Origin of the sequence: Corynebacterium sanguinis (assembly GCF_007641235.1) — a bacterium.
Classification (GTDB): domain Bacteria; phylum Actinomycetota; class Actinomycetes; order Mycobacteriales; family Mycobacteriaceae; genus Corynebacterium; species Corynebacterium sanguinis.
In genome coordinates this window covers 1083977-1196569 of record NZ_CP038157.1, presented here as the reverse complement: position 1 = coordinate 1196569, position 112593 = coordinate 1083977, and the positions used below count along the sequence as shown (strand labels likewise).

The window sequence follows — 112593 nt, the reverse complement described above, 5'->3', positions numbered from 1 at the left end:
GACGGGGAGAACTACCTGCGCTTTGAGTCGCGCATCTGGCGCCTCGACGACGACGGCCAGCCGCAGGGCGCCGACCAGCGCGAGGTCGGCTTCTGGCGGATCTCCCTTTCCGACGAGATGGAGGTCACGCTGACCAACTCGCGCGGGCTGGTGGAAATCCTCTACGGCGAGCCGGTTAACGAACGCGCCTGGCAGGTCACCAGCGCGTCGACCATCGTCACGGCCACGGGCCCCGACAAGCACGGCCCCGGCAAGCGCCTCTACGGGCTGATGCCGAACAACAACCTGGGCTGGGTGGACGAGCGCGCCGTCGACGGCAAGATGGTGCCCTACATGTCGGCCGAGCTCACCCGCGTCGCCGGCTAGTCCAGCGCGGCGCGCACGAGAGCGCGGAACTCGCGCTCGCCCTCGGGCGTCGCCGCAAGCGGGCGCCCGTCAAGCTCGGTAACCCGAACTGCTTGGCGCACCGCGCTGACCAGCCACACCGACTCGGCCGCGAAGAGGTCCTCGAGGTACAGGTCCTTCGCCTTGCACCTGTACCCCAACGCGTCGGCGTGCTCGAAGATTGCCCGCTGGGTGGTGCCGGCCACGATGTCGGGCCCCGGGGCCGGGGTGCGCAGCTTTTTGTCCTTGCGCACGACGATCACACTCGACGTGGTCGCCTCGAGCACGCGCCCGTCTGTTGCGTCGACGTAGATCACCTCGTCGGCTCCGCGGGATGCGGCCCAGCGCAGCGCCGCCATCGACGCGGTGTAGTTCAGCGACTTCGCGCCCACCTTCAGCCACGGAGCCTCGTTCTCACCGTGGGCAAGGGTGTAGCCGCGCGGGGAGCTCAGCGCTGTGACCCCGGTTTCGCGCTGCCGGATGATCGACTCGTCGATGGGGCGCACCGTCAGCCAGGCCGTGGGCACACCGGTGCTTTCGCGACCACGCGTCATGGTCCAGACGCACTTCGCCTCGGAGCGCTCACCCTCGCCTTCACCGCGCTCGCGGTAGTAGTCCTCCACCGCCTGGCGCATCGCCCGAATCCAGCGGTCAACGCCCGGGTCAGGCAGGTCGAGCGCCTCGGCCGAGCGGCGGAACCGGCTGACGTGCTTGTCCACGTTCACGGGCTCGCCGCCGCGGATCAGCAGGGTTTCAAAGATCCCGTCGCCGCGGGTCACTCCCGCATCGTCCCAGAACACATGCGCCATGTTCGCGTTTTGCCTGCGGACAGAGCCTCCAAACGGTTCCACGAGGTAGATCACCGGCTGCGGAGGAATATGCGAGGAGGCCATGATGCCCCATTATGCACGTAGGATGGGGCCTGTGGAAACTCCTAGCCAGTACCGTTCAGTCCTCCTTAACTCCCCCGGAGCGGCCGAGCTGCCCGAGGCGGAGACCTCGCTTATCGACGCCCACGGCGTCGCATGGCACTACGGCGACCCCCTCGGGGAGCAACGCGCCCTATCAAGCGGCCCAATCGTGATCGACCGCTCGCATCGCAGGGTCATCGCCGTCAGCGGCCCGGACGCGCCGACCTTCCTCAACAACCTTTTATCGCAGAAGCTTATCGACGCCCCCGAGGGGCTCGCGGCCTCCGCACTCGACCTCGACATCCAGGGCCACATCCTGCACCACGCCGACGTTGCCTACACCGACGGCGTCTACTACCTCGACGTGCCCGCCTACCAGTGTGAGACGCTACACTCCTTTTTGACCAAAATGGTGTTCTGGTCGGACGTTAAAGTTAATGACACCGACCTCGGCGTGATCACCGTGCTGGGTGAGGCGCCCGCCGTGGAGGGGGCAGCCGCCACCAGGACGCGTCCGTGGGGCGAGACGCAGCGCACCGACGTCCTTGTTGAGCGCGGCCGCGTTGGGGAGGTCGTCGATAAGCTGCGTGCTCAAGGGGTGAGGCTGTCAGGCCTAATGGCCTTCAGCGCGCTGCGCGTACGCGCCGGTGAGCCCGAGCTGCGCGCCGACCTGGATGAGAAATCCATCCCGCACGAAGCGCCCTCGCTGATCAACCGCGGCTCCCACATTGGCGCGGTGCACCTGGAGAAGGGCTGCTACCGGGGCCAGGAAACGGTCGCGCGCGTGGAAAACCTCGGCCGCTCACCGCGGCTTTTGGTCATGCTCCACCTCGACGGCTCCGCCCCCGTCGATCCGGTGCCGGGTGCGGAGATCACTCTTGCGGGCCGCCGCGTTGGGCGCCTCGGCACGGTCGTCCACGATGCGGACTACGGGCCCATCGCGCTGGCCTTGGTCAAGCGCTCCGCGCTCAACTCCGGCGACCTGACGATCAGCGGCGAGGTCGAAGTCTCGGCCGCCGTCGACCCTGATTCGCTGCCGCTCGACGAGGGCGAGAAGGCGGGGCGCAAGGCAGTCGAAAGGTTGAGATCCAACCAGTAGCTCCACCTATATCCCCAGGTTAAGGGGCGGTTAAGATTTTTCTTTCGTGACAGGCTATAGTGTCCCACAGGACTATATTGATACGAAAATGAGTGGCCACCCGCGGCAAGCGGGTCGCCCAATGAACCACCTCAAGGGGGTCACGCCATGGGTCGCGGACGCGCCAAAGCAAAGCAGACCAAGGTTGCTCGCCAGCTCAAGTACCAAACGCCTGAGATGGATCTCGATTCGCTGCAGCGCGAACTCGCAGGCCAGTCCCCGGCCCGGAGCTACAGCGATACCGATGACGAGGTGGATGACCGCTTCTCTGACTACCCCGACTGGGACGCAGACGGTCGCCGCTAGCCAGCTCTAATTTGCACGCACCCGCCCCCGGGTTAGAACTTCGGGGCGGGTGCGCTCGCATCTGACTAGAACTGCGGGTGGCTGCCCGACAGGACCGCGCGAGCGGTCTCACCCTCGCCGCTAGCACGCAGCTCGCCAATGACCCAGCTCTCGATGTGGCGAGCCGCGAGGATCGCGAGGGTACGGTCCCGGTCCTCCGGGGCGACGACGGCAACCATGCCCACACCCATGTTGAAGGTCTTCTCCATCTCCTCCTGGGCGACCTCGCCCACGGACTGGATGAAGCGGAAGATCGGCGACGGCGACCACGTGGCGCGGTTCATCTCCGCAACCTTGCCCTCGGGAATGATGCGCTCCACGTTGCCCACCAGCCCACCACCGGTGACGTGGCAGAAGGTCCGCACCGAACACTCCGAAGCCAGGGCCAGGCAGTCCAGTGCGTAGATCTTCGTCGGCTCGAGCATTTCCTCGCCGAGCGTGCGGCCCAGCTCCTCGACGTAACCGTCGAGCGGCAGCCCGGCGCGCTCTAGGAGCACGTGGCGCGCCAGGGAGTAGCCGTTGGAGTGCAGGCCTGACGACGCCATCGCGATCACGACATCACCCTCGTGGACCCGATCGGGGCCCAGCAGCTCGTCGGCCTCGACCACGCCGACGGCGGTGGCGGAGACGTCGTAGTCATCCGGGTTCATCACCCCTGGGTGCTCTGCGGTCTCCCCGCCGAGCAGGGCGCAGCCCGCCTGAACGCAGCCCTCGGCGATACCCGCCACGATCTGGGCCACCTTTTCCGGAACGACCTTGCCAATGGCGATGTAGTCCTGCAGGAACAGCGGCTCGGCGCCACAGACCACGAGGTCGTCGACGCACATTGCGACCAGGTCAATGCCGATCGTGTCGTGCTTATCCATCGCCTGTGCGACGGCGAGCTTGGTACCCACCCCGTCGGAGCCGGCGGCCAGCAGCGGCTCACGGTACTTCCCCAGCGCGAACAGCCCGGCGAAGCCGCCCAGCCCGCCGCGCACCTCGGGGCGCGAGGCCCGCTTTGCTAACGGCGCGAACAGCTCGACCGCCTTGTCACCGGCCTCAATGGATACGCCCGCGGACGCGTACGAGACCGGGCCGGCCTCGGCGTTGTGGTTGGTCGTCATGGCTAGTGTTCACCTTTCTGCATGCGGCGGACGAGCTCGGCGTTGGAGTTGCCCTCCGGCAACCCCAGCGGGTAACTGCCCGTGAAGCAGGCGGTACAGAGATTGTCCGCAGGCTGCCTCGTGGACGCGATCATGTCGTCGGTGGACACAAACGCCAATGAATCTGCCCCGATCATAGTGCGGATCGAATCACGCGCCGCCTCGTCGTCGAACCCGCTGCCGTTATTAGCGATCAGCTCGCCCGGGCTGGCGAAGTCAATGCCATAGAAGCACGGCCACTTCACCGGCGGCGACGCGATGCGCACGTGCACCTCGGCCGCGCCCGCCTCGCGCAGCATCTTAATCAACTTGCGCTGCGTGTTGCCGCGCACAATGGAATCGTCGACCACGATCAGGCGCTTGCCCTCAATAATCTCGCGCACCGGGTTCAGCTTCAAGCGAAGCCCTAGCTGGCGCAGGGTGTCCGAGGGCTGGATGAAGGTACGGCCCACGTAGGCGTTCTTCATCAACCCCTGCTTGAACGGGATACCCGACTCCTCCGCGTAGCCAATTGCCGCGGGCGTGCCCGATTCCGGAACCGGCATCACCAGCTCACCCTCGACCGGGTCGACGTGGGACAAGCGCTTTCCAATCTCGATGCGCGTTGCGTGCACCGAACGAGACGCGATGACGGAGTCCGGGCGCGCCAGGTAGACGTACTCGAAGACGCAGTGCGCCTTCGGCGTCTCGGCGAAGCGCTCGGTGTGCACGCCGGTCTCGTCGATAGTAATCAGCTCGCCGGGTTCGACGTCGCGCACGTACGTTGCGCCGACGATGTCCAGGGCGCACGTCTCGGAGGCAATGACCCAGCCGCGCTCGAGCCGGCCCAGCGACAACGGGCGCACGCCGTGCGGGTCGCGGGCAGCGTAGAGCGTGTGCCCGTCTGTAAACATGAAGCAGAAGGCACCCTCGATGGTGGGTAGGAGGGTGCGGGCGGCGTCGAGAAGCGAGCTGTCGTCGCGGATCGCGTCGGTAAGCAGCGCGGAGACGACCGCGGTGTCCGAGGATGAGCCCTGGCCCTCCACGCCCTGCGGCGGGATCAGCTTGCGTTCAATCGCCCTGGCCTGCAGGTCCTGGTAGTTGGTCAGGTTGCCGTTGTGCGCCAGCGCCACATCCGTGCCGTTCGGCGAGGTCCGAAACATCGGCTGGACGTTTTCCCAGCTATCGCCACCGGTTGTGGAGTAGCGGGTATGGCCGACCGCGACGTCGCCCTGCAGGGCGTCCAAGATGGATTCATCAAACACCTGGGAGACAAGTCCCGTGTCCTTGAACACCACGATCTTCTCGTGGTCGCCCACTGCGATGCCCGCGCCCTCCTGGCCGCGGTGCTGCAGGGCGAAGAGCCCGAAATAGGCGAGTTTGGACACGTCCTCCCCGGGAGCCCACACGCCGAACACACCGCATTCGTCGTGGGGAATGTCCTCGTGAGTTTCCTGAGTACTCAAGGTTTGCACGTGCCCTACCTTAACGGATTACCCCACCTGTAGAGCAATCACGGGAAGCGCGCTCGCGATCTCCCCCGCGCGGGAACCCGAAGCCTCAATTCGGCCATCCGCGAGCGCCTCGGCGAAGGACTCAAGCCCGGTCGCTACCTTCAGCCACGTCTCCGGGTTCATCTCCACCACGTTCGGCGGTGTGCCGCGGGTGTGCCGCGGGCCGGAGACGCACTGCACCGCCACGAACGGCGGGACCCGAAGTTCGACCGCGTGGCCGGGGAGCTCGTCGGCAAGCGTGCGGGCCGTCGTGCGGCAGGCGTCGGCAAGCAGCGGGCGCTTTGGCGTTGCTGTGACCTCGCCGCGCAGCCACTCGGCCACCGCCTCGACCGCCAGCCGCGTGGTGTGGGGATCGCTCTTACGCGCACTCATACGCGACATACTAATGTGTTCAATCATGGAATCCCCCGTTGCTACGACGAAATCCCCCTTTGTCACCCTGCGCTTTATGGCCGCGCCTGACGACGTCATCCTTGCCGGGGCCCAGGGCGTATCCGGCGGGCGAGTCCTCGAATGGATCGACAAGGCCGCCTACGCCTGCGCCGTTCAATGGTCGGGAACCTACTGCGTTACCGCATACGTCGGGCACATCCACTTCACACGCCCCATCCCCTCCGGGCACCTTGTCGAGGTGCGCTCGCGCATCGCCATGACGGGGCGCACCTCCATGCACATTGTCAACGAGGTGCTCTCCGCCGACCCGCGCGAGGGCGTGTTTACCCGCGCCTGCGACTGCCTAGTCATCTTCGTGGCCAAAGACCCGAAGACGAACGAGACCATGCAGGTGCCCACCTTCGTGCCCTCGACGGACGAGGAAGAGCGAGTGCTCGACGCCGCGCTGTCGCGCATCGACCTGCGCAACGCCATCGAAGCGGAGATGAAGGGGCAGACCTACACCAACGATTCCACCGCCCCGCGCCTGATCCACCGGTTCCTGGCCAAGCCGACGGACATCAACTGGGGCGGCAAGGTCCACGGCGGCAGCGCGATGGAATGGATCGACGAGGCGGGCGTGGCCTGCACCATGGAGTGGTCCGGCGAGCGCACTGTTGCCGTGTACGCAGGCGGCATCCGCTTTAAAAAGCCGATCTCCATCGGCGACCTGGTCGAGGTTGACGCGCGTATCACGCGCACCGAGGCCCGCTCGATGAACCTGGTGATCCAGGTGCGCTCGGGCAACCCGCGCGGCGGCCGCGACGCGCTGACCCCCGCGATCCACGCGACGTTTACCTATGTCGGCGTCGACATCGACGGCGAGCCCCTAGCCGCACGCCAGTACACGCCGGTCACCGACGAGGACAAGCGGCTCTGGGAGCACACGAAGAAGCTCAAGGACCTGCGCCAAGAGTATGCCCCGATGCCGCTGGTGCGCCCCTTGGACGCCCAGCAGCGGCTGGACTAGCGGATCTAAACCGGGGCGTTCGGCGCCAGCGCGTGGTCGAACAGCCCCGGCAGGGTTGCACTCCACGCCTCGGCGAGCTGCGCGATCGACACTGTTTCGCCAGCCACGGTGATCTCCCCGGTTTCGTTCGTCGAGCCGAGGACGGCCACCGGAATGCCCGCTTCGGTCGCGCTCTGCACCGCGATGTCGAGGCGGTCGGCCGTCACGGCGACGAGCACACGCGAGGCGGACTCCGAAAACAGCGCGGTAAACGCGTCGTCGTGCACCCCGGTGACGTCCAGCTCCGCGCCCTTGCCGGAGCCGAGCAGCATCTCGAACACCGCCTGCGCCAGGCCACCTTCCGAGAGGTCGTGCGCTGCGGAGATGCCCTCGCTGTCGGCGAAGAACTCGGCGAGGCGCTGCTCATTGGCAAGGTCCACCTGCGGCGGCAGGCCGCTGAGCTTCTGGCCGGAGACCTCTTGCCACACCGATCCGCCGAACTCGTCGTGGGTTGCACCCAACAGAAGCAGCTTGAAGTCGCGCTGCACGGTGCTGTCGGCGGGATCCGGCAGCGCGTGCCCGATGGTCTGCTCGACGTTGTCAATCACGCCGAGGACGCCCACAACGGGCGTCGGCAGAATCGGGGTGTCGCCGGTCTGGTTGTAGAAGGACACGTTTCCGCCGGAGACGGGGATCCCCAGCTCCACGGCGCCGTCGGCTAACCCGTGAACGGCCTCGCGGAACTGCCACATCACGTCCGGATTCTCGGGGGAGCCGAAGTTCAGGCAGTTGGTGATCGCCACGGGGCGCGCCCCGGTGACAGCGACGTTGCGGTAGGCCTCGGCGAGCGCGAGGCGCGCGCCCATGTTCGGGTCGAGGAAGGTGTAGCGGCCCGAGGCGTCCGCAGACACGGCGACGCCGCGGTTGCTCTCCTCGTTGATGCGCAGCACGCCGGAGTTGGCGTACTTCGCCTGCACGGTGTTGCCGCGCACGTAGCGGTCGTACTGCTGGGTGATGAAGTCGCGCGAGCACAGCGCCGGGGAGGCGACGATGCGCAGCCACGCGTCGCCGAGTGCGACGGACTTGTCCACCTCGGCGGGCTGCTGCACGTCGTCCTGCCACGCGGGGCGGGCCCACGGGCGGTCGTAGACGGGGGCCTCGTCCGCGATGGTCGACGGCGGCGCGTCCACCACGACCTCGCCGTTGTGGGACACGACCAGGCGGTCCGCCTCACCGGTGACCTCGCCGATCACCGCGGCGTTGACGTCCCACTTCGCGCAGATTTCCATAAAGCGCTCGACGTTATTGGGCTCGACCACGGCGCACATGCGCTCCTGGGATTCGGAGGCGAGGATCTCCGCGCCGGTCATGTTCTCGGCGCGCAGCGGCACCGCGTCGAGGTCGACACGCATCCCGCCGTCGCCGGAGGCGGCCAACTCGGAGGTGGCGCACGCGAGGCCGGCCCCACCGAGATCCTGGATGCCCACGACCACGCCGGAGTGGTAGAGCTCGAGGCAGCACTCGATGAGCACCTTCTCCGCGAACGGGTCGCCGACCTGCACGGCCGGCAGCTTGCGCTCGGCGCCGTCCTCGAAAGACTCCGACGCGAGCACGGACACGCCGCCGATGCCGTCGAGCCCGGTGCGGGAGCCGAAGAGGATCACCTTGTTGCCGGACCCCGAGGCGAACGCGAGCTTGAGGTCTTCGACCTTGAGCGTGCCCACGCACAGCGCGTTGACCAGCGGGTTAGACGCGTAGGTCTCGTCGAACACCGTTTCGCCACCGATGTTGGGCAACCCCAAGCAGTTGCCGTAGCCGCCGATGCCCGCAATCACACCCGGCAAGACGCGCTTGGTGTCGGCCGCGTCGGCGGGGCCGAAGCGCAGCTGATCCATCACCGCAATCGGGCGCGCGCCCATGGCCATGATGTCGCGGACGATGCCGCCCACGCCCGTGGCCGCACCCTGGTAGGGCTCGATGAAGGAGGGGTGGTTATGCGATTCGACGCGGAAGGTCACCGCGTCACCGCCCCCAATGTCCACCACACCGGCGTTCTCACCGATGCCGGCCAGCAGCTTGGAGCCCATCTCCTCCGTCATGGTCTCACCGAAGTACCGCAGGTGCACCTTGGAGGACTTGTACGAGCAGTGCTCGGACCACATCACGGAGTACACGGTCAGCTCAGCGTCGGTGGGGCGGCGCCCGAGGATCTCGACGATGCGCTGGTACTCGTCGTCTTTTAAGCCCAGTTCGCGGTACGGCTGGGCGTGCTCAGGCGTCGCCTTCGCGTTGTCGACGGTGTCGTTGTGCACGGTCATCCTTAGTTACGCTCCGATCGAAGAGATGGCGGACAGAAACAGGCCGAGGCCGTCGACGGACGGGCCGGTTAGCGTCTCGATGGCGTGCTCCGGGTGCGGCATGAGCCCGACGATGCGCCCGGTTTCGTTGGTCACGCCCGCGATCGAGTTGATCGAGCCGTTGAAGTTGTCGGTGTAGCGGAAGACCACCCGGCCCTCGCCTTCCAAACGCTCGATGGTTTCGGGGTCAGCCTGGAAGCGACCCTCGCCGTGCTTGGCGGGGACGAAGATCTTGGAGCCCGACTCGAAGCCCGAGGTCCAGGCGGTGGTGTTGTTTTCCACCGTCAGGTACGTGTCGATGCAGTGAAACAACAGGTTTTGGTTGCGGGTCAGCGCTCCCGGCAGCAGGCCGGCCTCGGTGAGGATCTGGAAGCCGTTGCAAATCCCGAGAACCGGCATGCCCTTGTTCGCCGCGTCGATAACGGCGCCCATCATCGGCGCCTGCGCGGCAATCGCGCCGGAGCGCAGGTAGTCGCCGTAGGAGAAACCGCCGGGGACGACGACGGCGTCAACGCCAAAAAGGTCGCTGTCGGCGTGCCACAGCTCGACGGGCTTCGCCCCCGCGAGGCGTACGGCGCGCAGCGCGTCGACGTCGTCAAGCGTGCCCGGGAAAGTGATGACCCCGATGGAAGCCGTCATCGAACGACCTCGAAGTCCTCGATGACGGTGTTGGCGAGCAGGGTCTGTGCGACGCGCTCGAGCTCGGCGTCCGAGACGGAATCGTCGACCTCGATCTCAAATCGCTTGCCCTGGCGCACATCGGCGACGCCGCTCACCCCAATCCGGCCGAGCGCGCGCAGGACAGCCTGTCCCTGGGGATCAAGAATCTCTGCTTTCGGCATGACATTTACAACGACACGTGCCATGGGGAGTCCCTCGCTTTAGGTAGGTCATTAGACGCGCTCGAGTATATCGGACGCGCCGACACGCCCGAACTACCCGTTTCCCCGGTATTGAAAGCGGGGCGCGCCGCGAACTGTTACGCCTGGGTAAACGCGGGGAGAATTCTCACTTTTCACCCAGCGAACCCATAAGTACCGGGCTACTTTTACCGAGGAATTGTTATTCGCCTCCCCCGACTCACAAGCCAAGGACAACCGATGTCATTGAATCGCGCTCTGAGCACTGTTATCTCCATCGCCATCGCCGCCGGCACCGTCTCTGTCATCGCCCCGGGCGCGAGTGCCGCGCCCGACGGCTCCGGAATCGTCATTAACGAGGTCTACGGCGGGGGTGGCAACAATGGCTCGGTCTACTCCAACGACTTCGTCGAGCTGTTTAACCCGACGGCCTCGCCTATCGACGTCACGGGCTGGACCATTGAGCAGCGCTCCGCCGCCAACAACGTTGGTCAACGCGCCACGCTTTCCGGCTCCGTCCCTGCCCGCGGCTATCTCCTTGTCCAGGGCGCGAAGGGCAACGCCCAGACCGGTGCCCTGCCAACCCCGGACAACACCTCCGGGATGACCTTCTCCGGCACCGACGCTGTCGCAGCGCTTCTCGACGCCTCCGGGACCACCGTCGACCTCGTGGGCTGGGGCAAAGCCACTGCTTACGAGGGTAGCCCCGCAAAGGCAACCTCGAACGCCACCTCCGTTCAACGCAAGAGCGAGGGCGTGGACACGGACAACAACGCCGCCGACTTTGTCGTGGCCGCTCCGACGCCGAAGAACTCCGCGTCGGCGGGCCCTGTAGATCCGGTTGACCCCGTGGATCCCGTCGACCCGGTTGATCCGGTAGATCCGGTTGACCCCGTCGAGCCCGGCGCGGTGACCCCGATCGCTGACATCCAGGGCACCGGCGACGTCTCCCCGCTCAGCGGGCAGAACGTGGTTACCGAAGGCGTCGTCACGGCGGTGTACAACGAGGGCGGCAAGAACGGCTTCTACCTGCAGACCGCAGCTTCCGGCACCGAGGAGAAGAAGCCGGGCGATGCTTCCGACGGCATCTTCGTCTACATGGGTTCACGCACCGACTACCCCGCGATCGGCGCCTCGGTGCGCGTCGCGGGCGGCGTCAGCGAGTTCTACACCGTGACCCAGATCACTGCATCGGCCATCACCGCGCTGGAGGCGCCGCTGGCCGCTCCGGCCGCGATCGAAATCCCCACCCTGCCGGCCGGCAACGAGGCCCGCGAGCCCTACGAGGGCATGCTCGTGCGCCCAGTGGGCGACTACACCGTGACCAACAACTACTCGCTGAACTCCTTCGGCGAGGTGGGCCTCGCCCCCGGCGCGTCCGCGCACCGCACCCCCACCGACGTGGTGCTGCCCGGAGCGGAGGCCAACGCGCTCCAGGCGAAGCAGGACGCCGAGGTTGTCTACCTTGACGACGGCCGCACGCGCAACTACCTCAACAACGACTCCTCCACCCCGCTGCCCTACCTGGTGACGTCGGACCAGGGGATCAAGTCGCTGCGCGCCGGCGACCAGGTCGATTTCCAGACCGACGTCGTCGTCGATTTCTCGCACAACTTCTGGCGCTTCCAGCCGCTGGAGCCGATCACCGGCAAGAACGCGGCCGACGAGTTGCCGATTGCGTGGCAGGACTCGCGCGCGGCGACCCTTGAGGTTCCGGCTTCCGTGCGCGGTGAGTACTCCATCGCGTCGTTTAACGTGCTCAACTACTTCACCACCCTGGGCGAGGACGTCGCTGGCTGCAGCGCCTACACCGACATCTACGGCAACGGCGTGTCCGCGCGCGATTGCAAGGTGCGCGGCGCGTACTCGCAAGCAGCGTTCGAGGACCAGCAAGCGAAGATCGTCGACGCCATCAACCGCCTGGACGTCAGCGTCCTCGGCCTGGAGGAAATCGAAAACACCTACGCCGTCACCGGCGATGTCGCACGCCGCGATGAGGCTCTGCGCACGCTTGTCGACGCCCTCAACGCCGCCGGCGGCAACTGGGCCTACGCCGAGTCCCCGGCCGAGCTGGGCACCGACGAGGACGTGATCCGCGTGGCGTTCATTTACAACAAGGCCGAGGTGGAGCCGGTTGGCGAATCGCGCATCTTCGACGACCCCGCGTTCACCGGCACCGCGCGCCAGCCTCTGGCCCAGGAGTTCAAGCCGGTTGGCGCGGACGACTCCAAGAGCTTCGTGGCGATTGTCAACCACTTCAAATCCAAGGGGTCCGTCGCGAACGGCGATGCGGACACCGGCGACGGCCAGGGTAACAACGCTCAGGTGCGCGTCGCGCAGTCCACGGCCCTGATCGGGGTGCTCAAGGAACAGGACGACTGGGCCAACAAGCCGACCTTCATCGTGGGCGACCTGAACTCCTACTCCAGGGAGGACGCCGTGCGCTACCTCGAGCAGGAGGGCTTTAGCAACATCGCTTCTCGACGCGAGTTCGATAACGCCTCCTACCAGTTCGCTGGCCAGCTCGGCTCACTCGACCACGTGATGGGCAACGAGGCCGCAATGAAGCTGGTCAAGGACGCGGCGGTGTGGAACATCAACGCCGACGAATCCGTCGCCTTCGAGTACTCCCGCCGCAACTACAACGCGCAGGACTTCTTCGGGGCCGACAATCCCTTCCGCTCCTCCGACCACGACCCGGTCAAGGTCGGGTTCGGCTTCGACGCCTCGGCGCCGACTGACCCGGTCGACCCGGTCGACCCGGTTGAGCCGCCCGTCGCGGCCGGCAGCAGCATCGGCGGCATCTTGGGTGCCCTGCTGGTGGGCACCGGGCTGGTTGCGCTGATCTCGGCGCTGGTAAACATGCTGTTCCCGGACGCGGTGCAGTCCATTCTCTCCCGCTTCGGGCTGTAGGGGCGAGCGGGGCTCGAAAGGGGCCCGCTAGGCCAGGAAGGCGCGGTAGTCGGCAGGCTCCGCGCCTTCTTCGATGGCCGCGGTAGCGGCGTTGAGGAAGTCGCGGCGCACCTTTTTGTTGTCAAGCTCGCGGCCGGAGACAGACAGGCGGATGATGTTGCCCTTCGCCGCGCCACGCTCGGCGGCTCGGATGATGTTGCGTCGCCACCACTTGGCCGCGCCGAAGCCCTCGCCGACGGACAGGTTGCGGCATTGGTAAAACATGCCCGTGTCCGTCTGGTGCAGGCCGCTTGTCGACGCCACCAGCAAGAACCCGAGGTCCGGCAGCACCTCGAGGGTGCCCTCGGACAGCCGCCAGCGCGGGGGCGCGAAAATGTTGAAGGAGAACCCGAGCGATTCCATCTGCCGCGTCGCCCCGGTCAGGCGCAGGCGCGCCTCGTGCGCGCCGAGCGTGGCGAACTCCGCCCGGCGCCCCTGCGCGGGCTGGTCGAAGCCGTTGAGGATCAGTGCCCTGTCCGCCTCGCGCTGCTCGAGCAGCCACTTGCGCGTCTTCTTGTCCTTGGCCAGGTGCCACTTCTTGTCGATGTGCGGCGCGACCAGCAGGGAGACGGGGATCTCGGCGGCGTCGAGGTCGTCGGTGAGGCGAACAACGTCGTCTAGAGTGTCGTCGAAAATCGACGACACGGAGACGAGAACGTGGCCGGGCATAGCCGCAATTATCGCACAGTCGACCCGTTAGCGCGCATCAGCTCCGGACTTGTCCAGCACCCACGCGTACTCGAACGCGGTCTGCTTCCACTGCGCGTAGCGCCCCGAAACCCCACCGTGCCCGGCGGACATTTCCGTCTTGAGCAAGAACTCCCCACCGGTGGCCGTGTCGCGCAGCTTGGCGATCCACTTCGCCGGCTCCACATACAGCACGCGGGTGTCATTAAGGCTGGTCACGGCCAGGATGTCGGGGTAGTCTATCGCCTCGACGTTTTCATACGGCGCGTAGGAGGCGATGTAGTCGTAGGCCCCCGGGTCGTGGTACGGGTCGCCCCACTCCTCCCACTCCGTCACGGTCAGCGGCAGCTCCGGCATGAGGATGGAGGTGAGCGGGTCGACGAACGGCACGATGGCGAGGATGCCCGCGAACTTATCGGGTGCCATGTTCGCCACCGCGCCCATGAGCAGCCCGCCGGCGGAGCCGCCCTCGGCGACGAGCTGCCCGTAGGTGGTCACGCCGCTCTGAACAAGCGCGTCAGCGCAAGCGAGGAAGTCGGTAAACGTGTTGCGCTTGGACATCATTTTACCGTTGTCGTACCACAGCCGGCCCATCTCGCCGCCGCCGCGCACGTGCGCGCACGCCCACACCATCCCGCGATCCAGCAGGCTCAGCCGCGCAACGGAGAACGCCGGGTCGATCGAGTGCTCGTACGAGCCATAGCCGTACAACAGCGTGGGCAGCGGCTTATCGACGCCCACATCAACGCGCCTCACCACCGACACCGGCACCTGCGTGCCGTCCTCGGCCGTCGCCCAGATCCGCTCCGCCACGTACTCGGCGGGGTCGTAACCACCCTCGACTTCTTGCTGCTTGAGCAGGGTGAACTCCCCGTCGGCGACAGTGTAGTCCAGCACCTGCGCGGGCTGGGTGAACGACGTGTAGCTGAGCCGCACGACCGGGGCGTCCCATTCGGGGTTGCCGCCGAGGCTCACGGTATAGAGCTCCTCATTGAACTCGAGCTCGGTGAACTCCCCGATGCCGCCAGCGGTGAGATCGGCCACGGCGAGGCGGCCGATGCCTCCGGCGCGGTAGCTGAGGAAGAGGAAGTCACGGTAGGAGTCGGTGCCCTCGATGCGGCGGGAGTCGTCGTGCGGTGCGACGTCGTCAAGCTCGCTCAGGTCGGCGAGTTGATCGATCGGGCAGGTGCCCACCGCGAAGTTGGGGCCCGTCGCATTGTGGGTGACCACCCACTTCTCCTGGCCGCCGGGCGCGATGAAGTCCACGTCGTACTCCACGCCGTCTTGGCGCGGCCACAGCATGCGGAACTCGCCGGTGGGGTTGTCGAAGTCGAGGACGTGGAACTCGCTGGTGCTCTTCGAGCTCGAGACGATGTAGAGGAAGCGCTCGGCGCGGTCCGCACCGACGCCGACGTTGAAGCGCTCGTCGGGCTCCTCGTAGACCAGCACGTCGGCGGACTCGGGGGTGCCGAGCGTGTGGCGCCACACCTGGTGGGGGCGCCAGGCGTCGTCGACACGCACGTAGAAGATGTGCTCCTCGCCCGCCCACACTGCGCCGTAGAAGATGTCGGTTAGGGTGTCGTCGTAAAGCGAGCCCGTCTCCAAGTCTTTGACGCGCAGCTCGAAGCGCTCGTCGCCCGAGGTGTCAAAGGAGTAGGCCAACAGGCGGCCCGAGGGGGACACGCGGGAGGCACCGAGGGAGAAGAACTCGTGGTCAGCTGCGAGCTCGTTGATGTCGAGCAACACCTGCTCGCCGGGCAGCGGGGAGCCGTCCTCAGGCACGCGAGGCGGCGTCCACGGCTGCTCGCGCTCGGCGGCGACGCGGCAGGAAATGCCGTAGTCCTTGCCCTCGACCGTGCGGCCGTAGTACCACCAGCCGCCCTGGCGCGACGGGACGGACATGTCGGTCTCTTTGACCCTGCCCTTAATCTCGCCGTAAATGGCATCCGTCAGCGGCTGCAGGTGGCCGGTCAGGGACTCGGTGTACGCGTTCTCGGCCTCAAGGTAGCTCAGCGTTTCCGGGCTGGCCTTATCGCGCATCCACTCGTAGTTGTCCACCACATCGCGCCCGTGGAACGAGCGGGTGATCGGGTGTTTTGGGGCGTGCGGGGCTGATTTACTCATACCCGCCTAGTGTAGCGACCGAATTCTTAGGCGTTGGCGCCCGGCCAGTGGCTGAACTTCTCCCCGCTCAGGCGCTCGTAGGCCTCAATGTAGCGGTCGCGGGTCGCCTCAACGACAGAACCCGGCAGCTCGGGCGGCTCCAACCCGCTCGACGGGTCCCAGCCCGACTTCGGCCCGGTGAGCCAGTTGCGCACGTACTGCTTGTCAAAGCTGGGCTGCACGCGGCCCTCCTCGTAGGAGTCCGCGGGCCAGTAGCGCGAGGAGTCGGGGGTGAGCACCTCGTCGGCAAGCACGAGCTCACCCTTGGCGTCGAGGCCGAACTCGAGCTTCGTGTCGGCGAGGATGATGCCGCGGGTCTGCGCGTAGGTGGCGGCGGTGGTGTAGACCGCCAGGGTGGCGTCACGAAGCTTTTCGGCGAGCTCCGCACCCAGCTTGTTGGACACGTACGAAAACGAAACGTTCTCGTCGTGATCGCCCTGCTCCGCCTTCGTCGCGGGGGTAAAGATCGGTTCGGGCAGCTTCGACGCCTCCACCAGGCCCTGCGGCAGCGGTACGGCGCACACTCGCCCCGTAGCGTCGTACTCCTTCTTGCCGGAGCCAGTGAGGTAGCCACGCGCCACGCACTCAAACGGGATCATCTCCAGCTTCCTCACCACGTGCGCCCGGCCTAGGACCTCCTCCGGGATGCGCTCGTCCTCCACCGGGCCAGCCAGGTGGTTGGGCATGCCCAGCTCGCGGCCCAGCAGGTCGAAGAAGAACGTGCTCGTCGCCGTGAGGATTCGGCCCTTGTCCGGAATTTCCGGCTCGAGGGAGTAGTCGAATGCCGAAATGCGGTCGGTGGCCATCATCAGCAAAGTGTCGCTGTCCACCTGGTAAATCTCGCGGACCTTGCCACCAGAAAGGTGAGCGTAATCGGATAACTCAGGGCGCATGGTGTGCAAGTGTAGTCCCGCAGCGCGCGAGGGCGAATCGCGCGAGGGCGCGCAGGTGGGCGCGCGCGGAAAACTGCAGGCGATAGCCTAATCTAGAGGCCATGAAACGACGCACCGCAGCACTCGGCTTAGCGTTAGTGGCCCAGGCGGCAGCGCTGAGCGCCTGCGCCCCAAGCGAGGCGGATAGCAGTGCCGCAGCCGGTCACAGTGCGGAAACGCTCACCGAGCTGCCGGGCATGCCGGACGACTTCACCCCCACCGAGGGCGGCGAAGCGCTTGAATTTGGAGAGACCGCCCACGTTGTCACCACCGGCTTCGACACAGGCCAGCCCGTGTACTTTGACGTCACCGTGGAAAAACCGAAAAAGCTCACGTCCGCCGAAGTTGAGGAGAACATCGGCCAGGACCCCGGCGAGATCGGGTTGCCCGAGCCTGAGGAGGGCGAAGACCCCCCGCAGCCGGAGCGCTACGACAGCTTCACCTGCTTCATCGTCACCTTCACGCCCGTCGCGGTCGGCGAGGGCAACTACTCCGTCTCTCTGCCGTGGTTCAAGATCCTTGACCCGGGCGGGCTCAACGCCAACTTCGTCGAGCGCGGCGACAACGCCTACTGTGGCGTCAACCCTGACGACGAGGTCCCCGCGTTCACGGGGGACATGGAGGAAGGGCGCGAATACAAGCGCGCCATTGTTACGTGGACCGGCGCCACGGACCCCGGGATCGTGGGCACGGCCGTCGAGCTCAACACCGTGCAGAGCCCGAAGAACAGCGCTCAGCCCTGGCAGTCGATTACTTGGAAGTAGCGCCGCGTTCTACAGGATCTCGCCCGGGGTGTAGGAGGCGGCGCTGGGGTGGGCGTCGATAAGCAGCTGAATGCGGGCGAGGACGCCGTCGACCTGGGACTCTGCGGCGCCGATGAAGGCGTGGCGGTCCGCGAGCGCGGCGTCAAGCCCGGCGCGATCGAGCGGGAGGCGCTCGTCACGCGCGAGGCGCTCGATGAGGTTCTGCTCAGCGCCGGTTTCGCGCATGTCCAGCGCCATCGCCACCGCGTGCTCCTTGATCACCTCGTGCGCGGTTTCGCGGCCAACGCCGGCGCGCACCGCCGCCATGAGGATGCGGGTCGTGGCCAGAAACGGCAGGTAGCGGTCCAGTTCGCGGTTGATCATCGCGGGGAACGCCCCGAACTCGTCGAGGACGGTGAGGAAGGTTTCGAGCTGGCCGTCGATGGCAAAGAACGCGTCCGGCAGCGCGACGCGGCGCACGACCGAGCAGAACACGTCGCCCTCGTTCCACTGCTGGCCGGCGAGGTCCGCGACCATGGTGAGGTAGCCGCGCAGTATTACCTGGAAGCCGCCGACGCGCTCGCAGGAGCGCGCGTTCATCTTGTGCGGCATCGCCGAAGAGCCGACCTGGCCCTCCTTGAAGCCCTCGGTGACCGTCTCGTTGCCGGCCATCAGCCTGATCGTCGTGGCCAGGCTCGACGGGCCCGCACCGAGCTGGACCAGCGCGGAGACAACATCGAAGTCAAGCGAGCGGGGGTACACCTGTCCGACGGAGTCGAAAATGCGCTCAAACCCCAGGTGGGAGGCGATTTCGGTCTCCAGTTCGCGGAGCTTGGCTTCGTCGCCGCCCATCAGGTCGAGCATGTCCTGGGCCGTCCCCATCGGGCCCTTGATGCCGCGCAGCGGGTAGCTGGCCAAGACTTGTTCGATGCGCTCGGTGGCGATGAGGATCTCGTCCGCGGCCGAGGCGAAACGCTTGCCCAGGGTGGTCGCCTGCGCCGCGACGTTGTGGGAGCGACCCGCCATGACCAGCGATTTGTACTGCTCAGCGCGGTTGCCGATTGCCTTGAGCAGCGCGACAGCCTTGTTGCGCACGAGCTCGAGCGAGCGGTAGATCTGCAGCTGCTCCACGTTTTCCGTCAGGTCGCGGCTGGTCATCCCCTTGTGGATGTGCTCGTGTCCGGCGAGCTCGTTGAACTCTTCGATCCTGGCCTTCACATCGTGGCGGGTGACCCTTTCGCGCGCGGCGATGCTGTCCAGGTCAACGTCGTCGATGACCCTTTCATAGGCGGAAATTGCCTCGTCCGGGATGTCGACGCCGAGGCCCTGCTGGGCCCTCATCACGGCGATCCAGAGCTGGCGCTCCAGCACGATCTTGTGCTCGGCGCTCCACAGCGACGCCATGTCGGGCGATGCGTAGCGGTTGGACAGGACGTTGGGGTTCATCGGCTTTTCAGACACGGCTTCGATTATTCCACGACGCGTGGTCAAGGACGGCCTGAGCAGGTGTTTCGAATGCGTGTTCCCCCGATTGGGGGTAGGTGTCCGAGGCGTTTTTAGACTAAGGGCAGTTACGAAAGGAGGGGTCATCATGAGAACACTCACATCGCTTGTCGACGCCATCGCCGACGCCATGAACGAGCTCAGCTCGCTTTTCGACGACCCCTCCACGCTCACCTTCGACTCAACCCGCGCCGATATGGAGCGCCTCGAGAAATCATTGAATCAGAAAGGCCTCGTCGACGCTTCATTCGCCTACCTGTGCGAGCGTGACGGGGCTGGGCGCAGCGTGGGGGCGACATACGCCAACGACTACCTTGAAAAGGCCCTCGACCTCTCGCGCGCCGAAGCTTCCCGCAGGCTCCAGCGCGGGCGGGATCTGTTCGCGCCCCCTGCAGATGATGCGGAGTCGGAGCCGGCCTTCGACTTTGGCGCTCCCCCGCGTCGGGGCGAAACCGCCGATCCCGGCAATCAGCAGAAGAAGGCGCGTGATGACGCGCGCGGCATCGGGCCCGACAAGCAGGCAGCCATTGACAACGAACTGCGCGCCCTGTCGAAGGAGGCCTCGAAGGAGCGTCCCTCCATCCTCGCCCAGGCCCTTGCGGAAGCCGCTGGGCGCAGCGTCAGTGACCTCCGCAAGTTCGTGTGCAGGCTCGTGGATCGCGCCAACCTGGCCCACAAACCAGCTGCGGACCCCAACGCGGGCTTTTCCTCGCGCGGCGTCAGGGCATCGCGCAAGAAATCCGACGGGACCTTCGACGTCACAGCGACAATGACGGCCGGCGACTGGGCGCTGCTCAAGGCGCTCCTCGACTCGGACTCGGCCCCGGGGTCCAACATCAGCGCGGACTCCAAGGAGGATTACCGCACACCGACCCAGCGCCGCTTCGACCAGCTCTGGCGAATCCTCACCCAATTCGAGAACGACCGGCAGGTGAAAAACCGCGGCGCGGCCTCCGTCGTGCTCGCCATCACGCTCGACGACCTCGCCGACGCCGACTGGCACACAACGTTTATGACCAACACTGGTGTCGAGGTCGACTGCTTCGACCTAGTGCGTCTCGGCATGGGTGACACGAAGGACTTCATCCTCCACATCGACAGGGTCACCGGGGAGCCCATCGCGTTGGGCTCCACTCGTCTGGCCAGCGTCGAGCAGCGCATCGCGATGCTCGCGATTCAGGGAGTGTGCGCCTGGACCGGCTGCGACGTGCCCATGTCGGAAACCGAGATGCACCACATACTGGCCTACATCCAAGGCGGGAAAACCGATTTGGCAAACTTAACCGGATTATGTCGGCGGCACCACTCGTGGAACAACGACTACCGAGACGGTCGAGGCGGCAAATCCCACGTGGCAAAGTGCTCGGATACAGGACGGATCGCGGTCGTCGCACCCGACGGTACGGTATCCTTCAACGACACCGTTTCGTACCACCAATCGCCAGGTGCGAAACTACGGCAACGGGACCACAAGATTGAATCCCGCCAAGCCCCCGACCCGCCAATGTTCCACCCGCCGCAGCGGCGTAGGCGCACGCCTGCCTAGAAGTAACGCTAGAGGGAGATTGCTCCCTCAATCGCCGCGCGCGCAATGTCCTTTCGGTAGAACGCGCCCTGCAGCTCAACGCCCTCGAGCTGCGCGTACGCCGTCTCGACAGCCCCCGCAAGGGTGCCACCCACGCCCAAAGCGTTGAGAACCCGCCCGCCGTTGGAGACGTACACCCCGTCGCGCGAGGCGGTGCCCGCGTGCAGCACCTTTGTCGGATCATCGAGGTTATCCCCGCTCAGCGCGTCGCCCGCGCGCGGCGACTCGGGGTACCCCTCGGCGGCGAGCACGATCGTCGCAGCGTAACCCTTGGTCCAGCTCAGCGGGCCGAGCTGCGCCAGTGTTCCGGTAGCAACGGCGTTGAGGGCGTCGGCAAGCGGCGTTTCGAGCAGCGCGAGCACGGCCTGCGTTTCCGGGTCACCGAAGCGGGCGTTGAACTCCACCACCGCGGGCCCCTCCGGGCCCCACGCGAGGCCTGCGTAGAGCAAGCCCTGGTAAGGAATGCCGCGCGCCACCATCTCGCGCGCCACCGGCTCAACCACCTCGGCGACGATGCGCGACACCCCATCAGCTGGCAGCCAGGGAAGCGGCGTGTAGGCGCCCATCCCGCCGGTGTTCGGTCCCAAGTCACCGTCGTATGCGCGCTTGTGGTCCTGCGCAGGCAGCAGCGGCACGACCGTCTCCCCGTCGACCAGGCAGAACAGCGACACCTCCGGGCCTTCGAGGAAGGACTCCAAAAGCACAGGGTTGCCGGCCTCGATCACGGCGCGGGCGTGCGCGGCGGCGGCCTCGCGGTCGTCGGTGACCACCACGCCCTTGCCCCCGGCGAGCCCGTCGTCCTTGACCACGTAGTGCGGGCCGTAGCCGTCGAGCGCCGCGTCGATCTCATCGAGGGCGGTAACCTGCGTCGCGGACGCGGTAAACACCCCGGCCGAAGCCATCACGTCTTTCGCGAACGCCTTCGAGCCCTCCAGCTGGGCCGCCGCCTGGGACGGGCCAAACACGTTGAAACCGGCCTCGCGCAGCACGTCGGACACCCCCGCGACGAGCGGGATCTCCGGGCCAATGACCACGAGCTCCGCGTCTACCTCGCGGGCGAGCTGAGTGACGGCTTCCGGCGAGGCCGCGTCGACGGCGTGCACCTGCGCAAGCCGCGCCATCCCGGCGTTGCCCGGCGCGACGAAGAGGTCGTGGCCCTTTAGGCCTTTGAGCAGGGCGTGTTCGCGGCCGCCCGAGCCGATTACGAGGATGCGCATGCACCCCAATCTACAGGTAGCCTTGGGGAGCATGAGCACCGTGTTTACCAAAATCATCAACGGAGACATCCCGGGCCGCTTCGTCTACCGCGACGACACCGTGGCCGCGTTTTTGACCATCGAGCCCATCGCCTACGGGCACACGCTGATCGTGCCGGTGGCCGAGGTAGACAAGTGGACCGACCTCGACCCGGCCACATGGGCGCACATGAATGATCTGGCCCAGAAGATCGGGGGCGCCGTCATCGACGCCTTCGGCTCCTCGCGCGCCGGCTACCTCATCGCTGGTTTCGAGGTGCCCCACGCCCACATCCACGTCTTCCCCGCCGACGACATGAGCGGCTACAGCCTGGCCAACGTCATGCGCGCCGAACAGACGGACCCCGAGAAGATGGACGAGGCCGCCGCCGCGCTGCGCGAGCGCCTCGGCGTGGGTGAGGATGGCCGCGCCTAACTACCAGGCCGGATTGTTCACGTCGACGCGGCATTCACGTCGCTCGCTACAGACTGGAAAGAATACGCTCGTGTGACGCCAGGTCCTCGGTGGTGTGTACGACGGCAGTGGAGTCCGAGACGAGGAACACCATGCCACCGGCGTCCTCGTTGATTGCCTCAAGAGACGAGCTGGCCGGCTGCCCATCAGCCCGGCGGTAGATTCGCCAACCGCCTGTGAGACGGTGAGCACTAAATTCTCCAACCTTGATCATGGGGTTCCCCGGGATATCGTTGTGCCGGGAGTATCGTGCATACAGCCAGTGGGCCCCTGTGGCGCTAAAAGGGCTGTCGAGCAGCTCTGATCGATTGGGTTGACGCTCCACTCAGCATCTTCGTCGGGCCAAAGAAATGTGTGGCTGAAGCCCTGCTGCTGCTCGTTGTACACCAGAATCCAGGTCCGCCACGGGCCTTTCTCGCCGTCCTGGGTGATTTCGCGCCAGGAAGCGTGAGGATCCCGTCGAACTTAAAAATTTGGACGGCTGATTGAGAGTCGTCGAAGCTAGCAACGGTGATAAAGCCCTGCCACGGCCGCTTCTCCTGCAAAACTGGATCCACCAGCAGCGCCTTCTCCACAAAGCGGAGAATCGAAGAGGCATCGCCGAGGTCAAGGTCGTCGGCGGGGTTGTGGTCAGTCATAACATCTTTCCTTTGGAACCCATCAGCAAGTACATCCAGCCTTCGCCCAAACGTAACTACCAAGCCGGATTCTTCACGTCGAGGCCCTCGGCCGCGGCCTGGGCTTCGACGAGTTCCAGAAGGTAGTCCTGCTGCCCGCCGTACACCGCGCCGAAACGCTCGTCGGCAACGTACATGCGCGCGAGAATCAGCTGCCGCGAGGCAGTGACCTCATACCACTCGCTTATCGACGCCCGGTGCCGACGCAGCAACTCGCCCTGGGGCGACGCCCACGGTGGCGTTGGTGGGGGCGTCGAAAAGCGATGCGATCTCGCCCAGCGCCCAAGGTCTGCGTCGGAATAGATGCGGTAGGTGCCGTCGCACGCGGGTTCCCAGTGCCGCAACGCTTTGGGTGTGGCACCGAGCCAGCTGGTTGCTTCGCTGATGGCATGCATGGTGACTGCGGGGGCAGGGTCAAGGGTTTAGACCATCGGCAGCGACAAGGTAAACGTTGAGCCCTCGCCGGGCGCGGTGCGCACCGAGATCGCGCCGCCGTGGGCCTCGATGATCGATTTGGTAATAGCCAGGCCCAGGCCGGACCCGCCGCCGGACGCGCGGTTGCGGGAGGCGTCGGCGCGGTAGAAGCGCTCGAAGATGTGCTCGGCGTCTTCCGGCGACATGCCAACGCCCGTGTCGGCGACGTCAATGAATACCTTGTCCAGGTTCTCGCGCAGCGTGATCGTCACCTCGCTGTCGCTGCCGCCGTGCTTGAAGGCGTTGCTGACCAGGTTGAGCATGACCTGGTGGAGGCGATCCGGGTCGCCTTTGACCATGGGCACGTTCAGCGCTTCGTTGTTGACGTTGAGCACGCGGCCGGGGAAGGCGGCGCGGGCGGTGGAGCGCACTGAGGAGACGACCTCGAACATGTCGACCTCGCGGGCGTCGAGACGCGCGCCCTCGGCGCGGGTTAAGGCAAGCAGGTCCTCGACCAGCAGCTTCATGCGGCCGGACTCCTCGTCGATTTTCGACAGCACCATGTCGGGGTCGTCGACCATGCCGGTGCGGTACAGCTCGGTGTAGCCGCGCACGCTGGTTAGCGGCGTGCGTAGCTCGTGGGAGGCGTCGCCGACGAAGCGGCGCATCTGCTCCTCCTTGGCGCGCGACTCCTCCACGGACTCCTGGAGCTGGCCCACCATGGTGTTGACCGCGTACGACAGTTTGCCCACCTCGGTCTCGCGCGACCAGGCCGGCACGCGCCGTTCCATGTCGCCGTCGGCAATCGCCAGCGCGGTTTGCTCGACCTCGCGCAGCGGGGCGAGGGCGCGGCGGATGAAGAAGTTGCCCGCGAACCCGATGCAGATCACGGTCAAGGTTCCGATTCCTGCAGAGACGATAGCCAAGGAGGCGAGCATGCGGTGCTCGGCCTCGAGCGACTTGGCGACGAATTCAATGGAACCGTCGTCGTTGGCTATCGCCATCGCGCGCCACTCGATATCACCGCCGGATCCCGGCAGGGAGTCAACCGTCTGGGCGTGAAAGCCCTCAAGCTCGCTGAAATCTGGTTGGCTCGCCGCGTACGAACCGTAATAGTAGTAGCCCGGCAGCTGCGGGTAGCGCACGGCCTGGCGGAACTCGCTCGGCGCGCCCATCGACGGCCACGGGGTGGCCTGGCCTACCCACGTGTCCAAGCCTTCGCGCAGCTGATCATCCGCCCGCTGGTAGAGCAGGCCACGCATCAAGGCGTACACCGCGACTGAGCTCAAGGCCATGCCGAGGATGGTGATGAGCAGCACGATCGCCAACAGACGCTTCTGCAGCGGGATTTGGCTGGTCGGCGTCTGCGTGGAGAGGTGGGGGCGGATCATAAACCTACTGGCGCGGGGTGCGCAGCACGTAGCCGACGCCGCGGACGGTGTGGATCAGCGGCACGTCGCCGGTGTCCACCTTGCGGCGCAGGTAGGAGATGTAGGACTCGACGACGTTGCCGTCGCCGCCGAAGTCGTAATGCCACACGTTGTCGAGGATCTTCGCCTTGGACAGCACCACCTCGGCGTTGAGCATGAGGTAGCGCAGCAGGTTGAACTCGGTCGGCGACAAGTCGATGATCTCGCCGCTCTTGGTCACCTCGTGGGTGTCGTCGTTAAGCGTCAGGTCGGCGTAGCGCAGGGTCGAGTCGGAGTCGGCGTCGTCGGTGACGTGCCCGCGGCGCAGGATCACGCGCAGGCGGGTGATGACCTCCTCCAAGCTGAACGGCTTGGTCACGTAGTCGTCGGCGCCGATGGTCAGGCCGTGGATCCGGTCCTCCACCGCGTCTTTTGCGGTGAGGAAGAGCACAGGGCCGTCGAGCCCGTCGGCACGCAGCTTAGACAGCAGCTCGAAGCCGTCCATCCCGGGCATCATCACGTCCAGGATGTAGGCGTCGGGGCGGAACTCGCGGGCGACCTTAAGCGCCTCGGCACCGGAGTTGACGCTTTCGACCTCGAATCCCTGGAAGCGCAGGGAGACGGTGAGTAGTTCGACAATGTTCGGCTCGTCGTCGACGACCAGGACCTTAACGCCCTCGTTCATGTCAGGCATGAGTATTTTCCTCCAACGGTAGTGTCTGAGGACCAGTAAACCCACCTTCCCTGAACGTTTCCTGTACGCCCTCTGAAGGGAGATTCCTTTTTCCCCACCCGTATACTCCGTGCAATGCGTTGGTTGTTGCTCAGCGTCCTCTCCACCGGCCTTCTACTCATCGGGGTAGACAACTCCATCCTCTACACGGCGCTGCCCACCATCAGCGCCGAGCTCGGGGCCGACGAGGCCCAGGGGCTGTGGATCATCAACGCCTACCCGCTCGTGGTGGCGGGGCTGATGCTGGGCACCGGTACCCTCGGCGACAAGGTGGGCCACGCGCGCATGTTCGCCACGGGGCTGGTCATCTTCGGGGTGGCCTCACTTTGCTGCGCCTACGCCCCCACGCCGGAGCTGCTCATCGCCGCGCGCGGCGCGCTCGGCCTCGGCGCGGCCGTGATGATGCCGGCCACGCTCGCGCTGGTGCAGCAAACGTTTACCAACGAGCGCGAGCGCAACACGGCGATCGGCATCTGGGCCTCCGTGGCCACCGTGGGCGCGGCGGCCGGCCCGCTCGTCGGCGGGTTCCTGCTCGAGCACTTCTGGTGGGGCTCCATCTTCCTAGTCAACGTCCCCATCGTCGCGGCCGCCCTGGCGGCGCTTGCTCTCCTGCGCCCCGCGAACCACCCCTACCCCCTGGCGCGTTGGGACGCGGTATCGACGCTGCTGAGCATCCTCACGCTGACCGGGTTCACGCTGGTGATCAAGGGCCACCTGCTCGCAGCGGTGCCGGCGGGGCTCGGGGCGTGGCTGTTTGTGCGTCGACAAGCGAGGCTCGAGCACCCGCTATTGACATTCGACATCTTCCGCAACCGCATCTTCAGCGGCGGCGTCGTCGCAGCGGGCTTCGCGCTGACCGGGCTCGCCGCCGTGGAGCTTTTGACCACCCAACGCTTCCAAATCGTCGCAGGCTACAGCCCGCTCGAGGCGGGCGCGATCATCTCGGCGGTCGTCGTGGCGTCGCTGCCGTCGTCGATTATCGGCGGGATGGTGCTGCACCGCGTCGGGTTCCTGCCGCTGATCAGCGGCGGGCTGTTCGTCGCCGCGCTCGGCACCCTCGTGGCGGCGCTGAGCGTGCACACGCTCGCCGTCTTCCTCACCGCGATGCTGTTCGTCGGCGCGGGCATCGGGGCGGTCGGCGGCGTCGCGTCGACCGCGATCGTCGGCTCAGCGCCGCCGCACCGCGAGGGCATGGCCGCGAGCGTGGAGGAGATCTCGTTCGAGCTCGGCGCGCTCACCGGCGTGGCATTACTGGGCACCCTCATGAGCGCCACTCGCGCGCGTTACGACGCCCCCACCACGCACCCGCTTACCGCCTACGACATGGCGTACTCCACCGTGCTGACGATCGCCGCCGGGATCCTTCTGGCCAGCGCGATCGCGTGCGCCTGGCTGTTTCGCGGCAACCCGAAGAGCCCGGCGCGTTAGCTCATGGAGCTGGAGACGAGACTTGAACTCGCAACCTACGCATTACAAGTGCGTTGCGCTACCGATTGCGCCACTCCAGCAGTGCGGCTGATTCTACACGGCGCCCGGTGGCGGCAAGCCCGCGGGTGCGACATTTTCTACCGCAGGCTACGGTGTCGGATGTGGTAGACGCGTTGAGAAGGCTCCGGGAGAGCCTGGGCAGCAATCGCAGGGGTGTCGCGACGATCGACGACGTGCGCACCTCCCCTCCCCCGTCCGTGCTCGCGCCCGTCGACCTGACGGACCCGGCGCAGGTCGCAGCCGTGATGACCATCGCGGCGCGCATCGGGTCCATCCTGATCGCCAACGGCACGACCAGCTCGGACGCGCGCGCGTCGATCCATACGGTGACCTCGTCGTACGGCCTGCACTACTGCCACATCGACATCACGGTCAACACCATGACCATCCACACCATCATCGGCGTCAACCGCCGCACCCCGGTCAGCGTGTTCCGCGTGGTCAACGACATGTCGGAGAACTACCACAAGCTCCAGGAAGTCGACCGCCTGATCCGCTCGATCCGCTCCGGCGCCACCCCGCCCGAGGTCGCGGAGAAGATCCTCGACGACATCGAACGCCGCCACATCCCCTACCGCAACCTGCGCTTTCTGCTCGGCTGGGCGGTGATGGGCGCCGCCATTGCAACGCTTTTGGGCGGGGACTTCTTTATGGCCGGCCTCGGCGGGCTGACGGCGTTTCTCATCATGGGCATCAACAAGGTGCTCTCGCGCAACGACCTGCCCTACTTCTTCCACTGCGTCCTCGGCGGCACCCTGGCGACGCTGCCGGCCGTTCTGTTCTACAACTTCTCGGCCCAGCTCGGGATCACGATCGTGCCCAGCCAGGTCATCGCCACCGGCATCGTCGTCCTGCTCGCGGGCCTCACGCTCGTGCAATCGCTTCTCGACGGCATCACCGGCGCCCCCGTCACCGCCTCAGCGCGGTTCTTCCAAACGCTTCTGTTCACCGGAGGCATCGTCGCCGGCGTCGCCACGGGAATCTCGCTCGGCGAGATGCTGGGCATCCAACTTCCGCCGCTGGAGACGATGCTGGGCGCGCCCACCTTCAGCTCCGCGCTGGCGCGTGTCCTCGGCGGCACCATTGCCGCCGCAGCGTTCGCGGTGACCTGCTTCGCCGAGAAACCGGCCGTGCTGGTCTCAGCCGCCACCGCGTTCGCCGGCTCAGCCATGTACTACGTCTTTCTCCTCCCACTGGGCACAGGAAGGCTCATGGCCACCGCGGCGTGCGCGATCGTCGTCGGGCTTGCCGGTGGCCTGATCGCCCGCTTTTTCATGATCAACCCGGTGATCACCGCCGTGGCCGGGGTGACGCCCTTCCTCCCCGGTTCCGGGGTGTACCGCGGCATGTACGCGATCATGAACGAGCAGCTTGTTGTCGGCATGACCAACCTGATCGTGGCGGTGGGAACGTGCATGGCGCTGGCCGGCGGCGTCGTCTTCGGCGAGTGGATGGCGCGCCGCATCCGCCGCCCGCGCCTGTTCAACCCCTACAGCGCGTTCAGGCGCGCCGGGCGGCTGACCTTCGAGCAGATCCGCCGCGCGGAGTCCGCGGCCCGGCGCGCGACCCGACCCAAGCGCGGCGGGTCCACGAAGCTCACGCACCCTCCCACGTGACAGCCGCGGTGGCGTAGAATAGTGTTTTTGACGTCGCACCCCGGATGAAGGAGACACCTGCAGTGCCACCCAAGATCACCGATTCTCGCCCCTCCCCCGAAGCCATCCACGCGGTTGAGGAGCAGACGGCGGCGGATGCCCGCCGGATCGTGGCCACCTACGCGGACGACTTCTTCGACGGCGTGACCCTGATGTCCATGCTCGGTGTCGAGCCGCAGGGCTTCGTGTACAAGAAGTACGCCGAGGAGCGCGAAGCCGAGGCCGAGACGGACGAGGCCCCGGCAGCAGCGGCGAAGCAGACCACGAAAAAGGCCGCTAAGAAGACTGCCAAGAAGGCCGCGAAAAAGACCGCGAAGAAAGCCACCAAGAAGGCAACCAAAAAGGCCGCCAAGAAGACAGTGAAGAAGGCCACGAAGAAGGCGACCAAGAAGGCTGCGAAGAAGGCGACGTCCTCCTCCGCCGCCGGCGACGAGGCCTAAGCGCGGGCCATGGCTGGGGACAACAAGTTCGTCGTTGTCGCCAACCGGCTGCCGGTTGACCGCACCGAGTCGGGCTGGCAGGCGTCCCCCGGGGGCCTGGTCGCGGCGCTGGCTCCCGTGTTGCGCGCCCACGCCGGCTGCTGGGTCGGTTGGCCCGGCGAGCCGGACGCGCGCGTGGAGCCGTTCGAGTTCGAGGGCATCTCGCTGCACCCGGTGGCGCTGAGCCGCTGGGATTTCGAGAACTTCTACGAGGGGTTTTCCAACTCCACCCTGTGGCCCCTCTACCACGACCTGATTGTCACCCCGCAGTACGTGGCGCAGTGGTGGGAGGCCTACGAGACGGTAAACGCTACCTTCGCCGCCGCGGTCGCGTCCGTTGCCGCCCACGGTGCGACGGTGTGGGTGCAGGACTACCAGCTCCAGCTCGTGCCGGGCATGCTGAAGCGCTCCCGCCCCGACCTGAAGATCGGGTTTTTCCTGCACATCCCCTTCCCCTCGCCCGACCTGTTCAAGCAGTTGCCGTGGCGCGAGGAGATCACCCGCGGCCTCGAAGGCTGCGACCTGGTGGGGTTCCAGCGCGAGGAGGACGAAGCGAACTTCCGCGCCCTGGTCGGCGACGCCGGGCCGCGCACGGGGACGTTTCCCATCTCGATCGACCCGGCGGCGATTGTGCCCGGCGCGCGGGAGGACGTCGTCACGCTGCGCGAAAAGCTGGGCAACCCGCGCACGCTCATGCTCGGCGTCGACCGCATGGACTACACCAAAGGGATCCTGCAGCGCCTCCTCGCCGTCGAGAAGCTGCTGGAAAAGGGCCTGCTTGACGACGTCGCCGTGGTCCAGCTCGCCACCCCTTCGCGCGAGCGCATCGAGCACTACCGGCAGACGCGCCGCGACGTGGAGGAAGCCGTGGGCAGGATCAACGGCCGTTTCGGCCGGGTCGGGTGGCCCGTGGTCCACTACATCCACCGCCCGGTGCCAAAGAAGGACCTGGGCACCTACTACGCCGCGGCCGACGTCATGCTGGTCACCCCGTTCAAGGACGGGATGAACCTGGTGGCCAAGGAGTACGTCTCCTGCCACCCGCTAGGCGACGGAGCGTTGGTGCTCTCCGAGTTCGCGGGCGCCGCAGTGGAGCTACACCGGGCGTATCTGTGCAACCCCTTCGACCTGGAATCTATCGAGCAGGCGATCCTGTCGGCTCTAGGTGGCGACGCCAACGCGATGCGGGCGATGCACGCGCGCGTGACCGAGCACGACGTCGCGCGGTGGGCGCGAACCTTCCTGGAGGCGCTGTGAGGAAAGCCGCCCTCGCCGCCTTCGCCTCAGCCGCGCTCACCTTGGGCGGCTGCGCCGGCGACGCCGACACCACCGGGCTCAGCGGAGCCACCTGGCAGGTCGTGGCGCTGTACACCGACCCCGGCACCCCGGGCGGGTTGCCCGCCGACGCGGCGGGGAAGGCGTCGCTACGCATCGCGGGCGATTCCATGAACGCGATGACGGGCTGCGCTCCCCTGCGCGCGAAGGTGGAGCAGACGAGCGAGCGGCTCACGCTTGTCGACGTCGAAGTCGCCGACGCCGACGGCTGCATCGGTGGCTCCCGCTACGTGCACGACACGCTGACCTCGCTGTTGACCCCCGGAGCGGCGTTCGACGTGCGCAAACTCAACGACAAGGAGGCAACCCTCACCGTCGTGTCGGATGCGATCGACAGGCCCTCGATCAGGGTGATGGCGCTGTGACGGCCGGCCACCGCGCGCTTGCGGACGAGATTGAGCGCATCGCGCGCGCCGACACGCTGCTGGTGTGCCTCGACTTCGACGGCACGATCTGCGAGCTCGGCCCGGACGCCTACGCGGTGACCCCCAACCCCGAGGCGCTGCGCGCCGCGCGAACGCTGATGGCGCTGCCGGGCACCCAGGTCGCCGTGCTGTCGGGCCGCCACCTCGAGGGGCTGCGCCGCGTCGTTGGGCTGGAGAAACCGGTGGTGCTCGTCGGCTCCCACGGCGCGGAGACGACCGCTGGCGCCCCGCAGCTTGCCCCCGCCGACCGCGCATACCTCGATGACATCGCGCGCCAGCTCGAGGCCATCGCGACCCCGCCGGCCTTCGTGGAGTCCAAGCCCTACCAGCGCGTCATTCACGTCGCCGCGCTCGCTGAGACCGACCCCGAGCTGGCGGAGGATATCCTCGCCCGCACCGGCGCCCTGGCAACACCCGGGCGCCCGGTGCTCAGCGGCCACAACATCGTGGAGTTCTCCGCGATCGAGGTGACCAAAGGGTCGTGGCTGCGCGAGCACAAGAAGGACTTCGCGGCCACCCTCTTCGCCGGCGACGACACCACCGACGAGACGGCGCTGCGCGCCCTCGGCCCCGCCGACCTGGGCATCAAGGTCGGGCCGAAGCCGACGGTGGCCACACACCGGGTCGCGGGCGTGGACGAGATGGCGCAGGTGCTTACGCGTCTCGCCGAGGCGCGGCGACAGTCCGCCCTGTGATAAAGCGCGTCGGCAGGATCTCGCGCGGGGTGGCTGCGGGGCTCGGGGTGGGGGCGTCGATAAGCGAGCGCAGCATCGAACCGGCCGCCTCGCCCTTGGCGACGTTCGGCTGATCGACGGTGGTCAGCCCTAGGTTGAGGGCGGATTCGATGCCATCGAAGCCGGTCACGGACAGCTCGTGGGGGATCCGCGCGCCGCAGTGGTCGAACACACCGAGCGCCATCGAGTCGGTGGTGCACAGCGCGGCGGTGAGGTCGGGGTGGGCGCCGATGAGCTCGGCCGCGCCGTCGGCCGCGCTTAACCGGTCGTTGAAGTGGCGGGCGACGATCGGCACGTCGGTGATCCCGGCGGCGTCGAACACGTCGAGCGCGCCGGACACGCGGGCGCGCTGCACGTGGAGGTCGGCCTGGGCAAGCTCCTCGCGGCGCACGTGCCCGTTGCGAGGTGTGCTGAACAGGCGCTTGGCCAGGATCCCGATGCGGGTGTGGCCGGCGGCGACAAGCGCCTGCGCTGCCGGGGTGATCGCGGCGGCGTCATCGATGCCGACGTACGCCACGCCCTCGTCCGCGGGCTGGTCGCACACCACCACGGGCAGGCCGCGCTCGCGCGCAGCCGCGAGGTGCGGGTCGCCGGCGGGCACCGAGTAGACCACGAAGCCGTCGACAATCGCGCTCGTGATCGGGGCGGGGTTGTTCTCACCGGGCCCGGCGGGAATCAGGGTGAGCGAGAAATCGGTCTGGCGGGCCAGCCCGGCGAGGAAATCGACGCTGGCTCGGTCCTCGAAGGCGTAGTGCAGGTGCTCGGTGAGCACGACGCCTACCGCACCGGCCCGGCGGGTGCGCAGCGAGCGGGCGGTTGGGTTCGGGCCCGCGTAGCCCCGCTTCGCTGCGGCGGCGAGGATGCGCGAGCGCAGCTCGTCGGAAAGCTGATCCGGGCGGTTGTAGGCGTTGGACACCGTGGTGCGCGACACCCCCACCTCGGCGGCGATGGACGCCAGAGTGCTGTTTTTGGCGGGGCGGGACCGAGGTGACATGGCTGCTATTGTAGGCACGCCGCGGGCCAGCAACGCTCTTACCTGCACGGAATTGAAATCGCTTTTCATTAGTGCTTGAATAGTTGACATGATCGGTACCAAGTCCCTGCGCGCTGGCGCAGCCGTTTTCGCAACGTCCCTCTTCCTCGCGTCCTGCTCCACCGGCGGGACCGACACCACCACCACCGCAGCCTCGGGCACTCCGGCCGAGGCCGCGGCAGACACCGTTGTCGCCACGACAAACGTCTGGGCGGATGTCGCCGGCTCCGTGCTCGGCGAGGCCGTGCCCGCGGTGATCTCCAACCCTGCCACCGACCCGCATGACTTCGAGCCTGCCGCCGCCGACCTGGCCAAGGTCACCCAGGCGAAGGTCCTCGTTGCCAACGGCGGCACCTACGACAACGCGATCTACACCGCCGCCGACCCCGCCAACGTGATCAGCGCCCTGCCGCTGTCAAGCGAGGAGCACGACCACGAGCACGAGGGCCACGACCACGAGCACGAGCACGAGGGTGAGCACGCGGGCCACGACCACGCCCACGACGAAAACGAGCACATCTGGTACGACACCACGGTCGTGCGCGAAGTCGCTGACAAGCTGGCAAAGGCCGCGGAAGACAACGGCGTGCAGGCGGATACCGCGGAGCTGAACAAGCGCCTCGATGACGTCGACGCCAAGCTTGATGCGCTGCCCGTCGCGCGCATCGCGCAGACCCACCCGATTGCGGATTCGATCGTGGAGAACTCCGCGCTCGAGGACGTCACCCCCGAGGACTACCGCCAGGCCACGCTCAACCACACCGAGCCGTCGAGCGCGGCCGTCGCCGCCCTGATTACGCAGCTTGAGAACGGCGAGGTGGATCTGCTTATCAATAACCCGCAAACCCCGTCGGCGCTGACCGACCGCATCCTCGCCGCCGCCGAGCAGAACGACGTCCCCGTGATCGACATCGCGGAGACCCCGCAGGGCGGCGTCGACTTCTTCGACTACCTCGACGAGATCGCGAACACGCTGACCGATAAGCTCGCGAATTCTTAAGTAACATTTCCGAAGTGATTGCGCGTCTAACCGGACTTTCCGCCGAGCCGCTCTGGTCAGGGATCGATTTAGAGATCAACCAGGGCGAGTTCATCGCGGTGCTCGGCCCCAACGGCTCGGGCAAGTCGACCCTGCTCAACACCATGCTCGGCATCCGCCGCCCAACAAGCGGCAGCGTCGAGCTGCCCGAGCGCGTCGGTTTCATCCCGCAGCAGCGGATGTTCCCGCCGCACATGCCGGTCCGGGCGCGTGACGTCGTCTCGCTGACGCTGCGCCACGGGGTGGTAAGTAAGCGCTCCGCGAGCCGAGCCCAGGTCGACGCCGCGCTCGCGAACGTCGGCGCGTCCCACCTGGCCAACGCCCGCGTGGGCATCCTCTCCGGCGGCCAGCAGCAGCTGGTGCGCCAGGCCCAGGCGTTTGCGAACAACCCCGAGCTCGTGCTTGCCGACGAGCCCCTGCTCTCGCTCGACGCCTCCCGCCAACGCGAAACCGTGCGTCGGCTAGCGGCGGCCCCCGCGGCGATCGTGATGGTGACCCACTCGATCGACCCGGTGCTCGAGGTGGTTGACAAGGTGCTCTACCTCGGCCCCAACGGCCACGTCGTTGGCCCAGCGCGCGAGGTGCTGCGCACCGACGTGCTCAGCGAGCTCTACGGCACGCGTGTCGACGTCGTCTCCGTGCGCGGGAAGACGGTGATCGTCTAATGCGGCAGTTCTTCGAAGAGACGGCGCACCTGCTGTCTTTTGATTTCGTCATCGCCTCACTGATTGCGTGCGCGCTTTTGGGATTCCTCTCCGGCGTGCTCGCGCCGTTGGTGGTGATCCGCCAAATGGCGTTCGCAGTCCACGCCACCTCCGAGCTGGCTCTGATGGGAGCGGCAATCGCACTAGTCGCCAGCGTGAACTTGTCGCTCGGCGCGGTGGCGGGATCGGTCACGGCTGCGATCGCGTTTGTCATGCTGGGCCTTCGCGGCGGCAACGATTCCGCAGTGGGCGCGGTGATGAGCTTCGGCATGGGCGTTTCCGTCCTGTGCATCTACCTCTACCCTGGCAACTCCACGGTGGCGCTCGGCCTGCTCACCGGCCAGGTCGCCGGGGTGAGCAACATGAACCTGGTCGTGCTCGCCGTCTCAACGCTGATCATCCTGGTCGCGATCGCCGTGCTGTGGCGCCCGCTCATGTTCGCCTCGGTGGACCCGGCGATGGCCGCGGCGACGGGCGTGCGAGTGCGCTTCTTCGCCGTCGCGTTCGGCGTGCTGCTCGGCATCGCCTCCGCCCAGGCGGTCCAGGTCGTCGGAGCGCTGCTGGTGATGTCGCTTCTGATTACCCCGGGCGCGTCCGCGGTGGCGATCACGGACAACCCGGTCGCCGCGATCGTCTGGTCGGTGGTCTTCGCCCAGGCAGCGGCCGTCGGCGGCCTGATCTTCTCCCTGGCACCCGGCATCCCGATCAGCGTGACCGTGGCGTTTATCTCCTTCGGCATCTACATCCTGTGCCGCCTGGTGGAGCGCGTCCGCGTCTCGCGGCTGCAGAAGATGGACGCTTAAAGACCCATGGCAGTTTCGCGCCGCACGCTGGAGCACCAGGGCCGCCAGCGCCGCTACACAGAAGTCACCGGCGACAACCCCGCGCCCAAGACCGAGACGCTCGTGCTGTTTCTGCACGGCTCGCTGCAGTCGGGAAGCGTGGCGCGCAACTTCACGGCGCACACCTTCGACGCCCTCGCCACGGACTCGACCACGGTGCTCTACCCCAACGGGGTGGGGCGCCACTTCAACGACCTGCGGCGCGGTTTTAGCGAATCGGCGCGCACGCTCGGCGTCGACGACGTCGGTTTCCTTCTCCAACTCATCGCCGCCTACGACCCGGCGCGCGTGATTGGCTGCGGCTTCTCCAACGGCGGCCAGATGCTTTTGCGCATGCTGTGCGAGGCCCCGTCTACGCTCGCGGGCGTGGCGCTGTTCGGTTCCGCCGCGCCCACCGACGACAACATGATCTGCTCCACCGAGCGCTGGGTCCCCACCCCGATTCTGAGCGTCCAGGGCACCGCGGACCCGATCGTCCCCTACGACGGCGGGCTGGCGGGCATCTCCGAGTTCAACCGCGGGAAAGCACGTTCGGCGCTCGACTCCGCTCGCTTTTTCGCCCGGCTTAACCACGCGGGCGAGCACTCGACGACCCGGCCCGTCGAGGGGGTGCGCGTCGATAGATTCACAGGCGCAGCACCGGTCGAGCTGTGGTCGATTGAGGGCATGGGCCACCTCGTGCCCGCCCCGAAGCGCCTCGACCCCCGCCTCGGCCCCGGCACCGACCATGTCGTCGGCGCGGAGCTGGTCAGAGGGTTCTTCGCGCTCTAGTTCGCCGCGGCGCGGCGCTGGCGGGCGAACTCGCTGAGCACAACGCCCGCGGCAACGGAGGCGTTGAGCGACTCCACCCAACCCTCGGTGGGGATGGACATGAGCACGTCGCAGTTCTCGCGCACCAGGCGCGAGATGCCCTTGCCCTCGGAGCCGACGACGATGACCACCGGGTCCGTGCCGCCGTCGAAGGTGTCGAGCGTATGATCGCCGCCCGCGTCAAGCCCAACGACCATGTAGCCGTTGTCCTTGAACTCCTTGATCGTGCGGGTGATGTTGACGGCCTTCGCCACTGGCAACCGCGCCGCCGTACCGGCCGAGGTGCGCCACGCCACGCCCGTGACCTGCGCGGAACGACGCTCGGGGATGACCACGCCGTGGCCGCCGAAGGCCGCGGTGGAGCGAATCACCGCGCCGAGGTTGCGCGGGTCGGTGATGTTGTCGAGAACGACGAACATCCCGGTTTGCCCGCGGTCCTTCACGCCGGCCATCAGGTCGAACACATCGGCGTACTTGTAGGGCTGGATCTTTAACCCGATGCCCTGGTGCAGGCCGTTGCCCGTCATGCTGTCGAGATCGTGGCGCGGCACCTCGTGCACCGGCAGGCCCTTGGAGTTGGCCAGGGTGACGGCCTCGGAAAGGCGGTCGTCATGCGCGGTGCCGAGCGCGACGAAGAGAGCCTCGGCCGGCACCTTCGCGTGTAGGCACTCGACCACCGGGTTGCGGCCGACAACGAGGTCCGCCTTTTCCTTTTCGTGCCTGCCGGAGTCGCGGCGCTGGCGCTCCAGCTTGCGCTTGTGCGCGGAGTGGTAGACGCGGTCCTCCGCCTTCGGGGTGGCCTTCTTGCCCTCCAGACCGCGGCGGCGCTGGCCTCCGGAGCCCTTGGTGGCGCCCTTTTTCGACGTCTTGATCACGTCGGGTCGCCTGTACGGTTTCGCCATGAGTTTTTATTCCTTAGTCTTTCAGGGCCCACTGCGGGCCGTCGGCGGTGTCAGTAATCTCAATTCCCGCTGCGGCGAGTCTGTCGCGCACCGCGTCCGCGCTGGCCCAGTCCTTCTCCGCGCGCGCGGCGCTGCGCCTGTCGAGCTCCGCCGCCACAAGCACGTCGAGCGCCTTGTCCGCCGCCTCGCTTGACGACGCCCCCTGCGCGCCCCCACCAGCAGCGCGCGACCACTCCCCAGGGTCTACGCCCAGCACGGCGGCCATCGCGCGGACGGTGCCGGCGATCTCTGCGGCCCGAGCTGCGTCGCCCGCGGCGAGCGCCTTGTTCCCCTCGCGCACGAGGTTGTGGATTTCCGCCAGGGCTTTCGGGACGCCGAAGTCGTCGTTAAGCGCCTGCTCGAACTGTGGGGTCCACGTGGTCTTTTCCGGGGTGCCGGCGCGGGCGACAAAGTCTTCGATGCGGCGGTAGCCGGCGGCTGCCTCGCTCAAGGCCTCCGGGGAGTACTCCAGCACGCTGCGGTAATGGGCGGAGCCGAGGTAGTAACGCAGCTCCACCGGGCGCACGGTGGCCAGCATGTTGTCGATCGAGAGCACATTGCCCAGCGATTTGGACATCTTCTCCCCGGCCATGGTCACCCAGTGATTGTGCATCCAGTAGTTGGCAAACCCGTCGCCGGCGGCGTGCGACTGCGCCTGCTCGTTCTCGTGGTGCGGGAACCGCAGGTCAAGGCCGCCGCCGTGGATGTCGAAGGAGCCGCCGAGGTACCAGGTCGCCATGGCGGAGCACTCGATGTGCCAGCCCGGGCGGCCCTCGCCCCACGGCGTCGGCCAACTCGGCTCACCCGGCTTCGCGGCCTTCCACAGCGCGAAATCGTGCGGGCCTCGCTTGCCGCGGTTATCGGGCTCACCGGACTCCATCTCCTCGACCCGGTTGCCCGAGATCGAGCCGTAGTCGCTGCCCTCGGCGCGCACCCAGGCCGCGACGTCGAAGTAGACCGACCCGGCGGCCTCGTAGGCGAAGCCCCTGTCAATCAACCGGTGCATGTAGTCGACCATCTGGGTGACGTGCCCCGTCGCGCGCGGCTCCACCGACGGCGGCAGCACCCCGAGCAGGTTGTAGGCGCGGGTGAACTCGCGCTCGTAGGTGGACACCCACTCCCACCAGGGCCGACCGTTCTCGGCGGCCTTGGTTAAGATCTTGTCGTCGATGTCGGTGACGTTGCGCACGAACGCCACGTCAAAGCCCTTGGCCAGAAACCAGCGGCGCACGATGTCGAAGGCGACGCCGGAACGCAGATGGCCGATGTGCGGCGAGGATTGAGGCGTCGCGCCGCAGAGGTAGATCGAGACGTGGCCCTCGCGGACCGGCTCGAAAACCCGCAGCTCACGCGCGGACGTATCAAAGATGCGTTGGATACCGGAAGTCACGCAGGCCAGTCTAGCCGTTGGCCGGTCCAGGCCCGCCCGCCAGCTCTACCAGCGCGGTCGCCACCGCGGCGCGGCCCTGCCCGGAGCCGGTAAAGCCCATGTGGTCGGTCGTCGTGGCTGAGACGCTCACCGGCGCCCCGAGCGCCTCGGTCAACGCGCGCTCCGCCTCCTCGCGCACCGCACCCATGCGCGGGGTCTGTGCGATGAGCTGCGCGGAGACGTTGTGGATTACGATGCCGTGGGCGTCGACAAGCTCGCGCAGCTCTTTTAAAAGCTGCAGGCCGCGCACCCCGTCGTACTCGGGCCTACCGACGCCGACGAACGAGCCGAGGTCGCCCAGACCGGCCGCGGAGAGCACCGCGTCGACGACCGCGTGGCTGACCACATCGCCGTCGGAGTGGCCCTCGCAGCCGTCGACGCCGTCGTGGAGGATGCCGGCGATCCAGCACTCCTTGCCCGCCTGAATCTGGTGGGCGTCAAAGGCTGTGCCCACACGCAAAGTGCCCATGTTTTAGTCCTTCCTCACGGTGCCGGGGACCTCGAAGATCGTCGGTTCGGCCTCATCGGTAATGCTTGCCGCCAGGCGCATGTCGATAGGCGTGGTGATCTTAAACGCCATCGGGTCGCCCTGGACCGTGACCACGTCCACACCGTGCCACTCGGCCAGGCTCGCGTCGTCGGTCGCGGTAAAGCCCGCGTCCTGGGCCGCGAGGTAGGCCTCGTTCGCCGCGCGCAGAACCTTTAGGTCAAAGCCCTGCGGGGTTTGCACGGCGCGTAACGACGCCCGGTCCGGCGTCGCCGTCACCCGCTCACCGTCGACGACCTTGATGGTGTCGGCGACCGGCACCACGGGCACGACCGCCTGGTTGCCGTCGAGCACCGCGCGGGCGACGCGGGCGATCATGCCGGGCGGGGTCAGCGCGCGGGCGGCGTCGTGGATGAGCACCACGGCGTCGTCGTCAGCAATGGTTTTCAGCCCCTCCCAGATCGAGTCCGCGCGCTCGGCGCCGCCGTGGACGAAGCGCACGCGCTTGCCCTGCAGCGCGGCTTGCGCCAGTTCCTCCATCTCGGGGCTGACCACGACGACGATCTCGTCGACAATCTGCGAGGTTTCCATCGCGGTGACGGAGCGCTCGAGGAGGCTGCGGCCGCGCAGGGGGACGAACGCCTTCGGCATGGCCGCGCCGAGCCGGGTTCCCTGCCCCGCCGCCGCGATCAGGGCGATGACCCTGCGCTTCATTTAGGCCTCGTCGGAGTTGGTGTCTTCTGCCTCGTCCGCGTCATCCACGTCATCGAAGCTCAGGTCGTCGAGGTCGACATCGTCGTCAAGTTCGTCGCGCGGATCGATCGAGATCCCGGCGGCCACCTGGCGCTGGATGATCTCGTTGATCCCGCTCTCCATCTCCTCGGCCTTGGCCTCGTCAACGGGCTGGGCGAGCGCGAGCTCACCGACGAGGATCTGGCGCGCCTTGCCCAGCATGCGCTTCTCGCCGGCGGACAGGCCCTTGCCCTGGTCGCGGCGCCACAGGTCGCGCACCACCTCGGCGACCTTATTGATGTCGCCGGAGGCGAGGCGCTCCTGGTTCGCCTTGTAGCGCCGCGACCAGTTGCCGGCCTCCTCGACGTCGGTCTCGCGCAGCACGGAGAAGACCTTGCGAAGCCCGTCCTCGTTGACCACGTCGCGCACGCCGACGAGCTCACTGTTCTTCACGGGGACGCGGACCTCCAGGTCGGACTGGAGGATCTTCAAAACGAGGAAGTCGAGAGTCTCCCCGCCCATCTCGCGCTCCTCAATGTCGGCGATGCGTGCCGCGCCATGATGCGGGTAGACAACAACTTCTCCGACTTTGAATTCCATGTTTCTCCTTGCCGGGACCGGGGGTTACAACCCCACCACCCTACCACCTGTTTTCCAACGGCACCGCGCCGACTACCGCTACCCCCGCCACACTATGACGTTGCCCCCACCACAGACGTAAAACTGGGAAAATCCGGGGGACACGCAGTAGTGTTAGCGAAGAGAAATCCCCTTTGTTGATTAATTATGGAGGACATCACAGTGAAGTCCCTGAAGCCGGTGGCCGCAGCCTCCGCCGTCGCAGCGTCCGCCCTTTTGCTCGCCTCGTGCTCTGCCGGGCAGATCACGCAGACCTCCTCCCAGGTCGCGGCCGTCGACGGCGCGAGCGTTTCCAGCGAGAACGGCGCCGTCGCGGTCCAGGACGTAACGGTCGTGCTCAATGAGGACGGGCGCGTCGCTCTGAAGTTCACCGCGATCAACCAGGATCCCTCCATGAACCCGCACCGCCTCGTCTCCGCACAGGTTGGTGACCAAGAGGTTGACTTCAACCCGGCCCCGCGCGAGATCCCGACTCGCTGCTCCGTGGTGGGTGACTCCGCCGAGGGGCTCGACGCCCTGCCGCAGGCCGACACCGACTGCATCCAGTACGTCGAGACCTCCCTGGATAACGACGCGTTCGCCTACGGCGGCACCGTCGGTGTCACGTTCACCTTCGACACCGGAACCGTCGCTGTCGACGCTCCGGTCTCCGCGCCGCTGCTGCCCTCCGGCGAGTCCAACCGCGAGCTTGGCGAAGACCACTCGGGCCACTAGAGCCGCGCTTGACGACGACCGCACCTCGCCCCCGCGAGGTGCGGTTTTCGCGTATCAGAAGGGGCCGTGTCACACCCGTGTCTTAGAGTGTCGGCATGGCGAAGAAACAGCGCGTGGTCCACACCTGCACCGAATGCGGCTACTCCTCCCCCAAGTGGCTGGGGCGCTGCCCCGAGTGCGGGTCGTGGGGCACGCTCCAGGAGGAAACGCCGCTCGCGGCAGCCGCCTCGAGTTCGGCGAACCCCACGCGGCTGCAGGCGCTTGCCCCGGCCGCCCCGGCGCAGCCGATTACCGCGATTGACCCCGCCCAGACAGCAGCCGTGCCCTCCGGTATCGGCGAGCTCGACCGCGTCCTCGGCTCCGGCGTGATCCCCGGCTCCGTCGTGCTCATGGCGGGCGAGCCCGGCGTGGGCAAGTCCACCCTGCTGCTCGAGGTCGCCTCGCGGTGGGCCGCGCTGGGCGAGCGCAAGGCCCTCTACGTCACGGCCGAGGAGTCCGCCGGTCAGGTCCGCTCGCGCGCCGAGCGCACCGCGGCGCTGCAGCCCAGCCTGTTCCTGGCCGCCGAATCCAACCTCGACGTCGTGTTCGGCCACGTCGAGCAGATCAAGCCGTCGCTGCTCATCGTCGATTCGGTGCAAACCATGCACGCGCCCGGGGTCGAGGGCGTGGCAGGCGGTATCGCCCAGTCGCGCGCGGTCACCGCAGCCCTGACCACGCTGGCGAAGACCACGAACGTGCCGATCCTGCTCGTCGGCCACGTCACCAAGGACGGCAACGTCGCTGGTCCGCGCGTGCTCGAGCACCTCGTCGACGTAGTTCTGAACTTCGAGGGCGACCGGCACTCGAGCCTGCGGATGATGCGCGGCATCAAGAACCGTTTCGGCGCTACCGACGAGGTCGGCTGCTTCGAGCAGACTGCCGAGGGCATCCGCGAGGTCTCCGACCCCTCCGGGCTGTTCCTCTCCCACCGCGGAAACACCCCGGACGGCTGCGCGGTCACCGTCGCAATGGACGGCGTGCGCCCGATCCTGGCGGAGGTCCAGGCCCTGACCGTCGACCCAGTGAACAAGAGCCCGCGACGCGTGGTCACCGGCCTCGACTTCAACCGCGTACCCATGGTGCTCGCCGTGCTGCAGGCGCGCTGCAACGAGCGCACCAACGACAAGGACGCCTACGTCGCCACCGTCGGCGGGGTGAAAATCACCGAGACAGCCACCGACCTCGCCGTCGCCCTGGCCACCTGGTCGAGCCTGCACGAGAAGCCGCTGCCGCACAAAACTGTTGTGGTGGGAGAAGTCGGCCTCGCCGGCGAGCTGCGCCGGGTGCCCAACCTGTCTCGCCGCCTGCAGGAAGCCGCCCGCCTGGGTTACAAGTACGCCATCGCGCCTGCCGGGGAAAAGATCAACATCCCAGGGATGCGGGTGAGCCAAGTCTCCACGCTCGGCGAAGCCATCGCTATGGTTGCCGAGGGATAGAATAAGCCACCATGACCGACCCTTCCTCTGAACCGAAATCGCTGCGCAACACACTCGAGCTGCTCGCTCCAGGAACGGCGCTGCGCGACGGGCTCGAGCGCATCCAGCGCGGCCACACCGGCGGGTTGATCGTGCTCGGCGACGGGCCGGAGGTCACCCAGATCTGCGACGGCGGGATCGAGTTCGACGTCGCCTTCCAGCCGACGCTTCTGCGCGAGCTGAGCAAGATGGACGGGGCGGTGATCCTCTCCAGCGACGTTACGCGCATCGTGCGGGCCAACGTCCAGCTCGTCCCCTCGCCCTCGTACCCCACCGTGGAAACGGGGACCCGCCACCGCGCCGCCGAGCGCACCGCGCTGCAGACCGGCGTACCCACCGTGTCAGTATCGGCGTCGATGAACACGCTGACGCTTTACGCCAACGGCAAGCGCCACCTGCTCGACGAGCCAGCGGTGCTCACCGCCCGCGCCAACCAGGCGTTGTCGACCGTGGAGCGCTACCGCAGCAGGCTCGACCTAGCCGGCCAGCGCCTGTTCGTTGCCGAGATGAACCACTACGCCACGGTCGCCGACGTGCTCAACGTCCTGCAGCGCCAGATCATGCTGGCCCGCGCGGCAAACGACATGGATGAGGGCATCGTTGAATTGGGCGTCGATTCGCGACAGCTCGCCCTGCAGCTCACCGAGCTGCGCGGCAGCATCGAAGAGGACATTGAGATGCTCGTGCGCGACTACATCGCCTGCCCGACGGTGCCCTCCGACGAGCAGGTAGCCGCGGCGCTCGCCACGTTGGGTGAGCTGCCGGATTCCGAGCTGCTCAACACCGCCTCGCTAGCGCGCCCGCTGGGGCTGCCCGCCACCGAGGAAAACCTGATGCACGACGTCGTGCCGCGCGGCTACCGCGCGCTCTCACGCGTGCCGCGCGTGCAGCGCTTCCTCATGGACCACGTGGTCTCCGAGTTCGGTTCGCTGCCGGAGCTGCTCGGCGCGGAGCCCGAGCGGCTCGCGGACGCCGAGCACGTCTCTCCGCTGTGGGCGCGCCACATCTACGAGGGACTGCGGCGGCTGACCTAGCGGATGGTGAAGTCGGCCGGGTTCGACGCGGAATCACCGACCACGGCGTGCAGGTAGTAGGCGCCCGGGGCCACCGGCTGGCGGTTCGTGCATTGGCCGGGCTTCGACCCGGTCGCCGACCAGCGAGCCTCGAACATGCGCGGCTCGCCCGGCTTGAAGGTCTCCTCGCCGGTAACAACGGGCGGGTAGCAGTCCACGTCCGACCAGACGCGCTGGTTGTCGCTCATGGTGTAGACCTCGAAGCGCAGCTGGTTGTCATCAAGGTTGATTCCGCATTCAGCCTTGGTCGGGTTGTTGATCTTCATGTAGAACACCGGCTGGTCGCCAGCGGCGTAGCTCGGCTCGCTGGTCTGCGCCTCAATCTCGAGGTCGGCCAGCTCGCAGGTGCCCTTGCCCGCGGCGTTGACCGTCGGCGTGGCCGTGTCCGAAGTCGTGGTGGCCTCGGTGGTCGTCGTAGTGGACGCGGTGGTTTCCTCGTCGCTAGGGGCCGGGACCGTGGGCTCGGTGGTGATCTGCTCCGTCGGCGTTGCGGGCGCGGTGGATTCCGTCGCCTCACCAGCGTCGGAGCCCGAGCGGGCCCACGCAGTCAGCCCCCACACGAGCAGGGCAACGAGCACCAAGAGGATCACGAGCGCGGCTACGCGGCGACGCATGTAGATCTCTGGCGGGAGCGGCCTGCTGTCTGGGTTCTGGTGGGGCTGGTTGTTCACAATTGAGAACTTTAGCGCGCGAAATGCGTGGCGACGGTCTCGACGCGGCCATCCGCCAGGCTGTATCGCGCCGCGACAACCCCGATCGATCCGTCGGCCGTGCCGTCCTGAAGCGCGGGGATGCGATCGACGAGGTGCTGCGCCGTAATCCGGGCGTGCTCGCGCTCAATGTCGTTGCGGCCGGTTTTGCCATGGCCCTTCGACCAGATCACCGACGGCGCGATCTTTTCCACGAACACGCGCTGCAAGCCAAGGGGGATCTCGGCGTTTTCCACGGCGGTCAGCGCCGCGCCGATCGCGCCGCAGGCCTCGTGGGTGAGCACGATCACCAGCTTCACGCCGAGGCTGGTGACCGCGAAGTCGACGGAGCCCGACACGGCGGCATCCACGCAGCCACCTGCGGTGCGGATGACAAACATGTCGCCGAGGCCGGCGTCGAAAAGCAGCTCGACGGGCACGCGCGAGTCGGAGCAGGCCAGCACGGCGGCGACGGGGGCCTGGCCTTCGCGCAGCTCGAGGCGGCGCTCGACGGTGCTGTTGGGGTGCTCGACGTTGTCGGTGGCAAACCGGTCGTTACCGGCGAGCATGTGCTCCCAGACGTCGGCGGGAGTGGCTGTAGTGGGCTCGGTCATGCCCACTATTGTGGCACTCATTGTGGACATGCAGACGAAAGTTATCGACTATTTTCGCGCCAACGCCCGCGACCTGCCGTGGCGCCGCGCCGGAACGAGCGCGTGGGGAGTGCTTCTCAGCGAGGTGATGAGCCACCAAACCCCGGTCGCGCGCGTCGCCCCGATCTGGCAGGAGTGGATCAGGCGCTGGCCCACCCTTGCCGACTTCGCTGCCGCCAGCGGCGACGAAGTGCTGCGCGCCTGGGGTTCGCTGGGGTACCCGCGCCGCGCGCTGAGGCTTCTCGATTGCGCGCGCACGATCGTCGCGGATCACGGCGGAGAGGTGCCGCGCGACGTCGATACGCTTCTGAGCCTGCCGGGAATTGGCGCGTACACCGCCCGGGCGGTGGCCTGCTTCGCCTATGGCGCCAACGTCGCGGTGGTGGACACGAACGTGCGCCGCGTCTACGCGCGCGCCGTCGAAGGCAGGTTTCTCGCGCAACCCCGCGCGGGCGAGATCGCCGATGTCGCGGCGCTACTGCCGGCGCAGGACGGGCCGGTGTTCTCCGCCGGGCTGATGGAGCTCGGCGCACTTGTGTGCACCGCGACGAACCCGGAGTGCGGATCTTGTCCCTTGGAAAGGCAGTGCGCGTGGGTCGCCGCCGGCAAGCCCGCGCCGAGCGAGGCGGAGCTCAAGCGCAGGAAAGTGCAAAAGTTCGCCGGCACAGACCGCCAGGTGCGCGGCAAAATCATGAAGGTGCTGCGCGAGGCGCCCGGGCCCGTTGCGCAGGAGCGTATCGACGTCGTGTGGCCGGACGCGGCGCAGCTCTCCCGCGCGCTGTTTTCGCTGCTTGACGACGGCCTGGCGACCCAGAACGCCGACGGCACATTCCGGCTGCCCAGTTAAAGGCGCGCCGGCTCTATTTCCACTTGCCGCGGAAGTTCAGCCCGCCGGGAAGATTCACCCACAGCCCGCCGCGGGAGTTGACGGTGATCGGGCCGACCTTCTTGGACACTGACCCGCCGGACTTGGACAGGTTCAGCCAGGAGTTGCGGCCGAGCTTTTTCTTCTTTCGGTAGTAGAGACCCATGGCGCAATCTTATCGGCACCCGCTCTAAACTGCGTTAGCGTGGACCACGCACTTACCTTTGATTCTCAGGCGGTGGCCGTTGCCTTCGCCATCACGCTTCTGGCCGGCGCGTCCACCGGATTCGGCGGACTGCTCGTTGCGTTGAAATCGAGCCCGTCGAATCGGTTCCTCGCTGGCTCGCTGGGGCTGTCCGCCGGCGTGATGGTATACATATCACTAGTCGAGCTTCTTCCGGGTGGCATCGACGATCTCACCGAGGTTTATGGCCACCGCGCCGGCCTCTATGGTGTGTTGGCGTTTTTCGCCGGCGTGGCCGTGATCGCTGTGATCGACCGGCTCGTGCCTGAATCCATTAACCCGCACGAGTTCCAGGATGAGGGCGGGCGCTACCAGGCGCGCTCGGCGATGAAGCGCGCGGGCCTGCTCACCGGTTTTGCGATCGCGATCCACAACTTCCCCGAGGGTTTTGCCACCTTTGTCACCGCGCTGGGCGACCCGAAGATTGCCCTGCCGATTGCGTTCGCGATCGCGGTGCACAACATCCCGGAGGGCATTGCCGTGGCGGTGCCGCTGCGTGAAGCGACGGGTAAGAAGTGGACTGCCGCCGGGTGGGCGACTCTGTCCGGCCTCGCCGAGCCGGTTGGCGCGCTCGTCGGTTTCGCGCTGCTCATGCCGTTTATGGGCCCGGCAACCTTGGGGCTCACGTTCGCCGCGGTGGCGGGCATCATGGTGTTCATCAGCTTTGACAAGCTCCTGCCCAGCGCTATCGCCACGGGCGAGCACCACCACTCGGTTTACGGGGTGATTGCGGGCATGGCGCTGATGGCGGCGAGCCTCGTCGCGCTGGCCTAGGCGTTAACCCACCCTAAAATTGGGTGTGCCCAATACTTTTCATCGCTATTATTTAGTTTTTGCATTGGAAAATTAGTAGGGTTTCCACACATGAAACATTTGCTCAAGCTAACTGCTGCCACAACATGCGCTGCGCTCGCGCTGACCACCGCGTCTGTAACCGCGTCGATCACCACCGCTAATGCCCAAAGCTCCGGGGAAGCCCAGAAGCTTGCCGACGGCGTCCACCACGCCGCCACGACCCCGGCCGACTCCTTTATCCACGGCTACGACCCCTTCTACGACGACCCCGTGGACAACCTCGGCACCCCGGGCACCCTGCTTCGCACCCAGCCCGCCCCGCACCTGCTCAACATCCTCGGCCCCGATTTCCCCGGCTACGCCGAAAAAATCCTCTACACCTCAACCACGGTCCACGGGGATCCCGTGGCCACCTCCGGCTTCGTCATCGAACCCGCCAACCCGTGGCAGGGCAACGGCCCCACCCCGACGGTGATCTTCGCCCCCGGCACCCGCGGCGCAGGCGACATGTGCGCACCTTCGCGCGGGCCGTGGCTGACCGCCCAACTGGATGCAGCCCAGCCGGCGCTCGGCGTCAACTACGAGCTTGTCTTCTACGAAGCCGCGGCACTGGCCGGAATGCGCGTCGTCGTGGTCGACTACATCGGCCTGGGCACCCCCGGCGCACACACCTACGTGCTCCACGACGAAGAGGGCCACGCCATGCTCGACGCCGCCCGCGCGGTGGTCCCCGCCGGCTCCCCGGTCGCCTTCTACGGGTACTCCCAGGGAGGCGGCGCGTCCGCCGCTGCCGCCGAACTGCAGCCGACCTACGCCCCGGAACTCAATGTCAAGGGCACCTTCGCCGGCGCGCCCCCGGCCGACCTGATGGAGGTGGTCAAGGGTGTCGATACCTCGACCATCACCTCGGTGCTCGGCTACGCCGCCAACGGCTACCTGGCGCGCTACCCCGAGCTCGGCGCGGTCCTGGACGCCAAACTCAACGACCGTGGCTGGGAGTTTCTCAACGGCACCAAGGGTTCCTGCATGGTTGACGACGCTCTGACCCGCCATTTCACGAGCACGAGCGACCTGACCTCCACGGGCGAGTCCCTCTACGAAATCGTGAACTCGCTGCCGCACATCAAGCAGCTCTTCGTGGACCAGAAGCTCGGCGAGACGGCCCCGACGTCCCCGATCATGGTGTCCACCGGCGGCAACGACGACCTCGTCCCCACCCCGCAGGTGGTCCAGCTCGCCCGCGATTACTGCGCGCTGGGGGTCACCACCACAATGTTCAACGAGAACATCCCGCCGCTGACCCCGGGCACCAAATTCGGTGTCAACCACGCCGCGGGCATCATCACACAGTCCCCCACCTCGTTTAGGTGGATTATGGACCGTTTCAACGGGGTCCCCGCCGGCTCGAACTGCGGGACCTTCTAGAGCGGCTGACCAGCCCCAGCCGGCGGCGGGGTCGCGCCGCCGTCATCCTCCGATCCCTCCGTCTCCGGCGGGACATCCGGCACTAGAGCATCGGCCTCGCCGTCTGTCGGGGAGATGTCGCGGACCTCGTCTTCGAGCTCCACATCGAAGGTTTCGGCTGGCAGTGGCTTCGGCCGCGGGGTGAAAGTGAAGGTAGCCTCTTCCGCAACCTTGCCGCGCTCGCGCTTGGCGGCTTCGACGTCGCCGTCCCAGTTTTCGACGTCGACGGTGATGATTTCTCCGGCGCCGATCTCGCCGTAGAGGATCTTCTCCGACAAGATGTCCTCGATCTCGCGCTGGATGGTGCGGCGCAGCGGGCGCGCACCGAGCACGGGATCGAAACCGCGCAGGGCCAACAGGTCCTTCGCCTTGTCGGTGACCTCGATGCCCATGTCCTGGGCGGCGAGGTTCTTGTCCACGCGGGCGATCATTAGCTCGACCATCTGGACGATCTCGTCTTGGGACAGCTGGCGGAAGACAACGACCTCGTCGATACGGTTGAGGAACTCGGGGCGGAAGTGCTTCTTCAGCTCGTCGTGGACCTTGTTCTTCATCCGGTCGTACTGCGCCTCCGAATCCGTGGCAGTGCTGCCGCTGAACCCGAGGCCGACAGCCTTGGAGATGTCGCTCGTGCCCAGGTTCGAGGTGAAGATCAGCACGGTGTTCTTGAAGTCCACGAGACGGCCCTGGCCGTCGGTGACGTGGCCTTCTTCGAGCACCTGCAGCAAGGTGTTGTAGATCTCCTTGTGCGCTTTTTCGATCTCGTCGAAAAGCACGACGCTAAACGGCTTGCGGCGGACCTTCTCGGTGAGCTGGCCACCCTCTTCGTAGCCGACGTATCCGGGAGGAGCACCGAACAGGCGCGAGGCGGTGAAGCGGTCGTGGAACTCGCCCATATCGACCTGGATCAGCGAATCGTCGTCGCCGAAGAGGAACTCGGCGAGCGCCTTGGACAGCTCGGTCTTACCCACACCGGACGGGCCGGCAAAGATGAACGAGCCAGACGGGCGCTTCGGGTCCTTCAGACCCGCGCGGGTACGACGGATGGAGCGCGAGACGGCGCGAACGGCCTCGTCCTGGCCGATGATGCGCTTGTGCAGCTCATCTTCCATGTTGAGCAGGCGCGAGGACTCGGACTCGGTGAGCTTGAACACGGGGATTCCGGTCCAGTTCGCCAGGACGTCGGCAATCTGCTCCTCGCCGACCTCGGCGATCTCCTCGAGGTCCCCGGAGCGCCACTGTTTTTCCTTCTCCCGGCGCTCCTCGCCGAGCTTGCGCTCGGTATCGCGCAGGCCGGCGGCCTTTTCGAAGTCCTGGGCGTCGATCGCGGCTTCCTTTTCCTTGCGCACCTCGGCGATACGCTCGTCGACCTCGCGCAGCCCCTCCGGCGCGGTCATGCGCTTGATGCGCATGCGGGCGCCGGCCTCGTCGAGCAGGTCAACGGCCTTATCCGGCAGGAAGCGGTCGTTGATGTAGCGGTCCGACAGGTTCGCAGCGGCGACGAGCGCGTCGTCGGTGTAGGAAACGCGGTGGTGCGCCTCGTAGCGGTCGCGCAGACCCTTGAGAATGGTCACGGTGTCTTCGACGGAAGGTTCGTCTACCTGGACGGGCTGGAAGCGGCGCTCGAGCGCTGCGTCCTTCTCGATGTGCTTACGGTACTCGTCCAAAGTGGTCGCGCCGATGGTCTGGAGCTCGCCGCGAGCCAGTTTCGGCTTCAGCAGGCTGGCCGCGTCGATCGCGCCTTCGGCGGCACCCGCGCCGACGAGGGTGTGGATCTCGTCGATGAACAAGATGATGTCGCCGCGCTGGTTGATCTCCTTGAGCACCTTCTTCAGGCGCTCTTCGAAATCGCCGCGGTAACGCGAACCCGCCACCAGGGAGCCCAGGTCGAGCGAGTACACCTGCTTGTCCTTCAGTGTCTCGGGGACCTTTCCGTTGGCGATGTCGAGTGCGAGGCCCTCCACCACGGCGGTCTTGCCCACACCGGGCTCGCCGATGAGTACAGGGTTGTTCTTCGTGCGGCGCGAGAGCACCTGCATGATGCGCTCGATCTCCTTGTCGCGGCCGACCACCGGGTCAAGCTTGCCCTCACGCGCGGCCGCGGTGAGGTTGCGGCCGAACTGATCGAGCACCAGCGAGTTCGAACGCTCACCCTGCTGCCCGCCACGGGAACCGCCGCCACCGCCGAAAGCTGCGGGGCCGGAGCCCGCACCGGCGAGACCCCCCTGCTCGCCGCCCTCGCCCTGGCCCTCGCCGCCTTCGTAGCCGGAGAGCAGCTGGATAACTTGCTGGCGCACACGCGGCAGGTCGGCGCCCAGCTTGATCAGCACCTGCGCGGCAACGCCCTCGCCCTCGCGGATGAGGCCGAGCAGGAGGAACTCGGTGCCGATGTACTTGTGCCCCATCTGCAGACCTTCGCGCAGGGACAGCTCAAGCACCTTCTTGGCGCGCGGCGTAAACGGAATGTAACCGGTCACGGGCTGGGTGCCGTGGCCGATGAGCTCCTCAACCTCGCGGCGCACGTCCTCGAGGTTGATGCCCATGGACTCCAGCGCCTTGGCCGCGACACCCTCGCCCTCCTTGATCAGGCCGAGCAGGATGTGCTCCGTGCCCATGTAATTGTGGTTCAGCGCGCGCGCTTCCTCCTGCGCCAGGACGATAACGCGGCGGGCTCGGTCGGTAAACCGCTCGAACATCAGGCAACCCCTTAAGAAAGTTATGTAAAAATAGTTGTCCTCCACCATAACGCGCGGGCGCGACAACCTTTCCCAACTTTCTGGAGTGCTTTCGTACAAAAGGAGGAAAAGGGCATGTCACAGCCCATGTTCGCCAGTAGCGAACATGGGCTGGTCACCGCTAGAGCAGGTCGCGCAACACCGGGTCAGCCAGAGCGAGCACGGCAGCGCGCGCATCGGCCGCGGTCGGAGCGTCCTCGGCGAAGTTCGCCATCTGGCGGCAGGTGTCGATGTCGTGGCTGCGCAACGCGGCGCGCACCGCGCCCACCCGCGACGGGGCCATCGACAGCGAGGTTACGCCGAGGCCAACCAACACGAGGGCGAGCAGCGGGTCACCGCCCGCCTCACCGCACACCCCGACGGGCTTGCCGGTGGCTTCCCCACCGCGGCACGTTGCGCGCACCATGGACAAGACGGCCGGTTGCCACGGATTCAACAGGTGCGCGAGCTCACCTTCCATGCGGTCGGCGGCCATGGTGTACTGCGAAAGGTCGTTGGTGCCGATGGAGGCGAAATCCACCAGCGCGAGCAGGTGTTTGGCGCGCACAGCGGCCGCCGGGGTTTCCACCATCACGCCCACGCGGGGCAGTCCGTGAGCCCGGGTCTTCTCGGCGAACCACTGCGTTTCCTCCACCGTGGTCACCATCGGTGCCATCACCCACAGGTCCGCCTCCGGCACGAGTTTGTGCGCGGCGGCCAGGGCGCTTAGTTGGGCGTCGAGAAGATCTTCGCGCGCCTGCGACAGCCGCAGACCGCGCCGGCCGAGCGCGGGGTTGTCCTCGGGCCCGAGGTCGGCGAAGCTCAGCGGCTTGTCGGCGCCGGCATCGAGGGTGCGCACGACCACGCGGCGGGTGCCGAAAGAGCGCAACACCTCGGCGTACGTCGCGGTCTGCTCCTCGACGCTCGGGGCGGCCTCGCGGTCGAGGAAAAGAAACTCGGTACGGAACAATCCGGAGCCCTCGATGTCCGCCGCGGCGGTTTGTGCCGCGTCGGCGGCGGTGCCGATATTCGCCAGCAATTTCACCCGGTGCCCGTCGCGTGTCGCACCCTCACCGGAAGACCCCGCAAGCGCCGCAGCGCGGCGGCGCGAACGCTCCTCGAGCTCGGCGACGTCGTCGGGCGTGGGCGCGACGATGACCTCACCGACGCCGCCGTCGATGGCTAGCTCTACCTCGCCTTCACCCGCAAGAAGGGCGTCAATTCCCTTGACCTGCACGGCTGCGGGGATGCCGAGCTGGGCAGCGAGGATCGCGGTGTGCGAGGTCGCTCCCCCGCCGGCGGTGACGATGCCGCGCACGAGCGCCGGGTCTAGGGTTGCGGTCTCGGCGGGGGCGAGGTCGTGGGCGACAAGCACGCTCGGCCGGCTCAGCGCCGGCACACCCGGTTCCGCCACCCCGCGCAGGCGCGCGATGGCGCGGTCACGAATGTCGTAGAGGTCGGTCACGCGCTCGGCCATGTAGCCGCCGAGCTTGCGCAGCTTCGCGGCGTAGACCTCGACCGCGTCGAAGATCGCCCGGGTGGGTCCGGAACCCTTCTGTAGTTGCCTGGCTACCCCCTTGATCAGGCCGCGGTCCGTGGCGAGGGCCGCGGTGGCCTCGAGCACGGCGGCTGAGGTCTCGGAGTTGGCAAGGCCCGCCCGCTCGCGCAGCGACGCCGCCACCTGCTCTAACACCTCGCGCACGCGCTCGCCGTCGGCTTCGGGGTCGACGCTGGGCGGCTCGGCCTCGTCAACGCCGGTGGGCGGGGTGACTACGGCGGCGGGGCCGGAAGCGGTTCCGGCGGACACGCCGATTCCGTGCAGTACTGATCGGTCAGTCATTGGCTCATCCTTTGGGTTTCTCCCAGCCTGACAATGTGCAGGCCGAGGTAGGCGATTTCATCTTCGGTAAGTGCGCAGTCGAAGCGCAGTTCCACAACGGTGGCGACCTGGCGGGCGCAGGCGACCTCGCGCGGGTAGGCGTCGAGAAGCTGGCGCGTCAGCGGTGATTGGCCGTGGTCGAGTTGGCGACCGTGGCTGAGCCTGACCAGGAGGTAGCGCACGTGTGTGATAAAGCGAGCCACGCTTATCGACGCCGTGTTCAACGTGATCGACAGCCCCGCCGCGACGATCTCGAGCATCTGCTGGATCACACCCGTCATTTGGTAGGTCTGGGCCAGATCCCCCGTGGAGAACCCGGCGTTGACGAGGTGCAAAGCCAGGGCCGTGGTCTCGGAGTCCGGCAGTTCGGTCGCCCCCGCCGCGCGCTGGCGCCGGTTGATCTCCGCAAGCAGCTCCACACCCATCTCGTACTCGCGCGGGTAAAGGTGCAGCACCTCGCTGCGCAGCGGGTAGTTGAGCTCCTCGCCCGAGGCGGCGCGGGCGGCGGCGAACTCGAGGTGATCAGAGATCGCGGTGACCAGCGTCAACCGGTTGCGGCTGTCCGCTGGTGCACCGACGGCCTCGAGGGCCGCGGCAACCTGGGCGACGCGCTCAGCCGGCAAACCGGCGAGCATCTGCGCCGAATGGTCCGGGTCGCGCCCCTCGGCGGGGACAAACACGCGGGTGACCGCGGCGGGGTCGAGCACATCTCCCTGCTTCTTGCCGAAGCCGATCCCACGGCCGGTGGCAACAACTTCCCCGCCGTGCTCACCGCTGCGGGCGAGCACGACGTTGTTGTTGAACACGCGCAATATCTGCATGCGTTGAAAGTGTAGCCGGGCCCGTGCTTCTACCTGGTTACTTCCAGCACGGGATCGCCCGCACCGACGGTGCCGTCGGCGACGTCGGCGACACCGGCCATGGCCTTGGTGTTGACCACCGTGGTGATCACCGTCGGGTCAAACCCCGCGGCCTTGACCGCGGCGAAATTGACCCGCGCCAGCTCGGTGCCCTCGGTGACCTCTTGCTTCTTGTCCACCAGCGGCTCAAAGCCCTCTCCCTTCATCTTGACCGTGTCGATCCCGATGTGGACGAGGATTTCGATGCCGTCGGCCGTCTTGATGCCGTAGGCGTGGCCGGTCTTGGCCACGGAGATCACCGTGCCGGCCACCGGGGAGACAACCGTGCCCTCGCCGGCCTCCGGGATAACCCCGACCGCCTGGCCGAGCGCGCCGGCGGAAAACGCGGGATCAGCAAGCGCCTCCATCGCGACGATTTCTCCGGCTGCGGGGGCGAGGACGCGCGTGGTTGCTGCGGGTTTTTCTGCGGCGGGTTCTTGGGCGGGCTCCTGTGCGGCGGGCGCTGGTTCAGCCGACTGCGCTGCGCCTTCTCGTGCGGCAGCCTTTTCCTCCGCGGTGCGGTAGTCGCTGATATAGATCAGCGCGAAGGAGGTGAAGAAGGCCACGGCGATGGCGATGATGTAAACCCACGCCGGGTTAAACACCGAGATGGTCAGAAGCGAGGTGAACACGAAGGCGTTGGTTTGCACGCCGGCGAACGGCGCGGACAGGATCGCGATGGTGACGCCGCCGACGAAGCAGCCGACGAGCATGCGCGGGTAGATGCGCTTGTAGCGCAGGTGGATGCCGTAGAGCGAGGGCTCCGAGATGCCGCCGAACAGGCCGGCCGCCAGCGCCGAACCGGAGGTCTGGCGCATCACGTTGTCCTTCTCCCGCATGGAGATGGCCAGCACAGCCGCGGTGGCGCCGAAGCAGGCGAAGTTCCACACGCCCATCGGGCCCTGGATGAAGTCGTAGCCCAGCGTCTGGATGTTGACCAGCATCAGCGCGTTGAGCGGCCAGTGCAGGCCGAGCGGGACAAGGAAGGGGTACAGCATTGGGATGGCGATGGCGAAAACGAACGGGGCGTTGGTGTTCAAGAACGCGAGTCCGGTGCCGATCCAGGCGCCGAGGGCGTAACCGAAGGGCCCGATCGCCAGGGCGGTCAGGGGGATCATCACCAGCAGGGTGAAAAACGGCACGAAGACCATGTGGACAGCAGAGGGAATGATCTTCTGCAGGCCCTTGTACACAACTGCTGCGATCGCCGCCATGATCAGCGGCACGAAGACGTTGCCGTTGTAGTCGGGCAGGTACATGGGCAGGCCGAATACATCCACGCGCGTGACCTCGCTGCCCAGCAGGGCGTTCTGGGTTGTCACGGCGTCCGGGTGATCCGCCAAGCCGGTGAAGTTCGGGGTGAACAACGCCAGCATCACGGCCGCCGGGACCCAGGGGTCGATCCCCAGCTTCTTGCCCGCGTTGTAGGCCACCATGACCGGCAGGAAGAAGAACACCGAGCTCCACATCGCGTCGACGAACTGCCAGCCCGGGCTCTTGACCTCGGCGCGGAAATCGACGAGGCCCAGCGCGTCCATCACCGCGGCGAACGCGATGACCAGCGATGCGCCCAACAGCACGCCGAGGATCGGGCGGAAGGAATCGGACAGGTACTCGAAAAACGCGTCGAGCCAGGGCAGCTTTCCCTGCGCCTTCGCGCGCTGCTGCGCCTTGACGGCGGAGTTGGAGCGCTCACGCATTTCCGGCAGGTTGTTCATGGCCGTGTACACGTTGGCGACGTCCCCGCCGACGATGACCTGGTAGTGGGAGCCTCCCTGGGGCACGGCGCCCATGACTTTCGGCACGGCCTCGAGGGCGGCCTTGTTGGCCAGGGAGGCGTCGTTAAGCTCAAAACGCAAACGGGTTGCGCAGTGGGTAAGCGTGGCAATGTTGTCGGCGCCGCCGACGCCGTCGAGGATGTCCTTCGCCTGCGCGCTCAGGCTGGACGTTGTGGTGGACACTGTTCACTTCCTTTCGAAATGCGAAAAGACCCGGAGACAACGCGAAACCGCGACCTCTCCAGGTCTTGCCCCGCCAGCTTCTGCGGCGGGTAACAACCCTTGGTTGGTGTTATCGGTGATGTTAGTAATAGAAAAACAAAATCGCAATACGCGTTTGCTTCTCGACGCCCCCTGGTCGGCGGTTGTGGGTCGGTGGAATGTCACGGTCGGGGGTTCCGAGGCACAAAACCCCAGGTTGCCGGGTACCGAAACGGCTTGACCGTGACATCTCGGGCGGTGGAATGTCACGGTCAACGGGTTGCCCAGTGTAAAACCCCAGGTCAGTTGTCGCGGTTCTGGGTTGACCGTGACATCTCGGGCGGTGGAATGTCACGGTCAACGGGTTGCCCAGTGTAAAACCCCAGGTCAGTTGTCGCGGTTCTGGGTTGACCGTGACATCTCGGGCGGTGAAATGTCACGGCCAACGGACGCCGTGGTGCAAAACCCCAGGTCGGCGCGGCCAGAAACGGCTTGACCGTGACATCTCAGCCGACGAAATGTCACGGTCAAAGAATACCCAGGCGAAAACCCTAGGTCACCAGCGAAACCCAAAGGTCTCGGCCTAGTCCAGCGGCACTCCCCTGCCGTCGCGGTCGTATCCGCCGGCGCCGACGAGCACCAGGATCGTCTCGATCAGCGCCCAGAAACCAACCGCCGCCAGGATAACGAATCCGATCAGGATGATCGCCGTAATAAAGCCCACGAAGGTGAGTATCAGCTTCGCAATACCCCGCTTGTTCTGGTGCAGGTAGAAGTTACCAATACCGAAGGATCCGAGGAAGAAAAACAGCAACGCAGCCACGATCTTGCTCTTCGGGGCCACGGCGTACGGGGTCTGCGCGTAGGGCACCGGAGGGTACGCGCTCGGCTGCACGGGGTACTGCGGCTGCACGGTCACGAAAGGATCCGCCGCTGCGTACGGATCCGCTGCCGCGTATGTTTGCGCGAACGGGTTGGACGGCTGCGCGCCGGCGGAACCCTTCTTGCGGATGGGCAGACCGTCGCGGTCGAATTCCTCATGGTTGGGGCCGGGGTAGATGGTGCTCACGAGATTTATCCTTTTGTACGAGTGTTATGAAAAGCCGTACGCAACCCTACCGCGTCGACAAGCGATGCGAGCCGTAAACCGGTTTTAATTTCGCAAACCTAATTAGTTTCAGGCTTGACCATGGGGAACAGCACCGTCTCCCGGATTCCCAGGCCGGTCAGGGCCATGAGCAGGCGGTCGACACCCATGCCGGTTCCGGCGGTCGGCGGCATCCCCTGCTCCATCGCGGCGAGGAAGTCCTCGTCGAGCACCATGGCTTCGTCGTCACCGTGCGCGGCAAGGCGCGCCTGGTCGACGAAGCGCTCGCGCTGGATCACCGGATCCACCAGTTCCGAATACCCGGTGGCCAGCTCGAAGCCGCGGATGTAGAGGTCCCACTTCTCGGTCACCCCGGGTTGATCGCGGTGGTCGCGGGTCAACGGCGAGGTCTCCACGGGGAAGTTGGTCACAAACGTCGGCTCGTAGAGCTGATCAGAGCACAACTCCTCCCAAATCTCCTCGACGAGCTTGCCGTGCAGCCAGCCCGCATTGGCGGGTACCTTCAGCCCAATGGCCTCGGCGATCGCGGTCAGCTCCTCGACCGTGGAATCAATGGTCACCTCTGGTTGGCCGGGGAACTTCCGGGCCAGCGCCTCGTTGAGCGAGGGGTACATCTGAAGCACCTTCCACTCGCCGGAGAAGTCGTAGACGGTGCCGTCGGCAAGCGTGACCTTCTGCGAGCCGAAGACTTCCTCGGCGCAGAACTGCACGAGGCCCTTCGTCAACTTCGCGCCATCGGCGTAGGTGCCCCACGCCTGGTAGGTCTCCAACATGGTGAACTCCGGCGAGTGCGAGGAATCCACGCCCTCGTTGCGGAAGTTCCGGTTGATCTCGAAGACCCGCTCGATGCCGCCGACGACGCAGCGCTTCAGGTACAGCTCGGGAGCGATGCGCAGGTAGAGGTCTATGTCGAGGGCGTTGGAGCGGGTGACGAAGGGGCGCGCCGCCGCCCCGCCGTGCAGCGTCTGCAGCATCGGGGTCTCGACCTCGACGAAATCCAGGCCGGTGAGGTACTTGCGCACCGCCGCGATGACCTTGATACGGGTCATCGCGTTGTCGCGCGCGGCGGAGCGCATGATCAGGTCCGTGTAGCGGTGGCGAACGCGCTGCTCCTCGTTCATCTCGGCGAACGCGACCGGCAGCGGGCGCAGCGCCTTCGACGCCATCTGCCACGACGACGCCATCACCGAAAGTTCGCCGCGTTTCGACGCGATCACGCGCCCGGTCACCGACACAATGTCACCGAGGTCGACGTCGTCCTTCCAGCTAGCCAGCGCATCGGCGCCGACCTCGGCGAGCGAGAGCATGACCTGCAGCTGGGTGCCGTCGCCCTCCTGCAGGGACGCGAAGCACAGCTTACCGGTGTCGCGCTTGAACATGATGCGCCCGGCGACGGAGACCACATCCTGGGTTTCCTCACCCGGGCCCAGGGCAGTCACGCCCTCCGGCGGGGTGTGTTCATCGTCCTCGGCCACGACGACATAAGCTGAGCGGAGGTCCTTCAAAGACGTCGTGCGGTCGACCGAGACGGGGTAGGCGCCACGTCCGTCGTCGATAAGCTTTTGGCGCTTTGCCCGCCGAAACTGCTGCTGCTCACTGATGTCCTGGCTCTGGTTAGTCACCTGCTCAAGGGTAGTCGGGGCGACGCGGCGGGGCGAACTCGACCTCGCAGCTATCCCCCGATGTTTTTAAACCCCACCCCAACAGGAACGCCGACGTTGTCAATCAGCCGGACCCCGCCCAGAGTGATCGCGCCGAGCAGGCGGGCGTCGCCCTGCGCGGGCGCCGGCCCAAAGCCCAGCGAGCGCAGCTGGAGGTAGTCGTGCGAAACACCGGCCGCCTCGAGCACCCCGCGTGCGGTGGCGAGCACCTCGTCCGCGCCGCGCTCGGCGACGTGGGCCCCGGCGGTCAGCGCCGCCGACAGCGCCAGCGCCCTCTCGCAATCTATCTGCGCGAGGCGATCGTTGCGCAGCGACATCGCCACGCCTGACGACGCCCGCACGATCGGCACACTGTGCAGCTTGACCTCCATGCGCAGCGCCGTCACCGCCCGCTGCAGCGCGACGAGCAGCTCGAAGTCCTTCTCCCCCAGCACGATGTCGGTCGCGTGCGTCGCACCCGCCGCGGCGATGACGCTGCCGACCGCCGCGTCGATCTCCCCGGCGTCCTCGAGGTGGTCGATGCCGGTGGATACGCACACGCCGCCGCCGAGGCAACCGTGAAACACCACGTCAACCTTCTCCGCGGCGAAGACCTCCGGGACCTTTTCGCCGGAGTAGGTCACCATCACCACTGCCCCGAGCAGCGCACGCGCCGCGCGGATGAGCTGCACGTGCCCGGCGTGGATCCCCTCGCCCAGCGGCACGACCACGACGGACTTGCCCACCTTGCGAAACGCCCTGCCGTAGGTGGCTAGCTGCACCGGGTCCGTCACCACCACGGCCGCGCCTGGTTCGAAAGCCACTTACTTTCCTTCCTGATTCGTTGTAAACATCGACCACAGCTCGGTCTCGGCGTCGCCAAGCTGCTGCGCCGAGCGCCTCTGCAGCTCCACGAACAAAGCGGCCACGCCCGGGTCATCAATCGCCTGGCGCATCCGTTCCAGCTCCGCGGGGCTTAGCTTATCGACGCTCCCACGCGGCGCCACACTGTACTCGTGGCCGAACGCCTCCAACGACTCCACGGCAGAAGACAGGAGGTCGAAGGAGTCGGCACGCAGCACACTTTCGTGCGCCTGGATGCGCAGTGCGGCGGCGGCGCGCATCCGCTGACTGTCCGCGATTGTGTGCGACATCCCGCCGATCTCCGCGATGAGCAGGCCGATCACCGTTTCCCCGAGCTCGTCGGCGGCCGATGTCACCCAATGGTTGGAAAACACGTTGTGCGCCGCCATGACGATCGCCCCGCGCGTCTCGACGGCGTCGAGAAGCTGCGCTCCCTGCGCAAGCGCCGTGTGGATGAACATCTGGCGCGGCCGGACGTAGGCGGCGAACGCGTCGGCGAGTTCCGCGATGCGCACGGTGTCGGACATGTCGAGAAGCACCGCGTCGACATCCGCGACGCTGCCGGGGTTGCGCGCGTCGAGGCCGCGCACCGTGTGGCCCGCGCGAGCGAGCGCGCGCGAGAGTTCCGTTTCCGTGACAACCGCACCAATGGTGAGGCGTGGCGCCATCTATTCAGCGTTCCTTTCGGCCCGCGCCAGAAGCTCCGCCACGGTCAGCGAGCTACGGCCGTGCTCGTCGCGGCGACGGCGGCCCCCGTGTGTCTCTGGCTTCTGTGCGGGCTCGGCAGCAGGCTTCGGTGCGGGTTCGGGTGCCGGTTTGGGAGCTGGCTTGGGCGCCGGCTTGGGCGCCGGTTGCGCTGGTTCTTCGAACTTCTCCGCCTGCCGCTCGCTGATGAGCTTCGACAGGGGATTGTGGGCGTCATTGATCGTCTCGCGGCGCTCGCCGACCCAGCCCGCGACCGCATCGAACGTCGGCGCTCCCGCCGGGCGCGACGGCCCAGGCGCGGGTGTCGTGCGCTTGGCCGCCGGGGCCGATTCACGCACGCGCTGCAGTTTCGCGGTGTCATCGGTCGACGGGCCCGAGGCAGGCTTGGCGGCCACCGACTCAGGCTCGGGCTCAGGCTCCATCGGCTCAGGCTCCGCGACCACCGCCACCGGCTCAGGCTCCGGCGCCACTGGCTCCGGCTCCACCTTCGACGACCCGGCTGCTTCCTCCAGCTCGGCGATGCGCCGGGCCTGGGCGCGCAGCGCGGCGGGCTCGTACTCGAAGTACCTCCCGGACAGTTCTTCGAGTTGCGCGCGCAGCCGGGCGAGCTCGGCCTGAATCTCGCGCAGCACCTCGACATCGATGCTGCTTGCGGTGTCAGAACCGCTGCGCGCGCGCTCGAGCAGTACCCGGTCCGCCTCGCCGCGCGCCTGCGCGGCGTCGAGCTCGGCCTCGAAGCGTTCGGAACGGGCCACCAGTTCGCGCTGCGCCTGATCGCGGTCGCGGCGCAGCCGGGTAACCAGGATGATCCCGGCAACGGCCGCCCACAAAGCGAGGATGAGGGAAACTTTGAGGACGTTCGCCGAGTTGGTGAACAGCATCACCACGGTGCCCACGATGGCGAGTGCGAAGGGCACGACGATCCACAATGTAGCGTTGTCGCGTTTCGTGTTCTCGGCATTCATGGTCATCACCTTAACCAACCGCCTCGCCCTGAGTAGGTGGCGACACCTCACAGGCGCGCTCCAACACGACCCCGGCGACCGCCAGCGCGAGCCCCCCGAGGGTTCCGGACAGCGTGCCGGGCAGGTCCGCTTGGGCGGCCGCAAGCAGGTCGAGGCGCGGTGCGATGTAGACGAGCAGGCCCGCGAACGCCCCGGCGCACACGGCTCCGGCCCAGGCGCTGGCTTTGCCCAGCAGCATGAAGTTCGCCGCCATCATCGGGTTGAGCTGGGAGCGGTCCAAGCCCACCTTGCCTTCCTCGCGTCGCTTTTTCACCATGTAGGCCACAAACAGGCACACGGCGGCGACGATCCACAGCGGCATCGAGGCGCTCAGCCCGATGGTGCTCAGCGCCCCGTAGAACCTGCGCACGAGAATGAACACCGCCGCGGCCATGAACCCGGCGAGCGCCACGAGCGCGGGTATGGAGATCCTCGTCACAGCTTTCTCACCCCTTCCGCACCCAGCATATCGACGATCCCCGCAACGCTTCGGTCCCCAAGATGGGCATCCGGGTCGATCTCTAGCCAGGGCACGAGCACGAAGGCGCGTTCGTGGGCGCGGGGGTGGGGCACGGTGAGCTCGGGATCACGTGAGAAGAAGCCGTCGATAAGCACGATATCCACATCCAACGTGCGCGGGCCCCAGCGCTTCTTACGGACGCGGCGCGCGCGCTGCTCGAGGCTCTGGCAGCGTCGCAGCAGCTCGCGGGGACTCTGCTCGACGTCGACGATGAGCACCTGGTTGAGGAAGTCGTCCTGCTCAACCCCGCCCCACGGCGCGGTGGCGTAGAGGGAGGACGCGGCGACGAGCTCGGCGGCGAACTCGTCGACGACGCTCGCCAAGTGCGCGCGGGAATCCTCCATGTTGGAGCCGGTCGAGAGCACAGCGCGCATGGCTTAGGCCTTGAGGTTCTTCCGGGAGCGGCGCGCGACGACGGCGACGTCGTCGAAAAGCAGCGGGATCGGCGCGTGCGGCTTGTGCACCGTGACCTCGACCGCGTGCAGGGCCTCAAACGAGCGCAGCGCGGCGTCGGCGATCTCGGAGGCGACGGTTTCAATCAACTGGCGCGGCGCGCCCGCGGCGATGTCGTGCGCGAGCTGAGCCAGTTCGGCGTAGTTGACGGTGAGCGTCAGGTCATCGGTGGCGGCGGCGTCGGCAAAGTCGAGCCAGCACACAATGTCCAAGCTAAACCCCTGGCCATGGCGCGTTTCGTGCTCGAGCACGCCGTGGTTCGCGTGGATGCGCAGGCCTTTGAGTTCAATGCGGTCAGCCACGGGAAGCCCCGTTCCAGGCGGCGGCGACGTCGACGGCGTCGCGCGAGGCGGCAACCTCGTGCACGCGCACGCACCACGCGCCCATCTGCGCAGCAATCGCGGTCACTGCGGCGGTCGCCGGATCAGCGTCCTCGGGGCCGTGTTCCAGGCCGCGCTCGGCGCGGATCGCGGTGAGAAAGCGCTTGCGCGACGCCCCGACGAGCACCGGGTAGGGCCCCGCGATGAACTCCGGAAGCGTTGCGAGCAGGCGCCAGTTCTCGTGGGCGGTTTTCGCGAAACCCAGGCCCGGGTCGACGACAATCTGGTCGCGCTTGACGCCGGCGGCGAGCGCACCGTCGATGCACTGGTTGAGCAGCGCGTGCACGTCGCCTGTGACGTCGCCGCCGTGGTCGGAGGCACCCGCTGCGTCGCCGAAGACGTCGGTGCGCCAGTGCATCAGGCACACCGGCACGTTCGCGTCCGCCATCACGCGGTACATGTCCGGGTCAGCCAGGCCGGCGGAGACGTCGTTGATCATGTCCACCCCGGCGGCCGCGGCGACGCGCGCCGTCGAGGCGCGCATCGTGTCCACGGAGGTGCGAATCCCCTCGGCGTGCAGGTGCTCGATGACGGGGCGCACGCGCTCGGCTTCTACCTCGGCTGGCACCCGGACCGCGCCGGGGCGCGTCGACTCCGCCCCGACATCGATGATGTCCGCACCGCGGGCGACGAGCGTGCGGGCGTGATCCAGCGCGCTGTCGAGGTCGAGCCAGCGCCCGCCGTCGGAAAAGGAGTCGGACGTGACGTTCACAATGCCCATCACGAGTGCACGGCCGGGCACCGTCAGCTCCTGCACGGTGGTCATGAGCTACCTCCTGATCAAACTGAGCACCTCGGCGCGTGAGGCTGCGTTGTGTTGGAAGCCGCCGCGCACCGCGGAGGTCGTGGTCACCGCGCCCGGTTTGCGGATGCCGCGCATGGCCATGCACAGGTGCTCGCACTCGATGACGACGATGACAGCCTGCGCGTCGAGCTTATCCACCAGCGCGTCGGCGATCTGTCCGGTGAGGCGTTCCTGAACCTGCGGGCGCTTGGCGTAGAGGTCCGCCAGGCGCGCCAGCTTCGACAGCCCGGTGACCTTGCCGTCCGGGCCGGGGATGTAGCCGATGTGGGCCGTGCCGAAGAAGGGCACGAGGTGGTGTTCGCACGTGGAGTAGATCGGGATGTCGCGCACCAGGACGAGTTCCTGGTGGTTTTCCGCGAACGTCTTTTCCAGCACGTCGGTCGGCTCCGAGTGCAGGCCCGCGAAGACCTCCTCGTAGGCGCGGGCCACGCGCGCCGGGGTTTCGGCCAGGCCCTCGCGGTCGGGGTCCTCGCCGACGGCGATTAACAGCTCGCGCACCGCGGCCTCGGCGCGATCACGATTAAAAGCCCTAGCGCTCATTGTCGTCCCTCACCCTGGGGATCTCCGTCGTCTCTGCGCTACCCGGGCTGTCTGGCTTAGCGACGTCCGCCGCATCGCGCTTCGGGGTCTCCTCCGGCGTTGCGTGGCGCGCAGACTCCGTCGTCTTTTCCGCGTCGGTCCACGGGTGATCCGGCTGCTCGTTCTCCGGCAGCTTGAAGCCGATCGGGGTGTCCGGCTGCGCGTAGTTCCGCATACCCGGGTGCTCGTTGGTTACCGTGGGCTGTGGCTCAGGCTGGGCCTGCGGCTCAGGCTGTGCGTGGCGGCCCGCACCCGGATAGGTCCAGTTCGGCGGCGGTGTCGGACCGCCGTAGCGCGGCTGCTCCACCACACGCTTGTCACCCGGACGCCACTTCGTCGAACCGGTCTTGTCGTTTTTCTTCTCCGCCTCACGCTCGGCCATGCGGCGCTTGCGCGCGTTGCGCGACATCTCCAGCAGGGAGACCTTCGCCGGCGGCTCCTCGCCGCGCTCCTTGGCCAGCTCCACCGGGGTTTTCACCGGCTCACGGCCGGCCTGGGCGACAAAGCGCTCGTCGACAACCGGCAGGCCCGATTCGCGCGGCTCGATGCCGTCGAAAATCGCCTCCAAGTCCGGGCGGCGCAGCGTCTCCTTCTCCAGCAACTTCGTCGCCAGGGTATCGAGGTAGTCGCGGTTGTCGGCGAGGATGGAGTAGGCGCGCTGGTGGGCGACGTCGATAAGCTCGTGCACCTCGCGGTCGATGGTCTCCGCGACCGCGGGCGAGTACTCGGCCTTGTTGCCCGCACCGTACATGGAGAAAGGATCGCCCTGCTCGGTTCCGTACTTGACGGCGCCGAGCACGCTGGACATGCCGTACTCAGTGACCATTGCGCGGGCGATCTTCGTCGCCTGCTCAATGTCCGAGCTCGCACCCGTGGTGGGCTCGCCGAAGACGAGCTCCTCGGCGGCGCGGCCGCCCATGGCGAAGACAAGGCGTGCGAACAGCTCGTCGCGGTTGTACATGCCCTTGTCGTCTTCCTGCGCGGTCATGGCGTGCCCGCCGGTGCGGCCGCGCGCGAGGATGGTGACCTTGTAGACCCGCTCGATGTCTTTGAGCGCCCACGCGCTGAGCGTGTGCCCGCCCTCGTGGTAGGCGGTGACTTTCTTTTCCTTCTCGGAGATGATCTTCGAGCTGCGCCGCGGCCCGCCGATCACGCGGTCGGTCGCCTCCTCGAGCGCGTCGGCGGTGATTACGTTGCCGCCGATGCGCGCGGTGAGAAGCGCCGCCTCGTTGAGCACGTTGGCCAGATCCGCGCCGCTCATGCCGGCGGTGCGCTTAGCCAGCGCGTCCAGGTCAGCGTCGGGGCCGAGCGGCTTGTCCTTGGCGTGGACCTTGAGAATCTGCTGGCGCCCGGCCAGGTCCGGGTTGGTCACCGGGATCTGGCGGTCGAAACGTCCCGGGCGCAACAGCGCTGGGTCGAGGATGTCGGGGCGGTTCGTCGCCGCGATGAGGATAATGCCCTCGCGGGGGCCGAAACCGTCCATCTCCACGAGCAGCTGGTTGAGCGTCTGCTCGCGCTCGTCGTGGCCGCCGCCGGTGCCAGAGCCGCGCTGGCGGCCAACGGCGTCGATCTCGTCGACGAAGATGATGCACGGGGCGTTCTCGCGGGCTTGCTTAAACAGGTCGCGCACGCGCGAGGCGCCGACACCGACGAACATTTCCACGAAGTCGGAACCCGAGATGGAGTAAAACGGCACCCCGGCCTCGCCGGCCACGGCGCGGGCGAGCAGGGTCTTACCGGTGCCGGGAGGGCCGTAGAGCAGCACGCCGCGCGGGATCTTCGCGCCGAGCTGCTCGTAAATCTCCGCGTCCTGCAAAAAGTCCACGACCTCTTGAAGCTCGTCGACCGCCTCGTCGGCGCCGGCGACGTCGGCGAACGTGTTCGTCGGGTTGTCCTTGGTCAGCTGCTTTGCCCGCGAGCCGCCGATGCCGAACATGCCGCCACCGGCCTGCATGCGGTACATCAAGTAGAACAGTAAGCCGAAGATCAGAATCATCGGCAGCATGAAACCGAGCATGGACAGCAGGAATGAGTCCTGCGTGACGTTGGTTTCAAAACTGTCCGCGCCCGAGGAACGCACCGCGTTGAAAATCTCCGGCGAAGTTCGCGCTGGGTACTGCGCCATGACGCTTTCCACGCCCTCGCGCTCGTCGACGGTGATCGGTTCGCGCAGGTCGATGCGCACGCGCTGCTCGCGGTCGTCGATCTGGACCTCTTGGGCGTTGTTGTTTTGCAACTGCTCCAGGGCCACGGAGGTGTCCACCGTTTGGTAGCTGCGGGTTTCATCGCCGATCAGCGTGAACAAGTAGAGCACGATTAGGGCGGTGGCGCCGAAGATGCCCCACCGCAGTACTTTGTTGTTGTCCATGTATTCCTGTTGTCTTAGATTTCGACGGATTCGGGCCCGGTGGCACGCCCCGGGGTGGGCTGCTCACCATTGTCGACGTCCGAATAAACGCGCGGGTGCAACATGCCCACGAACGGCAGGTCGCGGTAGCGTTCCGCATAGTCTAGGCCGTAGCCGACGACGAACTCGTTCGGGATATCGAAACCGATATCGAGCAAGTCCACCTTGGCAGTCTGCACCTCAGGCTTACGCAGCAAAGTGATCACGTTCAACGACTTCGGGCCGCGGCCATTGAGGTTCTTCATCAGCCAGGACAGCGTCAAGCCGGAGTCGATGATGTCCTCGACGATGAGCACGTCGCGCCCGGCAATGTCCTTGTCCAAGTCTTTGAGGATGCGCACCACGCCCGAGCTGGTTGTCGACGAGCCGTAGGACGACACCGCCATGAACTCCAGCTGGCACGGAATGGAGAGCCGCCGCGCGAAGTCGGTGAGGAAGAACACCGCGCCCTTGAGCACGCACACCAGGATCAGGTCGTCGTCGGCGTCGCGGTACTTCTCTGAGACCAAGTCGGCCAGCTCCTGCACGCGGGCGCCCAGCTGATCCTCGGAGATGAGGATCGATTCAACATCATCACCGTAGGGATGTGCCGGGACGTTAGCGTCCAAGGTATCGTGCATCTCAGTCATGGGTGCCCTTTCTCAGCCCGAGGCGTAACTCCCTCATCTTGCCATTGACCAAGCCCGTTGGACAACCGCACCCCGGTGGCTGGTGCCCGGGATTCTTGTGCGTCGGAGTGTTGAGGGGTAAAAACCGCAGGTCGCGGTGCCGGTGGAGGCGTTGACGGTGACATTGCGCTGGGTGAGATGTCACGGTCAGGATGTTTGTGGGGGCAAAACTGCAGGTCGCGATGCCGGTGGGCACGTTGACTGTGACATCGTGCTGGGTGAGATGTCACGGTCAAGGTGCAGCCGAGTGCAAAACCGCAGGTCACGATCGCCCAACAAACTTTGACTGTGACATTGTGCTGGGTGAGATGTCACGGTCAGGGTGTTTGTGGGGGCAAAACTGCAGGTCGCGGCTGGGGTAGGAAGGTTGACCGTGACATTGCGGTGGGTGAGATGTCACGGTCGAGGCGCAGCCGAGTGCATATCCCCAGGTCGCGATCGCGCAACAAACGCTGACCGTGACGTCGCACCGGGTGAGATGTCACGGTCAAGGTGCAGCCGAGTGCAAAACCCCAGGTCGCAACCACCGAACAACCGTTGACTGTGACATTGCACCGGGTGAGATGTCACGGTCAAGGCGCAGCCGAGTCCATAACCCCAGGTCGCGATCGCCCAACAAACGCTGACCGTGACATTGCACCGAACAAAATACAGCACAGACAACACGCATCACCGAAGTTCGTCTAGCACCAGCCTGCCGGCAACCCGGCGCACACGTCGACTCCCGCCGACGTCAATGCCCGCCTGCCCGTGCCAGTCGGTGATGAGCCGCTCGATGGAGCGCAGTTGCGCGCCGTCGACACGCACGCCTGAATCGTGGAGCCAGGCAACGATCCGGCGGCGGCGCAGTGGTGCAGCATCATTGGCCAGTTCGACGCAGTCGGATGTGGCTGATGTGTCGCACAGTTCCTCAATCAGTTCCCTATCCGCCGCGATGCGCCCGGCGGTCGCGGCGAGCGCCGCAACGCAGTCGCCGCCGATGAGTTCGTCGAGCTGCGGGATCACCCGGCGGCGCACGGCGACCCGGCGGTAGTTTTCGTCGACGTTCATCGGATCCTCCCACGGGGTGACCCCCAGCTCTGCGCAGGCGCCGCGGGTGTCGGCGCGGCGGATTCCTAGAAACGGGCGCAGGATTCTGTTGTCGATTCCCCCGCGCGCGGCCATGCCCGAGGGGTTGCCTCGCAGCGCGCCGAGCAGAAGCGTTTCGGCCTGGTCGTCGGCGGTGTGCGCGACCCAGACGTCGACGCCGAAGGACAGCAGTGCGGCGTAGCGCGCCTCGCGTGCGGCCGCCTCCAGGTTGTCCCCGCCAACGTTGACCGCAATGACCGACGCCTCCACTCCCCAGGCGTCGGCCTGCTCCGCGGCACACCGCGCCACCTGGTCGGACCCTTCCTGGAGCTGGTGGTCGACGATCACCGCGCGCACATCCTTGTCCTCGGCCGCGGCCGCGGCGACGAGGGCGAGGGAGTCCGCGCCCCCGGACAGCCCGATTACCGCTGGGTCATGCAGGGCACGCAGGGAGCGTCGACAAGCGAGGAAGTGCGGGGAGTAGCGCGGCCAGAACGGCTCCACTAGTACTTCCTCAGGGCCGAGGTCAAGGTGTCCATCGCGCGGCGCGCGGGGAGGATTTCGGAGTCGTTGGACAGCAGAGCAAACGTGTACACGTTGCCGTTCTCGCTGGTCACGGTGCCCACGAGCGCGCTGGTGTAGTCGAGTGTGCCGGTTTTCGCGCGCACCCAGCCGCGGCCAGGTAAGTCCTCGAAGCGATCGTACAACGTGCCCTCGCCGTGGGCGACGGGCAAGGTGTCGAGCAGCGGCGCGATCTCCCCGCCCTGGGCTGCTGAGAGAAGCACCGCGTCGAGCAGTGCGGGCGTGATCAGGTTCAGGGTGGACAGGCCCGAGGAGTCGGTAAGGGTGGTGCCGGCGGTGGTGAAACCGTGCTCGGCGAGCACGTCGAGGGTGGCCTGGGGCGCGGTGGAGCCGCGGTGGATCGCCACCTCGCGGCCAATGGCCTCGGCCATGACGTTGTCGGAGTCCTTCATCATCGCGCGCAGGCGCGCGACCAGGTCCGGCGAGGTTGTCGTTGCCACGACCTCCGCCCCCGCCGGCGCGGTGCCCGGCCCGACGGTGGTGGCGCCAACGCTATCGGCCAGCGCCTGGGCGACATCGATCGCCGGGGTGTGGGAGCGCGGCACGTCGCCCGATTCGGCACCAAGCCCGCGGCCGCCGTTGAGCATCGCGGGCTCAAGCGGGGCGATGAAGCCGGCGTCGATGTCCACCGGGTTCCACCCGGGCAGCATCGTTTCGCCCGTCCACAGGGAGGTGTCGATGAGCACCGTGTCGGCGGAGCCGATCTGCTCGGCGAGGGAGTCGATGCTTTCCTGGTTCATCCACACGTCACCCGCGGCCTTGATCACCACCTCCCCGGGGTTCAACCCACGCACGACCTCGGTGGTGATCGTGTCGGTCGCGCCGAGCTCGACGATCGCGGCCGAGCCGGTGAGCAGCTTCGTGCTGGAGGCAGGCCGCAGCGCGTCGTTCGGCGCGGACTCGAATACGGTTTCACCCGTGGCGGCGTCGGTAATGCGGGCGTGGAACGTGCCCAACGCTTCATCGGCCGCGAGCGCGGCGACCTCCGCTGCCCGCGCCGCAGTATCGACTGGCTGCGGTGTTGCGGGCTCCAGCACCGGCGTCACCGCTGGAAGCGCGTAGGCCGGCGCGACGGTGAGCTCGGCGAGTTCGCGCTGGGCCACCACACCGAAACCGGCGACGCCGCCCACAGCGGCGAGCGCCACCGCCGCCATTACCGAAGTCCACACTTTCATCGGCGCTTACTCTAATGCACGTATGATGAGCCACGTTGATATCCCGCACATGCGCACAAAGGAGTTTTCATGGCTATTGAGGTCATCATCGAGATCCCGAAGGGTTCCCGCAACAAGTACGAGGTGGACCACGAGTCCGGCAAGATCTTCCTGGACCGCTACCTGTTCACCCCGATGGCGTACCCGGCGGACTACGGCTTTATCGACCACACCCTGGGCGACGACGGCGACCCGCTCGATGCCCTGGTGGTCACCCCTGAACCCGTCTTCCCCGGCGTGACCGTGATCGCGCGCCCGGTCGGCGTGTTCAAGATGACCGACGAGGCCGGTGGCGACGATAAACTGCTCTGCGTGCTTGACGACGTCCGCTACGAGTCCTTCCAGGACATCGACGACATCGACGACTTCACCAAGGACGAGATCGAGCACTTCTTCATGCACTACAAGGATCTTGAGCCGGGCAAGGAGGCCACCGGTTCTGGCTGGGGCGACCGCGCTGAGGCAGAAAAGATCCTCCAGGCCGCGCTTGACGCCTACGAGAAGACCGGCGACAACTCCCGCGAGCGCCTGGAGGAGGATAAGGAAGCTAAGACCGAGAACTAGGTCTTAAGGCTTTAGGGCTTCTTAGACCAAGAAGCGGCGGCCGTAGGCGAAGGCCGCGGCTCCCAACGCCGACGCGATCACCAGGGCGAATAGCGCCTTGGAGATGGTGTTGTTGCCGGTCTCGGCGGCCATGCCGCGTTGGGTGGTGGCCACAGGCTCGGCAGTTGCCGCTGCCGGTGCGTCCTCAGCGATCTCGGCGGCCTCGGCCGGGGCACCCTCGGCGGCGTAAGCCACCGGCTCGCCTGCGGCACGGGCAGCCTCAATCGCCTGGCGCGCGACCTCTGCGCCGTTGTGCGCCAGCAGCTCCTGCGACGCGGTGGCCTCTTCCTCGCTCGGGGCCGCGGACACTCGCTCCACGTCACTGACGTAGGTCTTGCCGTCGGCGTTGAGGTAGTAGGTCTTGTCCGCGATGGAAAGTACCGGCGGCAGGGCCAGCAGGCCCGCTGCGATCGGGTCCTCGGAGGCGGGGTCGACGTGCTCGGGGCCGAAGACCTCTTCGTTCTGCACCTCGTGGGTGACGTCGTCGGCGATCTCGGCCGCCGATTCGGTCGGCGCGTCCGCGTTCGACGGGGCAATGGCCTCTCCGGTGTCGATCAGTCCGGCAACCGCGGAGCGGGAGACCTCGACGGCCTTTTCGCGGTCTTCAGAGGTCAGGGCGGTAAACGCGATGTCGGCGAGCTCGCGCTCGGGCAGGTAATGGGTGCCCTCGTTGTTGAGGAAGTACTCGTTGCCCTGCGCGTCCGAGGTCACGCTCGGGTAGTCCTCGGCGTGGGCTGCGGGAACGGTGGCGATGGCAAGGGCACCGGTGAGAGTGGCGGCGATGAGGGTCGTACGGTTGCGCTTCATAAGGGTGTCACTCCAGGGTTCAAGTCTCAATTGCAACTTTAGGTTTCAGCCTCAACTTTAACAGTTTTCACAGAGGAAACAAGGCAGCGACACAAAAACCCTTAGGGCACCCCCGCAACCACCTCCGCGAACTGCCACCCCACCACAGCGTTGCGCACCGAATCCGACAGCAGCGGCTGGATACAACTAATCGTCAGTAGCCGCCCCGGCGTCGGCCCCGTCCCCCACACCGCCGGGTCCTGCGCCAGCGCATCCTTCGTGGGGTCGTGCAGGTCTGTGGCCACGTACTTCAACCAGTTCTCGCCGGATGTTTCGGTGCGCACGTACAGCGCGTCGCCTTCTGCCACGGTGTGGGCACCGGCGCGGGCGTCGTAAAGCTGATCGAAGACGCCCGGCAGCCCCGCGCCCGTGTGCCCGGCAATGACCACCACATCCCCCGCGTCCGACCCGGGCAGCTCGTACGGCCGATCCGGCGCCGTGTAAGCGCAGGCCAGGCCCATCGTCGCGGGGTTGATCGCGCCGTCTTTGACACGGCAGTCAGCCTGCTCGAATTCCGCGCTCAAGCTTATCGACGGCACCACCAACGCCACCGGTCGACTTTGCGCGATCTCCTGCGGAACATCAGCAGGCACGGGCTGTTCAGCAGGCGCGGGCTCCGAGACCGCGCATTGGCGCGCCACGGCGAAAACGAGGATGATCACCAGCCCGAGCAGCACCAGCGCGGCGACGCGGCGGCGCACGTAAATCTCCCGGGGCAGCGCGCGGCGCGGCGCGGGCGCGACCGCCGGTGGTCTGCGCGGGTGGTATTGCTCGGGCACGGTTGACACGCTATCGGACGCGTAGACTGACACGCATGAAGACAGTCAAAGTAACCGAAGTTCCCGCCGGCGCACAGCTTATCGACGTCCGCGAGCCCGACGAGTTCACCGAGGTCCGCGCCGAAGGCGCTGTCAACCTGCCGCTGAGCGACTTCGCTGCGCAGGCCGGAAAGATCAACACCGACGAGGACATCTACGTCATCTGCAAGTCGGGCGGGCGCTCCGCCCAGGCCGCCGAATACTTGGAGCAGGCGCGCGGGCTGGACAACGTGGTCAACGTCGAGGGCGGCACCACCGCCTGGGTCGAGGCCGATCTACCACACCAGCGCGGCTAAGTTATTGGGCGGGCCAACTTTTTGGCTCCACCACAAGGTAGACCTATTCTGGTCACATGCTTCAGATCGAACTTCCCAGCGCCCTTATTAAGTCCCCCTCGTTTCAGATCGAACGTGTGCGCCGACACACCAAGGATGAGGTCGAACGGGCGCTGAACAATCAAGGCGCGACCATGCGCGAGTTTTGGATTCTCACCTGTGTCACCGAGCAGTCCGTTTCGCAGACCCAGCTCGCGGAGCTGCTCGCCATCGATGCTTCCGACATGGTGCGGTTGATCGATTCCTTGGAAGCCCACGGCTGGGTCACCCGCGAGCGCGACCCTAAGGATCGCCGCCGCCAGATAGTCACACCCACCAAAAAGGGGTCCAAGGCGCAGGCCCTGCTCGCCAGCGAAGTCGCGGCCGCAGAGGACCGCGCCCTGGATGTCTCCACCACGAAGCAGCTCAAGAGCTTGAAGAAGCTGTCCAAGGCAATTTTGCAGGAGACCGACCCGGCGACCGTGTCCAAGTAAGGAGGCCCGCTTGAGTTCGCTACTGCGCGCCCAGCTTGCCCCCGCCCCACGCACGCTTATCGACGTCCTCACCGCCACCGCCGAAACCCACCCGGACGCCGCCGCCATCGACGACGGCTCCGGTGACGTGCTGACCTATGCCGAGCTCATTGACCAGGTCAGCGACCTGGCTGCGGAGCTGCACCGCAGCGGGATCCGCCGCGGGGATCGGATTGGCGTGCGGATGGCGTCGGGAAGCAGGCAGCTCTACATCGCCATCTTGGCCACCATGTGGGCGGGCTGCGCCTACGTGCCGGTCGACGCCGACGACCCCGAGGAGCGCGCCGAACTGGTCTTCGGAGAGGCGGGCATCAGCGGGCTGTTCAGCGACGAGGGCTTCCGCGTCCTCGCCCCGGCGCGCCCGGGCGATACCGACCTGCCACACCTTGACGACGACTGCTGGATCATCTTCACCTCCGGCTCCACCGGCACGCCGAAGGGAGTGGCGGTGACCCACCGCTCGGCCGCGGCGTTCGTCGACGCCGAGGCGAGACTGTTCTGCCAGGACGCCCCGCTCGGCCCCGACGATCGTGTGCTCGCCGGGCTCTCGGTGGCCTTCGACGCCTCGTGCGAGGAGATGTGGCTGGCCTGGGGCCACGGCGCCTGCCTCGTGCCGGCGCCGCGCTCGCTCGTGCGCTCCGGCCAGGACTTGGGCCCCTGGCTGATCCGCCGCGACATCACCGTCGTCTCCACCGTGCCCACGCTCGCCGGGCTCTGGCCCGCCGAAGCCCTCGACAACGTGCGCCTGCTCATCGTCGGCGGCGAGGCATGCTCGCAAGAGCTCGTCGAGCGCCTGGCCACCCCGGACCGCGAGATGTGGAACACCTACGGCCCCACCGAGGCCACCGTCGTCGCCTCCGCCGCGCGCCTGGAACCCGGCAAGGACGTGACCATCGGCTTCGCGCTCGACGGCTGGGACCTCCACGTCGCCGACGACGGGGAGCTGATCATCGGCGGGGTCGGCCTGGCGCGCTACCTCGACCCGGTAAAAGACGCCGAGAAGTACGCCCCCGTGCCCGGCCTCGACTGGGATCGCGCCTACCGCACCGGCGACAACGTCCGCCTCACCGACGACGGTCTGGCCTTTATCGGCCGCGCCGACGACCAGGTCAAGATCGGCGGACGCCGCATCGAGCTCGGCGAGGTCGAGGCCAACGTCGCCGCGCTGCCCGGGGTGTACAACTCCGCCGTGGCGGTTCAGACCACCGGCGCCGGCGACACGGTGCTCGTCGGCTACCTCTCCCCTGAGGCGGGCACGGACCTTGACGTCGCCGAGTTGCGCGAGCGCCTCGCCGAGGTCATGCCCGCCGCCCTCGTGCCCCGCCTGCACGTCATGGAGGAGTTGCCGATTCGCACCTCCGGCAAGGTGGACAAGAAAGCCCTGCCGTGGCCGCTTCCCGCCTCCGTGGAGGTCACCGGGATGACGCCGACGGAGTTGTGGCTCGCCGAGGTGTGGCTCGACGTCCTCGGTCTGCCGGCCGAGTCGCGCGACGCGGATTTTTTCGAGCTCGGCGGCTCCTCGCTCGCGGCGGCTTCGCTGGTGGCGCGCCTGCGTGAGCGCGTGCCGACGATCGCCGTGCGCGATCTCTACGACCACCCCCGCCTCGAAGCCCTCGCGGGTGTCATCGACGCCCACGGCGTTGCCGCAGAAGTGGTCACGCGCGATGTCGCCCCGGTCGGGCGCGGCACGCGGGTGGCGCAGACTCTGATCCAGGTCCCGGTGATGACACTGCACGCCGCGACCTTTGTCACGTGGTGGGCGATCATCGCCACCGCGCTGGGCTGGGTGTCGCTGAACTGGGTCGCGCTCGCGGTCCTCTTCATCGTGGTGTGCACCCCGCTGGGGCGCCTTCCCCTCGCAGCGCTCGGTGCGCGCGCGATCCGCGGGCGGCTACAACCCGGCAACTACCCGCGCGGTGGGCGGGTTCATGTGCGCCTGTGGGCGGCCGAGCGCTGGGTCGCGGCAACCGGTGCGCTGAATATCTCGGGCTCGACGTGGGTGGCGTACTTCGCGCGGCTGCTCGGGGCGCAGGTCGGGCGCGGCGTGGACCTGCACACGGTGCCGCCCGTGACCGGCCTTCTCACCCTGGGCGACAATGCCGCCATCGAGCCCGAGGTGGATCTGAGCGGATACTGGCTCGACGGTGACATCCTGCGCGTTGGGACCGTCACCATCGGCAAAGACGCGCGCGTCGGGGCCCGCTCCACCCTACTGCCCGGTGCGGACATCCACGCCGGCGCGCACATCGAACCCGGCTCCACCGTGACCGGCGATAAGCCGGTGAAGAAGGGTGCGCGATGGGCCGGGTCCCCCGCCCGCAAGGTGGGCCGCTCGAAACAGCGCTTCCCCGACTACCACCCGCCGCGACGCCGCTACTGGGCGTGGCTGTACGGGGCAACCGCGCTGCTCTTAGCCGCCGTTCCGGTCGCCTCCGCGCTGGCCGGCGTGGCCGCCGTGGTGGGACTGATCCGGCTCACCGCCGGCAGCCCGTACGTCGGTGCGCTGCTGTTCGCCCCCGTCGGCGCGCTTGTCTACCTCGCGCTGTACGCGACTTTAACCTGGGCTGGCGTGCGGCTGTGCTCGCTGGGTCTGCGACCCGGCGTGACACCTGTGCGCTCCGCGCAGGGCTGGAGACTGTGGACTATCACGCGCCTGCTGGACGACGCCCGCACCCGCTTCTTCCCCGTCTACGCAGGTGGTCTCACCCCGGCCTGGCTGCGCTTGCTCGGCGCCACCGTCGGCAACGACGTGGAAGTCTCCACCGCGGTGATGATTCCGAAGCTGACCACCATCAAGGATGGCGCATTCCTCGCCGACGACACCCTCGTGGGCACCTACGAGCTCGGCCACGGCTGGATGCGCACCGGCGAGACCACGATTGGCAAACGTGCCTTCGTGGGCAACTCCGGTATCACCCAACCGGGCCGCAAGCTGGCCAAGAACTCCCTCGTGGCGGTGTTGTCGTCGACGCCGAAGAAGTCCAAATCCGGTTCGAACTGGTGGGGCTCCCCGCCCGAGCGGATGCGCAGGGTTGAGGTCACGGCGCTGGGTGGTGAGGCGTTGACGTACAGGCCGTCCGCGAGCGTGAAGCGCAAGCGCGGTGCGGTGGAGACGCTGCGGCTGCTCGCACCCATGGGACATGCCGTGCTCGCCGCCGCGTTCATCGCGCTGGTGCACTTCGCGCTGGTGCAGCTCGGGTGGTGGGCCTACGCGCTGGGCGGGCTGGCGTTCATGGCCGTCGGTATTGCTGCGGTGTTGATGACCGCGCTGGTCAAGTGGGTCTGCGTGGGCCGCCACCGGCCTGGCGAGCACCCGCTGTACAGCTGGTTCGTCTGGCTCAACGAGCTGCAAGACCAGTTCGTGGAGATGGTCGCCGCACCCTGGTTTTTCACCCACGCCTACGGCACGGGCGAGCTCAACGTCGCGCTGCGCATCCTCGGAGTGAAGGTCGGGCGCGGGGCGTGGATCGACTCCTACTGGTTCCCCGAAACAGATCTGTGCGTCGTGGGCGCGGGCGCGACCGTGGGACCCGGCACGGTGGTGCAAACCCACCTGTTCCAGGACCGCGTGATGTCTCTGGACACGGTCACCGTCGGCGACGGCGCGACGCTCGCCGCACACTCCGTGGCGCTGCCCGCCGCGGTGATTGGGCCCGGCGCAACCGTGTGGCCGGGCTCACTGATGATGCGCGGCGATCAGGTGCCCGGGTCCACTGCGTGGCAGGGCAACCCGATCGAGCCGCGGGGGTAGGTCGCGTCGCGGTTGGGTGTGACATCTCGGGGGTGGAATGTCACGGTCAACGGTTACGGGCCGGTGCCCACCTGCAGTTTTACCCGGGGCCGGGGCTTCACCGTGACATCTCGGCGGGTGGAATGTCACAGTCAACGGATTCAGGCCGGTGCCCACCTGGGGTTTTGTCCGGGGCCGGGACTTCACCGTGACATCTCACCCGCCGAAATATCACAGTCAACGCCCCACCCCGCCCCGCGACCTGGGAAATCGCAGCCCTTTAACCGTTCACCGTGACATCTGGCCCAGCAACGGTGGCCTATGGCATCGGCTGGGTTATGTGCGGCGCACCCGCGCAACTTAACCGTGCACGATCCTGACGGTCAGCGGTGCAGGGAGTAAACCGCGAACACTTCCTCCCTGCCCTCCGGGGAAACGGGACCGCCCGAATCGCCGGCGGTTAAGGTTTGCTCTCACCGAACAGCACGTTGATCTCCGAGAATTGTTCGTCCATCGTCCGCATCGGGCAAGTTGTCGTAAGACCATTGTTAAAATACTCACTGCTGTGACGCCGCCATCTACCACCCGCGCATTGGCGCCAAGGCCAGTCCGTCTACGCCGGCAGTATTTGAAACTTCATGCAAGCAGTCCCCATCAAAGCAGGAAAGCAACACAGCTGAACCCTGCTAGAGCCCCCTGAACAGCACCGGTCGCCCCTCTGAGCGGGCGCGGCCCACCTCTTTGATGTCGTCCGATTCGAATGGTGCACGCAGCGCGGCTTCGCGCTCGGCTGCGGTGAACAGATCGGGCGCGAACTCCGCTTTTACGTTGCGCAGGGTTAACGGCGCTTTCCCGGCCACCAGTTCTGCAAGCTCCATCGCCTGCTCGAAGGAACCGGCGGTGGCGTACCCGCTGGTGACGGCGGTATCGACATCCAGCGCAGCGCCTGCCAGCAGCATCGCCCGGGCTCGTGAGCCGCCGAGCAGTTCTGTCAGCGTGCGCACGACCCATTCGTTGACGCCGATGGCCATGTCCCCGACGGGCAGAACAAAGCGCGCGCTTTGCGCCGCGACGCGGATGTCGCACGCCATGGTCAGCATCATGCCGGCGCCGATGGCGAGACCGTTGACGTGGGCGATGATGGGTGCAGCTGCGGTGCGCAGGGCGCGGATGACTGTGAAGAAGTCGTCGAAGAAGCTGCCCTGAAATTCGTTTTCGTCCAGGTCCGCGCCGGCGCTAAAGACGGAGCCAGCGCCGGTGAGCACGATGGCGCGGGCGCTGTGCTGCGCGTCATCGAGCGCGCTGCCGAGCTCGCGTATCAACTCAGTGGACAGGGCGTTGCGCTTTTCATCCCGGTTGAGGGTGACCACCACGACGCTGCCGTGGGCCGAGGAGGTAACCAGCACGCTAGTCGCCGATCTGGTCGCGGCCGCGTTTGACAATCTGCGGGTCCGGCTCGCCGACGACCTCGTGGTCCTTGTTGGTGTACTCGAACTTGCTCAGGATGTAGCGCATGGCGTTGAGGCGGGCGCGCTTCTTGTCGTTGGATTTAATCGTGATCCAGGGCGACTCGTCGGTGTCGGTGTAGCGGAACTGCTCCTCTTTCGCGCGGGTGTAGTCGTCCCACTTATCCAGCGAGGCCAGGTCCATCGGGGACAATTTCCACTGGCGCACGGGGTCGACCTGGCGAATGGCGAAGCGGGTGCGCTGCTCCTTTTGCGTCACGGAGAACCAGAACTTGGTCAGCGAGATGCCGGAGCCCAAGATCATATTCTCCAGCATGGGCACCTCACGCAGGAACTCTGCGTGTTGCGACTCAGTGCAGAAACCCATGACGCGCTCCACGCCGGAGCGGTTGTACCAGGAGCGGTCGAAGAACACGATCTCGCCTGCCGACGGGAAGTGCTCGATGTAGCGCTGGAAGTACCAGGAGGTGCTTTCGCGTGGCGACGGCTTCTCCAACGCGACCGTGCGCGCTCCGCGCGGGTTGAGGTGCTCATTGAAGCGCTTAATTGTGCCGCCCTTGCCGGCGGCGTCGCGGCCCTCGAAGAGGATGATGTGGCGCTGGCCGGTGTCCTTGGTCCAGTTCTGCCACTTCAGAAGCTCGATCTGCAGGGCGCGCTTGGTTTTTTCGTACTCGTCGCGCGACATGCGTTCGTCGTACGGGTAGTTTTCGCGCCACGTTTCAATCGGGGTGCCGTCGGACTTGAGCAGAACCGGGTCGTCGTCGTCGGAGTCGTCGACCCAGTAGCCCTCGATTTCGGCGAGGTTGATCATTGGCAGGTCGTCTTCTTTGTGGTCTTGTGCCATGAAGCACATCTTAGCGCCGCGACACCACGTGCGCTGGGCGAGATTGACCCCAGGTAGGCATAAAAAAACTCCACCCCGGAGGGTGGAGAAGCATTGTGGGCTTTTTGGGGCGAGTCGCTTAAGCGATCAGGCCGAGGAGGGTAGCAAGGCCGTCAGCGATGTCGACGAACGGCTTCATGAACGTGACCAGAGCGAGGGCCGGGTCGAGAGCGATGCCAGCGAGGGAGGAGCCGAGGTTGAGGGCGGAGGAGCCGTCAACGAGGGAAGAGAGGGTTCCGAGGGTCTGCATGATGTTCTCCTTAAGAGGTGACGTGGGGGGAGGATTAGTCGTTGGACTCGATGTCGTTGAACTGGATCAGGCCGCTGCTGAGCTCAACACCGTTGGAAGAGGTCGTGATGATGTCAGAGCTTGCTTCGTCGAAGCCGGAGGACAGCTGGAGGATGGAGCCGAGTTCAAAGTTGACGAGATCGTTGAGGCCGCCGAGCACTTTGCCCCAGCCCTTCCAGGTGTCAACGAAGTTGTCGAGGTGAGTGATGATCATATCGAGATCCATGTGAAATCCCCTTGTAGAGTAGGTGCCAGGTACCTGGCGTCTGACGGTGTTTGACACCCCACTTCAGGGCGTCACAGGAGACATATTGCCACAGATTCCAAGCCCGTCAACCCCTGGCTCCAAGTGATTTTCCATGCAATCGAGATGGTTCTGTAATCAAAATGAATCATCGAAGGTTAATACTTAGCCAACCGGACAACGGCGAACAGGAAATACACTCTGGTAGAAATTAACGACAGTTGAACAACGTGTTAATCTCGAGACATTCTTGGGCGGTATCCCGATAGTTCTTTAACCAGCATATTTCCCTCGCCATTCTCCAGATCTACCCCCATCTAGGGGTATCGCCTCGAGTCGGCCCCCTCTTGCCGCCCGAGGCCAACCTCTCCGCTGGCGCCGGAAGCCATCTAAAGTGTTTTTGAGTACACAACTTACTGCGAAAAGCTTTCGCTAAATCGGTAAAGAGGAGTTAACGCATGACCACTGAAACCCAATGGGTTAAAGCTCCAGAAGGTGACGTGCCCGCAGCCCCGAGCGGCGGTACGACGTACCGGGTTCGCTACCAAGCCCAGGGTGCCCGCGCCGAGGTGCCCATGACCGGGTTGGTCACCATCCCAGCTAACCCACGCCCGGACGGCGCGATCGTGAGCTGGGCGCACGGCACCACGGGGCTGTCCACCTCGAGTGCTCCGTCACTGTATGCGGAGGGCGACCCGATTGAGCGCTACATCCCGCACTGGACACGCTTCCTGCAAGGCTGGCTGGATGCCGGGTACATCGTCACTCAGCCAGACTATGAGGGCCTTGGTGTCGAGGAAGTTGGCGGCACCTACATGCACCGCGGCTCGCTGGCGTCGGCAATCAACCGCCTCGTGGAGGAAACCGCCGCAAAGTTCTCCCCCGGCGCGAACTGGGTCAACGTGGGCTTTAGCCAAGGCGGCTACGCTGCGCTTGCCGCCGCCGACGCCCCCGCAGACAACTTGTTGGCCACCGTCGCTATCGCCCCCGGTGACACCGAGCTCGTGAACAAGAACCTGCGGCTGATGGGCATCCGCCCGGTGGACGTGGCCAAGATGCTCAAAGGCAAGGGCGTGCGCTTCTTCCCCATCGTCATCGCCGGCGCGCTCAACGCTTTCGAAGGTGTCCACGCCTCGGACTTCCTCAGCGAGCGCGGGGCAGAGCTCGTCGAAAAGGCCGAGCAGGTCACACTCCCCGAGCTCACTGACTTCGTCACCGACGTCTCCGGCGGAGAGCTGTTCATCTCCAAGGCGGACACAAGAAAGATGCAAAACCTGCTCGACGAGCAGCGCCTCGAACTGATGGAGCCCAAGGGGCCGATCCTCGTACTCGCCGGCGACAGCGACACCACCATCAACCGGGAGGCCGTCAAGGCCACCATCGCCTCCTGGAAGGGCAAGGGCGTCGACGTTGAGTACCGGGAAGTGCCGGACTCCGACCACAACGGCTCGGTCAACAACAGCTACGACTTGCAGGTGGAGTGGATCGCCCAGCACGTGGGGTAGGGGTACAGCTTCCCACTCTAGCGAGGGTCCTTCTCGCAGCCAACGCCGTCACCATCTCGATCGAGATGGCTGCCGTAACCTGGCTGCCCCTGGTAAATCGGGCTGCCGATGGCATTCCATACTGCCGTGCAGTTGCCATAGGATGCCGACTGGGCGGGTGCAGGAACCGCTGCAGGGGCTGGGGCCCGTGTTGGTTCCGGCGCTGGCGCAACGAAGCCCTGTGGGACGTTCTGCTGCTCGGCTTCGGACAAGGGCGAGGCCCGGGAACTTTCAGCCATCTCCTGTTCCAACTTCGCTCGTTCTTCGGCTCGAATGCTCTCGACCAATGCACTGCTAGACGCCGCCGCGCTAGAAGACAACGCAGCCGCCCGAGAGCTCGAAGCCTCTGCTTCAGTATTCCGTGTTGTGGTTGGCGGCGAGCTAGTAGTGGAACTGACAGTCATGGGTGGGGTGCTCGTTTCAGCCGTCGCGCTCGCCTCGTCGGGGGCGGTCGGAGGTGAAATCAGGCCACCCAAGACGAATGAGGTCACTGCAGCTCCAACCACCAGCGGCCAGCGCCGATCGACTCGGTTGGGTGGAGTAATCATTCCCATACCAACCCTTATCTCGGCATCATCCTCGCCCAGCAAAGGAGAGAGCGCGGCTTGCGTCGCTAAAGTCTCTTCGTAGTCCCGCTGATTGACAGCGTCGACTCTGCTGCAGTGGAACCACCACACGGAGGGAATCAGTAATGCGAGACCAAAGAAAACTCCGGTAAGGAAGTCGCGAAACGACCATGCGCCGATCCCTCCCACAACGGAAAGGAGACCAAGAACGAAGGCGGCCCACGCCAAAATCTGGCTGAATAAGTAGGGCTTACGAACGGGATTGCTGCTGACACCCGTCGCGATCACAGAAGTGCTCATTTCTAAACCTCTCCGGAAGAAGGGATAGGGCCAAGCCCCAGTCTGAAAAGACCCCGCAAGAATACTGCAAAATTCCCTTGCACTCTTGGTGAATGAACGTTTGATCCATCGGTGCCGCCGCACAGCGGCGGTGTATCACACACGAACACTGAGCGGGCCGAACGCTTTTCCAGCTGAAGGCTGAGGAACAACGGCAACCGGTTGATCTTATCTCCTGAATGCTCGCGTTAGAGCCAGGCTCCTATTTTCTGCCGTTAGAAAACCGAGATTGGATTTCGTTCCGTAATCACAGATTGAGCCGCGACACTCGGCCTCACATGGCCGATCGATGCCGCATGGAGGGTGCTAACCGAAGCGGTTCGCAGGACGCTAATCCCATTATTCGCCCCCGTTCTTTTCACCCATTCTCACCGTCCGGATGAACTTTCCGAGGAACTGCAAGACTGCAGGAGCTAGAAACAGCCCTGCTAGCGCGGCACTCTCACTGAGAGCGAATGCGACCAACGCAGTCCCAATCGACAGCACAAACATGATGAAGCTCATCCACTGCCCTCGTCGCAGGGCATCGACATCACCATGGGCAAGGGTAATGATCTCGTCATTCGAGGCAGCTACACTTTGCTCTGCCATAGAAAAAGCCCGCTCGGCCAGAGTCGGATCTATCTCAAGATACTTGGCGAGCGTCTCGGGAGAGGGCGCTGGCGCACTCCAGTATTCCGAAGCTTGAAGTAATTCGCGTCTTGTTACGAGTTCGGCTTCGTAGACTTCTTGATCTCGATGTCGCCGATGCTCTCTTCGAGAGCTCGAAACGTCTTGACCCAGCCCTTGCGTATCGTCGCTTGGGGCGAGTGTGCCTGAATTCGTTTCGCTGTCCTCAATGGGCGCGGATTCGTTTCCATCAAGTCCACGCCCCGTCGACGGGCGCGACGAATGGGGGTGTCGTGAATTTGAGTCATCGGACATCTACCTTCTTCTTTCGAATGAACTAGGCGCTAAAAACGTTGTCTACCTCTATTGTAGGTAGCTTGCGACACGCGGTGAACGCCCTTTTCGCACACTATAGTGCTACACACAGCGCAAAGGCGCGCACCCAAACGTTAGGGTGCGCGCCTTGGATAGAGCGTCGATAAGCGAAGCGCTCTTACATCATGCCCATGGCCTCGGGGTCCATGCCAGCGCCCGCGCCAGCCGGTTCGGGCTTGTCAGCCACAACAGCCTCGGTGGTCAGGAACAGGCCCGCGATGGAGGCCGCATTCTGCAGAGCAGAACGGGTCACCTTCGCCGGGTCGTTGATGCCGGCAGCCATCATGTCCACGTACTCGCCGGTCGCAGCGTTGAGGCCATGACCCAGCTCGAGGTGCGCAACCTTGTCGGCCACCACGCCCGGCTCCAGGCCAGCGTTGAAAGCGATCTGCTTCAGCGGCGCAGACAGGGACTCGCGGACGATCTTGACGCCCGTGGCCTCATCACCTTCGAGACCGAGGTCGCCCTCGAGCTCCTTGGCAGCCTGCAGCAGGGCCACCCCACCGCCGGCGACAATGCCCTCCTCCACGGCAGCCTTGGCGTTGCGCACAGCGTCCTCAATGCGCAGCTTCTGCTCCTTGAGCTCAACCTCGGTGGCGGCGCCGACCTTGATCACTGCCACACCGCCGGCCAGCTTGGCCAGGCGCTCCTGCAGCTTCTCGCGGTCGTAGTCGGAATCGGAGTTCTCGATCTCCGCGCGGATCTGCTTGACGCGGCCGTCGATCTGAGCCTGCTCGCCAGCACCCTGGACGATGGTGGTCTCGTCCTTGGTGATGACAACCTTGCGGGCCTGGCCGAGCAGCGCGAGATCGGCGGTTTCCAGCGAGAGGCCGACCTCCTCGGAGATCACCTGGCCGCCGGTGAGGATGGCCAGGTCCTGCAGCATGGCCTTGCGGCGATCACCAAAGCCCGGGGCCTTGACCGCAACGGACTTGAAGGTGCCGCGGATCTTGTTGACCACCAGCGTCGACAGGGCCTCGCCCTCGACGTCCTCGGCGATGATCAGCAGCGGCTTGCCGGACTGCATGACCTGCTCGAGAACAGGCAGGAGGTCCTTGACGTTGGAGATCTTCGCGGAAACCAGGAGGATGTACGGATCCTCGAGAACGGCCTCGCCGCGCTCCATGTCGGTGGCGAAGTAGGCGGAGATGAAGCCCTTGTCAAAGCGCATGCCCTCGGTGACCTCGAGGTCGACACCGAAGGTGTTGGACTCCTCGACGGTGATGACGGACTCCTTGTTCACCGCGCCATTGCCCACGGCGTACATTGCCTCGGCGATCTTCTCACCGATTTCCGGGTCGGACGCCGAAATGCCAGCGGTGGACGCGATCTGCTCCTGCGTCTCAACCTCCTTGGCGGACTCGAGCAGGTACTTGGAAACGCGCTCGGTCGCAGCCTGGATTCCGCGCTTAATGCCCATCGGGTTGGAACCAGCGGCAACGTTGCGCAGACCCTCGCGCACCAGAGCCTGAGCAAGAACGGTAGCGGTGGTGGTGCCGTCGCCGGCGACGTCATCAGTCTTCTTCGCTACTTCCTTGACCAGCTCGGCGCCGATCTTCTCGTACGGATCCTCGAGCTCGATCTCCTTCGCGATGGTCACGCCATCGTTGGTAATGGTCGGCGCGCCCCAGGACTTCTCCAGAACAACGTTGCGGCCCTTCGGGCCCAGGGTGACCTTGACGGCATCAGCCAGCGTGTTCAGCCCGTTCTCCAGGCTGCGGCGTGCTTCCTCGTCAAATGCGATCATTTTTGCCATGTGAGTTAGCTGCTCCTCTTACATTGAGAGTGATTAGTTTGTTGCGCCACTCAACGTCGGATTCGAGCAGGCGCCCGCGACGGCACGGCTGGTGAGTGAGGCAGCCTCACCCGCTCAAAAACTTTTAGCACTTGACTTGCTCGAGTGCTAAGACCCATTTTTAGCAGTCTGGGGCGGCGAGTGCAAGATTGTCTGGTGGGTCCCGGGGGTGGGTTCTGTGTGGGGGCCTCGGGGTCGTCGGTTCTGGTTGTTTTGGGTTGACCGTGACATCTTGGGCGGTGCAATGTCACGGTGAAGCGGTGGCAGGGTGCAAAACCCCAGGTCGGTTCTGGTTGTTTTGGGTTGACCGTGACATCTCGGGCGGTGCAATGTCACGGTGAAGCGGTGGCGGGGTGCAAAACCGCAGGTCGCCGATGACCAGGTCGGGTTGACCGTGACATCTCGGGCGGCGGAATGTCACAGTGAACCGGGCGCAGCACCCAAAACCCCAGGTTGCCGATGGCCAGGTCGGGTTGACCGTGACATCTTGAACCCCGCAATGTCACGGTGGAGCTCCCACGCGCCGCAAAACCCCAGGTCGACTGTGCCGGCCAACACCTTCACCGTGACATCTGCCGCCCTATCGCGGTGGTACTTTCGGTTTTATGACTCTTCCCACTCCCGATCGCGACCGCATCTTCGCCGACTTGTCCGCGCTCGTCTCGTTCAACTCGCCGCACTCCGTGCCCGCCCTCGCTGACTCTCACGAGGCGGCCTGCGCGTGGACCGTCACCGCGTTTGAACAGCTGGGCTTTAGCGTCGAGCGCCACCCCACGATTGACAACGCCGACACGATCATCGCTAACCGCGCAGGTGAGGAAGGCGCGCCGACCGTACTTCTCTACAGCCACTACGACGTCGTGCCCGCCGGCGACCCGGCGGCCTGGACCTCGGACCCGTTCATGCTGACCGAGCGCGCCGGCCGCTGGTACGGCCGCGGTTCCGCGGACTGCAAGGGCAACATCGCGATGCACCTGGAAGCGATCCGGCTTCTCGACGCCGCTGGCGGCACCCGCGCTAACCTCAAGGTCGTCATCGAGGGCTCCGAGGAGTTCGGCGGCCGCGGCGGGCTCGAGCGCCTCATCGAAACGTCGCCTGAGCTCTTCGCCGCCGACGTCATCCTTATCGCTGACTCCGGCAACGTCGCGGCCGGCACCCCGACCCTGACCACCCAGCTGCGCGGTGGCGCCCAGGTCGAGGTCAGCGTCACCACGCTCGAGGGCGACATCCACTCCGGCAGCTTCGGCGGCGCCGCCCCGGATGCTGCGGACGCGCTGGTGCGCATCGCCAGCTCGCTTTTCGACGAGCACGGGCGCACCACGATCGACGGCGTCGACTGCTTCGGTAAGTGGGAAGGCGACGCCTACGACCGCGACATCTTCCGCCACGACGCCGGCGTGCTCGAAGGCGTACAAATCTATGGCACGGTTGACGACGAGCCCGCCGACATGGTGTGGGCTCGCCCCGCCGTGACGATGATCGGGTTCACCTCCCGGCCCGTCGCGGAAGCACTCAACGCTGTCAACGCTCACGCCAGCGCGCAGTTCAACCTGCGCGTGCCGGCGGGGATGAGCGCTGCGGAGACTGTCGAGAAGCTTGAAGAGCACATCCTCGCCCACACTCCATGGGGCGCTCAGGTCAACGTCGAAATCTCCCAGGTCAACGAGCCGTTCGCGACCGACATCACCGGTCCCGCGATCACGCTTCTCGGTGAAAGCCTCAAGGAGGCCTACGGCGAGAACTCGCTGGCTGTCGTCGGCTCTGGCGGGTCGATCCCTCTGACGACGACGCTGCAGGAGCACTTCCCCGACGCCGAAATTGCCCTGTACGGCGTGGAAGAACCGATGTGCGGCATCCACGGTGTCGACGAATCTGTCGACCCGACCGAAATCGAGCGCATCGCTGTCGCCGAGGCGCAGTTCCTGCTCGAGTACGGGGCGTAGGCTTTATTTTGGGGAGGAGCTCAGCGTGAATAGAGCTTCTTAACGCGCTCCTAATGCGCTGGGGTCTTCGTTGGGAAGAGCTCAGCGTTAAAACAGCCCCAAAGCGCGCCCGAAGCACTCTGACATCTTCACCCCGAAGAGCTCAACATGCGCGAAAAACCGGAGCGTCTCCCCTGCTACCGCCCCAAAACGCCAAACATGTTGCATGGGCTACGCCAAAGTACTACTGTGATTCGCATGACACGAGCAGTCCTCCTTGTACGCCTAGTAGATAAGGCTACGCACCCCGGCCACAGTTAGCCGGCCTTTGTGGTACGGGGCAGTAGTCGCTAGGGCAACCCAGATTCAAGGACCGGCCTAACCCCGTACCCCTCACACGAAGGACACCGGCACAATGGCTCCGACTGTCACCAGTACTGCTCCCTCCACGCGATTTACTACCGCTTTTGCCCCGACCGAGGATCGCGACCCGTTCCAGATCCGCTTCGAAATTGATCAGAAGCTGCCGAAGGAACTGCGCGCGGAAGCCCAGGGCATGGACTGGGGCCTTTTCAAGGCCACCTACGCTCCGACCCCGACGATGCACATCGGGCTGACGAACATCGAGAAGCTGAACTGGAGCGATCACCACTACACCGCGGAGATCACCCACACCTCCAAGACCAAGTCGCCTTCGACCTCTGTTTGCGAAGTCATAGCAACCGGCCCGACCGCCGCAATCAGCGAGATCCTGAGCACCAACGGGCGCTACGTCGAAATCCTGGCGTTCCATCAGATCAACCTGTTCGAAGCCACCCTGACCTGCGTCAAAGTTGCGCACCAGGTCAACCACAACCGCACTGCATGGGCCGTCGGGTTCGGCCACAGCCCCGCGCACTCCATCGCCGCGGCCCTGTCCTCGGGCGCGCAGCGCATCTACGGCAACTTTTAAGAACTGGTAACCTAATCTACGTTGGTTGGCCGCGCCGCTTTTACGGCAGTTGAACCATTGCCGTAGACGCCGCCACTCGAAACCGCTCCGAGCCCCAACTCGGAGGGCATAATGTAGCGGGCGCAGCCCCCTGTCCCGTCCATATAGATAATGAGGAGGGGTACGCGTTGTGCTAACTCTACTGGTAGCGCTGATTGTCGCGTCCGTCGTCGCCCCCATTTTGCTGCGGCTCATCGGGCGTATCACGTTCGTAATCGTCGCCTTGGTCCCGCTCGCCGGCTTCGTATGGGTCGCGAGCCTGTTCCATAAAGGAGTCTTCGCCGCCGGCGGCGAAATCCTCGCGTCGTACGAGTGGATGCCCATCGCGCACCTCAACCTGGATTTCCGCCTCGACGCTCTATCAGGTTTATTCAGCCTCATCGTGCTCGGCTGCGGCGCGCTCGTGCTGTTCTACTGCTGGGGTTACTTCGACTCCAACCCGCGACGCCTCGCCGTCTTCGGCGCACAGCTGGCCATGTTCGCCATGGTGATGTACGGGCTCATCATCTCCGACAACTTCCTGTTGATGTATGTCTTCTGGGAGCTGACGTCGGTGCTGTCGTACCTGTTGGTCTCCTACTACGGTGAACGAGCGTCGTCACGCCGCGCCGCGCTGCAAGCCCTGATGGTGACCACTTTCGGCGGCCTCGCCATGCTGGTGGGCATCATCTTGTTCGGCCACCAGACGGATATCTGGCGGCTATCCGAGATCGCGCAGTTCGGCAACCTAGCAGCGACGCCGGGAATCGCGGCCGCGATCGTGCTCATCATGCTCGGCGCCCTGACGAAGGCGGCACAGGCGCCGTTCCACTTCTGGCTGCCCGGTGCGATGGCCGCGCCGACCCCAGTCTCCGCCTACCTGCACTCCGCTGCCATGGTCAAGGCCGGCATCTACATCGTCGCCCGCCTCGCGCCCGACATGGCCGCCGTGCCGACCTGGCACATCGTGGTGTGCGGCACCGGAATCTTCACCATGTTGCTCGGCGGCTGGATGGCGCTCAAACAGAAGGATCTGAAGCTGATCCTCGCCTACGGCACGGTCTCACAGCTCGGCTTCATCATCAGCGTGATCGGCATCGGTTCGCGCGAGGCGACGATGGCGGGTTTGGCGCTGACCATCGGGCACTCCCTGTTCAAGGCAGCGCTGTTCATGGTCGTCGGCGCGATCGACCACACCACGGGCACCCGCGATATCCGTAAGCTCTCCGGCCTGGGCAAGAAGGAGCCGCTGCTTGCGGCGCTGGCGATTATCTCCGCCGCATCCATGGCCGGCATCCCACCGTTGTTCGGATTCGTGGCCAAGGAAGCCGCGCTGGAAGCCGTCCTGCACGAGGAGCTGCTCCGCGGCATGCCCGGTTACATGCTGCTCACCGGCCTGGTCGTCGGCTCGATCCTCACCATGGCGTACTCACTGTACTTCGTCTTCGGGGCATTTTCCACCAAGGAACCTGGCGTCTCCGAAGCCGTCGAGAAGATGCACCCGATCGGCCCGTCGCTGTGGCTCTCCCCGGCGATTCTGACGGTGTTCACCGCGTTCCTCGGCCCGTTCCCGGGGTGGATCAGCGGCGCCTTCAACGACTATCTTGACGTCCGCTTCCCCGATACGGAAGGCAAGGAGCTCGCGCTGTGGCACGGGATCACCATCCCGCTGCTGCTAACCGCCGTGATCATCGCCGGCGGCTCCATCATGTACTGGCAGCGCCAGCTTGTCGCCGGAGCCCAGTTCGAGCGCCCAGCGCTTGGCGACGCCAACGCGGTGTGGGACAACATCGTCCGCGCCCTGAGCATCACATCGCTGCGCCTGACCGCCTCCACCCAGCGCGGTTCGCTGACGTTCAACCTTGCGACCATCTTCCTGGTTCTCGCCGTCGTGCCGCTCGGCGCGATGATTCTCGGTGAGTCCAACGACATCCGCATCATCGTCTGGGACACCCCGTGGCAAGCACTGACCTCCGTTTTGCTCTGCCTGATCGCGGTCGCCGCCGTGTTCCAACGCAACCGCCTCTCCGGCGTCATCCTGGTGGGCCTGACTGGTTTTTCCACCGCGCTGCTCTTCGCCATGCACGGCGCCCCTGACCTGGCGTTGACCCAGATCCTGGTGGAGACGATCCTGATGGTGATTTTCATGCTGGTGCTGCGAAAGCTGCCCGCCAACCTGGAGCCGCGCCGCGACTCGGATGTGCGCCTGCGCGCCTGGCTCGCGATCGGCACCGGTGTGTCCGTCGTGATCGTGGCCATGACCGCGATTTCCTCCCGCATTGCGGAGCCTGTCTCCAACGCGATGCCCGAACTGGCCTACGAGATCGGGCACGGCCGCAACGTTGTCAACGTGCTGCTGGTTGACCTGCGCGCGTTCGACACATTCGGCGAGATCACGGTCATCGCGATCGCCGCGACGGGTGTGGCCAGCCTGATTTTCGGCACGGGCGAGTTCCACCGGCCGTCGAGACGCCCAGTGCTCTCGACAACCGTCCCACGCTGGCTGTCCTCGCAGGTCGGCACCGAAACCGAGCAGAACCGCCACATCATGGTGCTGGTTTCTTCGCGCATCCTCTTCCCCTCGATGATGCTGCTGTCGGCCTACTTCTTCTTCTCCGGCCACAACGCACCGGGCGGCGGGTTCGCCGGTGGCCTCGTCGCCGCGCTCGCCTTCGCGCTGCGCTACCTCGCAGGCGGACGCAAGGAAGTCGAAGACGCGCTACCGGTCAACCCCGAGGCGATCCTGGGCACCGGCCTAATTCTGTCTTCCTCGGCGGTTGTCATCCCGATGTTCTTCGGCTTACCGCCGCTGACCACCGCCTACATCGCCCCCGAGGTGCCGCTGATCGGCTCGGTGTCCCTGCCGTCCGCGCTGCTTTTCGACGCTGGCGTCTACGTCATCGTCATCGGCCTGATCATGCACATCCTCAACTCCGTCGGCGGGTACCTCGACCGCGAAGAAGAGGACCGCAAGGCACGCGCCCGCCAGCGTGCGCGCGAACTTCTGCAGAAGAACGAGAAGCGCCGCGCCGAGCAGCGTTCGAGGCGCGCGGCGCGGTTGCCCGATGGCGCTGGCTTAAGCGGCGGCGCGCTTGTCGACGCCCCCCAGCGCACCAGCACACTAGAGAGCAAAGGAGACTAAATGGCTGCCAACCTGTTCCTGCTCATCGCAGCCGGCGTTCTGATCTCCGCCGGGGTCTACCTCCTGCTGGACCGCGCGATGACCCGCATGATCATGGGCATCATGCTGCTCGGCAACGGCGCCAACCTGCTCATCCTGCAGGCTGGCGGCCAGGCCGGGTCACCACCGATCACCGGCCGCACCACGGAGCGCTACCAGGACGACATGGCGGATCCGCTCTCCCAGGCGATGATCCTGACCGCGATCGTGATTTCCATGGCGATGGTGTCTTTCATGCTCGCGTTGGCGTACCGCCAATTCCGTTACCGCGTGGATGACCTGATTGCGCCGGACGAAGAGGACAGGGCCGTTGCGGCGCGACCGACGACCGCGTCGGCGCAGCCCGACCACGACGCCTCCGCAGATCCCCACACCGGGCGCACCAGCGCGCTCGGCGACAACTTTGGGCCCCGCTCCTTTGAAGAACCCGTGAGAGGGGCCGACCAAGATGACTGAGTCTTTCCAAAGCTACGCGCAGTGGCTACTGCCCGCAGTGGCCTACCTCATTCCGGTCCCGGTCCTGCTGCCGGCGGTTGCGGCGGCGCTGATCCTGCTCTCGGGCAGGAAGCTTGCGCTGCAGCGCACGATCGCGTTTCTCACGCTGCTCACGCTCGCCTTTGTCGCGGCGTCGCTGCTGATCGTGACCACGACCTACGGCATTCAAACCCTCCAGCTCGGCGGGTGGGACGCACCGATCGGCATCACGCTGGTCGCGGACCGGCTCTCAGCAATCATGCTGCTCGTCTCCGCGATCGTGCTGTTCGCCGTGATGTGGTTCGGCATTGCCCAGGGTTTGCGCGACGGCAACGAGGACGACCCCGTGGCCGTCTTCCTGCCGACCTACATGCTGTTAACCATGGGCGTGAACCTGGCATTTCTCGCCGGGGACCTGTTCAACCTCTACGTCGGCTTTGAGATCTTCCTCGTTGCCTCCTACGTCCTGCTCACCCTGGGCGCGACCGCCTCGCGTGTCCGGGCCGGAATTGGCTACGTGATGGTCTCGATGGCGTCGTCCATGATCTTCCTTATCGCCCTGGCCCTGATCTACGCCTCGGTGGGAACGGTGAATATGGCACACGCGGGCATGCGCATGGAGGAACTGCCGGAGGGAACGCGCGCCGCGATCTTTGCGACGCTGCTGGTTGCGTTCGGCATCAAGGCCGCCGCGTTCCCCCTCGACGCGTGGTTGCCCGACTCGTATCCCAGCGCGGCCTCCCTTGTCACGGCCGTGTTCGCGGGCCTGCTGACCAAGGTCGGTGTCTACGCGATCATCCGCATGCGCTCCGTCGTATTCACCGATGGGTCACTGGACACGATGCTGATGTGGGTCGCTCTGGCGACGATGATCATGGGCATCATGGGCGCCCTGGCCCAGAACCAGATCAAACGTCTGCTCTCGTTTACCCTGGTCAGCCACATCGGCTACATGCTCTTTGGTATCGCGCTGGGCTCGGTCGCGGGCTGGGGCGGGGCGATCTTCTACGCAGTGCACCACATTTTGATCCAGACGACGCTGTTCCTGGTGGTCAGCCTAATTGAGCGCCACTCGGGAAGCTCGCAGCTCAGGCGTCTGGGTTCCATGATCTACACCGCCCCGGTGATCGCGATCCTGTTCTTCATCCCGGCAATGAACATGGGTGGCATCCCGCCGTTCTCCGGGTTTTTGGGCAAGGTCCTACTCATCGAGGCCGGCGCGATGGAAGGTACCTGGCTCGCGTGGACGCTGATCGTCGGCACGGTTGTCACCTCGCTGCTGACGCTCTACACCATGATCCTGGTGTTCTCCAAGGGCTTTTTGCGCGACCGTGCCGACGCCCCCGAGGGCCACCTGGCGGTGGACCGGCCGGCGTCCCTGTCCGGCAAGCACTCCGAGGTGACCGTCGAGGAACGCGATCACGCAGGCCGCATCCCCACGGGCATGCTCTTGTCGACGATCCTGCTCATCGCGACGTCACTGTCCCTGACGGTGTTCGCCGGCCCCTTTGCCGAGATGACCGATCAGGCCGCATCGTCGATTAAAGACACGACGATTTACCGGGAGGCCGTCCTGCGGCCGGGCTTCGAGGAGCCGACGCGCACCCTCGACCGCACTACGATGCCAGTAGAGGGAAGCGATGCTGCCGACGCGAACAGGGAGTCGTCTCCTTCCGGGGTCACCACCGTCCCGGTTCCCCGGCCAGCGCCCAACGACGCAGCGGCAAAGGAGTAGATAACCCATGACCGGACTCAGAACTCGCTTCCACGCGCTTTTTGTGCTGTGGCTGACCATCATGTGGGTCTTGCTCATGGGCGAGATCAGCATCGGCAACATCGTCGCCGGGTTCCTGCTCGGCAGCGCGATAGTGCTCTTTCTGCCCATGCCCCGGGTGCCGCGCGGCAACCACGGCGTGCGGTGGACGAAGCTGTTGACGTTTATTCTGCGGTGGATCGCGGACCTCATGGTCGCCTCCGCAAAGGTTGCCTGGCTGGCCCTTCGCCCGCAGTCCCCACCCAAGAGTGCAATCCTGCAGGTCCCGATGCGTGTGTCCAATGACCTCATCTTGTACTTGGCCACCTGCGCCTACAATCTGCAGCCCGGCGGGTCCGTCAGCGACATCGACGTGGCCAACCGCATATGGACAATCCACGTCCTTGACGCCAACGACGTCGAGCGTGAAAAAGACAGCGTCGCCCGCCTGGAGCAGGACATGATCGAAATTTTCGAGAGTAAGGGCTAGAACGATGGATCCGACTATCTACAACATCTTTCTGGGCATCGCCGCCGCAGCCTTGGTCGTTGGCTTCTTCACCATCGCCTGGCGCGTCGTCGTCGGCCCGAACTCGCTCGACCGCGCGATCGGCAACGACGCCATTGCCGCGTCTCTGCAATGCGTTTTGGCCCTGTACATTTGTTGGTCGCTGGACACCACCGTGGTCAACGTGATGATCGTCATCGCGCTGCTCGGCTTCATCGCGTCTGCCGCGATCGCCCGCTTCCACAAGAAGGATGATGCACTGTGATTACCGACGTCATCTCGCTGATTTTCATCCTCCCCGGCGCCTTCATGGTGCTCTCCGCCGCGGTCGGCGCGGTGCGCTTCCGCTCCACCATGGCCCGCATCCACGCGATCACGAAGCCGCAGACCACCGGGCTGGTTCTCATGGTCGTCGGCACGCTCATCCGACTCATTGGCGCGGAGGACTTCAGCTTCCACGAGCGCGGCGACATCGGCATTCTCATCCTGCTGACAATCTTCGCCCTGATGACTAGCCCAGTGACCGCGCAGCGCCTCGGCCGCGTCGCCCGCCTCGAGGGGTTGTACGGCGACGAGGACGAGCTCACCGTGAATCAAAACCCGGCGCGCAACCCCTAATCCCACGTTAGGGTGGTCAGCTCGTCGCAGGTCAGGTCGACGGCGGGCTTCCAGTCACGGTGGACGTCGTAAAGCCTGCGCTGGCGCTGGTAACCCGCGCCGCGCTCGAGGATTTCCAGCACGAGGTTGAGCTCGTCGACGCAGCCTAGCTGCTTAGCGACGGGTGTGAGCTCGTCGACGAGATCGACCAGCTCTTCACTCACCCAGCGCTCATCGGTGTTGCGGCTGGTGATCACGAGCGCCTCCATGCCGTAGCGCGCCCCACGCCATTTGTTTTCCGCCACGTGCCATGGCTGCAGGATCGGCAGCTCCTCGCCCCGATCAATCATCTGGTCGAAGTGGACCACCAGGCAGTGCGTCAGCGCGGCGATGCCGGCGAGCTCGCGCAGGTTGGAGGTGGCGTCCGAGATGCGGACCTCGATCGTGCCCCACTTCGCGGCGGGGCGGACGTCGAAATGCATGCTGCCGGTGTGGTTGATCACCCCTGAGGTCTGCTGGTCGTGCATGAACTGCACCCACTCGTCCCAGGTGGTGAACTGGTACGGCATGCCCGCGGTGGGAAGCTGCTGGTAGAGCATGGTGCGGTTCGACGCGTAGCCGGTATCGATCCCGTCCCAGCCCGGGCTGGACGCCGAAATCGCGAGCAGGTGCGGGTACTTGGTCATCACCGCGTTGATGATCGGCCACACGCGGTCCTCGTGGCGGATGCCGATGTGGCAGTGAATGCCCCACAGCAGCATCTGCTGACCCCAGTACTGGGTGCGGTTGATGATCTCCTTGTAAGTAATCTTCGGGCTCAGCGGCTGCCGCCGGAAATCCGAAAACGGGTGCCCGCCCGAGGCCCATAGGCGCAGGTTCTCCTCCTCCGCCACCTCGCGCACCTTCTGGGTGGCGTCGCTTAAGAAACGCACCGCCTCGCCCGCGTTGGCGCACACCGGGGTGACCAGCTCGATGGTGTTCTGCAGAAACTCACGCTCGAGGTGCAGGTCGGGGTGGCGGGCGGTGACCTCGTCGATCACCTCCGCGGCGCGGGGCACCAGGTCTCGGGTGTCGGGGTCAACGAGACAGATCTCCCACTCGACGCCTAGCGTCTGATTGGGAGACCTTGCGAAATCGCGGAACGGATCCATGCAGTGATTCTAACCGGCGAGCACGACAGACACCGCCTCGCGGTTCCCGCGCACCTCGGCCGGCAGCGACGCGCCCTGCGGCACCTCGTTGATCGGCTTCGCCACTCCGCTGACCTGCCGGGCCACCTCAGCCGCGACCTGGTCCGCGCCGCTAATCGACGGGTCGTAGAACACCGTGGTCTCCGGGAAAATACCGTACTGCTGCTCGGGCAGATTCATCGCCGTCGAGTCCGCACTGCGGTTAGCAACGTTGTACTGCGGCGCGAGCTGGTCCGCTGTCGAACCGGCCGCGCCCGGGTTCGGCGAGTTGTTGTAGACGAACACCTGGGCGTTCTCGCGCGTCAGGGCCGGGGCGATTGCGGGTGCTTCCTGCTCCGGGCGGTTTGCGGGTGCTTCTTGCGCCGGCGGCTGGGCGCCTTCGGGTGCTGGCGCTTCGCTACCGGTGGCCTGCGGTGCCGTGTTTTGCGGTGCGGTGTTCTGCGGGGCCGTGTTTTGCGGCATGGTGGTCTGCGGCGCTGCGTTGGTGCCCGCATTGTCGTTTTGAGTCAGCGCGTAGATGCCCCAGAGCAGCAGAATCGCGGCCACGGCGATGAGGATCATCGCCAGACCGCGCTTGGGGATACCTCCCGCCGCGGCAGCGGTTGCCCCACCGGCAGGGGCGGGCGCCGCGTCGTCGCTGCGGTGCGAGCCACGGTACTCGTCGACCTCGTCGTGGTATTCATTCCCAGGATTCACATTAGTCACATCCGACACATTATTACCTTAGTGCGGTGTTGCGTAATTGCGACGCGCCGGACTCCAACGTGGACCGGACCTCCGCCAACACCCGGCGAGGTTCGCGCCGCAGCTCCTCCGGGCGGTAGCGCATAAACGCGAACCCCAAATTTCCGATCTGCTTCTGCCGGTTGTACTCCTGAATGATCGTCTGCTCCGGATCCTGCGAATACTTCAGATCCCCGTCGATCTCCACGGCCACCCAGCCGTCGATAAGCAAGTCCACCCTGAACCCGCAAATCTCGACCTGAACCTCGATGTCGCCCACCTTCCCCCAGATAAACAGCGCGCGGGCCAGCGACTCATACGGAGACTCCGACGCCGCCGACGAATGCTCGATGCACCTGCGCACCACCGAAAGATTACGAAACCGACCCATCTTCTCCACCGCCGCAACCAAATGCCCCCGCTCAAAACCCTGGCTGCGCAGCCAATCCGCCGCAATCAACCCCTCCGCGAAACCGTGATCGCGCGCGATGTCGATAAACGTGCGCACCGGATGAGTCACTCGGACACCATGGATGACATTGTGCTGGGAAATTGGGCGGCGCCGACACACCACGCCACCTGCCGAACGGTAGGACGGAGGCACATGCGCCGACGGCAACGCGAGCTCAACCGGTTCACTCGACATCGACACAACCCACATCCCCTGCACGCGAGCGGCCGAACGCCCGACCAGCACCGCACCGTAGGAATTGCGCCCCCTCGCGAGCGCCTCGACGAAACGCATTTCGTGGAAGCGCAGCTCGGCGTGCACGTCAGCCGGCATAGCGATTTGCCTGGTCAGACACACCAGGTTGTTGCTCGTTGGGTCGAGACGCCGCGGATCCGTGCGGGACAATTTCCGCAAGTCGATCAGTTTTTCTGCCAATGGTGTGCGCCAATCCCCCTGCGCCATAGCGTTGAACATGGCCTCTTAGACTGCCGGGAGGCCCCGCGGGTTCCCCCGGTGCGGGATGTTGTTTGTTTGCGGGTGGGATGTCACGGTGAACGGTTGGTGCGGGGGTGAAACCGCTGGTTGGTGACCGGGGGTTTCCGCTGAGTGTGACATCTCGGTCTGTGGGATGTCACGGTCAACCGTTGCAGCGGGGAAAAACCCCAGGTCGGTGACTGGCCGATCCTGTTGAGTGTGACCTCTCGGCCGGTGGGATGTCACGGTCAACCGTTGCCGCAGCGCAAAACCCCAGGTCGGTGACCGGGGGTTTCCGCTGAGTGTGACATTTGGGCCGGTGCAATGTCACGGTCAACCACTGCGCAACCGAAAAACCGCAGGTCGGAGACTGGCTGACCCCGTTGAGTGTGACATCCCGGCGAGTGCAATGTCACGGTCAACGGTTGCAACGGGTCAAAACCCCAGGTCGGTGACTGGCCGATCCCGCTGACCGTGACATCTCAGCCGGTGGAATGACACGGTCAACCGTTGCTGCGGTGTAAAACCCCAGGTCGGAAACCGGCCGATCCCGCTGACCGTGACATCTCAGCCGGTGGAATGACACGGTCAACCGTTGCTGCGGTGTAAAACCCCAGGTCACCAACCACCCAACACCGCTGACCGTGACATCTCAGCCGGTGCAATGTCACGGTCAACGGTTGCAGCGGGGCAAAACCCCAGGTCGGAAACCGGCCGATCCCGCTGAGTGTGACATCTCGGCCGGTGGGATGTCACAGTCAACCACCGCGCAGCCACAAAATCCCAGGTCGGCGACCCACTGATCCCGTTGACCGTGACATCCCGGCGAGTGCAATGTCACGGTCAACGGTTGCAACGGGGCAAAACCCCAGGTCACCAACCACCCAACACCGCTGACCGTGAAATCCCACCCACCCAAATGTCACGGTCAACCTCGCATAAACTACCGCACCCCTACCGGCTATCCCGCACCCGCTGCAACCGCCGCACCAGCTGCGGCCGCGCCGCCAGCGCATCGGCGGAGTCCAGCAGAACGTTGAGTCGCTGGTAGTAGCGGATGGGGGTAAGGCCCAGGCGGGATCGGATTGCGTCTTCTTTGGCGCCGACGGACCTGGGGGCGGAGGCTTCGAAGTCCAGGAGCGTGAGGTCGGCGTCGCTAAGCATGCTTAATATATTAAGCATGACAATTCGACCCATCGTGATCCACGGCGACCCGGTGTTGCACGAGCCGACGAAGCCGGTCGAGCAGCCGGTCGCCGAGCTGCAGGAACTGATCGCGGACATGCACGAGACTATGGACGCCGCGTACGGCGTCGGGCTGGCGGCGAACCAGGTTGGTGTTCCGCTGCGGCTGTTCGTTTACCACTGCCCCGACGGCGAACAGATGCGCCGCGGCACCGTGATCAACCCGGTGCTGGAGACCTCCGAGGTTCCCAAAACCATGCCGCGTGACGACGGCGAAGACGACGAGGGCTGCCTGTCCGTGCCGGGCGAGTCGTGGCCCACCAACCGCGCGAGCTGGGCGAAGGTCACCGGCCTGGACGAGAACGGCAACGAAGTCGTGGTGGAAGGCGAAGGGTTTTTCGCCCGCTGCCTGCAGCACGAGGTGGGCCACCTCGACGGGTTCGTCTACACCGACGTGCTCACCGGCCGCTACAAGCGCGAGGCGAAGCGCGTGATCCGCGACAACGAGTGGAACATCCCGGGCCGCACCTGGCTACCGGGCACCGACGAAGACCCGTTCGGCCACTGATGAGCCGGTTTTTCCGCTCGGACGACATCGCGCCGGGCGATCGGGTGGTGGTGCGCCAGCGCATCGGCGAGCACGCCAGCGACGTCATCGGCCACGTCCTCTCGCTCGATCCGCTGGTGATTCGCCCGCAGGAGGTCGGCGGGTTCCCGTCGTTCAAAGACGCGATTGAGATCGACAACGTCCACATCGTGAAGAAGCTGTCGCCGCGCACGGTGCGCAACAGCGACATCCGCGCCGTCGAGGTCGCCTACGCCAAAGCCTTCCCCGGCCAGGAGCAGCGGCTTGTCGACGGCTGGCTCGCGCGCGCCGGAGCCGACATCGCAGAGCGCTCCAACTCAGCAACCCCGATCGGTTACTCGGCGGGCTTCAACCCGGTGCCGCTGGAGGAGCTCACCGATTTCTACCGGCAGCGCGGCAAGCCGCTGCAGCTGCTGATCCCGGAGCGCATTGGCAAGCCGGTACTGAAAATCCTCACGCCGCAGTGGAAGCTTGGCGAGGAGATTCTGGTGATGACGCGGCACCTCGACGGCGGGGAGATCGCCGCGGACTTCGAAGTGCTGGATACCCCCGATGAGGCCTGGCTGTCGATGTACCACTTCCGCGGCCAGCCGCTTCCCGCCGACGCGATCCGCCCCATCGACGGGCGCATCGCGTACGCCCGCCTCACCCGCGACGGCGATACGGTGGCCGTGACCAGGGCAACCCTCACCGAGTCCGAAGACGGGCGCGTGTGGCTGGGTTACTCCGCGGTTGAGGTCGCGCCCGCGCTGCGCCGCCGCGGCCTGGGCACCGCGCTCGGGGCGGCGCTTATGGCGTGGGGCGCGTCCCACGGCGCCGACGAGGCCTACCTGCACGTGCGCGCGGGCAACGCCGCGGCGATCGGGTTGTACCAGAAGCTGGGTTTTGTGGAACACCATCGGCAGCGCTACGCCCTCCTGGGTTAGTGTTAAACGCATGCGGATAGCCACCTTCAACGTCAACTCGGTGCGCAGCCGCGCCGAGCGCATCGTCGCTTTTCTAGAACGCAATGACGTCGACGTGTTAGCCATGCAGGAGACGAAAACCAGCGACGCGAAGTTCCCCTACGCCGTGTTCGAGGCCGCCGGCTACGAGGTCGCGCACGTGGGCACCAACCAGTGGAACGGCGTCGCGCTAGCCTCCCGTGTGGGCTTGGACGACGTTAACACCCAGTTCGACCACCAGCCCGCTTATGACGGCAACGTCGAGGCGCGCGCGGTCGGCGCGACGTGCGGCGGGGTGCAGGTGTTTTCGCTGTACGTGCCCAATGGCCGGGAGATCGGCCACCCACACTACGACTACAAGCTGCAGTTTCTCTACTCGCTGCAGCACGCGGTCGAGGCGCAAACGCCGCAACTGTTCACCGGCGACTTCAACATCGCCCCGCGCGACGACAGCGTGTGGGACATCGCCTGGTTCGAGGGCAAAACCCACGTTACCGAGCCGGAGCGCGCTGCCTTCCAGATGCTGCTCGAGGCGGGCCTGGAGGAGATCCGCCACGATGACGCGTACTCGTTTTGGGACTACAAGGCGATGCGGTTTCAGAAGAACCAGGGCATGCTGATCGACTTCCTGCTGGCCACCCCGCCTGTGGCAAGCAAGCTGGTCAAGGCCTGGGTGGATGTCGACGAGCGCCGCGGCAAGGGCGCGAGCGACCACGCGCCGGTGATCGCCGACATTGACACCACCGCGTTCGCCTACGACGAAGTGCGCTAGGTCCGCCATGTCATTCTCACTGGATATCAGTTACTGGCAGCTCGTGGCCATGCTGGTCGATTACGCGATCAAGTTTGTGATGATCGGCATCGTGCCGTCGAACCGCCGCCCCTCGGCGGCGAACGCGTGGCTGTTGCTCATTCTGCTGCTGCCGTTCATAGGCCTGCCGCTGTACCTGCTGATGGGCTCGAACTTTTTCAACCGGCGCCGCCACCGCATCCAGCAGCGCGTCCGGGCCGAGATCGACAACGTGCACACCGACATCCCGGACCTTCCCCCCGACGCAAACCTCGGCGCCGATAAGGAGGCCATCGTGCGCCTGCACCGCGCGCTGACGGGCTTTCCCGCCGTCGATGCCAACCTGCGCCACGTCTGGTCCGACTACGAGCTCGCGATTCGCCGCATCGCGCAGCTTATCGACGCCTCCGAGAACTACGTCGATGTTGAAATCTACGCCGTGGCCTGGGACGACACGACCGGCATCGTGTTCGAGGCGATGGAGCGGGCGGTGGCGCGCGGGGTGCACGTACGCCTGCTGCTCGACCACATCGGCTCACAGAAGTACCCCGGCTACCGTCGCATGACGCGCAAGCTGACGCGCGCGGGCATCGACTGGTACCTGATGCTGCCGCTGCAGCCGTGGCGCGGCCGGTTCCGCCGGCCCGACCTGCGCAACCACCGCAAAGTGGTCATCGTTGACGGCCATATCGCGATGATGGGTTCGCTCAACCTCATCGACCGCAGCTACCTGATGCGCAACCACCGCCGGGCGGGACGCCAGTGGATCGACGTGTTCATCGAGTTCGAGGGGCCGATCGTGACCTCTCTGGAATCGATGTTCGCGGTCGACTGGTACACCGAGTCCGGTGAGGCGATTGAGTTGCTGCCGCCGCGTCGGTTGGGCGTCGATAAGCCTGGCGAGCACATCGTGCAGCTCATCCCCTCTGGCCCCGGTTACGAGACCGAGCCGAACCTGCGGATGTTCAACACCTTGATCCACCACGCGCGCGAGCGCCTGATCCTGTGCTCGCCCTACTTCGTGCCCGAGGATTCGCTGCTCGAGGCCGTAACCACCGCCTGCTACCGCGGGGTGCGCGTTGATTTGCTCGTCGGCGAGAAGGCCGACCAGTTCATGGTCAACCACGCGCAGTCGTCCTACTACGAGCAGCTCCTGCGCGCGGGCGTGCACATCTGGCAGTTCCCCGCCCCGTACATCCTGCACACCAAGTTCGCCCTAGCCGATCCCGGCCGCGACACCTTCGTCGGCGTCGTCGGCTCCTCCAACATGGACATGCGCTCGTTCTCGCTGAACTACGAAAGTTCCCTGTTCGTGGCCTCGGGCTCGCTTCTCGACGACCTGTACACGCTCGCCCGGACCTACATGAACGTCTCCGACGAGCTGACCTTGGAGGAATGGAGCCGCAGGCCGTGGCACCGCCGCTACATTGACAACGTGATGAAGCTGACCTCGGCGCTGCAGTAGGCCTGGGCCAGCTTCGATGAGGTCCTGCTTAGACGGCGACTGCTTCGCGCTCGCCCAACTCCTCGGTGTCGTCGGCGGTGACCGCATCCACGCGCGGCAGCGTCAGCATGATCACCGCGGCGAGGAGGAACAACCCGCCGGCGATGACAATCCCGGTGGAGAAGGAGGCGGCGGTGGCGATGCCCCCCATCACGATCGGCCCCAATGCCGACAGTCCGCGGCCGACGTTGTAGGTAAAGCCGGAGCCCGTCGTACGCATCCGCGTCGGGTAGAGCTCGCTGATGTACGGGGCAAACAGGCCGGGGAACACCATGCAGAAGGAGTACAGCGGGGCGACAACCCAGAGAATGCTCGGGGAGGTGGAGTAGCCGTAGGCGGCGATCAGCAGGCCGGTGGAGATCAGCGAGGCCATGATCGCCGGCTTGCGCCCCACCTTGTCCGCGAGCCACCCGAAGAAGAAGTACCCCAAAAACGCAGTCAGGGACATCAGGGTGAAGTGGTTCCCGATGGTCTGCGCGTCAAAGGCTCGCTCGCGCGCGAGGTAGCTCGGGAACCAGGTGGTCGCGCCGTAGTAGGGCACCATGACCAGGATGCAGACGATTGAGGCGATGATGGTCAGGCGAGCCCGACCGCCTGTGAACAGCGCCTTGATGCTGACGGATTCGCCCTCCTGCGTCACCCCGCGGTCGCGCTTCCACACCTCGGATTCGCGGAAGCCGATCAGCACGAAGGCCAGCGGCAGCATCGCAGACAGGCCGGCGATGAGGAAGAGCAGGCGCCAGTCGGGCATGAGGAAGGACGACAGCTGGGCGGCCAGCGCGCTGCCGATTGGGTAGGCCGCGAGCACGAAGCCGATCGCCTTGCCGCGCTGGTGCGCCGGCCAGGTCTCCGTGACGTACGCCGAGAGCACGCTCCACACGCCGCCGAGGCCGATGCCGGCTAGCAGGCGCAGGAAGATGAACAGCGAGAAGCTGGGGACGACGTAGATCGCGGCGGTCAGGGTGACAAACAAGACGAGGCAGGTCAACAGGGCGAACTTTCTGCCCCTGTTGTCCGCAATATAACCCATCACCGGACCGCTTAAGCCCCATTCCGATCAGCGTTGCCGTAGCCAGCAGTCCAGCCCTGATCGCAGTGATTCCGTACTCCTCCGAGATGCCCGGAAGCGCGTAGGAGAGAATTTGAATCTCCATCGCATCGAAGGTATACACCAGAAACGAACCGAGCAGAATGATCCATTTGTAGTAGGGCTTGGACGTGTATGCGCTCACGTATCCTCCTCAATCAACCGGGCGAAGTTATTTCGCCAACCAAATTGTTTCGGAGAACATAACACCGGCTCTCGGCGGGCCAGAAGGGCTTTGGGGCACCAATTGCCATCTATTCGGATGTGGCATTAATGGGCCCGCGCGGGCGGTGTAATCGGCAGTCAAAAACCCTTTTACGCGTCGCGCCGGTGCAGCAGCACCACGCCGGCCACCCAGGCCACCACGGCCCAGGCGAGGAAAATGCCGTAGGAAACCCACACATTGTCGTGCTGCGCCGGCGCGTTAGTCACGAACGCGTAGTAGTTGGAAAACGGCAGGTACTGAGCAATATCGCGCCCGATGCCCGGGATGAACCCGACGATGGTTTCCACGACGAACTGGAAGGCGAAGACCAACGTGACGGTGCCCGCGGTGTTGCGCACGATCCAGCCGACGCCCTGGGTGAGCATGGTCAGCGTGGCGGTCGCCAGCGGCACGGCCCACAGCGCGCGCAGCGTCGCCGGGTTGGAGGTCCAGTTCGCGGGGACGTCGGCGAGGGCGTCGGCAAGCGTGAAGGCGATAATCAGCGCCACCAGCACGGTCAGCGCGGCGAGCACGGCGTAGAGCGCCAGCTTGGCGACGGCCACCTGCCAGCGCTGCGGCGCGAGGCGGAAGTTGGTGGTTTGCAGGCCGAAGCGGTACTCGGTGGTGACCACCATCGCCGACTGCACGATCACGATGATCGCCGAGATCATGCTCACCGCCATGATCACGGTGATCGGGAAGTACAACGACCCAGCCGGGGCGGCGAACGCGACGGCGAAAATGGCTGCGATGGCCAGGATCAGGCCGGTGGTCCAGTAGAAGGAGGCGGTCGAGCGCAGCTTCGTAAACTCTGCGCGCACAAGGTTAAGCACGGTGTTTCCCTCCTGAGGTGTCCTGGGATTGTGCCTGGTACTGGATGTGGCCCTCGGTGGAGCGGATGTAGGCGTCCTCGAGCGAGGCGCGGCGCTCGCTCAGCTCGGCGAGCTGCACCCCGGCGCGAAACGCCACGGCGCCGATCTCGTCGCAAGTGTGATCCGCCACGGCGATCGTCGGCCTGCCCTCAGCATCGACGACGCGCTCGAAGCTCACCCCGGCCGCGGCCAGGGCGGTCTCCATCGCGGCCGGGTCCACCGGGCGCACGACGGTGGTAACCGCGGAGTTGCCCTTGATGAAGTCGTGGACCGACGTGTCCGCCACGAGCTTGCCGCGGCCAATCACGATGAGGTGATCGGCGGTCTGCGCCATCTCCGCGAGCAGGTGGGAGGACACCAAGATCGTGCGGCCCTCATCGGCCAGGGCGCGCAGCAGCCCTCGCACCCAGCGGATGCCCTCCGGGTCGAGGCCGTTGACCGGCTCGTCCAGGATCAGGTATTCCGGGTCCCCCAGAAGCGCCGAGGCGATGCCGAGGCGCTGGCCCATGCCGAGCGAAAAGCCCCCGGCGCGCTTGGACGCCACGTCGCTCAATCCTACGAGGCTCATGACCTCGTCGACGCGCGCGTCCGGGATGCCGGAGGCCTGGGCCTGCCACAGAAGCGAGGCGCGCGCGGAGCGGTTCGGGTGCACGCCTTTGGCGTCGAGAAGCGCACCGACGCGGCGTGCCGGCTGTTTCAGGGATGCGTAGGGGGAGCCGTCGATAAGCGCCGTGCCCGAGGTGGGCGAATCGAGGCCGAGGATCATGCGCATCGTCGTGGACTTGCCGGCGCCGTTGGGGCCGAGGAAGCCCGTGACCACGCCGGGTTTGACGGTGAACGTCAGGTCGTCGACCGCGCGTACCGGACCGTAGTGTTTGGTCAGATTGTGAACGTCAATCATGCGGTTTAGTATGCCCGACAACCGCGTCGAGCGACGCTTCGAAGCCCGGGTGCAGCGGCAAGGCGCGGATCCCGTCCACCGGGACCCAGCGCAGCTCCGCCGACTCCTCGTTCGGCTCCACCGGGATCGGCTCGCCGGTGTTCGTCGACGCGAACACCGTGGTGTAGGTCCAGCCCGACGGGAACGGGCCGGCAGTGACCATCGCCGAGGTCACGGTGATCAGGGAAGGGTCAATCCCGCACTCCTCCACCGTCTCGCGCAGCGCGGTCTGCTCCACAGTCTCGTGCGAGTCGCGGGCCCCGCCGGGCAGCGCCCAGGTGCCGCCCTGGGCTGTCCACGTCGCGCGGTGCTGCAGCAGAACCCGGCCCCCTGCCTGCAAAAAGAGCCCGGACGCGCCGAAGCGCCCCCACAGTTTCATGCCCGCGGGGCCTTCGACCCAACCGTTGCCGTCGCCTTCCATGCCACCCACTTTAGGCACGCGCGGGCCACGCTAGCCAACAATCGGCTGATAGTTACAGCACGATAAGCTTTTGGCGGGTTATGGTATAGCAATGGTGCAGCAAGCGAGCGTGATCGACGACGCTCCGCTTGACGACGCCTTCGTCGACGAGCTCGAAGCCCTGCCCGAAAACCGCTCCGCCCGCGTCAAGATGGCCGAAACGTTTACCGGCCCGCTGCGCTGGGTGCGCCGCGTTATCGACTTCATCACCACCACCCCCGGCCAGCTGCTGTCGATGATGCTGGTGCTCACGCTGGCGCTGATCGCCGCCGGCGTGTCCATGAGCCAGACCATGGCTGCGCGCCAGGAGGCGATGGACGTGTTGGTCAACTCCACCGAGCCGATGAGCAACTCGGCGCACACGTTGATCACCTCCCTGTCGCAGGCCGACACGATTGCCACCTCCACGTTCGTGCAGCCGGGCATTTCCAGCGAGTACGACATGAACCGCTTCATGGAGTCGGTCGATATGGCCGTCATCGCCGCGAACGAGGTGCTCGAAGGCACCGTCGATTCCGGCGCGCGCGACGACGAGATCCGCCGCTTGGTGCTGCAGATCCAGCGCGACATCCCCGTCTACGCCGGGCTGATGGAGCGGGCGAAAACCAACCAGCGCATGGGCAACCCCGTGAGCGTGGCGTACATGTCGTCGAGCTCGAACGTGATGCGCGAGCGGATGCTGGGCAACGCCACCGAACTGTTCAACCTCACGCGCGAGCAGGTCGCCGACGAGATGGAGCGCCTCGCCCGGCCCCAGTGGGTGCCACTCTCAGGCCTGGTCGCAGCGCTTATTTTCCTGCTGCTGGCGCAGGTGTGGCTGTGGAAGGTGTTCCGCCGCCGCCTCAACCGCGGGTTCATCGCCGCGACCGTGATGATGCTCATCGCGATTATCTGGGCCTCGGTGGCCAACTACTCGGTGTGGCAGTCCGGCCAGCGCGACTTCGAGCGCGCCTCCACGCCCTGGGAGGAGCTGACCAGCGCGCGTATCGACGCCCAAGAGACCCGCACCGACGAAATCTTCGCGCTACTGCGCCGCCAGTCCGTCTCGGATACCGACCTGACCTTCTCAGAAACCTACGACTCGGTCTCCCGCGCACTGGATTCCGCCTCAGCGCCCCCATCCGGCTCGACGGACCCGGACCTGATCGCCTCGGCGCGCGAGGCGCTGGACCAGTGGGATGAGGCGCACACCCAGTTCGCGCAAACCCTTGGCGGCGGCGAGTTCGACACCGCCGTCCAAGTCCTTACCGACCCGAACCCGGACGAGGGACTGGCATCCTCCTCGCGCGCCTACACCAGGCTGGACAACGCCCTGTCCGGGCTGATCGGCCAGTCTCGCCAGGACATGCGCGAGTTCATCGTGGCCTCCCTGGACGCCACCAGCGCAGTCGCCGGCGCCGTTTTGGCCTTTACCGCCTTGTCCGTGCTGTCGATCTGGCTCGGGATTCGCCGCCGCTTGAGGGAGTACCTGTGAGAAAGTTTGCGCGTATCACCTCAGCGGCACTGGCGTGTGCCGCCCTCAGCGCCTGCGCGCCCGGGGGCGAGACCCGCGTTGCTGCGCCGGCGTTGCCACCGCCGTCGTATAGCGGCGTACCGCTGCCGCCCGGCGCGGTGCTGGACAGGCCCGGGGTGGCCCCGGAGACCGGGTTCGCGCAGGACACCGAGTGGGAGGGCTCGCTGCGCCCGGATAACGCGACGCCGGCCGAGCGCATCCCGGACGTCGTCGAGCGTGGCCGCATCGTCGTCGGCGTCGACCAGTCGCAATACCTTCTCTCCTACCGCGACGTCACCGCAGGCGACCTGCGCGGCTTCGAGATCGACCTAGCGCGCGAAGTGTCCCGCGACATCTTCGGCGACCCCGACCGGGTGGATTTCCGCTTCGTCGGCTCCCAACAACGCGCGCAGTCACTGCAAAACGGCGAGGTCGACATCGTGATCCGCACGATGTCGGTCACCCCGACCCGCGTTGCCAGCGTCGACTTCTCCACGCCGTACCTGACCTCGTACGTGCGCCTGCTCGTACCCCGGGACCGGGGTATTTTGAGCGAGGATGACCTCCCGGGCACCACCGTGTGCGTTGTCGACGGTTCGAACCTGGTGCAGCTCGCGCGCGAGATCGCGCCGCAGTCGACGATCCTGCGCACCCGCACTTGGGCGGACTGTCTGATGGCCACCCAGCAGTTCCACGCCGACGCGATCCTGGCCGACGACGCGATCCTGGCCGGCATGGTCGCCCAGGACCCGTACACCACGATCCTGCCGCGGCGCTACGGCCGCCAGCAGTACGCCGTGGGCACACACAAGGGCGATGCCGGGATGACCATGCAGGTCAACTCCACGATGGAGCGGCTGCGTAACGACGGCACCTGGAACGCGATGTACGAGAGATGGCTCTCCGGCAGCCTAGCCAGCCCGTCGATGCCGGAGCTGCGGTACAGAGCTACTTCTGAGGCGAAGGAGCAACAGTGAACGAGCGCGACGAGAGAGTAGAAGACGCTGTAGACGACGCCACCGAGGCCGTCGAGTACGACCCCTTCGCCGGCGACGACCCGGCTACCGAGGCCGTCGCCTTCGACCCGTTCGCTCTTGACGACGACAGTGACAGCGACGAGCGCAACTACGCGGGCTTGGGCGACATGGCTGAGCTGTTCAAAGACCTTGACGCGCTGAGGGAGGGGCGGCGTGAGGAGGACACGTCGCAACGCTCGCGGCGCGAAGCGCTCGATACCTTCCGCGAGCTGCGCGGCGCGAAGCGCGCGGCGCGTGCGGTGGCCGACGGCATGGTGGAGCTGCCGTGGATCGCGCCGACCGACCCGAAGGAGGCGCTGAAAGACCCGACCCGCGCCGTTGTGCAGAAGGGCCTGAACGCCCCGCATCTGCACCCGGGTGACGTGGTGGCCGGCCAGTACGAGATCATGGGCGTGATTGCGCACGGCGGGATGGGCTGGATCTACGTGGCCCAGGACCGCAACGTCGCCGACCGCGTGGTGGTGCTCAAGGGGCTGCACTCGACCAAAAACGCCGACGAGGCCGCCGCGGCGGTGGCGGAGCGCGAATTCCTCGCCGAGATCACCCACCCGGGAATCGTGAAGATTTTCAACTTCATCGACGACTCGCGCGTGCCCGGCGGGTTCATCGTGATGGAGTTCGTCGGCGGGCCCAGCCTCGGCCAGCGCAGGAACGAGCAACCCAACGGGCTGCTCCCCGTCGACCTGGCGATTGCCTACATCCTCGAGGTGCTGCCCGCGCTGGTGTACCTGCACTCGCGCGGGGTGGTCTACAACGACCTGAAACCCGACAACATCATCGTCACCGAGGACCAGGTCAAGCTCATCGACCTCGGCGCGGTCAGCGGCATCGGCGCCTACGGCTTCATCTACGGCACCAAGGGTTACCAGGCCCCCGAGGTGGCCACGCAGGGCCCCAGCATCGCCTCCGACATCTACACCATCGGCCGGACGCTGGCCTCGCTGGTGGTCCACCTGCCGCGCACCGACGGGGTGTACGACCCCGGCATCCCCTCGCCGACGACGGAGCCGACGTTTCGCCGCTACCTCTCGCTGTACCGGCTCATCCGGCGGTGCTGCCACGAGGACCCGGAACAGCGGTTTTCCACCGTCGGTGAGCTAGAAACCCAGCTTTACGGGGTGCTGCGTGAGTGCATCGCGATCCGCGACGGGCGCACCTACCCCGCCCAGCACTCGCTGTTCTCCCCGCAGCGCACCACGTTTGGCACCAAGCACCTGGTGTTTCGCACCGACCAGCTCATCGACGGCATCAGCCGCACCGTGGAGATCACCCCGCAGGAAGTTGTCACCGCGCTGCCCGCTCCCCTGATCGACCGCCACGACGTCGGCGCCGCGATGCTGCAGGGCACCTCCTACCAGGAGCCGCAGGAGACCCTGGAAAACCTGCGCCAGGCGATGCAGACCCCGCAGTACGAGCAGTCCAGCGAAATCCCGTTCGGTGTCGTCCGCGCGATGTTGGACCTCGGGCTGACCTACCAGGCGCGCACCTGGCTCGAATCGCTCAAGGACCGCCTCAGCCACAATTGGCGATTCCATTGGTACTCGGGCGTGACCAACACACTCATCGGCGACTTCCAGTCCGCTCAGGCCAACTTCACCAGTGTGCTCGTCGCCGTGCCCGGCGAGGCCGCCCCCAAGCTCGCCATCGCCGCGATCGACGAGCTCATCCTGCAAAGCAACGGCTACTTAACGGGGGCATTGCTTGACGACGCCCTCTCCCGCGCCGCTGCCGGCATCCGCACCCACCTGGGCGAACTGCCCTCGGAGACCTTCGAGGCGTGGCAGTCCAAGGGCGTGCTCGCCGAGGACTGGACCATGCTCAGCGATACCCCGACTGTCCTGCGCTTCAACGCCCTGCGCCTCTACTCGCTGGTGTGGTTGACCAACCCCACGACGGTGTCTTCGGCTTTCGGGCTCGCGCGGCTGCTGATGGCGGAGCGCGAGGTCGAGCTCGCCGTCGCGGCGCTGGACAAGGTGCCGAACTCCTCGCGCCACCACAGGATGGCGCAGCTCACCACTATCCTCGACCTGGTGTCGGACGAACTGACGGAGTCCCGCATCCGCCGCGCCGCCCGCCGCCTGGAAGAAATCCCCAACAACGAACCTCGGTTTTTGCAGATCAAGGTCTACGTGCTGCGCGCGGCACTCACGCTGCTGCGCGACGCCGGTGTCGACCGCGCCGCCTCCGACCACTCACTCTTCGAGTACGAATTCACCACCCGCGACCTTCGCCGCGGCCTCGCGACGACTTTGCGCGAACAAGCCCGCATCGCCCCCTATGCACGCCACCGCTACGCGCTGGTGGACATGGCGAACAAAGTCCGGCCGGCGACGTGGTTTTAGGTCCGGTTTTGTTCGGGTTGAGTGCTTCACGGTGACATCTCGGGGGGTGAGATGTCACGGTCGACGGTTGCGGGGGTGTAAAACCCCAGGTGGCGGGGACGGTTGAGTGCTTCACCGTGACATCTCGGCGGGTGCAATGTCACGGTCAACGGTTGCGGCGGTGTAAAACCCCAGGTGGCGGGGACGGTTGAGTGCTTCACCGTGACATCTCGGGGGGTGCAATGTCACGGTCAACAGCTGCGGCGGTGCAAAACCCCAGGTCGCAAAACCACCCAACCGCTTCACCGTGACATTTCGCACACCGAAATGTCACGGTCAACGGTTGCGGGGGTGTAAAACCCCAGGTGGCGGGGACGGTTGAGTGCTTCACCGTGACATCTCGGCGGGTGCAATGTCACGGTCAACAGCTGCGGCAGTGCAAAACTCCAGGTCGCGGGGACGGTTGAGTGCTTCACCGTGACATCTCGGCGGGTGCAATGTCACACTCAACAGCTGCGGCGGTGCAAAACCCCAGGTCGCCCGACCACCCAACCGCTTCACAGTGACATCCCGCGAAGCGAAACGCCACAGTAACTCCGCCTACTGCGCCGCAGCGACCTCCGCGGACTTCTGCGCGATGGCCAGCTCCTCGTTCGTCGGCACGATGAGGACCTTGACGGTGGAGTCGTCGGTGGTGATCTCGCGGGGGCCGTCGTTCGGCCCCGCGTTGCGGTTCTCGTCAATGACGATGCCGTAGTTCTCCAGCCCGGCCAGCGCCGCGGCGCGCGTCGCATCGTCGTTTTCGCCGACACCGGCGGTGAAGGTGATCGCATCGACGCGGCCGAGGGCGATCATGTAGGAGCCGATGTAGCGGCGCAGTTGGGTGATGTAGACATCGAAGGCTAGCTTGGCGTCGTCGTCACCTTGATCGATCTTGGCATGCAGGTCGCGGAAGTCGTTGACACCGGACAGGCCCTTGATGCCGGACTGGCGGTTGAACAGGGTGTCGATCTCGTCAATGCTCATTCCCGCCTGGCGGTGCAGGTGGAAGATGATGCCCGGGTCGACGTCGCCCGTACGCGTGCCCATCACCAGGCCGGCCAACGGTGTCAGGCCCATCGAGGTATCGATGGGTGCACCGCCCTTGACTGCGGAGCAGGATGCGCCGTTGCCGAGGTGCAGCACGATCTGGTTGGTGTCTGCGCTGTCGCGGCCGAGGATGCCGGGCACCTGGCCGGAGACGAACTCGTGCGAGGTGCCATGGAAACCGTAGCGGCGCACCTGGTTGGCTTCGGCCACCTCGCTGTTGATCGCGTAGGTGGCGGCTGCCGCCGGCAGTTCGCTGAAGAAGCCGGTGTCGAACACCGCGACGTGCGGGATGTTCGGCAAAAGGTCGCGCGCGACTTCGATGCCGTCGATGTTGGCCGGGTTGTGTAGCGGGGCGAGCGGGATGAGGTCGCGGATCTGCTCGACTACTTCGTCGGTGATCAGGGCGGGGCCGGAGAAGGTCTGTCCGCCATGGACAACGCGGTGGCCGACCGCCACGAGGTCGAGCTGGGTCGGGCCGACACCGAGAGAGTCGAGCATGGCCACGGCGAGCTGCAGGCCGCCGCGGTGGTCACGGATCGGCTGGTTGGAGTCGTGCTTTTCACCGTTGTGGGTAACCGAAATCCGGCCGTCCTTTTCACCGATCTTCTCCACTAACCCGGAGACGAACGCGGTGTCGCTGGCCGACGAGGTCGGATCGACAATCTGGAACTTAATGGATGAAGAACCAGAGTTGATGACGAGGACGTAGGACATTTACTTCAGTGCTCCTGCCTGGATAGCGGTGATAGCGACGGTGTTGACGATGTCGGGAACAGTAGCGCCGCGGGAAAGATCGTTGACGGGCTTGTTCAGGCCCTGCAGAACCGGCCCGATGGCGAGTGCGTCGCCGGTGCGCTGGGCAATTTTGTAGCCCGCGTTGCCAGCCTCGAGGTCGGGGAAGATGAACACGGTTGCCTGACCAGCAACGGGAGACTCGGGGGCCTTTTTCTTTCCGACGCCCGGATCACACGCCGCGTCGAACTGCAGCGGCCCATCCACGATGAGCTCGGGGTCCGCCTTCTTCGCCGCGGCGACGGCCTCAACCGCGCGGTCGACGTCCGGGCCGGAGCCGGAGGTGCCGGTGGAGTAGGACAGCATGGCCACCTTCGGA

The 112593-nt window shown here is 66.0% G+C and carries 106 protein-coding genes and 1 tRNA gene (2 of these 107 only partly in view); 44 read left to right on the top strand and 63 right to left on the bottom strand.

Annotated features, from left to right (window positions below; genetic code table 11):
- A protein-coding gene (locus tag E3227_RS05815) for a heme-binding beta-barrel domain-containing protein (protein ID WP_144317864.1) crosses the window boundary here: on the top strand, positions 1-366 show its 3' portion. It extends 282 nt beyond the left edge of the window; the window shows 366 of its 648 coding nt (coding positions 283-648); its start codon lies off the left edge, out of view; the stop codon is at positions 364-366.
- Here E3227_RS05815 and E3227_RS05810 read toward each other — a convergent pair.
- Positions 363-1277 (bottom strand): aminodeoxychorismate lyase, encoded by a 915-nt coding sequence (locus E3227_RS05810; protein ID WP_170228639.1) that lies wholly within the window; start codon positions 1275-1277, stop codon positions 363-365. The two genes, E3227_RS05815 and E3227_RS05810, sit on opposite strands and share 4 nt — an antisense overlap.
- Before the next feature lie 22 nt (positions 1278-1299).
- Here E3227_RS05810 and ygfZ point away from each other — a divergent pair, with 22 nt between their 5' ends.
- Complete coding sequence (gene ygfZ, locus E3227_RS05805; protein WP_170228638.1) at positions 1300-2394, top strand: CAF17-like 4Fe-4S cluster assembly/insertion protein YgfZ; 1095 nt, start codon at positions 1300-1302, stop codon at positions 2392-2394.
- A 147-nt stretch (positions 2395-2541) separates the two neighbouring features.
- Positions 2542-2739: a DUF3073 domain-containing protein gene (locus E3227_RS05800; RefSeq protein WP_136648889.1), complete on the top strand. Its 198-nt coding sequence runs from the start codon at positions 2542-2544 to the stop codon at positions 2737-2739.
- Positions 2740-2804: 65 nt separating this feature from the next.
- Here the strand turns inward: E3227_RS05800 and purM are convergent, their stop codons facing one another.
- From purM to E3227_RS05785, 3 genes are read right to left on the bottom strand one after another with little or no spacing between them, the layout of a single operon-like run.
- Entirely contained in the window at positions 2805-3884 is a 1080-nt protein-coding gene (gene purM, locus E3227_RS05795; RefSeq protein WP_144317862.1) for a phosphoribosylformylglycinamidine cyclo-ligase, read from the bottom strand.
- A 2-nt stretch (positions 3885-3886) separates the two neighbouring features.
- The gene (gene purF / locus E3227_RS05790; RefSeq protein WP_136648891.1) at positions 3887-5377 is read right to left on the bottom strand and encodes an amidophosphoribosyltransferase; all 1491 of its coding nucleotides are present in this window, start codon (positions 5375-5377) and stop codon (positions 3887-3889) included.
- Positions 5378-5395: 18 nt separating this feature from the next.
- Positions 5396-5788 carry a sterol carrier family protein gene (locus E3227_RS05785; RefSeq protein WP_040422916.1) on the bottom strand — a complete coding sequence of 131 codons (393 nt, stop codon included), beginning with the start codon at positions 5786-5788 and terminating at the stop codon, positions 5396-5398.
- Positions 5789-5813: 25 nt separating this feature from the next.
- Here E3227_RS05785 and E3227_RS05780 point away from each other — a divergent pair, with 25 nt between their 5' ends.
- Positions 5814-6818, top strand: coding sequence for an acyl-CoA thioesterase (locus E3227_RS05780; RefSeq protein WP_144317861.1), 1005 nt, complete (start codon positions 5814-5816; stop codon positions 6816-6818).
- Positions 6819-6823: 5 nt separating this feature from the next.
- On the opposite strand, the gene purL is transcribed toward E3227_RS05780, so the two are convergent.
- From purL to purS, 3 genes are read right to left on the bottom strand one after another with little or no spacing between them, the layout of a single operon-like run.
- Complete coding sequence (purL, locus tag E3227_RS05775; protein ID WP_144317860.1) at positions 6824-9115, bottom strand: phosphoribosylformylglycinamidine synthase subunit PurL; 2292 nt, start codon at positions 9113-9115, stop codon at positions 6824-6826.
- Positions 9116-9121: 6 nt separating this feature from the next.
- A complete protein-coding gene (gene purQ, locus E3227_RS05770; protein ID WP_136648895.1) occupies positions 9122-9793 on the bottom strand; it encodes a phosphoribosylformylglycinamidine synthase subunit PurQ in 672 nt (223 codons plus the stop codon).
- Positions 9790-10020, bottom strand: a complete 231-nt coding sequence (purS, locus tag E3227_RS05765) for a phosphoribosylformylglycinamidine synthase subunit PurS (protein WP_040422841.1) — start codon at positions 10018-10020, stop codon at positions 9790-9792. The genes purQ and purS overlap by 4 nt, the downstream gene beginning before the upstream one ends.
- Positions 10021-10254: 234 nt before the next feature.
- On the opposite strand from purS, the gene E3227_RS05760 reads away from it, so the two are divergent.
- Complete coding sequence (locus E3227_RS05760) at positions 10255-12927, top strand: ExeM/NucH family extracellular endonuclease (RefSeq protein ID WP_144317859.1); 2673 nt, start codon at positions 10255-10257, stop codon at positions 12925-12927.
- Between the two features lie 27 nt (positions 12928-12954).
- Here E3227_RS05760 and E3227_RS05755 read toward each other — a convergent pair whose 3' ends face one another.
- The 3 genes from E3227_RS05755 to E3227_RS05745 are packed head-to-tail and all read right to left on the bottom strand — an operon-like array spanning position 12955 to position 16709.
- Positions 12955-13635 carry a DUF2334 domain-containing protein gene (locus E3227_RS05755; protein WP_136648897.1) on the bottom strand — a complete coding sequence of 227 codons (681 nt, stop codon included), beginning with the start codon at positions 13633-13635 and terminating at the stop codon, positions 12955-12957.
- Positions 13636-13662: 27 nt separating this feature from the next.
- The gene (locus E3227_RS05750) at positions 13663-15777 is read right to left on the bottom strand and encodes a S9 family peptidase (RefSeq protein ID WP_144317858.1); all 2115 of its coding nucleotides are present in this window, start codon (positions 15775-15777) and stop codon (positions 13663-13665) included.
- A 26-nt stretch (positions 15778-15803) separates the two neighbouring features.
- Positions 15804-16709 (bottom strand): phosphoribosylaminoimidazolesuccinocarboxamide synthase, encoded by a 906-nt coding sequence (locus E3227_RS05745; RefSeq protein ID WP_144317857.1) that lies wholly within the window; start codon positions 16707-16709, stop codon positions 15804-15806.
- A gap of 101 nt (positions 16710-16810) precedes the next feature.
- On the opposite strand from E3227_RS05745, the gene E3227_RS05740 reads away from it, so the two are divergent.
- A complete protein-coding gene (locus tag E3227_RS05740) occupies positions 16811-17512 on the top strand; it encodes a hypothetical protein (RefSeq protein ID WP_144317856.1) in 702 nt (233 codons plus the stop codon).
- A 9-nt stretch (positions 17513-17521) separates the two neighbouring features.
- Here the strand turns inward: E3227_RS05740 and purB are convergent, their stop codons facing one another.
- Complete coding sequence (gene purB / locus E3227_RS05735; RefSeq protein WP_220184577.1) at positions 17522-18937, bottom strand: adenylosuccinate lyase; 1416 nt, start codon at positions 18935-18937, stop codon at positions 17522-17524.
- Positions 18938-19082: 145 nt separating this feature from the next.
- On the opposite strand from purB, the gene E3227_RS05730 reads away from it, so the two are divergent.
- Entirely contained in the window at positions 19083-20540 is a 1458-nt protein-coding gene (locus E3227_RS05730) for an HNH endonuclease signature motif containing protein (protein WP_144317854.1), read from the top strand.
- An 8-nt stretch (positions 20541-20548) separates the two neighbouring features.
- On the opposite strand, the gene purD is transcribed toward E3227_RS05730, so the two are convergent.
- Positions 20549-21796: a phosphoribosylamine--glycine ligase gene (purD, locus tag E3227_RS05725; protein WP_136648903.1), complete on the bottom strand. Its 1248-nt coding sequence runs from the start codon at positions 21794-21796 to the stop codon at positions 20549-20551.
- Between the two features lie 31 nt (positions 21797-21827).
- Between purD and E3227_RS05720 the strand changes: the two genes are divergently transcribed.
- Entirely contained in the window at positions 21828-22250 is a 423-nt protein-coding gene (locus E3227_RS05720) for an HIT family protein (protein WP_136648904.1), read from the top strand.
- 317 nt (positions 22251-22567) lie between these two features.
- Here E3227_RS05720 and E3227_RS05715 read toward each other — a convergent pair whose 3' ends face one another.
- The 4 genes from E3227_RS05715 to E3227_RS05700 all read right to left on the bottom strand — a co-directional run bounded on the left by E3227_RS05715 (position 22568) and on the right by E3227_RS05700 (position 25483).
- The gene (locus E3227_RS05715; RefSeq protein ID WP_144317853.1) at positions 22568-22927 is read right to left on the bottom strand and encodes a hypothetical protein; all 360 of its coding nucleotides are present in this window, start codon (positions 22925-22927) and stop codon (positions 22568-22570) included.
- Between the two features lie 56 nt (positions 22928-22983).
- Complete coding sequence (locus E3227_RS05710) at positions 22984-23310, bottom strand: TipAS antibiotic-recognition domain-containing protein (protein WP_246062838.1); 327 nt, start codon at positions 23308-23310, stop codon at positions 22984-22986.
- A 78-nt stretch (positions 23311-23388) separates the two neighbouring features.
- Positions 23389-24771, bottom strand: a complete 1383-nt coding sequence (locus E3227_RS05705) for a sensor histidine kinase (protein WP_144317851.1) — start codon at positions 24769-24771, stop codon at positions 23389-23391.
- A gap of 4 nt (positions 24772-24775) precedes the next feature.
- Positions 24776-25483, bottom strand: a complete 708-nt coding sequence (locus E3227_RS05700; RefSeq protein ID WP_136648908.1) for a response regulator transcription factor — start codon at positions 25481-25483, stop codon at positions 24776-24778.
- 114 nt (positions 25484-25597) lie between these two features.
- On the opposite strand from E3227_RS05700, the gene E3227_RS05695 reads away from it, so the two are divergent.
- Positions 25598-26950, top strand: a complete 1353-nt coding sequence (locus tag E3227_RS05695; protein ID WP_144317850.1) for an MFS transporter — start codon at positions 25598-25600, stop codon at positions 26948-26950.
- Positions 26951-26954: 4 nt separating this feature from the next.
- On the opposite strand, the gene E3227_RS05690 is transcribed toward E3227_RS05695, so the two are convergent.
- A tRNA-Thr gene (locus tag E3227_RS05690) sits at positions 26955-27030 on the bottom strand.
- Between the two features lie 81 nt (positions 27031-27111).
- On the opposite strand from E3227_RS05690, the gene thrE reads away from it, so the two are divergent.
- From thrE to otsB, 5 genes are all read left to right on the top strand, one after another.
- Positions 27112-28626: a threonine/serine exporter ThrE gene (gene thrE, locus E3227_RS05685; RefSeq protein WP_309485273.1), complete on the top strand. Its 1515-nt coding sequence runs from the start codon at positions 27112-27114 to the stop codon at positions 28624-28626.
- A gap of 62 nt (positions 28627-28688) precedes the next feature.
- Positions 28689-29105 carry a histone gene (locus E3227_RS11545; RefSeq protein ID WP_170228637.1) on the top strand — a complete coding sequence of 139 codons (417 nt, stop codon included), beginning with the start codon at positions 28689-28691 and terminating at the stop codon, positions 29103-29105.
- 9 nt (positions 29106-29114) lie between these two features.
- Entirely contained in the window at positions 29115-30401 is a 1287-nt protein-coding gene (locus E3227_RS05675) for an alpha,alpha-trehalose-phosphate synthase (UDP-forming) (protein ID WP_144317848.1), read from the top strand.
- The gene (locus E3227_RS05670) at positions 30398-30844 is read left to right on the top strand and encodes a hypothetical protein (RefSeq protein ID WP_144317847.1); all 447 of its coding nucleotides are present in this window, start codon (positions 30398-30400) and stop codon (positions 30842-30844) included. Before E3227_RS05675 ends, E3227_RS05670 begins: the two co-directional genes overlap by 4 nt.
- On the top strand, positions 30841-31599 hold the full coding sequence (gene otsB, locus E3227_RS05665) for a trehalose-phosphatase (protein ID WP_144317846.1): 759 nt from the start codon (positions 30841-30843) through the stop codon (positions 31597-31599). The genes E3227_RS05670 and otsB overlap by 4 nt, the downstream gene beginning before the upstream one ends.
- Here otsB and E3227_RS05660 read toward each other — a convergent pair.
- Entirely contained in the window at positions 31559-32632 is a 1074-nt protein-coding gene (locus tag E3227_RS05660) for a LacI family DNA-binding transcriptional regulator (protein WP_144317845.1), read from the bottom strand. The two genes, otsB and E3227_RS05660, sit on opposite strands and share 41 nt — an antisense overlap.
- Positions 32633-32720: 88 nt before the next feature.
- On the opposite strand from E3227_RS05660, the gene E3227_RS05655 reads away from it, so the two are divergent.
- The 4 genes from E3227_RS05655 to E3227_RS05640 are packed head-to-tail and all read left to right on the top strand — an operon-like array spanning position 32721 to position 36027.
- Complete coding sequence (locus E3227_RS05655) at positions 32721-33671, top strand: metal ABC transporter solute-binding protein, Zn/Mn family (protein WP_246062836.1); 951 nt, start codon at positions 32721-32723, stop codon at positions 33669-33671.
- A 14-nt stretch (positions 33672-33685) separates the two neighbouring features.
- The gene (locus tag E3227_RS05650) at positions 33686-34375 is read left to right on the top strand and encodes a metal ABC transporter ATP-binding protein (RefSeq protein ID WP_144317843.1); all 690 of its coding nucleotides are present in this window, start codon (positions 33686-33688) and stop codon (positions 34373-34375) included.
- Positions 34375-35217: a metal ABC transporter permease gene (locus E3227_RS05645; protein WP_136648917.1), complete on the top strand. Its 843-nt coding sequence runs from the start codon at positions 34375-34377 to the stop codon at positions 35215-35217. Before E3227_RS05650 ends, E3227_RS05645 begins: the two co-directional genes overlap by 1 nt.
- Before the next feature lie 6 nt (positions 35218-35223).
- Entirely contained in the window at positions 35224-36027 is an 804-nt protein-coding gene (locus tag E3227_RS05640; RefSeq protein WP_144317842.1) for a CE1 family esterase, read from the top strand.
- Here E3227_RS05640 and rlmB read toward each other — a convergent pair.
- From rlmB to E3227_RS05615, 5 genes are read right to left on the bottom strand one after another with little or no spacing between them, the layout of a single operon-like run.
- Positions 36024-36968, bottom strand: coding sequence for a 23S rRNA (guanosine(2251)-2'-O)-methyltransferase RlmB (gene rlmB / locus E3227_RS05635; RefSeq protein WP_144317841.1), 945 nt, complete (start codon positions 36966-36968; stop codon positions 36024-36026). The two genes, E3227_RS05640 and rlmB, sit on opposite strands and share 4 nt — an antisense overlap.
- 13 nt (positions 36969-36981) lie before the next feature.
- Positions 36982-38397, bottom strand: coding sequence for a cysteine--tRNA ligase (gene cysS, locus E3227_RS05630; RefSeq protein ID WP_246062828.1), 1416 nt, complete (start codon positions 38395-38397; stop codon positions 36982-36984).
- 10 nt (positions 38398-38407) lie between these two features.
- Positions 38408-38905 (bottom strand): 2-C-methyl-D-erythritol 2,4-cyclodiphosphate synthase, encoded by a 498-nt coding sequence (gene ispF / locus E3227_RS05625; RefSeq protein ID WP_136648920.1) that lies wholly within the window; start codon positions 38903-38905, stop codon positions 38408-38410.
- Between the two features lie 3 nt (positions 38906-38908).
- Positions 38909-39637: a 2-C-methyl-D-erythritol 4-phosphate cytidylyltransferase gene (gene ispD / locus E3227_RS05620; protein WP_144317840.1), complete on the bottom strand. Its 729-nt coding sequence runs from the start codon at positions 39635-39637 to the stop codon at positions 38909-38911.
- Entirely contained in the window at positions 39638-40255 is a 618-nt protein-coding gene (locus E3227_RS05615; RefSeq protein ID WP_144317839.1) for a CarD family transcriptional regulator, read from the bottom strand.
- A 186-nt stretch (positions 40256-40441) separates the two neighbouring features.
- On the opposite strand from E3227_RS05615, the gene E3227_RS05610 reads away from it, so the two are divergent.
- The 3 genes from E3227_RS05610 (at position 40442) to disA (ending at position 43556) form a co-directional block, all read left to right on the top strand.
- Complete coding sequence (locus tag E3227_RS05610; protein WP_144317838.1) at positions 40442-41008, top strand: hypothetical protein; 567 nt, start codon at positions 40442-40444, stop codon at positions 41006-41008.
- Between the two features lie 95 nt (positions 41009-41103).
- Positions 41104-42483 carry a DNA repair protein RadA gene (gene radA / locus E3227_RS05605; protein WP_144317837.1) on the top strand — a complete coding sequence of 460 codons (1380 nt, stop codon included), beginning with the start codon at positions 41104-41106 and terminating at the stop codon, positions 42481-42483.
- A gap of 11 nt (positions 42484-42494) precedes the next feature.
- Positions 42495-43556, top strand: a complete 1062-nt coding sequence (gene disA / locus E3227_RS05600; RefSeq protein WP_136648925.1) for a DNA integrity scanning diadenylate cyclase DisA — start codon at positions 42495-42497, stop codon at positions 43554-43556.
- On the opposite strand, the gene E3227_RS05595 is transcribed toward disA, so the two are convergent.
- Positions 43553-44266: a hypothetical protein gene (locus tag E3227_RS05595; protein ID WP_136648926.1), complete on the bottom strand. Its 714-nt coding sequence runs from the start codon at positions 44264-44266 to the stop codon at positions 43553-43555. The genes disA and E3227_RS05595 overlap by 4 nt on opposite strands.
- 11 nt (positions 44267-44277) lie before the next feature.
- Complete coding sequence (locus E3227_RS05590; protein WP_136648927.1) at positions 44278-44898, bottom strand: carbonic anhydrase; 621 nt, start codon at positions 44896-44898, stop codon at positions 44278-44280.
- Between E3227_RS05590 and E3227_RS05585 the strand changes: the two genes are divergently transcribed.
- Complete coding sequence (locus tag E3227_RS05585; RefSeq protein WP_181730262.1) at positions 44897-45784, top strand: HhH-GPD family protein; 888 nt, start codon at positions 44897-44899, stop codon at positions 45782-45784. The genes E3227_RS05590 and E3227_RS05585 overlap by 2 nt on opposite strands.
- A gap of 13 nt (positions 45785-45797) precedes the next feature.
- Here E3227_RS05585 and E3227_RS05580 read toward each other — a convergent pair whose 3' ends face one another.
- A complete protein-coding gene (locus E3227_RS05580) occupies positions 45798-45968 on the bottom strand; it encodes a DUF4236 domain-containing protein (protein ID WP_006840589.1) in 171 nt (56 codons plus the stop codon).
- A gap of 39 nt (positions 45969-46007) precedes the next feature.
- On the opposite strand from E3227_RS05580, the gene zupT reads away from it, so the two are divergent.
- Both zupT and E3227_RS05570 read left to right on the top strand, forming a co-directional pair.
- The gene (gene zupT / locus E3227_RS05575; protein ID WP_246062822.1) at positions 46008-46820 is read left to right on the top strand and encodes a zinc transporter ZupT; all 813 of its coding nucleotides are present in this window, start codon (positions 46008-46010) and stop codon (positions 46818-46820) included.
- A 90-nt stretch (positions 46821-46910) separates the two neighbouring features.
- Positions 46911-48266, top strand: a complete 1356-nt coding sequence (locus E3227_RS05570) for a lipase family protein (RefSeq protein ID WP_144317836.1) — start codon at positions 46911-46913, stop codon at positions 48264-48266.
- Here E3227_RS05570 and E3227_RS05565 read toward each other — a convergent pair.
- The 18 genes from E3227_RS05565 to dacB all read right to left on the bottom strand — a co-directional run bounded on the left by E3227_RS05565 (position 48263) and on the right by dacB (position 69734).
- The gene (locus E3227_RS05565; protein ID WP_136648930.1) at positions 48263-51001 is read right to left on the bottom strand and encodes an ATP-dependent Clp protease ATP-binding subunit; all 2739 of its coding nucleotides are present in this window, start codon (positions 50999-51001) and stop codon (positions 48263-48265) included. The two genes, E3227_RS05570 and E3227_RS05565, sit on opposite strands and share 4 nt — an antisense overlap.
- Before the next feature lie 160 nt (positions 51002-51161).
- Complete coding sequence (gene ptsP / locus E3227_RS05560; RefSeq protein WP_144317835.1) at positions 51162-52859, bottom strand: phosphoenolpyruvate--protein phosphotransferase; 1698 nt, start codon at positions 52857-52859, stop codon at positions 51162-51164.
- Positions 52856-53719 carry a PRD domain-containing protein gene (locus E3227_RS05555; RefSeq protein WP_144317834.1) on the bottom strand — a complete coding sequence of 288 codons (864 nt, stop codon included), beginning with the start codon at positions 53717-53719 and terminating at the stop codon, positions 52856-52858. Before E3227_RS05555 ends, ptsP begins: the two co-directional genes overlap by 4 nt.
- Before the next feature lie 29 nt (positions 53720-53748).
- Positions 53749-55758: a glucose PTS transporter subunit IIA gene (locus E3227_RS05550; protein ID WP_144317833.1), complete on the bottom strand. Its 2010-nt coding sequence runs from the start codon at positions 55756-55758 to the stop codon at positions 53749-53751.
- A gap of 601 nt (positions 55759-56359) precedes the next feature.
- On the bottom strand, positions 56360-56845 hold the full coding sequence (locus E3227_RS05545) for a TM2 domain-containing protein (RefSeq protein ID WP_170228636.1): 486 nt from the start codon (positions 56843-56845) through the stop codon (positions 56360-56362).
- 98 nt (positions 56846-56943) lie between these two features.
- Complete coding sequence (lysS, locus tag E3227_RS05540) at positions 56944-58506, bottom strand: lysine--tRNA ligase (protein WP_144317831.1); 1563 nt, start codon at positions 58504-58506, stop codon at positions 56944-56946.
- A 50-nt stretch (positions 58507-58556) separates the two neighbouring features.
- Positions 58557-59348 (bottom strand): pantoate--beta-alanine ligase, encoded by a 792-nt coding sequence (locus tag E3227_RS05535; protein ID WP_144317830.1) that lies wholly within the window; start codon positions 59346-59348, stop codon positions 58557-58559.
- Complete coding sequence (locus tag E3227_RS05530) at positions 59349-60056, bottom strand: 6PGD fold domain-containing protein (RefSeq protein WP_144317829.1); 708 nt, start codon at positions 60054-60056, stop codon at positions 59349-59351. It abuts the gene before it with no gap.
- Positions 60057-61058 carry a DUF6779 domain-containing protein gene (locus E3227_RS05525; protein ID WP_246062820.1) on the bottom strand — a complete coding sequence of 334 codons (1002 nt, stop codon included), beginning with the start codon at positions 61056-61058 and terminating at the stop codon, positions 60057-60059. It lies immediately after the preceding gene.
- 10 nt (positions 61059-61068) lie between these two features.
- Positions 61069-61536 carry a DUF3180 domain-containing protein gene (locus E3227_RS05520; protein WP_136648939.1) on the bottom strand — a complete coding sequence of 156 codons (468 nt, stop codon included), beginning with the start codon at positions 61534-61536 and terminating at the stop codon, positions 61069-61071.
- A complete protein-coding gene (folK, locus tag E3227_RS05515) occupies positions 61533-61991 on the bottom strand; it encodes a 2-amino-4-hydroxy-6-hydroxymethyldihydropteridine diphosphokinase (protein WP_144317827.1) in 459 nt (152 codons plus the stop codon). The genes E3227_RS05520 and folK overlap by 4 nt, the downstream gene beginning before the upstream one ends.
- A 3-nt stretch (positions 61992-61994) precedes the next feature.
- On the bottom strand, positions 61995-62372 hold the full coding sequence (folB, locus tag E3227_RS05510) for a dihydroneopterin aldolase (RefSeq protein ID WP_144317826.1): 378 nt from the start codon (positions 62370-62372) through the stop codon (positions 61995-61997).
- Positions 62365-63216, bottom strand: a complete 852-nt coding sequence (gene folP, locus E3227_RS05505) for a dihydropteroate synthase (protein WP_144317825.1) — start codon at positions 63214-63216, stop codon at positions 62365-62367. Before folP ends, folB begins: the two co-directional genes overlap by 8 nt.
- A gap of 3 nt (positions 63217-63219) precedes the next feature.
- Positions 63220-63795, bottom strand: coding sequence for a GTP cyclohydrolase I FolE (gene folE / locus E3227_RS05500; protein WP_144317824.1), 576 nt, complete (start codon positions 63793-63795; stop codon positions 63220-63222).
- Positions 63785-66202 (bottom strand): ATP-dependent zinc metalloprotease FtsH, encoded by a 2418-nt coding sequence (ftsH, locus tag E3227_RS05495; RefSeq protein ID WP_144317823.1) that lies wholly within the window; start codon positions 66200-66202, stop codon positions 63785-63787. Before ftsH ends, folE begins: the two co-directional genes overlap by 11 nt.
- Positions 66203-66216: 14 nt before the next feature.
- Positions 66217-66861, bottom strand: a complete 645-nt coding sequence (gene hpt, locus E3227_RS05490; RefSeq protein ID WP_144318602.1) for a hypoxanthine phosphoribosyltransferase — start codon at positions 66859-66861, stop codon at positions 66217-66219.
- 717 nt (positions 66862-67578) lie between these two features.
- Positions 67579-68481, bottom strand: a complete 903-nt coding sequence (gene tilS / locus E3227_RS05485) for a tRNA lysidine(34) synthetase TilS (RefSeq protein WP_144317822.1) — start codon at positions 68479-68481, stop codon at positions 67579-67581.
- Positions 68481-69734, bottom strand: coding sequence for a D-alanyl-D-alanine carboxypeptidase/D-alanyl-D-alanine endopeptidase (dacB, locus tag E3227_RS05480; RefSeq protein WP_144317821.1), 1254 nt, complete (start codon positions 69732-69734; stop codon positions 68481-68483). The genes tilS and dacB overlap by 1 nt, the downstream gene beginning before the upstream one ends.
- A 69-nt stretch (positions 69735-69803) precedes the next feature.
- Here dacB and E3227_RS05475 point away from each other — a divergent pair, with 69 nt between their 5' ends.
- Positions 69804-70337, top strand: a complete 534-nt coding sequence (locus E3227_RS05475; RefSeq protein WP_144317820.1) for an inorganic diphosphatase — start codon at positions 69804-69806, stop codon at positions 70335-70337.
- A gap of 21 nt (positions 70338-70358) precedes the next feature.
- Here E3227_RS05475 and E3227_RS05470 read toward each other — a convergent pair whose 3' ends face one another.
- Positions 70359-71183 (bottom strand): hypothetical protein, encoded by an 825-nt coding sequence (locus E3227_RS05470; RefSeq protein WP_144317819.1) that lies wholly within the window; start codon positions 71181-71183, stop codon positions 70359-70361.
- Between the two features lie 101 nt (positions 71184-71284).
- On the bottom strand, positions 71285-72001 hold the full coding sequence (locus E3227_RS05465) for a sortase family protein (protein ID WP_144317818.1): 717 nt from the start codon (positions 71999-72001) through the stop codon (positions 71285-71287).
- Between the two features lie 35 nt (positions 72002-72036).
- Between E3227_RS05465 and E3227_RS05460 the strand changes: the two genes are divergently transcribed.
- From E3227_RS05460 to E3227_RS05450, 3 genes are read left to right on the top strand one after another with little or no spacing between them, the layout of a single operon-like run.
- The gene (locus tag E3227_RS05460) at positions 72037-72336 is read left to right on the top strand and encodes a rhodanese-like domain-containing protein (RefSeq protein ID WP_144317817.1); all 300 of its coding nucleotides are present in this window, start codon (positions 72037-72039) and stop codon (positions 72334-72336) included.
- A gap of 56 nt (positions 72337-72392) precedes the next feature.
- Positions 72393-72848, top strand: coding sequence for a MarR family winged helix-turn-helix transcriptional regulator (locus tag E3227_RS05455; protein ID WP_144317816.1), 456 nt, complete (start codon positions 72393-72395; stop codon positions 72846-72848).
- Positions 72849-72858: 10 nt separating this feature from the next.
- A complete protein-coding gene (locus E3227_RS05450; protein ID WP_144317815.1) occupies positions 72859-76638 on the top strand; it encodes a Pls/PosA family non-ribosomal peptide synthetase in 3780 nt (1259 codons plus the stop codon).
- A gap of 665 nt (positions 76639-77303) precedes the next feature.
- Here E3227_RS05450 and E3227_RS05445 read toward each other — a convergent pair.
- The 4 genes from E3227_RS05445 to E3227_RS05435 form a co-directional block, all read right to left on the bottom strand.
- Positions 77304-78023 (bottom strand): enoyl-CoA hydratase-related protein, encoded by a 720-nt coding sequence (locus tag E3227_RS05445; RefSeq protein WP_246062818.1) that lies wholly within the window; start codon positions 78021-78023, stop codon positions 77304-77306.
- Position 78024: 1 nt separating this feature from the next.
- The gene (ppk2, locus tag E3227_RS05440; RefSeq protein ID WP_170228635.1) at positions 78025-78927 is read right to left on the bottom strand and encodes a polyphosphate kinase 2; all 903 of its coding nucleotides are present in this window, start codon (positions 78925-78927) and stop codon (positions 78025-78027) included.
- Positions 78928-79045: 118 nt separating this feature from the next.
- A complete protein-coding gene (locus E3227_RS11455) occupies positions 79046-79216 on the bottom strand; it encodes a hypothetical protein (RefSeq protein WP_153257536.1) in 171 nt (56 codons plus the stop codon).
- A gap of 34 nt (positions 79217-79250) precedes the next feature.
- A complete protein-coding gene (locus E3227_RS05435) occupies positions 79251-79481 on the bottom strand; it encodes a hypothetical protein (RefSeq protein ID WP_144317813.1) in 231 nt (76 codons plus the stop codon).
- A 476-nt stretch (positions 79482-79957) separates the two neighbouring features.
- Between E3227_RS05435 and E3227_RS05430 the strand changes: the two genes are divergently transcribed.
- Positions 79958-81004, top strand: coding sequence for an alpha/beta hydrolase family protein (locus tag E3227_RS05430; RefSeq protein ID WP_144317812.1), 1047 nt, complete (start codon positions 79958-79960; stop codon positions 81002-81004).
- 17 nt (positions 81005-81021) lie between these two features.
- Here E3227_RS05430 and E3227_RS11710 read toward each other — a convergent pair whose 3' ends face one another.
- From E3227_RS11710 to groL, 3 genes are all read right to left on the bottom strand, one after another.
- Positions 81022-81909, bottom strand: a complete 888-nt coding sequence (locus E3227_RS11710; RefSeq protein WP_246062814.1) for an excalibur calcium-binding domain-containing protein — start codon at positions 81907-81909, stop codon at positions 81022-81024.
- A 378-nt stretch (positions 81910-82287) separates the two neighbouring features.
- Entirely contained in the window at positions 82288-82872 is a 585-nt protein-coding gene (locus E3227_RS05420; protein ID WP_144317811.1) for a DUF2335 domain-containing protein, read from the bottom strand.
- 178 nt (positions 82873-83050) lie between these two features.
- Positions 83051-84688, bottom strand: coding sequence for a chaperonin GroEL (groL, locus tag E3227_RS05415; RefSeq protein WP_144317810.1), 1638 nt, complete (start codon positions 84686-84688; stop codon positions 83051-83053).
- Between the two features lie 644 nt (positions 84689-85332).
- On the opposite strand from groL, the gene E3227_RS05410 reads away from it, so the two are divergent.
- From E3227_RS05410 to E3227_RS05375, 8 genes are all read left to right on the top strand, one after another.
- A complete protein-coding gene (locus E3227_RS05410; RefSeq protein WP_144317809.1) occupies positions 85333-86670 on the top strand; it encodes a M20/M25/M40 family metallo-hydrolase in 1338 nt (445 codons plus the stop codon).
- A 394-nt stretch (positions 86671-87064) separates the two neighbouring features.
- Positions 87065-87601 carry an acetyl-CoA acetyltransferase gene (locus E3227_RS05405; RefSeq protein ID WP_144317808.1) on the top strand — a complete coding sequence of 179 codons (537 nt, stop codon included), beginning with the start codon at positions 87065-87067 and terminating at the stop codon, positions 87599-87601.
- Positions 87602-87770: 169 nt separating this feature from the next.
- Positions 87771-90761, top strand: coding sequence for a Na+/H+ antiporter subunit A (locus E3227_RS05400; RefSeq protein WP_144317807.1), 2991 nt, complete (start codon positions 87771-87773; stop codon positions 90759-90761).
- Entirely contained in the window at positions 90762-91256 is a 495-nt protein-coding gene (locus tag E3227_RS05395) for a Na(+)/H(+) antiporter subunit C (protein WP_144317806.1), read from the top strand.
- Positions 91249-93009, top strand: coding sequence for a Na+/H+ antiporter subunit D (locus tag E3227_RS05390; RefSeq protein WP_144317805.1), 1761 nt, complete (start codon positions 91249-91251; stop codon positions 93007-93009). The genes E3227_RS05395 and E3227_RS05390 overlap by 8 nt, the downstream gene beginning before the upstream one ends.
- Positions 93010-93016: 7 nt before the next feature.
- On the top strand, positions 93017-93517 hold the full coding sequence (locus E3227_RS05385; protein ID WP_144317804.1) for a Na+/H+ antiporter subunit E: 501 nt from the start codon (positions 93017-93019) through the stop codon (positions 93515-93517).
- A gap of 4 nt (positions 93518-93521) precedes the next feature.
- Positions 93522-93800 carry a monovalent cation/H+ antiporter complex subunit F gene (locus tag E3227_RS05380; RefSeq protein ID WP_136648963.1) on the top strand — a complete coding sequence of 93 codons (279 nt, stop codon included), beginning with the start codon at positions 93522-93524 and terminating at the stop codon, positions 93798-93800.
- Between the two features lie 44 nt (positions 93801-93844).
- Positions 93845-94153 carry a monovalent cation/H(+) antiporter subunit G gene (locus tag E3227_RS05375; RefSeq protein WP_246062883.1) on the top strand — a complete coding sequence of 103 codons (309 nt, stop codon included), beginning with the start codon at positions 93845-93847 and terminating at the stop codon, positions 94151-94153.
- Here the strand turns inward: E3227_RS05375 and E3227_RS05370 are convergent.
- The 4 genes from E3227_RS05370 to E3227_RS05355 all read right to left on the bottom strand — a co-directional run bounded on the left by E3227_RS05370 (position 94150) and on the right by E3227_RS05355 (position 98152).
- The gene (locus tag E3227_RS05370) at positions 94150-95283 is read right to left on the bottom strand and encodes a glutamate--cysteine ligase (RefSeq protein ID WP_136648965.1); all 1134 of its coding nucleotides are present in this window, start codon (positions 95281-95283) and stop codon (positions 94150-94152) included. The genes E3227_RS05375 and E3227_RS05370 overlap by 4 nt on opposite strands.
- A gap of 9 nt (positions 95284-95292) precedes the next feature.
- Positions 95293-96027 carry a LytR C-terminal domain-containing protein gene (locus E3227_RS05365; protein ID WP_144317803.1) on the bottom strand — a complete coding sequence of 245 codons (735 nt, stop codon included), beginning with the start codon at positions 96025-96027 and terminating at the stop codon, positions 95293-95295.
- Between the two features lie 13 nt (positions 96028-96040).
- Positions 96041-96970, bottom strand: a complete 930-nt coding sequence (locus E3227_RS05360; protein WP_144317802.1) for a hypothetical protein — start codon at positions 96968-96970, stop codon at positions 96041-96043.
- A 954-nt stretch (positions 96971-97924) separates the two neighbouring features.
- Entirely contained in the window at positions 97925-98152 is a 228-nt protein-coding gene (locus E3227_RS05355) for a DUF3263 domain-containing protein (protein ID WP_136648968.1), read from the bottom strand.
- Here E3227_RS05355 and E3227_RS05350 point away from each other — a divergent pair.
- Genes E3227_RS05350 through cls form a run of 4 tightly spaced genes read left to right on the top strand, consistent with a single transcriptional unit; the run spans position 98151 to position 101940 of the window.
- Entirely contained in the window at positions 98151-98723 is a 573-nt protein-coding gene (locus tag E3227_RS05350; protein ID WP_211346257.1) for a peptide deformylase, read from the top strand. The genes E3227_RS05355 and E3227_RS05350 overlap by 2 nt on opposite strands.
- Positions 98723-99667 carry an N-acetylglutamate synthase, CG3035 family gene (locus E3227_RS05345; protein WP_136648970.1) on the top strand — a complete coding sequence of 315 codons (945 nt, stop codon included), beginning with the start codon at positions 98723-98725 and terminating at the stop codon, positions 99665-99667. The genes E3227_RS05350 and E3227_RS05345 overlap by 1 nt, the downstream gene beginning before the upstream one ends.
- Before the next feature lie 10 nt (positions 99668-99677).
- Positions 99678-100457, top strand: coding sequence for an exodeoxyribonuclease III (locus tag E3227_RS05340; protein WP_136648971.1), 780 nt, complete (start codon positions 99678-99680; stop codon positions 100455-100457).
- A 7-nt stretch (positions 100458-100464) separates the two neighbouring features.
- Positions 100465-101940, top strand: a complete 1476-nt coding sequence (gene cls, locus E3227_RS05335) for a cardiolipin synthase (protein ID WP_136648972.1) — start codon at positions 100465-100467, stop codon at positions 101938-101940.
- 28 nt (positions 101941-101968) lie between these two features.
- Here the strand turns inward: cls and E3227_RS05330 are convergent, their stop codons facing one another.
- From E3227_RS05330 to E3227_RS05315, 4 genes are all read right to left on the bottom strand, one after another.
- The gene (locus E3227_RS05330; RefSeq protein WP_136648973.1) at positions 101969-103009 is read right to left on the bottom strand and encodes an MFS transporter; all 1041 of its coding nucleotides are present in this window, start codon (positions 103007-103009) and stop codon (positions 101969-101971) included.
- 372 nt (positions 103010-103381) lie between these two features.
- Positions 103382-104104 carry an ABC transporter permease subunit gene (locus E3227_RS05325; protein WP_144317801.1) on the bottom strand — a complete coding sequence of 241 codons (723 nt, stop codon included), beginning with the start codon at positions 104102-104104 and terminating at the stop codon, positions 103382-103384.
- Complete coding sequence (locus tag E3227_RS05320; RefSeq protein ID WP_144317800.1) at positions 104097-105044, bottom strand: ABC transporter ATP-binding protein; 948 nt, start codon at positions 105042-105044, stop codon at positions 104097-104099. The genes E3227_RS05325 and E3227_RS05320 overlap by 8 nt, the downstream gene beginning before the upstream one ends.
- Positions 105037-105504, bottom strand: a complete 468-nt coding sequence (locus tag E3227_RS05315; protein ID WP_144317799.1) for an NUDIX domain-containing protein — start codon at positions 105502-105504, stop codon at positions 105037-105039. The genes E3227_RS05320 and E3227_RS05315 overlap by 8 nt, the downstream gene beginning before the upstream one ends.
- Before the next feature lie 91 nt (positions 105505-105595).
- Between E3227_RS05315 and E3227_RS05310 the strand changes: the two genes are divergently transcribed.
- From E3227_RS05310 to E3227_RS05300, 3 genes are read left to right on the top strand one after another with little or no spacing between them, the layout of a single operon-like run.
- Entirely contained in the window at positions 105596-107017 is a 1422-nt protein-coding gene (locus tag E3227_RS05310; protein WP_144317798.1) for a hypothetical protein, read from the top strand.
- Positions 107014-108012, top strand: coding sequence for a glutamate ABC transporter substrate-binding protein (locus E3227_RS05305; RefSeq protein WP_136648978.1), 999 nt, complete (start codon positions 107014-107016; stop codon positions 108010-108012). Before E3227_RS05310 ends, E3227_RS05305 begins: the two co-directional genes overlap by 4 nt.
- Positions 108009-110414, top strand: coding sequence for a serine/threonine protein kinase (locus tag E3227_RS05300; protein WP_144317797.1), 2406 nt, complete (start codon positions 108009-108011; stop codon positions 110412-110414). Before E3227_RS05305 ends, E3227_RS05300 begins: the two co-directional genes overlap by 4 nt.
- Positions 110415-110993: 579 nt before the next feature.
- On the opposite strand, the gene E3227_RS05295 is transcribed toward E3227_RS05300, so the two are convergent.
- A complete protein-coding gene (locus E3227_RS05295) occupies positions 110994-112196 on the bottom strand; it encodes an acetate kinase (RefSeq protein WP_144317796.1) in 1203 nt (400 codons plus the stop codon).
- Positions 112197-112593, bottom strand: the end of a protein-coding gene (gene pta / locus E3227_RS05290; RefSeq protein ID WP_144317795.1) for a phosphate acetyltransferase. The gene runs 962 nt beyond the window's last position; the window shows 397 of its 1359 coding nt (coding positions 963-1359); the start codon falls outside the window, past its right edge; its stop codon occupies positions 112197-112199.

What these genes read in the sequence shown, in the direction of transcription:
- folK (WP_144317827.1), bottom strand. Translation starts at nt 61,991, where the DNA reads ATGCGCGCTGTGCTCTCGACCGGCTCCAACATGGAGGATTCCCGCGCG.
- ispD (WP_144317840.1), bottom strand. Translation starts at nt 39,637, where the DNA reads ATGAAGCGCAGGGTCATCGCCCTGATCGCGGCGGCGGGGCAGGGAACC.
- E3227_RS05340 (WP_136648971.1), top strand. Translation starts at nt 99,678, where the DNA reads ATGCGGATAGCCACCTTCAACGTCAACTCGGTGCGCAGCCGCGCCGAG.
- E3227_RS05565 (WP_136648930.1), bottom strand. Translation starts at nt 51,001, where the DNA reads ATGTTCGAGCGGTTTACCGACCGAGCCCGCCGCGTTATCGTCCTGGCG.
- E3227_RS05675 (WP_144317848.1), top strand. Translation starts at nt 29,115, where the DNA reads ATGGCTGGGGACAACAAGTTCGTCGTTGTCGCCAACCGGCTGCCGGTT.
- folE (WP_144317824.1), bottom strand. Translation starts at nt 63,795, where the DNA reads ATGAGCGCTAGGGCTTTTAATCGTGATCGCGCCGAGGCCGCGGTGCGC.
- disA (WP_136648925.1), top strand. Translation starts at nt 42,495, where the DNA reads ATGACCGACCCTTCCTCTGAACCGAAATCGCTGCGCAACACACTCGAG.
- E3227_RS05370 (WP_136648965.1), bottom strand. Translation starts at nt 95,283, where the DNA reads ATGGATCCGTTCCGCGATTTCGCAAGGTCTCCCAATCAGACGCTAGGC.
- purS (WP_040422841.1), bottom strand. Translation starts at nt 10,020, where the DNA reads ATGGCACGTGTCGTTGTAAATGTCATGCCGAAAGCAGAGATTCTTGAT.
- E3227_RS05380 (WP_136648963.1), top strand. Translation starts at nt 93,522, where the DNA reads ATGGATCCGACTATCTACAACATCTTTCTGGGCATCGCCGCCGCAGCC.
- E3227_RS05730 (WP_144317854.1), top strand. Translation starts at nt 19,083, where the DNA reads ATGAGAACACTCACATCGCTTGTCGACGCCATCGCCGACGCCATGAAC.
- folP (WP_144317825.1), bottom strand. Translation starts at nt 63,216, where the DNA reads ATGACCACCGTGCAGGAGCTGACGGTGCCCGGCCGTGCACTCGTGATG.
- E3227_RS05360 (WP_144317802.1), bottom strand. Translation starts at nt 96,970, where the DNA reads ATGTTCAACGCTATGGCGCAGGGGGATTGGCGCACACCATTGGCAGAA.
- E3227_RS05745 (WP_144317857.1), bottom strand. Translation starts at nt 16,709, where the DNA reads ATGCGCCCTGAGTTATCCGATTACGCTCACCTTTCTGGTGGCAAGGTC.
- ygfZ (WP_170228638.1), top strand. Translation starts at nt 1,300, where the DNA reads ATGGGGCCTGTGGAAACTCCTAGCCAGTACCGTTCAGTCCTCCTTAAC.
- E3227_RS05460 (WP_144317817.1), top strand. Translation starts at nt 72,037, where the DNA reads ATGAAGACAGTCAAAGTAACCGAAGTTCCCGCCGGCGCACAGCTTATC.
- E3227_RS05525 (WP_246062820.1), bottom strand. Translation starts at nt 61,058, where the DNA reads ATGAATGCCGAGAACACGAAACGCGACAACGCTACATTGTGGATCGTC.
- E3227_RS05720 (WP_136648904.1), top strand. Translation starts at nt 21,828, where the DNA reads ATGAGCACCGTGTTTACCAAAATCATCAACGGAGACATCCCGGGCCGC.
- rlmB (WP_144317841.1), bottom strand. Translation starts at nt 36,968, where the DNA reads ATGGCGAAACCGTACAGGCGACCCGACGTGATCAAGACGTCGAAAAAG.
- ppk2 (WP_170228635.1), bottom strand. Translation starts at nt 78,927, where the DNA reads ATGGCACAAGACCACAAAGAAGACGACCTGCCAATGATCAACCTCGCC.
- E3227_RS05655 (WP_246062836.1), top strand. Translation starts at nt 32,721, where the DNA reads ATGATCGGTACCAAGTCCCTGCGCGCTGGCGCAGCCGTTTTCGCAACG.
- E3227_RS05800 (WP_136648889.1), top strand. Translation starts at nt 2,542, where the DNA reads ATGGGTCGCGGACGCGCCAAAGCAAAGCAGACCAAGGTTGCTCGCCAG.
- E3227_RS05750 (WP_144317858.1), bottom strand. Translation starts at nt 15,777, where the DNA reads ATGAGTAAATCAGCCCCGCACGCCCCAAAACACCCGATCACCCGCTCG.
- E3227_RS05430 (WP_144317812.1), top strand. Translation starts at nt 79,958, where the DNA reads ATGACCACTGAAACCCAATGGGTTAAAGCTCCAGAAGGTGACGTGCCC.
- E3227_RS05585 (WP_181730262.1), top strand. Translation starts at nt 44,897, where the DNA reads ATGCCCACTATTGTGGCACTCATTGTGGACATGCAGACGAAAGTTATC.
- E3227_RS11710 (WP_246062814.1), bottom strand. Translation starts at nt 81,909, where the DNA reads ATGAGCACTTCTGTGATCGCGACGGGTGTCAGCAGCAATCCCGTTCGT.
- ftsH (WP_144317823.1), bottom strand. Translation starts at nt 66,202, where the DNA reads ATGGACAACAACAAAGTACTGCGGTGGGGCATCTTCGGCGCCACCGCC.
- E3227_RS05760 (WP_144317859.1), top strand. Translation starts at nt 10,255, where the DNA reads ATGTCATTGAATCGCGCTCTGAGCACTGTTATCTCCATCGCCATCGCC.
- radA (WP_144317837.1), top strand. Translation starts at nt 41,104, where the DNA reads ATGGCGAAGAAACAGCGCGTGGTCCACACCTGCACCGAATGCGGCTAC.
- E3227_RS05390 (WP_144317805.1), top strand. Translation starts at nt 91,249, where the DNA reads ATGACTGAGTCTTTCCAAAGCTACGCGCAGTGGCTACTGCCCGCAGTG.
- E3227_RS05385 (WP_144317804.1), top strand. Translation starts at nt 93,017, where the DNA reads ATGACCGGACTCAGAACTCGCTTCCACGCGCTTTTTGTGCTGTGGCTG.
- E3227_RS05355 (WP_136648968.1), bottom strand. Translation starts at nt 98,152, where the DNA reads ATGCTTAATATATTAAGCATGCTTAGCGACGCCGACCTCACGCTCCTG.
- purB (WP_220184577.1), bottom strand. Translation starts at nt 18,937, where the DNA reads ATGAACCCCAACGTCCTGTCCAACCGCTACGCATCGCCCGACATGGCG.
- ptsP (WP_144317835.1), bottom strand. Translation starts at nt 52,859, where the DNA reads ATGACTGACCGATCAGTACTGCACGGAATCGGCGTGTCCGCCGGAACC.
- E3227_RS05570 (WP_144317836.1), top strand. Translation starts at nt 46,911, where the DNA reads ATGAAACATTTGCTCAAGCTAACTGCTGCCACAACATGCGCTGCGCTC.
- E3227_RS05350 (WP_211346257.1), top strand. Translation starts at nt 98,151, where the DNA reads ATGACAATTCGACCCATCGTGATCCACGGCGACCCGGTGTTGCACGAG.
- E3227_RS05610 (WP_144317838.1), top strand. Translation starts at nt 40,442, where the DNA reads ATGGAGGACATCACAGTGAAGTCCCTGAAGCCGGTGGCCGCAGCCTCC.
- E3227_RS05660 (WP_144317845.1), bottom strand. Translation starts at nt 32,632, where the DNA reads ATGTCACCTCGGTCCCGCCCCGCCAAAAACAGCACTCTGGCGTCCATC.
- E3227_RS05645 (WP_136648917.1), top strand. Translation starts at nt 34,375, where the DNA reads ATGCGGCAGTTCTTCGAAGAGACGGCGCACCTGCTGTCTTTTGATTTC.
- E3227_RS05310 (WP_144317798.1), top strand. Translation starts at nt 105,596, where the DNA reads ATGGTGCAGCAAGCGAGCGTGATCGACGACGCTCCGCTTGACGACGCC.
- E3227_RS05590 (WP_136648927.1), bottom strand. Translation starts at nt 44,898, where the DNA reads ATGACCGAGCCCACTACAGCCACTCCCGCCGACGTCTGGGAGCACATG.
- E3227_RS05320 (WP_144317800.1), bottom strand. Translation starts at nt 105,044, where the DNA reads ATGATTGACGTTCACAATCTGACCAAACACTACGGTCCGGTACGCGCG.
- E3227_RS05705 (WP_144317851.1), bottom strand. Translation starts at nt 24,771, where the DNA reads ATGATCCGCCCCCACCTCTCCACGCAGACGCCGACCAGCCAAATCCCG.
- ispF (WP_136648920.1), bottom strand. Translation starts at nt 38,905, where the DNA reads ATGGGCACTTTGCGTGTGGGCACAGCCTTTGACGCCCACCAGATTCAG.
- E3227_RS05345 (WP_136648970.1), top strand. Translation starts at nt 98,723, where the DNA reads ATGAGCCGGTTTTTCCGCTCGGACGACATCGCGCCGGGCGATCGGGTG.
- E3227_RS05715 (WP_144317853.1), bottom strand. Translation starts at nt 22,927, where the DNA reads ATGACTGACCACAACCCCGCCGACGACCTTGACCTCGGCGATGCCTCT.
- E3227_RS05695 (WP_144317850.1), top strand. Translation starts at nt 25,598, where the DNA reads ATGCGTTGGTTGTTGCTCAGCGTCCTCTCCACCGGCCTTCTACTCATC.
- E3227_RS05785 (WP_040422916.1), bottom strand. Translation starts at nt 5,788, where the DNA reads ATGAGTGCGCGTAAGAGCGATCCCCACACCACGCGGCTGGCGGTCGAG.
- E3227_RS05530 (WP_144317829.1), bottom strand. Translation starts at nt 60,056, where the DNA reads ATGGCGCCACGCCTCACCATTGGTGCGGTTGTCACGGAAACGGAACTC.
- E3227_RS05470 (WP_144317819.1), bottom strand. Translation starts at nt 71,183, where the DNA reads ATGAAGCGCAACCGTACGACCCTCATCGCCGCCACTCTCACCGGTGCC.
- E3227_RS05435 (WP_144317813.1), bottom strand. Translation starts at nt 79,481, where the DNA reads ATGGATCTCGATATGATCATCACTCACCTCGACAACTTCGTTGACACC.
- E3227_RS05580 (WP_006840589.1), bottom strand. Translation starts at nt 45,968, where the DNA reads ATGGGTCTCTACTACCGAAAGAAGAAAAAGCTCGGCCGCAACTCCTGG.
- E3227_RS05420 (WP_144317811.1), bottom strand. Translation starts at nt 82,872, where the DNA reads ATGTCCGATGACTCAAATTCACGACACCCCCATTCGTCGCGCCCGTCG.
- hpt (WP_144318602.1), bottom strand. Translation starts at nt 66,861, where the DNA reads ATGCACGATACCTTGGACGCTAACGTCCCGGCACATCCCTACGGTGAT.
- purM (WP_144317862.1), bottom strand. Translation starts at nt 3,884, where the DNA reads ATGACGACCAACCACAACGCCGAGGCCGGCCCGGTCTCGTACGCGTCC.
- purD (WP_136648903.1), bottom strand. Translation starts at nt 21,796, where the DNA reads ATGCGCATCCTCGTAATCGGCTCGGGCGGCCGCGAACACGCCCTGCTC.
- E3227_RS05780 (WP_144317861.1), top strand. Translation starts at nt 5,814, where the DNA reads ATGGAATCCCCCGTTGCTACGACGAAATCCCCCTTTGTCACCCTGCGC.
- E3227_RS05295 (WP_144317796.1), bottom strand. Translation starts at nt 112,196, where the DNA reads ATGTCCTACGTCCTCGTCATCAACTCTGGTTCTTCATCCATTAAGTTC.
- E3227_RS05475 (WP_144317820.1), top strand. Translation starts at nt 69,804, where the DNA reads ATGGCTATTGAGGTCATCATCGAGATCCCGAAGGGTTCCCGCAACAAG.
- E3227_RS05640 (WP_144317842.1), top strand. Translation starts at nt 35,224, where the DNA reads ATGGCAGTTTCGCGCCGCACGCTGGAGCACCAGGGCCGCCAGCGCCGC.
- purQ (WP_136648895.1), bottom strand. Translation starts at nt 9,793, where the DNA reads ATGACGGCTTCCATCGGGGTCATCACTTTCCCGGGCACGCTTGACGAC.
- dacB (WP_144317821.1), bottom strand. Translation starts at nt 69,734, where the DNA reads ATGAAAGTGTGGACTTCGGTAATGGCGGCGGTGGCGCTCGCCGCTGTG.
- E3227_RS05315 (WP_144317799.1), bottom strand. Translation starts at nt 105,504, where the DNA reads ATGGAAGGCGACGGCAACGGTTGGGTCGAAGGCCCCGCGGGCATGAAA.
- E3227_RS05755 (WP_136648897.1), bottom strand. Translation starts at nt 13,635, where the DNA reads ATGCCCGGCCACGTTCTCGTCTCCGTGTCGTCGATTTTCGACGACACT.
- purL (WP_144317860.1), bottom strand. Translation starts at nt 9,115, where the DNA reads ATGACCGTGCACAACGACACCGTCGACAACGCGAAGGCGACGCCTGAG.
- E3227_RS05740 (WP_144317856.1), top strand. Translation starts at nt 16,811, where the DNA reads ATGAAACGACGCACCGCAGCACTCGGCTTAGCGTTAGTGGCCCAGGCG.
- E3227_RS11455 (WP_153257536.1), bottom strand. Translation starts at nt 79,216, where the DNA reads ATGCAGACCCTCGGAACCCTCTCTTCCCTCGTTGACGGCTCCTCCGCC.
- E3227_RS05455 (WP_144317816.1), top strand. Translation starts at nt 72,393, where the DNA reads ATGCTTCAGATCGAACTTCCCAGCGCCCTTATTAAGTCCCCCTCGTTT.
- E3227_RS05395 (WP_144317806.1), top strand. Translation starts at nt 90,762, where the DNA reads ATGGCTGCCAACCTGTTCCTGCTCATCGCAGCCGGCGTTCTGATCTCC.
- E3227_RS05810 (WP_170228639.1), bottom strand. Translation starts at nt 1,277, where the DNA reads ATGGCCTCCTCGCATATTCCTCCGCAGCCGGTGATCTACCTCGTGGAA.
- E3227_RS05330 (WP_136648973.1), bottom strand. Translation starts at nt 103,009, where the DNA reads ATGGGTTATATTGCGGACAACAGGGGCAGAAAGTTCGCCCTGTTGACC.
- cls (WP_136648972.1), top strand. Translation starts at nt 100,465, where the DNA reads ATGTCATTCTCACTGGATATCAGTTACTGGCAGCTCGTGGCCATGCTG.
- groL (WP_144317810.1), bottom strand. Translation starts at nt 84,688, where the DNA reads ATGGCAAAAATGATCGCATTTGACGAGGAAGCACGCCGCAGCCTGGAG.
- E3227_RS05375 (WP_246062883.1), top strand. Translation starts at nt 93,845, where the DNA reads ATGGTGCTCTCCGCCGCGGTCGGCGCGGTGCGCTTCCGCTCCACCATG.
- E3227_RS05555 (WP_144317834.1), bottom strand. Translation starts at nt 53,719, where the DNA reads ATGCAGATATTGCGCGTGTTCAACAACAACGTCGTGCTCGCCCGCAGC.
- E3227_RS05700 (WP_136648908.1), bottom strand. Translation starts at nt 25,483, where the DNA reads ATGCCTGACATGAACGAGGGCGTTAAGGTCCTGGTCGTCGACGACGAG.
- E3227_RS05410 (WP_144317809.1), top strand. Translation starts at nt 85,333, where the DNA reads ATGACTCTTCCCACTCCCGATCGCGACCGCATCTTCGCCGACTTGTCC.
- E3227_RS05615 (WP_144317839.1), bottom strand. Translation starts at nt 40,255, where the DNA reads ATGGAATTCAAAGTCGGAGAAGTTGTTGTCTACCCGCATCATGGCGCG.
- E3227_RS05405 (WP_144317808.1), top strand. Translation starts at nt 87,065, where the DNA reads ATGGCTCCGACTGTCACCAGTACTGCTCCCTCCACGCGATTTACTACC.